Below are 113953 nucleotides of genomic sequence, written 5' to 3' on the forward strand. Positions count from 1 at the left end.
GCAGAGTATACAGCTGTTTCTGGCCGGTTGTGCAGGACTGGTGAAACCCACCCGGACGACGCAGTATCCGCCATATCCGGCGCTGGTTCGTCACGGTACGGGGTTGTCATCTCCTGCTAACCAGGCATTTGAACAGTGGCTGGGGCTGCTGGTAAAAGATGCCGTACTGGATGAAGAGACGATAAAGAGCATTGACCGCCTTTATCACCAGTCATGTATTGGCGCTGTCCGCTGGGGGAATCTGCCGGATAATGCCCGGGAGATAATCACCGCGTTAATGCACTGCCAGTATTCTGACTGGTTTGGCCTGGTCGGACTGAGTGAACACATTGATGCCGAGGCCTGCTGGAGCCGGCTGTCGGATTACCCGGAGCAGGCGCAGCCCTGTGACATGCTGATGGTCATACCCTCCCGTCTGGCCACAGAGCTGAACGGTTCCGGTGGACTGCTGCAGGGCATTTCCACCACGACCAGCCTTTACAGTCGGATATACGGTGTGGAGTGGCCATCAGGTCACAATGTCCGCTGGGTGCGTGATGAGATGAGCAGTCTGGTGCTGCTGACTGACACGCCCTGGTATCCGCCTTCAGGTGAGCTGGTTGGTGAAATCTCGAAGGTGTTCGACTGTGAGATACGGCACTGGTACAGCGAGCCTGTCAGGGGCATACAGGGTTACAACTGTTATGACGGTGGTGAACATACGGACAGTGACCCGCAGGCCGAATGGCCGGGCAGGGAAACACTTCCTCAGCCCCGGCTGTATCTGGTGGAGGAGCGCACTGAAGAACAGACAGAAGCCGCGCCTTTACCGGTTCCGCTGGCTTCAGGCCAGTAATTAACCTCAGGGTGTTACATTCGTGGCACCCGCTTTTTCCTGTCATCTTTCATTTCAGCACGAAGGGGAACACCTGTTCCTCCCCGGGGCCATGTGTTCCCTGTTTTTTTACGGAGAAACACATGGCCACCTTTATCGACCATCAGAAAGCATTTATTTCGCTGTTTAATCAGACCGCCCGTTATCACAGACGCCATAAGCTGTTTGAGGACTTTGCCAGCTGCAGTGTGATTGCCCTGGAGAACCGTCTTCAGTTCAGTGAGGCACGGGAGCAGAAGTACCTGCGAATCGTCAGTGGTTATGAAAAGCAGGATGTTATCAATATTGCGCATTTGCTTGCTCATGTCATTGAGGGGCTGGAGCAGGGATTCTGTGACTTTCTGGGCAGCGTGTTCATGCAGCTGGAACTGGGGGATAAATACCGGGGCCAGTTTTTCACGCCCTGGAGCGTGGCCAGCATGATGGCACAGATGCAACTGGGGAATGTGAAAGCGTTGTTTGATAACAAACCCTTTATCACGCTTCGTGAACCTGCCTGTGGTGCCGGCAGTATGGTTCTGGCTGTGGCTGACACCCTGAACCGTTCGGGATATCCGGCATGCCGCAGGATGTGGGTGTCGTCAACGGATATTGACCCGCTGGCAGCCGGCATGGCGTATATACAACTGTCGCTGTGTGGTGTGGCCGGAGAAGTGGTGATTGGCAACTCACTGTGTAATGAGCGACGTCGGGTGTTGCTGACGCCCGGGCATTACTAGGGAAACTGGTCATATCGTCTGCGCCAATCTCAGGAACAGATTGTCGTCTGATACTGAATATTTTTCTGTCTGTGCCGGCCTTCTGGCTGGCATTTTTCGACATACGTATGGCTACAGGAGAAATGTTGTTTCGGATAATTATAGAAGAGTATTAATTGCGCGCAGACGAAAGTAAAACTAAAGCGAGTTGTATTTTTATGCTTTTGTTAATTTTTTGTTTCTTTTGTTTTGTTTCTTTATTTCGATATTTATTTCATTTTGCTCTGTTTCTGTGAACGGTTTTCGTGGTTACTATATTTTGCGCTGTATTTATTTTTTGTTTTAGAGTAATTTGATTTTATATTATTTCTATTCCTGTCACAAAAATAAAAAAAGATATCTTCCTGTGAATTGTTTATAATTCGATCTTTTTTGCTGTTTATGTTATGTTTTTTGGTGTGTTTACCTAATTTTTTCGTTTTTAATGGTTTATTGTGTTGGTGTTTCTGTGTGTTGCAGCATAAAAGATCGAGTTTTTGTCTTTTTGTGGTTTTAAATCTCGGTTAGTATTGTTTAGAGGATTTCTTTTAGGGGGCTTTAATGTTGATTTAATGCGTTCCTTTGTTAAAGGAAAGAAATAAAATCTTCGTGTATTATATTCATTTCCAATAATGGCGATTGCTATGGTCATACTTTATTTTCTTAGTGTGACTGTACCAGTCGCTATGTACTGGATAATTTTTTTATCGTCTTTTATAAAACAAAGGAATTTTTTAATGAAAATGATTAAAACTGTTATGGCTGCTGCAGTCGCGGCGACTCTGGTTTCTTTTGGTGCTCATGCTGCAGCTCCGGCACAGGGCGCTGCAAATACTGCAAATCAGGGACATGGTGTTGTTAACTTCAAAGGTACTGTAATTGATGCACCGTGTGGCATTGCTCCGGAATCTGCTGATCAGTCCATTGATTTTGGCCAGATTTCTAAATCTCAACTGAATGCCGATGGTATTTCTGTGAAGAAAGATCTGAACATCAAACTGGTTAACTGCGAACCAAATAAATCAGTTGCAGTAACCTTTACTGGCGCGACTGTTGCTGGTGCTCAAACGGAACTTGGCACTGCCGGTGATACCGGTACTGCTGTCGTGATTTCTGGTCAGGATGGCAAGCTGGTGTCTTTTGGTACGGCAGGTGCAGCCCAGAGTCTGAAAGCAAACGATAATACTCTGCATTATTCTTCCTGGGTTAAAAAAGCTACCGGCGGCACTGTGAAAGAAGGTGACTTCACCGCTGTAGCTAACTTCAATCTGACTTATCAGTAATTCATCCTCTCCGGTTTTTAACCGTCAGATAAGCAGGGGGCGTCAGCCCCTGCGATTACCGGTAAAGAATAAGGAATACTGCATGTTCTGGCGCATGATCCTTTCGGTAACATTTTTCTTGTGTGCAGCGGCTCAGGCTGCGCCATCGCCCTCCTTTCCGCCGCCGGGGATGACTCTGCCAGAGTACTGGGGAGAGGAGCATGTCTGGTGGCATGGCCGGGCAAGTTTTAAGGGGCAGGTGATTGCTCCGGCCTGCACGCTGGCCATGGAAGACACCTGGCAGGCGATTGACATGGGGGAGACCCCGGTTCGTGATTTACAGGACAGTTTCGCTGGTCCTGAAAAGAAATTCCGTCTGCGGTTGCGTAACTGTGAGCTGGCGGGAACAGGCAAACGGGTTTATACGGCGAGCCGTGTCCGGGTGACCTTTGATGGTCTGCAGGGCGAAACCCCGGATAAATTCTCGGTTGTCGGTCAGGCGGAAGGTATCAATCTGCAGATACTGGATAACCAGGGTTATCCGGCCCGTGTCGGTAAAGTGATGCCGCCGTTATTACTGAACGGAAATGAAGAGGGTCTGGATTATACCCTGCGGGTTGTCCGTAATGGTCAGCCGTTAAAGGCGGGAGATTATTATGCCGCATTACGATTTAAAGTGGATTACGAATAAATAACAGAGTGAACAGAGATAACAACCGGTAACAGACGGCAGCTTCCCGGTATTTAATTAACTATTCCGGCAGAGGAACTGAAATTAAATCCTGTATGCAGGAGGGGGATGCTTTGTCTTTATTTCCGGGAGCAGTCTGTATTAAAGGTGGTGGCTGATAATGAAAAATAATACCTCTTTTGCTGTTAACGGCATTACATATGCGCTGTTGCTTTCTCTGGCCGGCGTACCGGCTTATGCCGTCGACTTTAATACAGATGTTCTGGATGCAGCAGACAGACAGAATATTGATTTGTCCCGGTTCTCCCAGGCGGGTTATATCATGCCCGGGCAGTACCAGATGGAAATTATGGTGAATGACCAGGGGATTTCACCGTCGGCGTTTCCGGTGACATTTCTGGAGCCGCCGGCTTCCGGCGCAGACGGAAAGAAGCCGTTACCGCAGGCCTGCCTGACGCCGGAGGTGGTCAGGCTGATGGGGCTGACGCCTGCATCACAGGAAAAAGTGACGTACTGGAATAACGGGCAGTGTGCAGACTTCAGCCAGTTACCGGGGGTGGAGATACGCCCGAATCCGGCAGAAGGGATGCTGTACATTAATATGCCGCAGGCCTGGCTGGAATATTCCGATGCCTCCTGGCTGCCGCCGTCCCGCTGGGATAACGGTATTCCGGGGCTGTTGTTTGACTACAACATCAACGGGACGGTGAACAAGCCGCACAAGGGAAAGCAGTCACAGTCACTGAGCTATAACGGGACTGCGGGTGCCAACTTCGGTGCCTGGCGTCTGCGTGCGGACTATCAGGGCAACCTGAATCACACCACCGGCAGTGCGCAGGGGACGGACAGTCAGTTCACCTGGAGCCGTTTCTACATGTACCGCGCCATCCCGCGCTGGCGCGCCAACCTCACTCTGGGTGAGAACTACATCAATTCTGAGATTTTCAGCTCCTGGCGCTATACCGGTGCCAGCCTGGAAAGTGATGACCGCATGCTGCCGCCAAAACTGCGCGGTTATGCACCGCAGGTCTCAGGGATTGCGGACACGAATGCGCGCGTCGTGATTTCGCAGCAGGGACGCATCCTCTATGACTCCACCGTGCCGGCAGGTCCGTTCACCATTCAGGACCTGGACAGCTCCGTGCGTGGTCGACTGGATGTTGAGGTTATCGAGCAGGACGGGCGGAAAAAAACGTTCCAGGTGGACACGGCATATGTGCCGTATCTGACCCGTCCGGGCCAGATACGTTACAAGCTGGTTTCCGGTCGTTCGCGTAACTACGAGCACACCACGGAAGGCCCGGTCTTTGCTGCCGGTGAGGCATCCTGGGGTATCAGTAACAAGTGGTCACTTTACGGTGGCGGTATCGTTGCCGGGGATTACAACGCCCTGGCAGTGGGTCTGGGCCGTGACCTGAATGAGTTCGGTACGGTATCTGCTGACGTGACCCAGTCCGTGGCCCGCATTCCGGGAGAAGAGACGAAACAGGGGAAATCCTGGCGTCTGAGCTACTCCAAACGTTTTGATGACGTGAATGCGGATATCACCTTTGCGGGTTACCGCTTCTCTGAACGCAATTACATGACGATGGACCAGTACCTCAATGCCCGTTACCGGAATGACTTCACGGGACGTGAGAAGGAGCTGTACACCGTCACGCTCAACAAGAACTTCGAGGACTGGAAGACCTCGGTCAACCTGCAGTACAGCCATCAGACCTACTGGGACCGCCGGACATCTGACTATTACACGCTGTCGGTGAACCGTTACTTCGATGCCTTCGGGTTTAAAAACATTTCCCTGGGGCTGTCCGCATCCCGTTCGAAATACCAGAACCGGGATAACGATTCGGCATTTGTGCGTCTGTCCGTGCCGTGGGGAACCGGTACGGCCAGCTACAGCGGCAGCATGAGCAATGACCGTTACACCAACACCGTGGGGTACAGCGACACGCTGAACAAAGGGCTGAGCAGTTACAGCCTGAACGCCGGGGTGAGCAGTGGCGGTGGTCAGCCATCGCAGAGTCAGATGAGCGCGTACTACAACCACAGCAGTCCGCTGGCCAACCTGTCAGCGAACTTCTCTGCCGTGGAGAACGGTTACACGTCATTCGGTATGAGCGCATCCGGTGGTGCAACGATAACCGCGAAAGGCGCGGCCCTGCATGCAGGGGGCATGAACGGAGGAACCCGGCTGTTGGTGGACACCGATGGTGTCGGAGGCGTGCCTGTCGACGGCGGCCGGGTCTCCACCAACCGGTGGGGAATTGGTGTGGTGACGGATGTGAGCAGCTATTACCGCAACACCACGTCAGTGGACCTGAACAAACTGCCGGATGATATGGAAGCCACCCGCTCGGTAGTGGAATCGGTCCTGACGGAAGGGGCCATTGGTTACAGGGCGTTTGAGGTCCTGAAAGGAAGTCGTCTGTTTGCCGTACTGCGTCTGGCAGATAACAGTCATCCACCGTTTGGTGCCAGTGTGACAAACGCAAAAGGCCGTGAACTGGGGATGGTGGCAGACAGCGGTCTGGCCTGGCTGAGCGGGGTGAATCCGGGTGAAACCCTGAATGTCGGCTGGGACGGCCGGACACAGTGTGTGGTGGATATCCCGAAAAATCTGGACCCGGCACAGCAACTGCTGCTGCCCTGCCGTAAGGCGAACTGACGAAACGAGGGGCTGGACTGCCGGTCATCTTCACCGGCCGGCAGTCAGTAACCCCGTACAGGCATAAATCGATAAGTGGACGGTGTTGCACCACAGACGACACCGGAACCAGAACTGAGAGAAGAAAAGATGCTGAAAATGAAACCGGCGCTGAAAAAAACGCTGATGGCGGTAGCGTGCCTGAGCGCAGTACCGGCAGCCCAGGCTGCCATCTCCCTGGATCGTACGCGTGCGATTTTTAATGGCGGTGAGAAATCGATGACGCTGAATGTGGCCAATGATAACAAACAGCTTCCGTATCTGGCGCAGGCATGGATAGAGAATGAGAAGCAGGAAAAAATCACCACCGGACCGATTGTGGTCACTCCGCCGGTGCAGCGTCTTGAGCCGGGAGCCAGAAGTATGGTCCGTCTGGCCAGCACCCCGGATATCAGCAAACTGCCACAGGACCGGGAATCCCTGTTCTACTTCAATCTTCGTGAAATCCCGCCGAAAAGTGATAAGGCGAATGTGCTGCAGATAGCCCTGCAGACCAAAATCAAGCTGTTTTACCGCCCGAAAGCCATTGAGGCAAAACCCAATGCTGTCTGGCAGGACCAGTTGGTGCTGAACAAAACCAGCGGAGGTTACCGGATTGAAAACCCGACGCCGTATTACGTGACGGTGATTGGCCTTGGCGGCAGTGAAAAACAGGCGAAGGAAGGCGAGTTTGAGGCTGTGATGCTGGCACCGAAGTCCACACAGACGGTGAAATCCGGAACATACAGCACGCCATACCTGAGCTATATCAATGACTACGGCGGACGTCCGGTGCTGCAGTTCAGCTGCAGCGGAGACCGCTGTACAGCGGTGAAGAAATAAGCGTGCAGTAACAGGAGCCGGAGATGAACAGGACAACAACAGGGCTCTGTCTGGCTGCGCTGCTGGTGAGCTGCAGCATGAACAGTGTGCTGCGGGCAGATGAGCTTGTCATACGGGATAACTTTTTTGTGGCAGATGAGACCCGTCACCAGTGGGTGAATGAGCGCAATGGCCGTATCGGGATGCTGACAGTCAGTGGTGCGCTGTTGTCATCCCCGTGCACGCTGGAGACAAATGAGGTGGAGCTGCCGTTACAAAAAAGTACGGAAGGCATCATGACGCGTTATGCGCTGAAGCTGAATCTGCTGGGATGTGGTGACGGTGGTGCGGTGACCTCTGCCGCTTCAGTGGCAGGACGTGACAGCATGATGGTGATGCAGAGTGCCCTGCTGACGGGGGTGGAGGATGGCGTGCTGCAGCCGGAACAACGAATGGTCAGCGCGGGACGCGCTGTTGTGTACGGTGGTGCGAATCAGTTCACTTACTGGCTGAGTGAGGCACAGCAACAGGCGCTGGCGGGACAGCAGGCGTCAGACCGTGCGCGGGGGAAACCGTACATGAACCCGCGGGACAACCCGGCCCTGTTGCGTCTGCGGCTGGATTATGAATGAGAACGGAGGAAAGCAGAATGAAAGGCATTATTTCCGGAACGGGGATTACCCGACTGGCGGGCTGTCTGCCTCTGTTGCTGACGCTGTCTGTCGGTGCGGTGACTGTCACGTTTGACGGGGAGTTACTTGACCGTCCCTGTCAGATTGACCCCGCCAGTCTGAATCAGACCGTCCAGTTTCTTGAGCGACCGGTAAAGGATTTTCAGTACGCGCCGGGACGGGGACCGGCTGAGAATTTCAGTATCCGGCTGGTTCAGTGTAACACCGCTACGATATGGAAAACGGTGAAGCTCAGATTCAGCGGGGATAAGGAAAGTGCCATGAGGGAGCAGTCTGAATACTTTCTGAAGGTTACGGGTGTTAATGCAGGAAAGCTGGCCATTGGTATCCTGGATACGGACGGGACAACCCTGATGAAGCTGGGTGAGGCTTATCATAACCATGGGCAGGGTACCCCCGTTGACCGGGATACGCTGCAGTTTAATTTTAAAGCTTACGTGCAGGCCACACCTGAGGCGCTGGCGCAGAAAAGCGTGACACCGGGCAGTTATGCATCCACAGCAAATTTTGAGTTGTTCTATGAATGACAGACTGAAAATATTCCGCCGGATACTGCAAACGACGGGAGGTGTTGCACTGTTATTGTGGGGTGGCTGTGCCGGAGCCGGAGACAATTCAGGAGGTGTTCCGGGCATACTGAAGTTTGCACAGCAGTATCAGCAGCAGGAAGCCTCTGCCATAAAAGAGGGAGGTTCAGGTGGAAAAACGGACAGTGTCGCCAGGTCTGTCGGAAAAGGTGAAGCAGGGGCGGGCAGCACTACCGAACTGCGACGCCGGCTGACGCTGAGGGAACAGGAGGTTCGACAGCTTAAAAAGGAAAACCGGGGACTGCGTGAACGACTGAAAGTGCTGCCTGACACTGCACAGGATAATGCAGAAAAAGACAAGGTGGTGGCTTCCCTGAAAGCGGAACTTGATGAAAGCAGGAAACAGCTTGAGACCATCACCAGAAAGGGAGAGCAGGCTCAGGAAACGCTGAATGCGCAGGTTATTGAGCTGAAACAGCAACTGTCCCGTATGGAAACGGAAAGTAAGGCTGCTGCTGAACAGGCCGGAAAAGAAAAGACTGAGCTGCAGGCCACGCTGAATACCCTGAAAGCTGAAATGGCGGATATGCCGGTAGTGACAGCAGAAATGCTGAAACCTGACGATATGCAGCAGACTTATGCCGCCGGTGTGATGCTGGGACGCGATATGCTGAATCTCCAGGTTGCACAACAACAACTTGGTCTGAAAACAGATAACCGAATTCTGATGGCAGGAATACGCGATGCGCTGAACAGGAAAGTTCTGCTGAATGAATCTGTTCTGGATGTCGCTCTGCAGCGGGCGGAAGAGCTGGCACAGGAAGCCCGTCTGGCTGTGATTCGCGAACAGAAGAAGGTGGGGGCAGCCTGGCTTGAGAAGTTCAGAAAACAGAAAGGCGTGAAACAGGCGGAAGGGGGATTCTGGTACCGGAGTGAGTATGCCGGCGATGGTGAGTTTATCCGTGGTGATGACACCCTGGTGGATGTTGTGGTGACAGAAAAACTGACGAATGGCACGGTTGTTGAAGATATGGATGCAAGAGGTCGGGTGATATCTCAGGTCCTGGGTGAATATCCGCCGGTGTTCCGCGAAGCACTGATGTTGATGAAGAATCACGGAACAATGGAGCTTGTTGTCCCTCCGGAGCTGGCTTACGGTGATGAGGGATATCCACCAAAAGTTCCCCCGGGAGCAACCATGGTTTACACGCTCAGGGTTGAAGAAGTGAAGCCTGTTGCAGAACCCGCGTCCGGTGAAAGCGCCGGGAAAAAAGCGTTATCTCTGGCCGGAAAGAATGACAAAGCAGGCCGGACAGAAGGAGTGAAAAAATGAAAAACAGAATGAGGCTGATATTATCAGCACTGACGGGCGGAGTTATGTTGTTATCGGCACCGGCCATGGCAGTGGATGTCCCCATAAAAATAACCGGAACCGTTTATATCCCCCCCTGTAAAATAAAAAATGATACTGACTTTAAAGTCTCTTTCGGAAAGATTGCGCTTCAGAAAGTGGATGGACGGAATTATGCACAACCCACAACCGTGGAAGTCAGTTGTGAGTATTTCCAGGGAAAACCATATATCCGTCTGTCCGGGGGAACCGGTCAGCTTTCCGGTGCACCCGATAATGTGCTGAAAACCACGGGTGCTAATCCTTCGGCACTGGGAATTGCATTATATCAGGGTGGGGGGGTGGATCCTCAGAATCCGCTCAGGCTGGGTGCCGGAGCACAGGGACAATATGGATATGAAATCACAAAAGGCCTTTCAGCCGTTAATGTTCAGAGCAGCCAGTTTACGTTCACAGCGGTGCCTTATAAATATGGCAATACAGAACTGAATGCCGGAACTTTCAATGCTTCGGTCACAATGAGCATCAGTTACCTGTAACAGAAAAAACTGTAATAAGGTGGAGAAATATGAAATATATGCGGTATAGCGCGCTAAACCCTGAATCAGTTCATGCTGCGAAATATTTATGTCCCGGAAAGGTTATGCCGGAGCATTTTGAACAATTGATGTTGCTGTCTAAAATAAGAGGGAAGAAGATTAATGCTGCACTGAAGGATTTTCTTGTTCACGGAAAAACACGGAAGGAAATATTTTGTATCTATGGTATCAGTCCGGGATATTTTTCTCATAAACTTAATCAGTTAAGGTATTGTAGTCGAATGATTATGGATTTACTTCCTTACTACGTGTGTGACGATGCGGATAATATTCAAAATGAAAGAATACATTAAACCAGTGTTCCTGGTTCTGCTTACTGGTATATTGCTTGGTGGATGCGAAAGCAGACCAGGCAAACCTTTACACCAGACGACAGGAATAAAACCAACGAGTAGTTCAGGAGATCGTCTGGATGATGTTGAAAAAATGGAACGCTGTCGGCGGGAACTGGAGGCGCTGAAGAAAATAGATTCGGCGGTATATAACAAACGTAAAGCGGAATTTGACAGACTGGTCTCAGGCGCATCGCTTTATAACGGAGTAAGAAGTGATGTCGGAAATTATACTCAGAGTGCAGTTGATGCATTGTACCGATTCAGATCAAATAAATTGTGTGCCGATATAGCCAGTGACGTATTAAAGGAGTTGGCTAAATAAAAGCAGTATGCCATGGAGTGTTCTATGAGTTATTTTAAAATAAAGTATTTTTTATTTTTATTTCTGATTTCTAATGGAGTGTTTTCTGCAGGTAGCAATTATCAGAATTTTTTATGGGCTCCAGCCTCTCCATCTTCTGTATCAAATGCAACCTCAGTGACTATAGATGATAGAGCTGTATCACAAGTATCTATCACATTTCCACAGATTAACACTTGGAAAGTGTTAGCCACATCCTGTAATGGATATTGGGGTGCACTGCAAAAAGGAAACTATAGATATTGGCTGCAATATAAGACTGGATGGCAGAAGACCTCTGAAGGGTTAGTATATCGATTTAATGATGTCAGTAATTGGGATGTAGCGTTATCAACACCAGTGCCAGGTGTTAATACTATGGTGAGTACAAATATTTACAAGGAACAAGGAATGTCTGGTTGTTGGCAGTTAGGAGAGATTGTGGGATTTAATCCAGACGTACCTATTCCGGTATTTCGTGTGAATATCGAACTTCAGCGGAGTACTGCTTTTCCTGGTAAATATACTATTCGTGTACCATATTGGTGGGCATATGAAGAAAATAAAGGAAGTGGATACGATGATGCTATAGCATGGCGTAGTTTTGGTATAATTATGCAGAATGAATCGCCATCTTACATTGGTATACCTGTTGTTATTACGTCAAAATGCAATTTCAACACATCGCCAATAAATTTATCCCATGGTTCACTGGCTGGGCGGGATGCTGATGGCAACCAGACAACACCTTACAATCTCAATGTTACCTGTATGTCAGGAACTTCATTGTCGGTGAAACTTATTGGTTCACAAAAAGTATCAGGTAAAACAGATAACTATACACGGTGCGGAAGTGGCGGAATGTGTGAACTGACATTTGATAATGGTAAACATGATGAAACAATGACTATCGATAACAGCAAGACGCTATCTATTAAATCCACTTATCACCTGAATGATATTACTAAACCGGTGGCTGAATATTTTGAAGGAAGTGGCGTGTTGCAGGTGCTGGTAAATTAAAACATTATTGTTCGTATTGTTTTTATTTTTACATTGCATCGGGCCTGAGTTAACTGGGGCAGAGTGAGTATCTACGCCGGACTTCCGGAGTTGACATAAATATGCGTTCACAACCTGACTGTTATGAAAAAATCATCCGTTTTATGGAAGAGCGAGATGCATCCGTATCACCGCTGAAAACGCGTGAAATTGCGGATGGTTGCGAAATGTCTGTTTACCTGGCGCTTTATTATCTCCGGGAGTTGAACCGGCAGCATATTGTGGAGCCTGACCGCAGTGGTAAGGGAAGCGCTATCTACTGGCATCTTGTGAATTAATTATCTGAATTTGATAACTAAATTATGGAATCTGCATAATGCGTAAAGGCAGACTGATTTCTCTTTTTTTGTGCTTGGCATTGTCCGGCACAGTATATGCAGCAGAGGAAAACGCAACATATTCGGTTCTGGATAAACCGATAACGAGTGCCGTTCAGGATAATGAAACGGTGGTTGAGTTTTTTTCTTTTTATTGCCCACCCTGTTATGCCTTTTCTCAGGATTACGGCATTGATAAAACCATCCGCGAAAGCCTTCCTCCGGGGAAAAAACTGGTCAAGTATCATGCCGGTTTTCTGGGAGAGCTGGGAGAGGAACTGACCCGGGCGTGGTCAGTGGCAATGGTGCTGGGTGTGGAAGATAAGGTGGAGCCGCTGTTATTTGATGCCGTGCAGAAAACGCGGAGACTGAAATCAGCTGCAGATATTCCGGGGATTTTTATCCGTGCGGGTGTTTATCCGGGGGAATATGTGCAGGCACTTGCCAGTAAGGAAGTGGCTGAGATGACAGAGAAGCAGAAACGTCTGTTCAGGGAGTATGGTGTGACCGGCACCCCGTCCGTGTATGTCAACGGCAGATACCATATTGAGAACAGTGCATTTCAGGCAGACAGTGTGGAGGCTTTTCGTAAAAGCTACATTGCTGCGGTGAAATCCCTGACTGACCGGATAGATAAATAAATTGTTGTAATCATGGAGACAGTGTGGGTTGCCGGACGCAGCAGTTATGAAACAACCGGCGTAATACATCTGTTAAAAGGCTGTGGTATCAGTGCCGGGCTTTTCCGGCCGGGAGGACGGCTCCGAGCCGGAGACACGTTGATACTCTGTTTCAGTAGTGCACCTTTGCTGGGGTGGTGGCGGTATCTGAAGATAACACAATGGGTGATGCATCGTTATGATATACGGTTGATTGTTCTGTGTCCTGATGAGCTGCACCGGGCTGGTATTGTATGTGGCAGAAATACATTGTCAGTGAATGGAGAACACAGTTGTATTCATTTGTCCCGGTCATTACAGCAGGCAGTACAGTGCTGTCTGCCGGAGAAAATACTGACCCCTTATTGGGAATGTATCGGGCTGTTTTTTCTGGAAAGAGCTGTTCAGGCCCTGCGGATTCATCCCTCCGGGGAGGCCGACTGCCCGGCAGCACGAAGAGCGAAGAGCATACTACCGGCGTGGCCAGATGGTTCAGAGCCTGGGGATTATTTCACTGCTGAAGCTGAAAGTATTCATGGCCGGTTTTGTCGGGTAACCGTCCCCATTCATATCTGAAGATGGAAGCATTTCCCGGCGTGGGGGACCGGACGGAGAGGGTGATAATGTGTTGTCGGTGCCGAAAGGGGCAATTCGGGATATATGACAGTCGTGAGCGTCCTGTCGGAAGAAGGCTGTTACTTGCTTTTCTGGCTGGTTTTATTTCCGAGGTGTCAGTTGTTATTTATGTGCTGAGCTATATAAGTACTCCGTAAATTACGGGTGTCGTATTACTTTAGAGGAACAGGAATAAAGCCTAGTATTTCGTAAGGAGTCGGGGGAACTCGCATTGCGCGATCACCGGCGATATGGAAGAGGACGCTCAGTTCGCCTGACGGGTGTAAGGCAGCAATTCATCCCGCCGGGATGTCGGCTACGACGGAAGTTTCTCCAGTACACCCCGCAGCTAGGTTACCGGATCCAGACCGTTCAGCCGGGTTGTATGCTGCAGGGGCATCAGCGCCGCCCACCGCTTCACGGATACCCGATGGCACCGGGGATCAACTTCTTGGCTGTCACGGAATAGCGCGCTGTAACCGACATAACCGTCCACCACCAGAGTCTCCGATCAGCCGGCCAGCATCGCCCGGACATATTCTCCCCACGTCCCCGCAGGCAGTCGTACACCACGATATCGCGCTCACTGCCCGTAGCACTGACATACGCCCACAGGTAACCCTTTTTCGCTTTGCCCTTCTGTGTGACTTGGAGCTGCAGCGGCGTCTCGTCTGCCTACAGCACCGGCTGGGGCAGCAGGTCCCGCTTCAGGGCCTCCTCCAGTTCGCGGATATGTTGTTCTAGTGTCGACTTTTCTACCTGCATGGTTTAACCGGACTGCCCGTTATCACAAACGCCATAAGGTGTTTGAGGATTTTGTCAGTTGCAGTGTGATTGCCCTGGAGAACCGGCTTCAGTTCAGTGAGACGCGGGAACTGAAGTACCTGCGAATCGTCAGTGGTTATGAAAAGCAGGATGTTATCAACATGGCGCATTTACTTGCCCATGTCACTGAGGGGCTGGAGCAGGGATTCAGTGATTTTCTGGGCGGCGTGTTCATGCAACTGGAGCTGACATGTGAAAGCGTTGTTTGAGAACAAGCCCTTTATCACGCTCAGTGAACCTGCCTGTGGTGCTGGCAGTATGATTCTGGCTATGGCTGACACCCTGAACCGTTCGGGTTATCCGGCATACCGCAGGATGTGGGTGTCGGCAACGGATATTGACCCGCTGGCAGCCGGCATGGCGTATATACAATTGTCGCTGTGTGGTGTGGCCGGAGAAGTGGTGATAGGCAACTCATTGTGTAATGAGCGACGCCGGGTGCTGCTGACGCCCGGACATTACCTCGGAAACTGGTTATATCGTCTACGTCATGTTCAGGAACAGGCTGCCGCCTGGTGCTGAATGTTTTTTGCTATGACTAAGCCAGCCTTCGGGCTGATTTTTATTTTGTGAAAAATGGTAGTAGAGGGATATCCTCTTAATTAGATTAAATTTTTATCTGATACTTGAAATCAGGCGAAGCGGCACCAATTTAACTCTGTTTGCAACAAATGCGGGGGTAATATGAGTCTTCAGAATAAATTTAAGAATTTTCATGATGCTATCAAGTTAGGAAGGAAGGACCTTGAGTACACGACGGCCCGTCTTAAGGACGATAGCATTACTGCTGATATTGTTGAACGATTCAAAGAGGATGGATATCCGGTCATTGAGGATTTCATTCAGGGATCTTTGGCGACTTCCACTGGTATCCGGGAAAAGGGGCAGGATTACGATATTGACCGTGCGATTGTAATTGAAGCAAAACTGGCTCCAGAAAACCCAATAACACCGAAACTTGCAGTTTTTGAAGTGTTGGAAAAACGAGGTTTTAAAAATGCTAAGATTAAAAAACCTTGTGTGACTGCTGATTACAAGGCTGATGATCTTCATATCGATATTCCTATTTACCGTAAGTATGATAACGGTCAGTACGAATTGGCCGTTGGAAAGAGATATTCAGACGAGAATACTCGTGAGTGGGCCAGAGCTGCGCCACGTGAACTTATTGACTGGGTGAATAATTACGACGCTAATGAAGCTTATGGTTCGAATAAGCATGACCAATACCGGCGTATTGTCAGGTACCTCAAACGTTGGAGAAATTTCACATTTGGTGATGATGTACGTCGTAAAATTTACTCCATCGGTATTACGGTTATGGTTAAGGAATCCTTCTTCTCTTCAATCAACGATGAAGGGTTTCCTGATGATCTCTCTGCGCTGAGGAAGACAATAAATTATATTCTCAATTATCAAAACTATTTCACCCCAGTTGAGGATGGTAAATATGGAATCAAAGCTACGCTTCCTGTAAGCCCTTTCAGAGATATTTTTCATGGTAGTAGTATCGTGACAGGTACTCAGTTTCGCAATAAGCTAAGTGCGCTGTTGAAACCTTGGATAAGGTTGCAGACGAAGATCAAGAGTCCAGGCAGTGTGAATTGCTGCGAAGTGTATTTGGTGAAGATTTCCCTGAGTGTGCAGCAACTTCATCTGCTTCGTCATCCACTGTAAAAACGGTTTTTGCATCTGCTGGAGTTGTTGGGACATCGCAAGGCGCATGAATTATTCAGCCATTTTGACTCATTTAAACGAATGCGGATACAAAGTATCCGCAATTCCATCGAAGACGGCAGAGGTCGGATTTTTAACCATCGAACTGGAGATCAACGGTATTCAAGTTACTCTTTTGCATGCCGCTGTTCCTGAACTCTCGAAATTGCCGAGTTTCCTCTTGGTCAATCCATCAACATTGCCCCGACTTGCACACACCATGTTCTATCCTGATAGCCAATTTGCAAGTATTTGTGTGAATGTCCCTGATGCAGTATCCGTGAATTTTGAGTGCCCTGAGTTGGCCTTCGAGGAATCGCTTAAAAGACATATATCTTTGTTGAGCCGAGCTTTAACTGATAGCGATTGGAATACTCAGGAATTACTTCGGGAATTTGAAACTGGATGGTTAAATATAGTTGAGCCGGACACATCTCCTTTTCTTTGTTTAACTGAAAGTGCAACACCAGAAGAGTTGTGTGTTCTTAAGCCACGAAAAGATTACATCGGTCTGGCTAAATATTACTTAGGCTATGTAGAAGGGGCTATTCCCAAGAATATTTTTTCACCTATCAATAGGGCCATAAAAGAACGGCAGGCCGCAAATGGCAACGGATTTGTTATACCGTTGAGCGTGATAAAACCTGCTCCATGGAAAAAGGATGAACTTGCTGACTGGTATCTTGAGCTACTGTCAGGTCTATCGGCGGATGTTAAGAGCAAATTAATGCAACAGTTTGCTCATAAGCGTTCGCATGAGTTTTGGTAGTCTTTAATGCCCAAACTCCTTCAGGAATTACATGGTTTGGAATCCATTTCACCCAAAAAGAATTCCGGTAAAGGTCGAAAAACGTTGCCCTTCAAGCATTCACATCTGGTCGAATGGAAGCTTGAACCTGTCAAGGTATTAACCTTTAATAAAGAAAGGATTATGCCAAGAAGTGGCGCGAAACAATCCCTTACTAGCAAGAAAGTTATGCTTGTCGGGTGTGGTTCTGTAGGTGGTGATTGCAGATAAACTCGCAGCTTCTGGTGTTGGCCATATAGATTTATATGATCCAGATACACTTTCGTTTGATAATCTTTATCGGCATATTCTGCCACCGCAATATGCTTCATTCCATAAATCAAGTGCGTTGTTGCACAGTCTTACTAGTAAATATCCATGGCTCGAGATTGGAAGTTACACAGGTAAACTACTTGATTTGAGGCATCGTGACTTACTAATGAAGTATGATCTTATTATCGTAGCAATAGGAGCGCCGACTCATGAACGATTGTTTCATGATTATTTGATTAGAGAAAAAATTAATGTACCGGTTATTAACTCATGGGTTGAAGGGTACGGTATAGGTGGGCATGCTGTTCTGACAATTCCGGGAACAAAAGGTTGCTTACGTTGTGCATATGTTGACCCTGTAGATTTTTCAAGAGGATTAGTTTCCAACTTGAACTTCCTTGCTCCAAATCAGGATTTAACTAAAAATCATGCTGGGTGTGGTGATGCGTTCCTGCCTTATTCATACATAGCTTCAACTCAAACAGCTCTCATTACCGCTGATCTCGGAGTCAAATATCTTCTTGATAAGATTCGACAATCATCCAGAGTGAGCTGGAAGGGGAGCTCTGAGGATGCTATAGCAAATGGATTTAAATTGAGCGGGAGATACCACACATTCACCCGTATGTTAGAAGTTCTGCCCTTGTTCAATAACGAGTGTGATATCTGCAATGGAGAATTTTGATGTGCTAATTATCGATACAGAACATTTTAATCTTCGCATTTCAAAGAAAGTGAATAATATCTGGCAGGAGTATCGACAGCTCAAACCAATGGATTCTGAGGCATGTGGAGTACTCATTGGTGACAAAGATTTTGAGATTGAGCGTTACTGTTTGGTTGAAATTACAGTGCCGCAGAAAAAGGATCTATGCACAAGAATGAGTTTTACTCTCAGGGATCCCGAGCATCAGAATATAGTTGATCGACTATATATGAATTCTAGGGGGCACTTGGCTTACCTTGGTACATGGCATACGCATCCTGAAAAAAATCCTTATGCTTCATACATCGATATTAGAGACTGGAAAAATTGTAAGCTACGAAATCCAGGGCAGATGCTTTTTTTTATAATAATCGGTACGAAAAAAAACGCGCTTTACTATTTTTACAATGAAAATCTCCTGCGGCAAGAATTCTGAGGTCATCATGGATAAAGCAACTTTAATTTACCTTATTAAGCTTCTCTTTAAGCCAAAAGATCAACTCTCCAGACTTTCACTTGGGTTGATGAGTTTAGGTATGGCAGGATTAGTTGGTGGTTGGGGATTTAACATTATTTTTTCAGATGTTTTTCTTGAAAAATATAGTGATGTTATTGATAGGGTAAGTTTAAATTATCAAAAATACTCAGACATTGCTCAAATAATAAGTTTGTTTTTTCTTGTGGCAGGTTTTGTTTTATGGTGTGTTTGCGTATATTTTGCCCTTCGTGACTTGAATAAACGAGATATTGCATTAATCCGAGCGTATGGGTTTGAAAATACAGATCCCCAAGCTGCAGAGAAAATGTTATCCTTTAGAGAAAAATCAAAAATTTTACATGTGGACTTTAAAGCATTTGATTCAAGAAATAAAAATAACAATTTATCCAATGCAGGTTTTATTCGGCAAGTAATTCAAGAAAGAATACATCACGGCGGTGCGACAACTGCTTATATTGCTGCACTCGGCAGTGTACCGTATCTTTATATGATTGGTAGCTTTATGACTGATGGATACTTGACATTAAAGTTATTTGATTTTGACCGTGATAAAAAAATCTTTCATCCTCTTGATGCTCCTCCAACCAATGCAAATATAGTTAAATTATATAATAATCAGATAATTAATGATAGCAAGTGTGTGCCATCAAATAATGAAGGAGTTATTGGTCTCGCAATTTCATTTACGATGGAGATATTAGAACGAGATCTTCCAACTGAGTTTGTTGGGCATACATTACATGTTCAACTAAATACAGGGTTTCGATTTGATAATCTTCCTGAGGAAGAAGAACAAGAAAAAATCGTGAAAAAACTTAGTTATATTATTGCTGAATTAAAAAAACAGGCAGATGAAGTGCATCTTTTTATTTCGGCACAGGCGTCAGTAATTGTTCGGCTTGGTTCTCTATACCAAGAGGGGCTACATGGTGCAATCAATGTTTGGCACTGGAATTCTATAGCTAACTGTTATGAGTGGTACTTAAAGATCACTAGTAAAGATTTATATTAGCAATGCGAAAAATACTGACAGGCTATAACTTACTATGGATTAATATAGCGTGATGTTTAGCTTATCTGTTCTTGTCTCGAAGCGGATAAGTTAATTGACCTTAAGGTTCGCTGTGAGCAACGTGATTGGTGTTGAGCACCGTCTTGGCAGATCCTGAAACTCCAGCGAGGATAGTGGACACCCAATATGGAGGAGGCTATTGTCAGCACCAATGATATAAGGTAGTTAGGTCAACAATCTTGGCGCTGACACTATCCATAAAATCGTTAACTGCAATGCGTAAAAAAGCCCTAATTATCCCATTGAATTCAAAATAAAAATGATGACTAATTCACCATCTCGTTCTGTCAGCTGGCGTTGAGATGTCAACCTTGGTGAATATCTCCAGTTCACGTTCAGAAGCATTTTGCTGATTTTACTGAGCCAGTTGTTGAACTGTGATTCATACAGGTTGAGTTTACGGCTAGCGACGGCAACATCTATGCGCTCCCCCTGCTTCAGGGCTTCATTGTGGAATTCAGGCGAATGCTGTTTATGGGACTTTTTGCTGGGTGATGCTGTTTTTATCATGTGAGCTACCTCTGACAGAGAGTTTACTCACTTATTCTTGTGCCCACTATTGGTGGGTAAGATCAAATAAAAAATGATGCTGTGAAAGTGACACGAACCGATCTCCTTCACAGAAATACGCATTCGGCTTAGTGTTATTACCCCACAAACCGTTAGTTTTAGTTATTTTTTTATAGTTATGTATGTTGTGTTGACAGGGTTGTTTTTTTATTATTAATTCCACAAAGACATGGTTAAATTATTTTTTTAAGATTAAACTGGAGTTTATTTGAGTGAAGGCTGTATTCAATGTGATGAATGGTTTTGATAAGATTTTTTTACCATTAGAGTTTTCAGGTTTTCATGGGCGGAATGGGTACTGTTATTTAAGAGTTCAGATTAAGCATGGCTTTATTGTTTTCTCATGCGCTCAATTATTGAACTATTATCGTACGTCGGTAACAAATTCAATTGAGCAGGTCAGAGAGGCTGCGGTTAATGCTCTCTTCAGGGAAGGAGTGTTGTCATACACGCAGCAAAAAGAGTTTCTGGATGTATTAAAAACATCACAGCGAGTAAATAAAGAAATTGAATCTCAATCATGGGATTATATAAATGCCAATTCAATATGGTTTGAATACTATAATCATAATGACTCATTATTTCTGAATGATCATTTTCATATTGCCTCTTTTGAGGGAAACAGGAATCCAGTTTGGAAGAAAACTTCACTGAAGGATTTAGAGAGTGCATATCCTGAGTTTGACTTTGTTATTGAGAAACAACATCTTGAAAAATGGATGAACGGAGGGCTTAGTCCTGAAAATGTAAAAAAACAATAAAGGAAAAAGGCTGGAACAACAAAATGTTGGCTGCGCGTTGGGGGTGTACAGACGTCTGGGTGAGTAAAATTATTAATGATGAAAATCGAAAAGTTTAGTGGAATGATGCTATTAATGGGCTTCCTGTTATAAGTGATAATATGGTTTAATTTGTAATCATGTTGCTTCATCCGGCCTCCTGCAAGGCATTATCAGTGAATGGGGCGAACTGGAAACCTATGATGGCTGGACAAACCTGAAAAATAACTGGCTGCACTCCAGCACAACCGTTATCAGTGGTAATGGCGTGAAAAGCACTATTGCGTATTATTTCCCCGGTGGCCAGGAAGGTCTGTTGTCCTGTATCAGTGGTTATTACGCCTGCCGCTAATCAGTCAGGTGGCAGATACGTACTGGACAGAATAATTTCCCGACACCAGTAAAGAGTTAATGATGGTGTGCATGTTCTGCAGTGATGCAGAGTGTGTGCACCATTTTTTCTTTACAGGGGCCTGTATGTCACTGACACCCACCGATGAACAGTCTGCCATTATCCACTGGCAGGGGCAGAAGTTGGTTGTGAATGCCTTTGCCGGCACAGGAAAGACCAGTACACTGGCTCAGTATGCACTGGTAAACCCCGACAGCAGAATGCTGTATCTGGCTTATAACCGCGCTGTACGCGATGAGGCTGAACGTAAATTTCCGTTTAATGTGGAGTGCAAAACTTCCCACCAACTGGCCTGGTCGCGCTTCGGCAGACATTACCAGAATCGCCTGGTTGCCAGCCTGCGTATCACGGATGTGGCCAGAAAGCTGAACACCCGTCACTGGCTGCTGGTTCGTCTGGCACTCAGCAGTCTGAATCAGTTTCTGTGCAGTGCTGACACGGAGCCGGGGCCGCAGCATTTGCCGGATGAGGATGCCCGGGCCGGTACGGATGTTTCAGCCATTCTGCAGGCAGTACAGGTGCTGTGGCATGAAATGAGTCGCCTTGATGGCACATTCCCTGTCACGCATGATACCTACCTGAAGCTGTTCCAGTTGTCATCCCCGGACCTGTCCCGCAGATGGGACACCATTCTGTTTGATGAGGCACAGGACGCCAATCCTGTGACATCTGCACTGGTGCTCAGTCAGTCCTGCAGGGTAATTCTGGTTGGTGACCGTTACCAGCAGATTTACCGCTTTCGTGGTGCAGATAATGCGCTTTCTCATCCTGTTCTGAACGATGCAGACTGTCTGTGGCTGACGCAGAGCTTCCGCTTTGGCCCGTCAGTGGCCCGGATGACGAATCTGCTTTTGCAGCGTGCCGGTGAGACACGACAGGTGACCGGCAGTGGCGGGGAAGATGAAGTATTGATGAGCCGTACCGGCGCGGATAAACCGGAAGGGCACCGGACGGTACTGAGCCGGACGGTGGCAGGGGTGATATGCACGGCGCTGATGGCCAGTCTGAGCGGCAGGAAGGTGTACTGGGTGGGGGGTATAGAAGGCTACCGGACTGAGGCACTGGAGGACCTGTACTGGTTTTCAGCTGATATGCCGGAAAAGATGCAGTCTGATGTACTGCGGCGGGATTACCGCGATTTTAATGAATACTGCCGGATAGCCAAATCCACCCGGGATGTGGAGATGAATCAGGCCATTCGTTTGCTGGATATCTGTTTCCCGTTGCCGGTGAAACTGAAGCTTCTGCGGGAGCACACCGTCACGAGTGAGAAGGATGCGGATATTACCGTGTCAACGGCCCACCGCAGTAAGGGACTGGAATGGCCGGTGGTGATACTGGATGAGGATTTTGCGGATATCAGCGACCCGCTGATGCCGGAAGATGAACGGAGGGACGAAACTAACCTGTTGTACGTTGCGGTCACCCGTGCCCGTAAAACCCTGGTACTGAGCAGTCTGATGAGCCAGCTGGCGGAAGAGGCTGGCAGAGATGAACAAAGCCAGAAAGCAACAGAGACATCACCGTCAGAAAACGGGGAAAACGATGCCGTATACGGGCAGGAGGGTGAAAATGCTTAATCGCCTGAAAAAACTGCTTCCCGGTAACAGCAATACCAGCGGTACTGAGACAACCACCCCGGAAACCGCACGCCAGCCGGAACATCTGCCGGAAGGTTTTTATATACCCCGGACTGCAGAGGAGCTGACGTCCACACCACGCAGGAAACAGTGTCTGAAGCAGTTATGGGAAAACAGCAGTATGCCATCCGACGTGTATCAGCAGTTCTGTCTGGCGCCGGTACAAAAACTCCTGATGGCAGCGCAGAACGTTCCCGCTGCCAGAGACTCCCGGTGGGCAGATGCCAACGGTTTTGGCGACCTGACGCTGCAGTTCACTACCTATGCCGTTCGTCTGGCCAGAGGATATATGTTTCCGCCCGGTGCCACACCGGAAGAGCAGGCCGCACAGTCTGGTGTATGGAATGCCGTGGTGTTCTGGTCGGCACTGTTTTATCACCTGCCACTTCTTGCACACCTGGAGGGGGAACTGGTCAGCGGAAAGTTATGGCAGCCGGGGATGTCATCACCGGATGAAGCATTTCGTTTTCGCTACCGACAGCAACGTCTGCAGGGCACAGAGGCTCAGCAACTGGCAGCGGTGATGGCTGGGCAGTTGTTGCCGGAGGGGGCGACAGCCTGGCTGGCCACTGTGCCGGGGGCATTACAGAATCTGGCGGGAGCGGTCTGGCATCAGCATCCGGAGATGGCATTGATTCGCTCAGTCCTGAAAACGGCGGCAGAAGAGGTGGAGAGTCCGCTTCTCGCGTTATCGGTGACGGAAGCCGTAACAGCACCTTTACTCTCAGAAAACACTGTGCAGTCTGAAGACAATATGCCATCTGATAGCCAGCCAGAAACATCAACAGAGGCCATTGCGCCGGAAATGCTGGCGGCCGTCCCGGAGGTGGGCGAATTTACGCTGCAGCCATCTGTTTCAGGAAGCGGTGAGGCCGAAGCAGTTGTCCCGGATACGTTGCAGTCTGCAACAGACACGGAGGAAAAGGCACCTGAGGAGCAGAGCCTCCATGATGATACCGATATGCTGCTGAGCCTGTTTTCAGCAGTCAGTGATGACACAGATCTCTCGGAGGCTGATGTGGCAGAACCTGTTGAAAATAAAGAGACAGTTTCTGATGAATCAGGTTGTGCAAACAGTGAACAGGCTGGTGCGGAAAGTGATCCTGCGCAAGACACGGGGATTTTTGGCTCTGTTTTATGTATCAGTGAGCCGGCTCAGGAGATAAAAAAATCACCAGAGCACTCACAGGACCGGAACAGTACGGAAAATGTCAGGGCTCCGGGCAGTAGTGGTGAATTTATTGAATGGCTCAGACATGGACTGGATTCGGGAGAGATCCCGGTGAATCAGCCTGATGCCAGAGTTCATCTAATTGCCGGATATGCTTTTCTGCGTGTACCGGATGTGTTTTACCTGTATCTGAAACAGATGGGGAGCAATCATGATCGCCGTTATGTTCAGTCCGTATTTGAGCGTGCGGGGCTTCACCGGGTTCGTTCCGGGGAGCGCTTTATTCAGGCCAGACTGTATGATTCGGCAGAACGAACAGGGCGTTATCAACCTGTCAGCGGTTACCTGGTGAAAAGCCGCAGTCTGTTCAGCGGAAAAGGGCTCCCCGGAGACAGCCCGTTTATCACATTTCCGTGACGGAATGCTGCGGGGAAGGAATGATTTGTTATGGAGCTTTTATGGGATCAAAGAAGGCCGGGAAACTGACCTGGGATGAACTGCTTGATGAGTATTTTTTCTCGAGAAACCTGCGTCCGGATACGGAATGGAGTTACCGCAAGGTTGTCCGGGGATTTGTTGATTTTATGGGCGAGGGGGGATTTCCGGCGGATGTGACCCAGCGTGATATTCAGCGCTGGCGACGTCAGATTCTGAAAACGCAGTCACTTTCAACATACACGTGGAATAACAAGGTGGCGCATCTCCGGGCGATTTTTGGTTTCGGGATCAAAAAAGGGCTGCTGCCTCAGACAGAAAACCCGTTATGTGAGGCATCGGTGGCAAAGGAGGCGAAAAAGAAGAAGACGCTGAACAAAGATCAGATGATCCAGATTTATCTGGTTGTTCAGAAGTTTGCTGAATATGAAACACAGCAGAGGGTACCCTGCGACCGGCGACGTAATGCCCTGTATCCGGCAAGATACTGGCTGACGGTTCTGGATGTGTTGCGTTATACCGGGATGCGCTTTAATCAGCTGCAGCATATCAGGCTGAAGGATGTTTGTCCCGGAGAAGGGGTGATAGAACTGCAACTGGAGGGGAGTAAAACACACCGTGAGTGGTGTGTGCCGATCGTGGCACCACTGAAAGCGCCCCTGGAACTCCTCCTGTCACGGGCCCGACGTCTGGGAGCCGGTCCTGATGATTTTTTGTTTGATGTCTGCCGGTTTACAGACTGCATTGAGCCTGATGATTATGTGTATTGTCCGGCTCGGGCCCATCAGGCGGTCAAGGGATTTTTCAGGCGATTGTCACGGGAGTGTGGTTTTCTGGTTTCTGCCCACCGTTTCAGGCACACGCTGGCGACGATTCTGATGGAGTCACCGGAGCGAAACATGCATCTGGTTAAATCCATGCTGGGGCATCAGAGTATTGCGACGACCATGGAGTATGTGGATGTCAGTGCTGCATCCGCAGCCGGAACGCTGGAGACGGCGCTGGGTCTGTATACCGATACACGAACGGTCAGTGAGGTTTGTAAGGAGAAAGAGAACAGGGAAGAAGAGACGGAAAATTAACACAACTTGACAGGGATATTTCAGGTTGTAAGAATATACAGCAACGAGAACAGGGTGTCTGTTACAGCAGACACCCTGTTTGAGGATACGATTCTGAATTCAACCAGTGTAACCGAACTACGCTGATGGAGATTCCGTAATGACCGAATCCTGTATTAAACGCCCGTTAAGGATCTCATCCCTTAACCAACGTGCTTTGATGCGGTGGTGCCCGGACTCGGAATCGAACCAAGGACACGGGGATTTTCAATCCCCTGCTCTACCGACTGAGCTATCCGGGCAACGGGGCGCATTAAACCGTAATCTGCACATCTCGTCAACCTAATTTCAGTAAAAGCGATTCAACTGCTTAAGATTGCGGCAAATCGCTTCTTTTCTGTGTTTCTGTCAGGTCAGTGCGCCACCCTGGCGGCAGCGGGCGAAGCGCAGGATATCTTCCGCCAGCCGATGTGCGGTGTCGACATCCGCCTGGCTACGATTTACCAGCATTCGGCTCAGGCACCCTTCCAGCACCAGTTCCATCTGCTTTGCTACCATCGCCGGATCGTCCACTTCCAGCGTGGTTAACAGTTCGTGGGTAAAGTCGTAGGCCGCGCTTTTTTGCTGATCGGCCAATTGATGAATAGGGTGACCAGGATCGGGATAAAACGTACAGGCAGCGATAAACAGACAGCCTGGATAGCGGTTGTTTTTAACGCACTCCGATAGCGCCTGATAACGCGCCAGCAGTTTTTGCTCGGCGGATTGCGTCTCGTCCAGCATCAGCTGACGACGCCAGACATCTATCTGTTGGCTAAGATAGCGCAGGGCATCGTAGAGGATCGCCTCTTTGTCTGGCCAGAAGCGGCGCAGCTCGTCCAGTGGATAATCCACACGTTCAGCAACCATCTCCAGCGTGGTGTTGGCAATCCCTTGTAATTCTAATAATTTCAGGGCTTCTCCCAGTACATCTTCACGTTGCACGCTATTTTCCTCCGTCTTTCCCACTGCAAGTGTCGTTCACGGTTGGCGATCGCGCAAATGTGCGCTGAAGGTTTCAGCATCCATAAAGCCCGTGACGCGCGCTTGTGGATGCTCCTGGCCTTGTCCGTCAAAAAAGAGAATTGTCGGTAGGCCAAGGACATTTAGATGCTTTAACAGCGCCACATCCTGGGCGTCGTTGGCAGTGACGTTGGCCTGAAGTAAGACCGTGTCAGCCAGTGCTTTTTGCACCTGTGGGTCGCTGAAGGTGTATTTCTCGAACTCTTTACAGGCAACACACCAGTCGGCGTAGAGATCTAACATCACCGGTTTGCCTTTGGCTTCAGCAAGTGCCTGATTTAACTCATCTACCGTTTTGATTTGTGTAAAGTTGAGATGCGCCTGAGTTTGCGAGGTATGCGTCGCGCCAAATGCCCAATCCTGGAGTGGGCGCACGCTAACCAACGCCGCTGCCAGCAGGATTATTTGCACAATACGCATCCAGCCGCGTTTGGCCTGTAAGCTGGTGATAAAGGCCCAGCCAAAGAACGCGACACCCAGCGCCGACCACAAGCGTAATCCCCATATATCACCAATCACTCGCTCCAGCAGGAAGACCGGTAGTGCGAGGATCACAAAACCAAATGCGGTTTTGACCTGTTCCATCCACGGGCCGCTTTTCGGCAGCAGGCGGTTACCAAAGACGGTAATTAGAATCAGCGGCAGGCCCATGCCCAGCGCATAGAGATAAAGCGTGCCGCCGCCCAGCCACATGTTTCCGCTTTGGGCGATATACAGCAGAATCGCGCTAAGCGGTGCGGTGGTGCATGGTGAACAGATCAGCCCGGCAATCGCCCCCATAACAAACACACCGCCGGGCGAGCCACCTTGTTGGCGATTGCTCATTAGCGTGAGGCGCGTTTGCAGCGAAGAGGGGAGTTGCAGGGTAAACAAGCCAAACATCGACATTGCCAGCAAGGTAAAGACGATAGCGAGGCCGATAAGCACGTAAGGATGCTGTAGCGCTGCCTGGAACTGTAACCCTGCGGCGGCAACCACCAGACCCAGCGCCGTGTAGGTCAGTGCCATCCCCTGCACATAAATAAAAGTCAGCAACAATGCTCTGGCGGTGGATAGCCGCTGTTTACCGCCCAGCACGATACCGGAAATGAGTGGGTACATTGGCAGCACGCATGGCGTGAAGGCGATACCGATACCAATCAACAACGCCCAGAGCGCGGAAAAGGGCAATTGCGCGACGGGCTGCTCTTGCTGCGGAACTGATGCAGACGGTGGCGTCGCGTTGTTAGTAACCACTTCGCTTAACGGAACGGTTTTGGTTTCTGGCGGATAACAAAAACCGGCGTCAGCACAGCCCTGGTAGGTAACAGTCAATGTCGCACCAGCACTTGCCTGGTTGATGGTCACAGGAAGCGTCAGCCGCTCGCGGTAAATCTCGCTTTTGCCGTAAAACTCATCTTCATGCCAGACGCCTGGCGGTAACTGCACGTCGGCAATTTTCGCTTGTTCCGGCGTAATGCGGATCTGTTTACGGTAAAGATAGTAACCGTCTTTGATCTGCCAGCTCAGATTAAGCTCATGTTGGTTTTGCTGAAAATCAAAAGCAAAGGCTTGATCCGCGGAGACAAATTGTGAGCGTCCCGGCGCGTCGAATAATCCGGCAAAAACGGAAGTGCTGCAAAGTAGCAGGATCAGCGTAAAGATGCGTTGAGCCATGAGAGGTAATCTGTGTCTCCGTGTGTAACAGGTAAAACCAGAAGCTCCGGGGTTTGATACGGATGATGAGACTTCAGGCATTCCAGCAGTGCCTGCTGGTGAGATACGGTGGTTTTTAAAATCATCTGCACTTCGTATTCCTGTTCCAGTTTACCTTCCCAGTAATAGAGAGAGGTAGCGCCAGGAATCAAGGTCGCGCAGGCCGCCAGTTTTTCTGCCAGCACTTTGGCGGCTAAATCCTGGGCTGTCGCTTCATCCGGTGCGGTACACAGCACTACGACAGACGCGGTATTCGAACTTTTATCATCAAGCATAAACACCTCGCAAGAACAGATGGAACCGCAAGAGAGAGGTCACTATACAACGGACGAGGAAAGGATGTTAGTCGGCGGGAAAGAAAGCGGGGCGTGAACGCCCCGCGATTTGTCATTACAGCATGAAGCTACCCAGCACGAAGCCGAAGCAAACGGCCAGGGCAACACCCAGAGTACCTGGGATGAAGAACGGATGGTTGAAGACGAATTTACCGATACGAGTGGTACCCGTGTCATCCATCTGTACCGCAGCAACCAGCGTCGGGTAGGTCGGCAGAATGAACAGACCAGATACGGCTGCGAAAGAAGCTACAGCGGTCAGTGGAGAAACGTTCAGCGCCAGAGCCATCGGCATCAGTGCTTTTGCAGTTGCAGCCTGAGAGTACAGCAGAGCAGAAGCAAAGAAGAAGATAACAGCCAGCAGCCACGGATGGCCCTGAATGACTTCACCAGCGGTATCTTTGATCCAGTCGATGTTGTTGGAAACGAAAGTGTCGCCCAGCCATGCAACACCCAGGATACAAATACAGGCGCTCATACCTGCTTTGAAGGTGCTGGAGTTGAGGATGTTGTCGGTGTCCACTTTGCAAAGAACAGTGGTCAGGGTTGCAACGCTCAACATGATAATCAGGATAGCGTTAGTGGTGTTCATCAGCGGTTTTTCAACCAGGCCCATGCTCGGGCTGTTGATAATCGCATAGATAACCACGCCAACTACGCCCAGCAGGAACAGCCAGACGGATGCTTTCGCGCCTTGTTTGATTTCAATCTGCTTCTCACCGCGCAGTTCAACCAGACCTTCTTCCAGACGCTTGCGATAAATCGGATCGTCAGACAGTTTGGAGTTGAAAAGCATGGTTACCAGGAAGGACATCACCAGAACTGCCAGCAGGGTAGACGGGATGACCACAGAGAGCAGATGCAGGTAGCTGATGCCATGACCTTCCATCACGGAAGACATGTAAACCACCGCCGCAGAGATTGGTGATGCGGTGATCGCAATCTGCGCGGATACCACTGCAGTAGACAGCGGACGGCAAGGTTTAACGCCTTGTTCCTTCGCAACTTCAGCGATAACTGGCAGTGTTGCCAGAGAGATGTTGCCGGTACCAGCAAAGATGGTCAGGAAATAGGTCACGATCGGTGCAAGGATCGTGATGTATTTCGGGTTACGGCGCAGCAGCTTTTCTGTCTGGTGAACCAGATAGTCCAGACCGCCAGCAACCTGCATAGCAGAAATAGCAGCGATAACCGCCATGATAATGGAAATTACATCGAATGGGATGTTACCAGGCTTGACGCCGATAGCGGCAAGAACCAGCACCCCCAATCCACCTGCAAAACCAATACCAATTCCCCCTAATCTGGCGCCCAAGAAGATCGCCAGCAAAACGATGATGAGTTCTACAACTAGCATATTAGCCTTCCTTGTTTTTTAACAAGTTGATATCAGGTTGTTGTTTTTAAGTTACTACTCACAAGAAAAAAGGCACGTCGTCTGACGTGCCTCTTTTATTTGTACTACCCTGTACGATTACTGTTCGCTTTCATCAGTATAGCGTTTTGCTTTGTAAGCCGGATGCATCAGGTTCTGTACGGAGAAAATATCGTCTAGTTCTGCTTCAGTCAACAGACCGCGCTCCAGAACGACTTCACGTACGCTCTTGCCAGTTTCGGCACAGATTTTACCCACGATGTCACCGTTGTGGTGGCCGATGAATGGGTTCAGGTAAGTGACGATACCGATAGAGTTGTAAACGTAACCTTCGCACACTTCTTTGTTAGCAGTGATGCCGTTAACACATTTTTCCAGCAGGTTGTAGCAAGCGTTGGTCAGAATGTGAACGGATTCAAACATGGCCTGGCCAATGACCGGCTCCATAACGTTCAGCTGCAGCTGACCCGCTTCTGCTGCCATGGTAACAGTGATGTCGTTACCGATGACTTTGAAGCAAACCTGGTTAACCACTTCCGGAACAACTGGGTTTACTTTAGCTGGCATGATGGAAGAGCCTGCCTGCAGTTCCGGCAGGTTGATCTCGTTCAGGCCGGCACGTGGGCCAGAAGAGAGCAAGCGCAGGTCGTTACAGATTTTGGACATCTTCACAGCCATGCGTTTCAGTGCGCCATGAACCATAACGTAAGCGCCGCAGTCAGAGGTCGCTTCGATCAGGTCTTCAGCAGGTACGCATGGGAAGCCAGTGACTTCAGCCAGTTTTTTCACTGCCAGCGGAGAATACTCTTTCGGCGTGTTCAGGCCAGTACCGATTGCAGTTGCGCCGAGGTTAACTTCCAGCAGCAGCTCAGCGGTACGTTCGATGTTTTTCACTTCTTCTTTCAGCAGGATGCTGAAAGCGCGGAATTCCTGACCGAGGGTCATCGGTACTGCGTCCTGCAGCTGGGTACGACCCATTTTCAGGATGTCCTGGAATTCGACAGCTTTACGTTCAAAGCCTTCACGCAGTTGGTTAATAGCATCTACCAGTTTAATCAGAGAAGAGTAAACCGCGATGCGGAAACCGGTCGGGTAGGCGTCGTTAGTGGACTGACATTTGTTAACGTGGTCGTTCGGGTTCAGGTACTGATATTCACCTTTCTGGTGACCCATCAGTTCCAGACCGATATTGGCCAGCACTTCGTTGGTGTTCATGTTTACGGAAGTACCTGCGCCGCCCTGGTAGACGTCTACCGGGAACTGATCCATGCATTTTCCGTTGTTCAGGACTTCATCACATGCGGCAATGATTGCATTCGCTACACTTTTAGGAATGGTTTGCAGCTCTTTGTTTGCCATAGCTGCGGCTTTTTTAACCATTACCATACCGCGAACAAATTCAGGAATATCGCTGATTTTGTTGTTGCTGATATAGAAGTTTTCAATCGCTCTCAGAGTGTGAACACCATAGTAGGCATCAGCTGGAACTTCCCTGGTACCCAACAGATCTTCTTCGATACGAATGTTGTTTGACATGTGAACCTTCTTTTTCAAGCTGCCAATGATTTGCTGTAAACACACAGAATATATGTGGTTTCGAATGTTTTTCGACCGACGATTATCCCCTGCATCGGCCGAATACCAGGGATCATATGCTGCTTGAGGATTTCTACCGTAATCTGGATCACTTTAAGTGTCGGTTTTTACCCCTTAATTATTAATTTGTGAAATAGATCACCGCTTTGGGATTACTACCAAAAATAGTTGCGCAAACATCTTGAAATTTTGCTAATGACCACAATATAAGCTGAACGCGATTCGCAACCCATTCAGGCGACCAGATTTAACTGGTTGCTATTACAGGAGAAACCTTTGCGCTGGTTACCTTTAATTGCCGTTTTCCTTTATGTCTATATTGAGATTTCAATCTTTATTCAGGTTGCTCATGTGCTGGGGGTATTGCTGACCCTCGTGCTGGTTATATTCACCTCAGTTATTGGTATGTCACTGGTACGTAATCAGGGCTTTAAGAATTTTGTGCTGATGCAACAAAAAATGGCGGCGGGAGAAAACCCAGCGGCGGAAATGATTAAAAGTGTTTCGTTGATCATTGCCGGTTTGCTGCTTTTATTACCGGGCTTTTTCACTGATTTCCTCGGTCTTCTTCTTTTATTACCGCCAGTGCAAAAGCATCTGACAGTGAAGCTGATGCCGCATTTGCGCTTTTCCCGTATGCCGGGCGGCGGATTTAGCGCCGGGACCGGTGGCGGTAATACTTTTGATGGTGAGTATCAACGAAAGGATGATGACCGCGACCGCCTTGATCATAAAGACGATCGCCAGGATTAATGACGAAACGCCGGATTATGTGGTTATGCCATTTTCCGGCGTTTTTCGTTTTGGCAGAAATAGCCATAACCCCACTAGCATGATCAGTGCATATAAACTTTTCCAGCCGACCATCGCCAGTAACAGAACACATAACAGCCCGCCAATTACCGCCAGTAGTCGATAACGTCCTTGCAATAATTTACAGCCTGCCAGCATGCATAACAGATAGATCATAATAAAGATGCCGTTGGCATAGATGATAAGTGCGTCCAGATTGATCTCTAACATATGGATCGCCAACGTGCTCACCACGCAACAGCCGAGCACGGCATTAAGGGCATTAGTCGGGATATGACGAGAAGAGAGGCGTGCCAGGTAGTGGTCAGGATTGTGTTGCGCCTGCGACCAGACTAATCGGGCGAAGCTCTGTATATAAATGTTGAGACTGGCAAAGCAGGCCAGATAGCCAATCACGCAGGCAATCCACAACGCTCCTACACCGAACAGCTGCACCACAATTTTTGGAAGCGATGCTGCCGCCGCCATTTTTTCACCATAGGCGTCGAAGCGTAATACCACCACCGTACAGCCCCAATAGACTAATCCTGCCAGCAACAGACCAATCATCAGAGCGCGGGGAAAATCACGCTCTGGATTTTTAAATTCCGAGGCGAGATGGGCAAATGCCTCCAGACCGACAAAGCACCAGAACATCACCGATAACGCAGCAAACAACCCGGAAAGTTCGATATTACCAGGTGCCGGGAAGGGGATATTCGCAGGTTTAATATCGCCCGCCCACCAGATAGCGACAATAAGCGCGACGATAAGCCCGGCAATAACCGTTTGTAGATTAGCACTGGAACTGGCACCGCGAGTGCCGATGTACCACACCAGCGCCAGCGTACCAAGTTCTGCCAACAACAGTTGCCAACTATGCCAACCAAACATTGCCTGGCCAAAGCCGGCGGCAATTTGTAGTGCAGCGGGCAGGCCTACGGGAATGACCGATAAAAATAGCCAGCCAGTGACTCGCTCAAGCCGCGAGCCAAACGCCATACCAACGAAGTGCGCGACGCCGCCCGCACTGGGATAGTGGCGTCCCAGCAGCGCAAAGACGATTGCAATCGGGAACACTAAAATAATCAAAACGGGCCAGGCCCACAGGCTGGTATTGCCCGCTAGCAGGGCTGCTAATGCGGGAACGGCAAACACGCCCGTGCCTAATAATGAGGTTGATAACAGGCCGATCCCCTGGGCTAATCCCAGTTCTTGTTTGAGTCCACTCATGGGTTAATGTCCAATTGTGCCCAAAATTTGGGCAACTGCGCAGGTTTTCGATGGTAGCACAATCAGATTCGCGTATGGCGGCGATGGAGAAATTGCGATGAAATGTGATGTGAATCAGGATTTTTACCCGATTTTGTACTGATCAGAATTTTTTTTCATTTGCCCCCTTGAAGGGGGAGAAGCCCATCCCCATTTCACTGGTCACCAGCCGGGAAACCACGTAAGGTCCGGCGTCACCCATAACAGATACGGACTTTCTCAAAGGAGAGTTATCAATGAATATTCGTCCATTGCATGATCGCGTGATCGTCAAGCGTAAAGAAGTTGAAACTAAATCTGCTGGCGGCATCGTTCTGACCGGCTCTGCAGCGGCTAAATCTACCCGTGGCGAAGTGCTGGCTGTTGGCAATGGCCGCATCCTTGAAAATGGTGAAGTGAAGCCGCTGGACGTGAAAGTTGGCGACATCGTAATTTTCAATGATGGCTACGGTGTGAAGTCTGAGAAGATCGACAATGAAGAAGTGTTGATCATGTCCGAAAGCGACATTCTGGCAATTGTTGAAGCGTAATCCGCGCACGACACTGAACATACGAATTTAAGGAATAAAGATAATGGCAGCTAAAGACGTAAAATTCGGTAACGACGCTCGTGTGAAAATGCTGCGCGGCGTAAACGTACTGGCAGATGCAGTGAAAGTTACCCTCGGTCCGAAAGGCCGTAACGTAGTTCTGGATAAATCTTTCGGTGCACCGACCATCACCAAAGATGGTGTTTCCGTTGCTCGTGAAATCGAACTGGAAGACAAGTTCGAAAACATGGGTGCGCAGATGGTGAAAGAAGTTGCCTCTAAAGCGAACGACACAGCAGGCGACGGTACCACCACCGCAACCGTACTGGCTCAGGCTATCATTACTGAAGGCCTGAAAGCTGTTGCCGCGGGCATGAACCCGATGGACCTGAAACGTGGTATCGACAAAGCCGTTACTGCTGCAGTTGAAGAACTGAAAGCGCTGTCCGTACCGTGCTCCGACTCTAAAGCGATTGCTCAGGTTGGTACTATCTCCGCTAACTCCGACGAAACCGTAGGTAAACTGATCGCTGAAGCGATGGATAAAGTCGGTAAAGAAGGCGTTATCACCGTTGAAGACGGTACTGGTCTGCAGGACGAACTGGACGTGGTTGAAGGTATGCAGTTCGACCGTGGCTACCTGTCTCCTTACTTCATCAACAAGCCGGAAACTGGCGCAGTAGAACTGGAAAGCCCGTTCATCCTGCTGGCTGACAAGAAAATCTCCAACATCCGCGAAATGCTGCCGGTTCTGGAAGCCGTTGCAAAAGCAGGCAAACCGCTGCTGATCATCGCTGAAGATGTTGAAGGCGAAGCGCTGGCAACTCTGGTTGTTAACACCATGCGTGGCATTGTGAAAGTCGCTGCGGTTAAAGCTCCGGGCTTCGGCGATCGCCGTAAAGCTATGCTGCAGGATATCGCAACCCTGACTGGCGGTACCGTAATCTCTGAAGAGATTGGTATGGAGCTGGAAAAAGCAACCCTGGAAGACCTGGGTCAGGCTAAACGTGTTGTGATCAACAAAGACACCACCACCATCATCGATGGCGTGGGTGAAGAAGCTGCGATTCAGGGCCGTGTTGCTCAGATCCGTCAGCAGATTGAAGAAGCAACTTCTGACTACGACCGTGAAAAACTGCAGGAGCGCGTAGCGAAACTGGCAGGCGGCGTTGCAGTTATCAAAGTTGGTGCTGCTACCGAAGTTGAAATGAAAGAGAAAAAAGCACGCGTTGAAGACGCCCTGCACGCGACCCGTGCTGCGGTAGAAGAAGGCGTGGTTGCTGGTGGTGGTGTTGCGCTGATCCGCGTAGCGTCTAAACTGGCTGACCTGCGTGGTCAGAACGAAGAGCAGAACGTGGGTATCAAAGTTGCACTGCGTGCAATGGAAGCTCCGCTGCGTCAGATCGTACTGAACTGCGGTGAAGAACCGTCTGTTGTTGCTAACACCGTTAAAGCTGGCGACGGCAACTACGGCTACAACGCAGCAACCGAAGAATACGGCAACATGATCGACATGGGTATCCTGGATCCAACCAAAGTAACTCGTTCTGCTCTGCAGTACGCAGCTTCTGTGGCTGGCCTGATGATCACCACCGAGTGCATGGTTACCGACCTGCCGAAAAACGATGCAGCTGACTTAGGCGCTGCTGGCGGTATGGGCGGCATGGGTGGCATGGGCGGCATGATGTAATTGCCCTGCACCTCGCAGAAATAAAGAAACCCCCGGGCAGAAATGTCTGGGGGTTTTTCTTTTGGTCATCTTTCTAGTATAAGATTCAGACACGGACGACGCGAGTTGCGTCCAGCTCATTGATTATGGGGAATAACATGCACGTAAAATACTTAGCAGGGATTGTCGGTGCCGCGCTACTGATGGCGGGTTGTAGCTCCAGCAACGAATTGAGCGCTGCCGGACAGAGTGTTCGCATCGTGGACGAGCAACCAGGTGCAGAGTGCCAGCTGATTGGTACTGCTACTGGTAAGCAAAGTAACTGGCTTTCCGGACAACACGGTGAAGAGGGCGGTTCTATGCGTGGTGCGGCAAACGATCTGCGCAACCAGGCGGCAGCAATGGGCGGTAACGTGATTTATGGTATCAGCAGCCCGTCGCAGGGCATGTTGTCCAGCTTTGTCCCGACTGACAGCCAGATTATCGGTCAGGTATATAAGTGCCCGAACTGATGGGATCCAGAGGCTGGGTGACAAACGTATAATTGCCTGATGCGCTTCGCTTATCAGGCCTACATCAGGCATTGCAACTGATTGAATGCTTGAGAATTTGTAGGCCGGATAAGGCATTTACGCTGCATCCGGCATGATCAACGATCACGTTATCAGTCATTTCAGGCTGGATGGCTCCAGCCTCGCATTAGCAAAGATGGGATTATTTCGCCTGTGGTGCAGTTTTGTTGATGGATTGAACGCGTAGGTGATGCAGTGCGCGTAGGCATTGATCCTGGGTTAGTGGTTGGGCGTTATTGGCTGCCACAGTACGAACGTAGACCTGACACGGCACTCCAGCGAGCTTTTTCAGTCGAGGGCTGAAATCAAGCATCCGGCGAGTGATAGCCTCCACTTCTTTACCCGGTGTTGCTTCACGCGTTTTTACTACTGCACCGCTAAATTGCTCTTTGCCACCTTCATCTTTAAAGCGATAAAGTACGGCCAGATAATGACTAAACAGATCATGTTTCCATTCCGGTTGGGAATAGGTGTCATATTCCAGATTGCCATCATCCTGGCAGTCGACATCATATAGCGGTAGGAAATCTAACAACGATGTAATACGTAACGCCAGTTCACGCATTTCTGCATTATTAATTGCATGAATGATTGCTCGCGCCAGCATTTCAATCTGCAACTCATTGACCACTAATTCGCATTTGCTGCCATCATGTAGCGTTAATGCGAAATTAAGATTTTCGCCCTGATTATCGGTAAGTTCCAGCGTGTTAACCCGGCGATTAATATCGGCATTTTTCAGCTCATCAACCTGGATTTCTGGGATATTTTCTGCCATTTTTTTTATGACTTTATCGCGAGCCTGCTCATACTGAAGACGAGAATCAGCGTCGAGTTTATGCTTTTGATGCAAACGACTTTCCAGCGCAATCAGCATGTCACGCAGTTCCATTACAGACATGAAGAACAACGATTCTTTATTGCGAGGCTCTTTAATTTTCAGCGCCAGTGCAATGAAATTATTACTCTTGCGAATAACACCGGTATTAACACCCTTGATGCTTATGGCCATGTAGGTTCTCCCTAACCATTTCTCAATAAAATAATTAATTTCAATTTATAAGCCAGATAAATGGGCTTGGTAATAATCGTTGTTAAAATAACATAAATAGCCGTGCTCACTCTATATAAACAGAAAAGAAAGGTTAATTATTGATGTCAGCTATATAAATAATAAAAATAGCAATACATATGAATAATTAATGGTTATGCAACGGGCAAAGATTAAACTTCCCTGTTTAATGAGAGATCGCTGTACTCGTGTTCGTTGCTCTTGCCGGATGCGGCGTAAACGCCTTATCCGGCCTACAGTTCATTGAGTTTCAATGCACGATGTAGGCCTGATAAGCGAAGCGCATCAGGCAATTTTCTGTTTAACTTCCCTGTTAATCAGTTATTGCTGACGTAGCTGGAGATCCAGCGGCGTTTTGCTCGGTTCGCCACCAATCTCACGCGCCAGTTTCGGCACGAGATATCCCGACACCAGTGTCAGCAACTCACGCATGATCTGCCGTGCTTCATCATCACTCACCATAAAATGCGCCGCGCCCTGTACTTTATCGAGCACATGCAGGTAATAGGGCATCACACCCGCATCGAACAACGCATTACTCAGGTTTGCCAGCGTTTGCGCGTTGTCATTCACGCCACGTAACAGAACGCTCTGGTTCAACAAAGTAACGCCGACACGGCGCAATTTAGCCATCGCCTGACGGAACGTTTCATCTACCTCATTGGCATGGTTGATGTGATTCACCAGTAAGATTTGCAGTGTAGAACGGGAAAAGCGTTCAATCAGCGCCTCTGTGATGCGCGCCGGGATCACAATCGGCAGACGGCTGTGGATACGCAGACGTTTGATATGTGGGATGGCTTCCAGTTTCGTCAGCAGCCAGTCCAGTTCGTGATCTTTCGCCATCAACGGATCGCCGCCGGAGAAAATAATCTCGTCCAGTTCCGGATGCGCAGCAACATACTCAAGTGCCGTCTTCCAGTTTCGCTTGTTGCCCTGATTTTCGGCATACGGGAAGTGGCGACGGAAGCAATAGCGGCAATTTACCGCGCAGCCGCCTTTGACCAGCAATAGCGCCCGGTTGTGGTATTTATGCAACAAACCAGGCACTACGCTGTGTTGTTCTTCGAGCGGGTCGGTGGAGAATCCGGGCGCGACGACAAACTCATCTTGCGAGGTAAGTACCTGACGCAAAAGTGGATCGTCTGGATTGCCTTTCTCCATGCGATCGATAAATGAGCGGGGCACGCGCAGGGCAAACAGCTTTTTGGCGCTGCGTCCGGCCAACAGTTTTTCGTCCGCGTCTATATTCAAAAGACGCAGAAGTTCATCAGGATCGGTCACAACATCGGCAAGTTGCGCTAACCAATCTTCTCTGGATGGGGTATTTAGGGTTACAATATGCGCCATTTTGTGGCTTAGCTACCAATTAACAAATTTCAGAGGGCCTTATGGCAACGTACTATAGCAACGATTTTCGTGCTGGTCTTAAAATCATGTTAGATGGCGAACCTTACGCGGTTGAAGCCAGCGAATTCGTGAAACCAGGTAAAGGTCAGGCATTCGCTCGCGTTAAACTGCGTCGTCTGCTGACTGGCACTCGCGTAGAAAAAACTTTCAAATCTACCGATTCCGCTGAAGGCGCTGATGTTGTCGATATGAACCTGACTTACCTGTACAACGACGGTGAGTTCTGGCACTTCATGAACAACGAAACTTTCGAGCAGCTGTCTGCTGATGCAAAAGCAATTGGCGACAACGCTAAATGGCTGCTGGATCAGGCAGAGTGCATCGTAACTCTATGGAATGGTCAGCCGATCTCCGTTACTCCGCCGAACTTCGTTGAACTGGAAATCGTTGATACCGATCCGGGTCTGAAAGGTGATACCGCAGGTACTGGCGGCAAACCGGCTACCCTGTCTACTGGCGCTGTGGTTAAAGTTCCGCTGTTCGTACAGATCGGCGAAGTTATCAAAGTGGATACCCGCTCTGGTGAATACGTATCTCGCGTGAAGTAATGCGGTTGTGGTGCGGCCTGCTGGCTGCACCATCACTTTTCAGGTCAGAGATGATGAAACACCTTATCCTTCTTGTTTTGCTTGCCAGCACGCTGCTCACGGGCTGTAACACCGCTCGCGGTTTCGGCGAAGACATCAAACATCTCGGTAATTCCATCTCCCGCGCTGCCAGCTAATTTATTCTTCACTTCCGAAAAATCATCAGATTTCCGTCATTTTTGGTGATGTTGTCTATTATTAATTTGCTATAGGCAAACACAAATAACATTACCTAAAAGGAAGACGTTATGGTGAAGAAGACAATTGCAGCGATCTTTTCTGTTCTGGTGCTTTCAACAGTATTGACTGCCTGCAACACCACGCGTGGCGTTGGTGAAGATATCTCCGACGGCGGTAACGCGATTTCTGGCGCAGCGACGAAAGCGCAGCAATAAGCAATAACGGTACGGCAGTTTGTCGTGCCGTTGATACTGATGACAAAGGCAAATTGCCTGATGCGCTACGCTTATCAGACCTACATAGTCCATGCAATATATTGAATTTGAAGGATTTTGTAGGCTGGACAAGGCGTTAACGCAGCATCCGGCATAAACAACTGACACGTTGTCAACAATCTGTAACGGTACGACAAGTTTGTCGTGCCGTTTATTTTTTCAGCGATAGTCACTAAGGTAATAGTTGAAATTCCCCTGCCACCAGGCAAAATATCCGTTCAACCATCAGCTTTGCAGGACGACCTGCAAACGCTTCTTTTCACCGGGGACGGCCCCATTTCTCCGGAGTTTTATATGTCCTGGATTATCTTATTTATTGCTGGGTTGCTGGAAGTCGTCTGGGCTGTTGGCCTGAAATATACCCACGGCTTTAGTCGTTTGACGCCAAGTGTTATTACCGTGACGGCGATGATTGTCAGTATGGCGCTGCTCGCCTGGGCGATGAAGTCATTACCTGTAGGGACGGCTTATGCTGTCTGGACGGGGATTGGCGCAGTCGGCGCGGCTATCACCGGCATTGTGCTGCTCGGCGAGTCCGCTAACCCGATGCGCCTGGCGAGTCTGGCGTTAATTGTGGTGGGAATTATTGGTCTGAAACTCAGCACTCACTAACTACCGGGCTGCTGTACCCAAATAAACTTACTAACATCAAACCCTTCCCGGGTCGCGACTGCCAGCATCTCCTGTTTAACTTCGTCAGAAATGGTTGGCGTGCGAGAGAGTATCCACAGGTAGTCGCGGTCCGGGCCGCAAACCAGCGCGTGGCGGTACTCCCGGTCGAGCGCGATGACATTATAACCGCCGTAGAATGGCCCAAAGAACGACACTTTCAGGGCTGCGCGACGCGGATCTCCAGTAAAGTAGGCTTTTCCTTCACTCTGCTGCCACATCTCTCTGTCTGGGTTATAGCCTTTATTAATGACATTCAGGCCGCCGTCATCCCGCAGGCTATACGTCGCGGTCACTTTCTCCAGCCCGCGTTCAAAGCGGTGATCAAAACGGGCAATCTCATACCACGTACCCAAATAGCGTTTGGTATCGAAATTATTTACCACAGTAACGCCACGCGGCGGTGTGGGAGAACTACAGGCAACCACCAGAAATGCAGCTGTCGCTGCGGCAACGAGAGGGAGCAGGCGCATAAATGTTTCCTTACTGGTTTTTTCTAAGTGTAGATGACAGCAAGGAAATGCGAAGAAAAGGTCCGAAAATTCGGACCCGATGAAATTTTACTGCAGAGCGTTGAGAATCTGCCAGGCGGCGGTAACTCTCGCTGGATTGGGATAATTTTTGTTAGCCAGCATCACAATACCCAGCTCTTTTTCTGGGATAAACGCGACATAGCTACCAAATCCGCCGGTCGCACCTGTTTTATGCACCCATGATGACCGCACAGCAGGAGCAGGGGGCGTAATCGCTTTTACTGGGCTTGTCGCCAGCGCAATTTTACTGTCGCTGCCATTGATGATGCTGTCAGGATTTACCGGCCAGTCCAGCATTTCCCAGCCCAGGCCCTGATACATATCGCCGGTTTGCCAGTAGCGAGATTGTGCCAGTTGTATCCCTTGCTGAAGTGTTTTGTCATTGATATCACGGGGATTCATATTGCTTCGTACCCAGCGGGCCATATCTTCAATTGTCGATTTCACACCGTACGCTTCAGCATCTAATGCCCCTGGCGAAACATGCACTGCCTTACCTTCGCGATATCCCCAGGCGTAATTCTTTTCTTCTGCGGGCGGCACATTAATCCACGTATGGTTGAGTTTGAGTGGCTGGAAAACACGAGTTTGCATCGCCTGTTCAAAGCTCAAACCGGATGGCTTCACAGCCAGTGCGCCGAACAAACCGATACTGGAGTTTGCATACAGACGTTGTGTTCCTGGCACCCATGCAGGCTGCCAGTTTTGATAGAAGCGCAGCAAGTCGCTTGAGGATTTCACCTCATCCGGCACCTGTAACGGCAGGCCGCCAGCGGTGTAGGTTGCGAGATGTAATAGTGTGATCCCATTCCACTGTTTAGCGGTAAGTTCAGGCCAGTATTTTGTGACAGGATCGTTTAGATTGATTTCCCCTCGAGCAATAGCGTCGCCACCAAGCACGCCCGTAAATGTTTTACTGACCGAGCCTAACTCAAACAACGTTTGCTGCGTGACGGGCCGCTTTTTTGCCACATCCGCGTAGCCCCAGGTAAAGTAATAAGGCTTACCCTGATAAATCACTGCAACGGCCATGCCGGGGATGTTTTGTTGCTCAACAAGTGGGGTAATTGTGTGATGTACAATATCGTTGATTTGTTGTTCGCTGTGGGTCGCGGCAAGAGTGGAGCAAGAGACGGTAATCAGTAAGGCGCAAAGAGTCGTTTTGAGCATAAGGTCTGGTTTCCATACAAAACGGCCCGCCATAGGCGGGCCGGATTTACATTGGCGATACGTTAGATTGTAACGATACCAATCAGCGTGACAACTGTCAGGATAGCAGCCAGACCGTAGAAAACCCATTTGCCCGCAGGCACGTGAATTTTCAGATCGTGCATCGCGTGGTGCATACGGTGTAAACCACACCACAGCGGCAGGACGATCATCAGGAACAGGAATACGCGACCAATGAAGCTTTGCGCGAACGCCAGAACGCGTTCGTAGCTCAGTGCGTCACCCGGGAACAGACCCAGCGGCAGCAGAATGCCAACCAGCAGGATCATTACCGGCGCAATGATCGCACTCCACATACCACCGGCCCCGAAGAGGCCCCAGAATACCGGTTCGTCAGAACGCTTTGGATTTGGATTAATCATCTCAGGCTCCTTACCAGTACAGGGCAACAAACAGGATTACGATGGTGGCAACTACGGTTACCGCCCAGAGACTTTTGATAATTGGCTCTGGTCCCATTTTTTCGTCTTTTACAATGATATTGGCCGCTTTCGGTGCCAGTTCAAACCAGGTTTTGGTGTGCAGCAGGGCTGCCGCCAGAGTAATCAGGTTAATGATCACGATAACCGGGTTTTGTAAAAAGTCGACGAATCCCGCCCAGGTTTCCGGGCCATTTTTCAGGGCAAATAGCCCGAAAATCAGTTCAATGCTGAACCACACAGCCGGAACCGCTGTGCCTTCGCGCAGCATGTAAAAGCGATAAAACGGCAATTTTTTCCACCAGGTGGACGTCATTGGCCGTACATACGGTTTACGTTTAGTCGTCATGTTGCACTCCTTAGCGTGGTTTCAGGGTCGCGATAAGAAAGTCTTTTGAACTTTCTACTTTGCCCTGCTGAATGGCCGCAGCCGGATCGACGTGTTTCGGGCAGACTTCGGAGCAGTAGCCCACGAAAGTACAGCTCCATACGCCGTTCTGGCTGTTTAACTGCGCCATACGCTCCTTCTTACCGTGGTCGCGGCTATCTTCGTTATAACGATGTGCCAGCGTAATGGCAGCCGGACCGATGAACTCTGGGTTCAGGCCGAACTGCGGGCATGCGGCATAGCACAGACCACAGTTGATGCAACCGGAGAACTGGTGATACTTCGCCATCTGCGCCGGGGTCTGGATGTTAGTACCCTGATCCGCGGTGCGGGAGTTGCCGATGATGTACGGTTTGATCGCTTCCAGACTTTCGATGAAGTGGGTCATATCGACCACCAGATCGCGTTCAATCGGGAAGTTAGCTAACGCTTCAACCTTCATGCCGTTGGTGTAGTCACGCAGGAAGGTTTTACATGCCAGTTTCGGCACGTTGTTAACCATCATGCCGCAGGAGCCACAAATCGCCATACGGCAGGACCAGCGGTAGCTCAGGTCCGGCGCAAGGTTGTCTTTGATATAGCCCAGCGCATCCAGCAATGAGGTGGTTTCATCATAAGGCACTTCATAGAATGCGCTATGTGGTGCGGTATCGACTTCCGGGTTATAACGCACCACCTCAATTTTCAGGTTTTTCATCTCAGCCATTCGCCTTCTCCTTCTTATTGGCTGCTTCCGCCTTATCGGCTGCATCCGCTTCGCCACCGTACATGCGTTTGGCCGGCGGCAGCTTAGTAATTTTCACGTCGCTGTACTCCAGGCGAGTAGTGCCATCAGCATCGCGGAAGGCGAGGGTGTGTTTGAGGAAGTTGATGTCGTCACGTTCAGTGCAACCTTCGTCCAGACGCTGGTGCGCGCCGCGGGACTCTTTACGTGCCATTGCGGAGTGCGCCATACATTCGGCAACGTTCAGACCGTGGCCCAACTCAATGGTGTAAAGCAAGTCGGTGTTGAACACGCTGGAAGTGTCGGTGATGCGAACGCGCTTGAAGCGTTCCTGCAGTTCCGCCAGCTTGTCGATGGTTTTCTGCATCAGTTCCGGCGTACGGTAGATACCGCAGCCTTCTTCCATGGCCAGGCCCATTTCGTCGCGGATCTTCGCCCAGTTTTCGCCGCCGTCCTGGTTAACCAGATCTTTCAGACGCTGTTCAACGCCAGCAACCTGGGCATTGATCGCTGCATCGTTGCCATTACCGGCAGTAGATGCGCGCTCCATTGCTTGCTCACCGGCCAGACGACCAAAGACCACCAGTTCCGCCAGGGAGTTGGAGCCCAGACGGTTTGCGCCGTGCAGACCTACAGAGGAACATTCGCCCACGGCGAACAGGCCCTTAATGCGGGTTTCGCAGTTCTGATCGGTTTCGATACCACCCATGGTGTAGTGCGCGGTCGGACGTACCGGAATCGGCTCTTTAACCGGATCGACGCCAACATAAGCTTTCGCCAGTTCACAGATGAACGGCAGACGTTCGTGCAGTTTTTTCTCGCCCAGGTGACGCAGGTCGAGGTAAACCACATCGCCACGCGGCGTGGAGATGGTGTTGCCTTTGCGCCATTCGTGCCAGAAGGCCTGAGAAACTTTGTCGCGAGGACCCAGTTCCATGTATTTGTTTTTCGGCTCGCCCAGCGGAGTTTCCGGACCCATGCCGTAGTCTTGCAGATAACGGTAGCCATTTTTGTTGACCAGAATACCGCCTTCGCCACGGCAACCTTCGGTCATCAGGATACCGGAACCCGGTAGGCCAGTCGGGTGATACTGAACGAACTCCATATCACGCAGCGGAACACCGTGGCTCAGCGCCATACCCATACCGTCGCCAGTAACGATGCCGCCGTTGGTGTTGTAACGATAAACACGGCCAGCGCCGCCGGTTGCCATCACCACTGCGTTAGCACGGATCTGAACCAGCGTACCTTCCATCATGTTCATTGCCACCAGGCCGCGAACATGACCATCATCAACCAGAATATCCAGCACGAAATGTTCGTCAAAACGCTGGATCTGCGGGAATTGCAGAGAGGTCTGGAACAGAGTGTGAAGCATATGGAAGCCGGTCTTATCTGCGGCGAACCAGGTACGCTCGATTTTCATGCCGCCGAAGCGACGTACGTTCACGCTACCATCCGGGCGACGGCTCCATGGGCATCCCCACAGTTCCAGTTGGGTCATTTCGGTTGGGCAGTGGTGGACGAAATAATCCACAACATCCTGCTCACATAACCAGTCGCCACCCGCTACTGTATCGTTAAAGTGATAATCGAAGCTGTCATGATCCTGCGCGACAGCGGCGGAGCCACCTTCTGCAGCAACGGTATGGCTGCGCATTGGGTATACTTTTGAGATTAGTGCGATTTTTGCATTCGGATTTGCCTGCGCGGCAGCAATTGCAGCACGTAATCCCGCGCCACCGGCACCTACAATGGCAAGATCGGCTTGAAAGGTTTGCACGACATTCCTCCAGATTGTTTTTATCCCACATCCACGTACTTCAGGGTAAGTGCCTGAAAGTTACGGTCTGCGAACGCTATTCCACTGCTCCTTTATAGGTACAACAGTATAGTCTGATGGATAAGTCTGAAATTTGACGAGATCGATTTTTTTAGTGCGCAAGCGGGCTAAATTATCACTGAAGATGATTAATTTAATTACTAAACCATCAGATTGTGGTTTTTTTAGTCACCCCCCCTTGCTGAATGATTCCTGCGTAAAATTTGTCTCGCCGTCGCGTTGCGAGTAGACTTCGTGCCCTTGTTAAAAACTGGAGATTTCACTATGAGCGAAACGGCATCCTGGCAGCCGAGCGCATCCATTCCTAACTTATTAAAACGCGCGGCGATTATGGCGGAGATCCGTCGTTTCTTTGCCGATCGTGGAGTGCTGGAGGTGGAGACGCCTTGTATGAGCCAGGCGACGGTAACCGATATTCATTTGGTCCCGTTTGAGACACGTTTCGTTGGCCCCGGACACTCTCAGGGGATGAATCTCTGGTTAATGACCAGCCCTGAATATCACATGAAACGCCTGCTGGTTGCCGGTTGTGGCCCCGTATTCCAGCTGTGCCGCAGCTTCCGTAATGAAGAGATGGGGCGTTATCACAACCCTGAGTTCACGATGCTGGAGTGGTATCGGCCGCATTATGATATGTACCGGTTGATGAACGAAGTTGACGATCTTCTGCAGCAAGTACTGGATTGCCCGGCTGCAGAAAGCCTTTCTTATCAGCAAGCCTTCTTACGTTATCTGGAAATTGATCCGCTCTCAGCTGATAAAACGCAGCTACGGGAAGTGGCGGCGAAACTGGATCTGAGCAACGTTGCCGATACCGAAGAAGATCGCGATACACTGTTGCAGTTGCTGTTTACCTTTGGTGTGGAACCGAACATTGGTAAAGAAAAACCGACCTTTGTTTATCATTTCCCTGCCAGTCAGGCATCACTGGCGCAAATCAGTACCGAAGATCATCGGGTCGCAGAGCGCTTCGAGGTCTACTACAAAGGTATTGAGCTGGCGAATGGTTTCCACGAATTAACGGACGCCCGTGAACAGCAACAACGCTTTGAGCAGGATAACCGCAAACGTGCGGCGCGTGGTTTACCGCAGCATCCAATTGACCAAAACCTCATAGAAGCTCTGAAAGTCGGTATGCCTGACTGCTCCGGCGTGGCTCTGGGCGTTGATCGTCTGGTGATGTTGGCGCTGGGCGCGGAGACGCTTGCGGAAGTGATTGCCTTTAGCGTTGACCGGGCATAATTCTGAAAAATCATCTAATTAACCGCACAGAATGGCGTTGTAACGCCATTCTGTAGCAGATATTTTCATTTTTCTGCTGAAGGCCACAATTTAAGACTGGATATTTGTTATCATCCAGGTATCAATTCTGTATGGTTTTTTATTGCGGCCCGTCAATCGATGGGCAGTGCAGTTTAGTGCGCGCGTTTTATACATGTGCTAACTCTAAGGATAATTTCATGCCTCACACGATAAAAAAGATGAGTCTGATAGGGCTCATATTGATGATCTTTACTTCAGTATTTGGGTTTGCCAATAGCCCGGCAGCTTATTATTTAATGGGGTATAGTGCGATTCCCTTTTATATATTTTCTGCATTATTATTTTTTATACCATTTGCCTTAATGATGGCAGAGATGGGCGCGGCCTATCGCAAAGAAGAAGGCGGCATCTATTCCTGGATGAATAATAGTGTCGGACCACGTTTCGCCTTTATCGGCACATTTATGTGGTTTTCCTCTTATATCATCTGGATGGTGAGTACCTCAGCTAAAGTCTGGGTACCATTTTCTACGTTCCTCTACGGTACCGACATGACTCAGCACTGGCGCATTGCTGGCCTGGAGCCAACGCAGGTAGTGGGTCTGCTGGCGGTGGCATGGATGATCCTGGTTACCGTGGTTGCTTCAAAAGGGATTAATAAAATTGCTCGTATTACTGCAGTAGGTGGTATTGCAGTAATGTGTCTTAATTTAGTATTACTGTTAGTGAGCATTGCCATTTTGTTATTAAATGGTGGCCATTTTGCACAGGATATTAATTTCGTGGTATCGCCGAATCCAGGATATCAATCCGGTCTGGCGATGTTATCGTTTGTGGTATTTGCCATTTTCGCTTATGGCGGAATTGAAGCGGTTGGTGGTCTGGTAGATAAAACAGAAAACCCAGAAAAGAACTTTGCCAAAGGTATTGTTTTTGCCGCTATTGTTATTTCAATTGGTTATTCGCTGGCGATATTTTTATGGGGCGTCAGCACTAACTGGCAGCAGGTATTAAGTAATGGTTCCGTTAACCTCGGCAATATCACCTATGTACTGATGAAAAGCCTGGGGATGACGCTGGGTAACGTGTTGCATTTGTCACCTGAGGCGTCATTGTCGCTGGGCGTATGGTTTGCGCGTATTACCGGGCTTTCGATGTTCCTGGCTTACACCGGCGCGTTCTTTACACTTTGCTACTCGCCACTAAAAGCGATCATCCAGGGTACGCCGAAAGCGTTATGGCCGGAACCGATGACGCGCCTGAACGCCATGGGCATGCCGTCTATCGCCATGTGGATGCAGTGCGGGCTGGTTACTGTCTTCATCCTGCTGGTTTCGTTTGGCGGTGGTACTGCATCAGCGTTCTTTAACAAGCTGACGCTGATGGCGAACGTTTCCATGACGCTTCCCTATCTGTTCCTCGCGCTGGCTTTCCCATTCTTTAAAGCACGTCAGGATCTCGACAGACCATTTGTGATTTTCAAAACACACATGTCGGCAACGATCGCGACAGTGGTGGTGGTACTGGTGGTGACGTTTGCGAACGTTTTCACCATTATCCAGCCAGTGGTTGAAGCCGGAGACTGGGATAGCACATTGTGGATGGTTGGCGGCCCTGTCTTCTTCTCGCTGTTAGCGATGGCGATTTACCAGAATTATTGCAGCAGAGTGGCAAAAAATCCGCAGTGGGTGGCTGAGTAATCAGATGCCCTATCGTCGGCCTGACGATAGGGCGTAATGACAGGGAATTAGTGGGATTTCGTATGCGCTATAGCGAAATTAAACTACGGGTTACCTCATGAGTGCGCGCATGTTTGTCTTGTGCTGCATCTGGTTTGTTGTGGCGATCCCCTGGATACTCATCACTTCCACGCTGGACAAAGAGTGGATGATTGATGAAGGCGGGGTTAAAAACATCTGCGATGTGCTGGAGTATCTGGAAAATGACGATACCCGTGATGTCGGTGTGATATTGACGTTGCCGCTCTTTTTCCCTTTTCTCTGGTTCGCGCTGCGTCGAAAAAAAGGCGGCTGGTTTATGTACGTCACCGCACTTGCGATCTTCGGCTATTGGCTGTGGCAGTTTTTCCTGCGCTATCAGTTTTGTTTGTGAGCCGGAGTGGTTCATCCGGCCACAAAGACCTTACAAACTTCCCGCCTGACGACCTTTACCCGCAGAAGTCAGCGTTCTCCCCGTTTGTTTACCATTCAGGCTTTCCAGACGCATCTGGAAGGGCGGGAATGGCATATCAATACCGTGGGCGTGGAAGCCCGCCAGAATCAGTTGATGGATTTCATGGCGCAGCGGCATGCGGTGACCCATTTCTGCGGCGTAAATACGCAGCTCGAAAATTTGGATCCCTTGCTGTAGATCCACCAGGAAGACTTCCGGCGCCGGATTGTCGATCACCAGCGAGCAGCGACGCGCAGCGTTAAGCAAGATTTCCGTCACTTCTTCACTGTTGGCATCAGCAGGGGCCGGAATCGTCAACACCACGCGCGTGACCGAGTCAGAGAGCGACCAGTTGATAAACTGCTCAGTAATAAACGCCTTGTTCGGCACGATAATCTCTTTACGGTCCCAGTCGCTGATGGTGGTGGCGCGGGTGTTAATTTTCGTCACGCTACCGGTAAGATCGCGGATCGTTACCGTATCGCCAATGCGAATCGGTTTTTCGAACAGGATAATCAGGCCAGAGATAAAGTTGGCGAAAATTTCCTGCAAACCAAAACCGAGACCAACACCGAGCGCGGCGACCAGCCACTGCAATTTCGACCACTCAATACCAATCATTGAGAAGCCGACCAGCCCGCCAATCAGCATCAGCAGATATTTGGTGATGGTGGTGATGGCGTAGCCCGTACCCGGCGTTAAATCCAGGTGCTGCAAAATCGCCAGTTCCAGCAGCGCGGGCAGGTTGCGCACCAGCTGCGTGGTGATGATAAACACCAGAATGGCAATCAGCACCGCACCGAGGGTAATCGGCTCCAGGCTTTCTACGCCCTGTACCGTGGAAGTGACATCCCACAGCGAAATATTTTCAAGGAAGCCGAAAGCGGAATGGATTTCTGACCACAGCACAATGACCGAAAGCAGGGCGATCAACATCAAAATTGAGCGCACCAGCCGCAAGGATTGCGCACTGATAGCATCGAGATCGACTTCGCTTTCATCGACTTCAATTGCCCCTTCCGGGCTACTGTGATGATGCGCTTCCTCTTCGCCACGCGCACGTTGCGCTAACATCTCTGCCCGGCGATGCTTCGCCCGGTCAAACGCCAGTCTGCGTCGCTGTATTAGCATCCAGCGGCGGATAACGTGATAAACCACCAACAGCAGGAACCAGATGGCGACCGAGGTTTCAAGCCTTGCTAACAGCGCCTGTGCCGTTGCCAGGTAACCGACTGCCGCTGCCAGAATAGCGACCAACGGCGCGCCAATCATCATGTTCCACAGCATATGGTTGGTAATGTTGTCGCCGCTGCCTTCTTTGTTGAGATACAGCGGAATCCCGGCCTTTTTCAGGCTGAGGGTGACCACTGCGAGTGCACCGCAAATGAGGATGAAGCAAAGACGTCCCAGCGAACCGGAAAACTCGCGGTCGTCGAGATTATCGAACATCATCAGCGCCATAATCAGCGGCACGATAAGCCCGATGCTCATCAGGTAGTAGCGCATCCCGCGGGAAACACGTTCGCGCGGCCAGCCAAAATGGGCAATAAACAAGCCGTTAGGGCGGGCAAAGGTGGCGCAAATCATCACTACCCACAGCAGCGGCACGGTGGCCGTTACGCCATCGCCAATCGCTACCGCCAGCGGATAAGGCCACGCCTCGCGCAAGCCGTAACCCAGCGTCATCCACAGCACCGGCAGTGGTGACGCGACGAGAATCGACCAGAAAAGGGTGCGTAATGTCAGCCAGAAGTGATCCTGAGTCACTTTGCCGACTTTCGCTGCCGAACGTTCGAGAAAACGGGTGAAATAGCGACGCGAGTAAATACTGCAACCGACCAGAATCAACGCGCCAAACAGCGGCAAAATCGTCTCTTTGCTGGTCAGCATCATGATGCTGGCTTTACCTAACTGGCTGAAGGTGTCCAGCGAGATGAGGCGGCGCAGATCCTGGGCGATCTCCAGTGGCCAGGTGATGGTCATCGGGCGCACGTCAGAGGTCCAGAACAGATAGCGGTGCGTCGCTTCGTTCACCTCTTTCAGCGCATCTTCTAGCTGCCCGTTGGAGACTTTCAGCTTGGTCAGTTCCAGCAGTAGCGTGTCGCCACCCTGCAACAATGAGTTCAGCAACTCACGCTGAGTACGCAGTTGTGCTTCGAGAATACGGTTTTGCTCGGCGGTCAGCGGCTGACCGTCAGCCTGAAGGATTTGTCGCAGTTGCGGTTGTTTATTGAGTAGATCCTCATAGTGCAACCGTTGCACGCGCAACTGCGCCATTTCGGTATCAAGTTGTTGCGGTTTCGGCATTTCCGGCAGTCGTGCCACCTGCGCTCGCAACGCTTCGCCGAGCAGGTTGGACGCTCCCAGCCATTGTGACTGCTCGCGCAGGGTATTCAGCGCCTGCCGGACCTGTAATGTCTGGCTGGCAGCCTGACGCTGTTGCGAAGCGACGAGATCCATTCGCTGTGCCTGCTGATTCAGCGCCGCCGAAAGTTCGCGGTTAATTTTGAATTGCGCGACGATATCTTTCGGTAAATCGGCACTGCTTTCAGCCAACAACTCGGTGCTTTCCAGCGCCCGCTCCGCCTCAAGCTGGCGTTGGCTGTTCAACTGATTACGTAAGGCCTGCAAATACGCATCCAGCTGCTGGCTCTCTTTTTCCGCCAGCTCAGAGCGCAAGCGCGCTAATTCCTGGCGGTTATTGGCAGACAGCTGCGCCAGCTCCAGTTCATCAACGAGGGCTTTCAGACGTGCGGAGTCAGACTGTAACGCGAAATTTTGTGCCTGATTAAGCGGGGTATTGCCGGTAAGCGTTCCCAGGCGGCGCTCAATTTCATTTAACTGACGACGGGCATCGGTTTGCTGTTGCGGCAGTTGATTCAGTGAATCCGCTATCTCGCGGGCGCGTTCCTGCTCTTGCTGGGCCTGACGGCTCTTATCCAGCAACTGACTGCTGACCTGGAGAATTTCCTGATTCAGCGCATCGGTAGACATTCCCGGTGACACGCTGCGCGGCTCGTCACGCATGTTGTTTAACTGTGCGCGAAGGGTAGCGGAGAGTTTCGGGTAATTATCAATGACTTCTTGATATTGCTTGATGCGCTCAAGGGAACCTTTTCGTTCCTCAAGCGCATTTAAGGCAGACTGGAGCGCCTCTACGACTTCCGGCTGCACGGATTTCGCCGCTTTTGCCTGCTCCAGTTCCTGTGTGATTTGTTTGCTATCGGGGGCCGTCGCGGCGTACGCCCCCCAACTGAGGCACCAGGCCATCAGAAAAGTGATAATCAGGCGCACGTCAGCGTTTCCTTTGATGGATTAGACCTGGTCTTTTTTATCGTCAACCAATGGGCTGGCGTCGTGTTCTGCTTCGATCTCTTCAGCAGGAAGCGGGGCTGGTTCAGCGTCTGGCGTAACAAAGGTTTCGGTAGATACTGCCAGCGGCTGGCCAATTTTCGTGACAGACAGGCTTTCCAGTTGCTCAACCAGATTCACTTTACCTGGTGCAAACAGGTTGATAACGGTAGAGCCAAGTTTAAAGCGACCCATTTCCTGGCCTTTCAGCAGCGCCACAGAACCGTCGTTTTCCCCGGCAGGCCAGGTCCAGCGTTTGATGATGCCTTCGCGCGGTGGTGTAATGGTACCCGCCCAGACAGTCTCAATGCTGCCAACAATCGTCGCACCGACCAGAATCTGCGCCATCGGGCCAAATTCGGTATCGAACAGGCAGATAACACGCTCGTTACGGGCAAACAGATTTGGCACGTTCTGAGCAGTGAGATGGTTAACGGAGAAGAGATCGCCCGGCACATAGATCATCTCACGCAGAATACCGTTACACGGCATGTGTACGCGGTGGTAGTCACGCGGGGAGAGGTAAGTGGTCACAAACGTACCGTTGCGGAACAGGTCCGCCATCAGATAGTTGCCTGCCAGCAGGGCTTCGAGGCTGTAATTGTGGCCTTTGGCTTGCAGGATTTTATCTTCTTCAATTTTACCTAGCTGGCTGATAACGCCATCGGCAGGCATGACCAGAACATTCGGATCGGTATCGATTGGGCGTACTTCGTCACGCAGCGGACGGACAAAAAATTCGTTAAAGGTGCGGTAGCTGGCAGTATCCGGCTTCTGCGCCTCTTGCATGTCGACTTTGTAGTATTTAACGAACAGATCGATAACCAGTTTTGTCAGCCATCCTGCTCGCTTGCTTGCGCCCCAACCCGCCAGGCGAGTAAGCCATAGTTTCGGCAGAATGTACTGTAGCGAAAGTTTAAATGAATTTAACAAAGTAGCCTCCAGGCCATTGTTTTGTCGTTCCTGATCCGGCGTACATGCCGGATCCTGAAAAAAAGGGGACGATTCTAACGACGGTTAGCTTAATTGTCAGTCATCCGTATCAGAAAAGTTTTTACGCGTTTTTACCTGCGCCATGCTTTCCAGAATACGGTGATAGTTTTCGAAACGGGTTTCCGCGATTTTCCCTTCGTCAACGGCTTCACGGATAGCGCAGCCCGGATCGGTATCGTGTTTGCAATCGCGGTATTTGCACAGACCTAAATAGTCATGGAATTCGACAAAACCGTGAGTGATTTGTTCCGGCTCGAGATGCCAGAGTCCGAATTCGCGTACCCCAGGAGAATCAATCACATCGCCGCCGTGCGGGAAGTGATACAACCGAGCGGCAGTAGTGGTGTGCTGGCCCAGACCTGAGTTGTCAGAGACATCGTTGGTCAGGATCTCTTTTTGCAGCCCCAGCAACGCGTTCAGCAGGCTGGATTTGCCGACGCCAGATTGCCCGGCAAAAATGCTGATGCGTCCGGTCAGCGCCTCTTCCAGCGGTTTCAGCCCATCCTGAGTATGGCTGGAAACCATCAATACGCGATAACCGATGTTGCGGTAGATATCCATCTGTTCGTTGACGAACGCCATGCCTTCGTCGTCCAACAGGTCTATCTTGTTGAGCACAATAATCGGCTCAATCTGCAAGGTTTCGCAGGCTACCAGGTAACGGTCGATGATATTGAGCGACAGCTCCGGCAAAATGGCGGAGACAATAACAATCTGATCGATGTTGGCGGCGATGGGTTTCACGCCGTCGTAGAAATCCGGGCGTGTTAACACCGAGGTGCGCTCATGCACCGCTTCCACGATCCCTTTGACATTTACGCCTTCCGCCGCCGGTTTACCCGGACGCCAGACTACGCGGTCGCCGGTTACCAGTGAACGGATGGTGCGGCGAATATTGCAGCGGTGAACGTCGCCATCGGCGGATTCCACATCAGCGTGCATACCAAAGCGGCTGATGACGATACCTTCATCAGGCTCGCCAAACAGATTGTCGTCGTAGTCGGGCTTCTCCTTAGACGTTTTAAGACGACGCTGGTGATTGGCGTTCACGCGGCGCTGCTGGCCTTTGGAGAGTTTATTTTTACTCAATCGTACAGACTCCTGGTCGCCCCTGATGGGCAAAACATCTATGATACACGCAATTGTGGATCAATATAGTCACTGTGAATGGGTGGAAAATAGCATGAGTGCCAATGAAAACAACCTGATTTGGATCGATCTTGAGATGACCGGTCTGGATCCCGAGCGCGATCGCATTATTGAGATTGCCACGCTGGTGACCGATGCCAACCTGAATATTCTGGCAGAAGGGCCGACCATTGCAGTACACCAGTCTGATGAACAGCTGGCGTTGATGGACGACTGGAACGTGCGTACTCATACCGCCAGCGGGCTGGTGGAGCGCGTGAAAGCGAGCACGATGGGCGATCGTGAAGCTGAACTGGCAACGCTCGAATTTTTAAAACAGTGGGTGCCTGCGGGTAAATCACCTATCTGCGGTAACAGCATCGGTCAGGATCGCCGCTTCCTGTTCAAATACATGCCGGAACTGGAATCGTACTTCCACTACCGCTATCTCGATGTCAGCACGCTGAAAGAACTGGCGCGCCGCTGGAAGCCGGAAATTCTCGACGGTTTTACCAAGCAGGGGACGCATCAGGCGATGGATGATATCCGCGAATCAGTTGCGGAACTGGCTTACTACCGGGAGCACTTCATCAAGCTGTAAAATTTTTCCTGGTCACGTAACCGCCGGAATCCACTTGCGGCGGCGTGATTTTGACGCTAAATTGAACGTCTTGCTGATAATTTCAGCACTTGAGATAAAAATTCGAAAAATTTTTTTTAGGGGGGTTGCAGAGGGAAAGATTTCTCGTATAATGCGCCTCCCGTAACGACGCAGAAATGCGAAATTACGAAAGCAAAAGTTAAGTAGTACGCGGGAATAGCTCAGTTGGTAGAGCACGACCTTGCCAAGGTCGGGGTCGCGAGTTCGAGTCTCGTTTCCCGCTCCAAAATTTGAAAGTGCTGTAAAGTACAGACCACCCAAGCGGGAATAGCTCAGTTGGTAGAGCACGACCTTGCCAAGGTCGGGGTCGCGAGTTCGAGTCTCGTTTCCCGCTCCAAAATTTGAAAGTGCTGCAAAGCACAGACCACCCAAGCGGGAATAGCTCAGTTGGTAGAGCACGACCTTGCCAAGGTCGGGGTCGCGAGTTCGAGTCTCGTTTCCCGCTCCAAATTCTTCTCCCAATAAAATATCCACAGCGACGCGATGCGTTATTGCTGGTTTTTGTTGTCTCTGACAAACTCTTGTAAACAGAGTTATCCACAGGTCCGGGCTGTAATCTTAATTTCAGAAAAACTTCGCACGGTGAATAGTAATTTTTTAACCTGTTGATATATAAGTTGAAAATTAAGATTGTATTTTGTCGTATCGATCACTTGACGATGATATTCGTCTTGAATTGCAATGCGTTTTTATTTTTATTCACAAGCTGTGGATGAATCAGGCGTCACGTGGTAGTCCCTTTTCAATTACACGAACCAGACGCTGTTTTTTTGGTAATTGCACTTCGACCACGCACGCATTTCGTCTCTCGATTTGCTGCGCAATCGCCCACGCTATATGCTCATCAAGAAGTGGGTGCTCACCTTTACGACTTTCCAGCGCCGTCAGAATCGCTTCATCCCAGGGCGCATTGCCTAATGCTACGGCGATATTACGCAGCCAACGCAGGTGACCTATACGGCGAATCGCCGATCCTTCCGTGACTTTTAAGAATTTCTCTTCGCTCCATGCAAAAAGCTCAATGAGTTCCGGTGCGTGTAGTGGTTTGCGCGGGCTGAAATCGTCTTCAGTTGTCAGTTGTGAATAGCGATTCCACGGGCAGATAAGCTGACAGTCATCACAGCCGTAAATACGGTTTCCCATTAACGGTCGCAACTCTTCCGGGATAGCCCCTTCCAGCTCAATCGTCAGATAAGAAATACAACGGCGAGCATCGACGGTATATGGCTCGACGATGGCGCCGGTCGGGCAAATCGTCATACAGGCCACGCATTTACCGCATCCTTCCTCGACCGGTTGATCCACGGGCAGAGGAATATCGACCAGCAATTCACCTAAAAAGAAGAACGAACCGGCCTCGCGATTGAGGATAAGTGAGTGCTTACCTGTCCAGCCAAGTCCAGCTTTTTCAGCTAACGGGCGCTCGAGAATAGGCGCAGAATCGACAAACGGTCTAAAATTCAGCGAAACACAATGTTGCTGAATCATCTCGCCCAGCTTTTTGAGTCGGTTGCGCAGAAGCTTGTGATAGTCACGGCCCAGCGCATAACGGCTAACATAGCCGAGTTTGGGATTTTTCAGCGTGCTGGCAAATGCGGCGTTGGCAGGAAGATAATTCATCCGCACGCTGATCACGCGCAGCGTACCGGGCAATAACTCGTGGGGGCGGGCGCGCAGCATACCGTGACGCGCCATCCAGTCCATTTCGCCGTGGTACTGTTTGTCCAGCCATGCTTGCAGTTTGGGCTCGGACTCGCTGAGATCGGTATCGGTAATACCCACCTGCTGGAAGCCCAGTTCCAGTCCCCACTGTTTAATTTTTTGCGCTAACTGATTGAGATCGAGGGGCTCTGACATGACGGACCATACAATGAAGAAAAACCCCGTAAGTATACCACACACCGTCTGGCACGCCGACGATATCCGACGTGGCGAACGCGAGGCGGCAGATGCGCTGGGGCTAACGCTCTATGAGCTGATGCTTCGCGCTGGCGAAGCCGCATTTCAGGTGTGTCGTTCGGCTTATCCTGACGCCCGCCACTGGCTGGTGCTGTGCGGTCATGGTAATAACGGCGGCGATGGCTACGTGGTCGCGCGGCTGGCCAAAGCGGTCGGCATTGATGTCACGCTGCTGGCCCATGAAAGTGACAAACCGTTGCCGGAAGAGGCCGCGCTGGCACGCGAAGCATGGTTAAACGCGGGAGGCGAGATCCATGCTTCGAATATTGTCTGGCCCGAATCGGTAGATCTGATTGTTGATGCGCTGCTCGGCACCGGATTGCAGCAAGCGCCGCGCGAATCCATTAGCCAGTTAATCGACCACGCTAATTCCCATCCTGCGCCGATTGTGGCGGTTGATATCCCTTCCGGCCTGTTGGCGGAAACCGGCGCCACGCCAGGTGCGGTGATCAACGCCGATCACACCATCTCCTTTATTGCGCTGAAACCTGGTTTGCTCACCGGGAAAGCGCGGGATGTTACCGGACAACTGCATTTTGACTCGCTGGGGCTGGATAGCTGGCTGGCAGGTCAGGAGACGAAAATTCAGCGGTTTTCTGCTGAACAACTTTCTCTCTGGCTGAAACCGCGTCGCTCGACTTCGCATAAAGGCGATCACGGGCGACTGGTGGTTATTGGTGGCGATCATGGCACGGCGGGGGCTATTCGTATGACGGGAGAAGCGGCACTGCGTGCTGGCGCTGGTTTGGTCAGAGTGCTGACCCGCAGTGAAAACATTGCACCACTGCTGACCGCGCGCCCGGAATTGATGGTGCACGAACTGACTGCGGAATCCTTAACTGATAGCCTGGAATGGGCCGATGTGGTGGTGATTGGCCCTGGTCTGGGTCAGCAAGAGTGGGGGAAAAAAGCCCTGCAAAAAGTGGAGAATTTTCGCAAACCGATGTTGTGGGATGCCGATGCATTGAACCTGCTGGCAATCAATCCCGATAAGCGTCACAATCGCGTGATCACGCCGCATCCTGGCGAGGCCGCACGGTTGTTAGGCTGTTCCGTCGCTGAAATTGAAAGTGACCGCTTACATTGCGCCCAACGTCTGGTACAACGTTATGGCGGTGTAGCGGTGCTGAAAGGTGCCGGAACCGTGGTCGCCGCCCATCCTGACGCCTTAGGCATTATTGACGCCGGAAATGCAGGCATGGCGAGCGGCGGCATGGGCGATGTGCTCTCTGGTATTATTGGCGCATTGCTTGGGCAAAAACTGTCGCCGTATGATGCAGCCTGTGCGGGCTGTGTCGCGCACGGTGCGGCAGCTGACGTACTGGCGGCGCGTTTTGGAACGCGCGGGATGCTGGCAACCGATCTCTTTTCCACGCTACAGCGTATTGTTAACCCGGAAGTGACTGATAAAAACCATGATGAATCGAGTAATTCCGCTCCCTGATGAGCAGGCAACATTAGACCTGGGCGAGCGGGTAGCGAAAGCCTGCGATGGCGCAACCGTAATCTATCTGTATGGCGATTTAGGCGCAGGTAAAACCACCTTTAGCCGGGGCTTTTTACAGGCTCTGGGTCATCAGGGTAATGTCAAAAGCCCCACTTACACGCTGGTCGAACCCTATACGCTCGACAACATAATGGTTTATCACTTTGATTTGTACCGCCTTGCCGATCCCGAGGAGCTGGAGTTTATGGGGATCCGCGATTATTTTGCCAACGATGCCATCTGCCTGGTGGAGTGGCCACAACAAGGTACAGGTGTTCTTCCTGACCCGGATGTCGAAATACACATTGATTATCAGGCACAAGGCCGTGAGGCGCGCGTGAGTGCGGTTTCCTCTGCGGGTGAATTGTTGCTGGCGCGTTTAGCCGGTTAACCTTTGAAAGGTGGCGGGATGATGTATCGCATCAGAAATTGGTTGGTTGCGACGTTGGTGCTGCTGTGCGCGCAGGCTGGCGCCGCGACGCTCTCTGATATTCAGGTTTCTAACGGCAACCAACAGGCGCGGATAACGTTGAGTTTTATTGGCGAGCCTGACTATGCGTTTAGCCATCAAAGCAAACGCACCGTGGCGCTCGATATCAAACAAACGGGCGTGATTCAGGGGCTGCCGTTGTTGTTCAGCGGTAATAATCTGGTGAAGGCAATTCGCTCTGGAACACCTAAAGATGCACAAACGTTGCGGCTGGTGGTCGATCTTACCGAAAACGGTAAAACCGAAGCGGTGAAGCGGCAGAATGGCAGCAATTACACCGTCGTCTTTACGATTAATGCCGATGCGCCGCCACCGCCTCCGCCGCCAGTGGTTGCGAAACGCGTTGAAACGCCTGCGGTTGTCGCGCCGCGCGTTAGCGAACCGGCGCGCAATCCGTTTAAAACAGAAAGCAACCGTACCACGGGTGTTATCAGCAGCAATACGGTAACGCGTCCGGCAGCGCGCACGACGGCTAACACTGGCGATAAAATTGTCATCGCTATTGATGCCGGACACGGCGGTCAGGACCCTGGTGCTATCGGCCCTGGTGGTACACGGGAGAAAAATGTCACCATCGCCATTGCGCGTAAATTACGTACCTTGCTCAATAACGATCCGATGTTTAAGGGCGTTTTAACCCGTGATGGGGATTACTTTATCTCGGTGATGGGGCGCAGCGATGTGGCACGTAAGCAAAACGCCAATTTCCTTGTGTCGATTCATGCCGATGCCGCACCAAACCGTAGTGCCACCGGTGCCTCCGTATGGGTGCTCTCAAACCGTCGCGCCAACAGCGAAATGGCAAGCTGGCTGGAACAGCATGAGAAGCAGTCGGAGCTGCTGGGCGGGGCGGGTGATGTGCTGGCGAACAGTCAGGCCGACCCGTACCTAAGCCAGGCAGTGCTGGATTTACAATTCGGTCATTCCCAGCGGGTAGGGTATGATGTGGCGACCAATATGATCAGTCAGTTGCAACGCATTGGCGAAATTCATAAACGCCGACCAGAACACGCCAGTCTCGGCGTTCTGCGTTCGCCGGATATCCCGTCAGTACTGGTCGAAACTGGTTTTATCAGCAATAACAGCGAAGAACGTTTGCTGGCGAGCGACGATTACCAACAACAACTGGCAGAAGCCATTTACAACGGCCTGCGCAATTACTTCCTTGCGCATCCAATGCAGTCTGCGCCGCAGGGTGCAACGGCACAAACTGCCAGTACGGTGACGACGCCAGATCGCACGCTGCCAAACTAAGGATTATTGATGCCAATTCAGGTCTTACCGCCACAACTGGCGAACCAGATTGCCGCAGGTGAGGTGGTCGAGCGACCTGCGTCGGTAGTCAAAGAACTGGTGGAAAACAGCCTCGATGCGGGCGCGACGCGTATCGATATTGATATCGAACGCGGTGGGGCGAAACTTATCCGCATTCGTGATAACGGCTGCGGTATCAAAAAAGATGAGCTCGCGCTGGCACTCGCGCGTCATGCCACCAGTAAAATCGCCTCTCTGGACGATCTCGAAGCTATTATCAGCCTGGGCTTTCGCGGTGAGGCGCTGGCGAGTATCAGTTCGGTTTCCCGTCTGACGCTCACTTCGCGTACCGCGGAGCAGCAGGAAGCCTGGCAGGCTTATGCCGAAGGGCGCGATATGGACGTGACAGTTAAACCGGCGGCGCATCCGGTGGGTACGACGCTGGAAGTGCTGGACCTGTTCTACAATACCCCGGCGCGGCGCAAATTCTTGCGCACCGAGAAAACCGAATTTAACCATATCGATGAAATCATCCGTCGCATCGCGCTGGCGCGTTTTGACGTCACTATCAACCTGTCGCATAACGGCAAAATCGTACGCCAGTACCGCGCAGTGCCGGAAGGCGGGCAAAAAGAACGCCGTTTAGGGGCGATTTGTGGCACCGCTTTTCTCGAACATGCGCTGGCGATCGAATGGCAACACGGCGATCTCACGTTGCGCGGCTGGGTGGCTGATCCGAATCACACCACGCCCGCACTGGCGGAAATTCAGTATTGCTACGTTAATGGGCGCATGATGCGCGATCGCCTGATTAATCACGCGATCCGCCAGGCCTGCGAAGACAAACTGGGCGCCGATCAGCAACCGGCGTTTGTGCTGTATCTGGAGATCGACCCGCATCAGGTGGACGTCAACGTGCACCCCGCTAAACACGAAGTGCGTTTCCATCAGTCGCGTCTGGTGCATGACTTTATCTATCAGGGCGTGCTGAGCGTGCTACAACAGCAACTGGAAACGCCTTTGGCGTTGGACGATAACGCCCAGTCAGCACCGCGCCATATACCCGAAAACCGCGTGGCAGCAGGGCGTAATCACTTTGCTGAACCGGCAGTTCGTGAGCCAGTGGCTCCGCGTTACTCTCCGTCTTCATCTCCTGCGCCTGCAACAAGTAGCGGCAGCCGTCAGGCTGCCCCGTGGCCGAACGCGCAACCGGGCTACCAGAAACAGCAAGGTGAAGTGTATCGCCAGCTGTTGCAAACGCCTGCACCGATGCACAAACCAAAAGTGCAAGAATCGCAGGAACTTACGCTGGCTGCGAATGGTCAAAGCTTTGGTCGGGTGCTGACTATCGTCCATTCGGACTGTGCGCTGCTGGAACGTGACGGCAATATTTCACTTTTAGCCCTGCCGGTGGCGGAACGCTGGTTACGTCAGGCACAGTTAACGCCGGGAGATGCGCCGGTCTGCGCTCAGCCGCTGCTTATTCCGCTGCGGCTAAAAGTCTCTGGTGAAGAAAGATCGGCCTTAGAAAAAGCGCAGTCTGCACTGGCGGAATTGGGTATTGAATTTCAGTCCGATGCGCAGCATGTGACCATCAGGGCCGTGCCTTTACCCTTACGCCAACAAAATTTACAAATCTTGATTCCTGAACTGATAGGCTACCTGGCGAAGCAGTCCGTATTTGAACCTGGCAATATTGCGCAGTGGATTGCACGAAATCTGATGAGCGAACATGCGCAGTGGTCAATGGCTCAGGCCATTACCCTGCTGACGGACGTAGAACGGTTATGTCCGCAGCTTGTGAAAACGCCGCCGGGTGGTCTGTTACAATCTGTTGATTTACATCCGGCGATAAAAGCCCTGAAAGATGAGTGATATCAGTAAGGCGAGCCTGCCTAAGGCGATTTTTTTAATGGGGCCGACGGCCTCCGGTAAAACGGCGTTAGCTATTGAGCTGCGTAAAATTTTACCAGTAGAGTTGATAAGCGTTGATTCTGCCCTTATTTACAAAGGGATGGATATCGGGACGGCGAAGCCGAACGCTGAAGAATTACTCGCCGCGCCGCACCGATTGCTGGATATTCGCGATCCGTCGCAGGCTTATTCGGCCGCTGATTTTCGCCGCGATGCGCTGGCGGAGATGGCCGATATCACGGCGGCGGGGCGGATCCCGCTGTTAGTGGGCGGTACGATGTTGTATTTCAAGGCATTGCTGGAAGGGTTGTCGCCACTACCGTCGGCGGACCCGGAAGTACGGGCCAGAATTGAGCAACAGGCGGCAGAGCAAGGTTGGGAGTCATTGCATCGTCAACTTCAGGAGGTAGATCCGGTTGCGGCAGCAAGGATTCATCCAAATGATCCACAAAGGCTTTCCCGGGCACTGGAAGTTTTTTTCATTTCGGGTAAAACTTTAACGGAACTGACGCAAACGTCAGGAGACGCTCTACCGTATCAGGTGCATCAGTTCGCCATCGCCCCGGCGAGCCGTGAACTGCTCCATCAACGAATTGAGCAGCGTTTTCATCAGATGTTGGCTTCAGGTTTTGAAGCAGAAGTCCGGGCGCTTTTTGCCCGAGGAGATTTGCATACGGATTTGCCTTCCATTCGTTGCGTGGGTTATCGCCAGATGTGGTCTTACCTTGAAGGCGAAATCTCATACGATGAAATGGTTTATCGAGGTGTTTGCGCCACGAGACAGTTGGCGAAGCGGCAGATAACCTGGCTGCGTGGTTGGGAAGGGGTTCACTGGCTTGACAGTGAAAAACCAGAACAGGCGCGTGACGAAGTATTACAGGTTGTTGGTGCTATCGCAGGCTGAATGTGTACAATTGAGACGTATCGTGCGCAATTTTTTCAGAATCGAAAGGTTCAAAGTACAAATAAGCATATAAGGAAAAGAGAGAATGGCTAAGGGGCAATCTTTACAAGATCCGTTCCTGAACGCACTGCGTCGGGAACGTGTTCCAGTTTCTATTTATTTGGTGAATGGTATTAAGCTGCAAGGACAAATCGAGTCTTTTGATCAGTTCGTGATCCTGTTGAAAAACACGGTCAGCCAGATGGTTTATAAGCACGCGATTTCTACTGTTGTCCCGTCTCGCCCGGTTTCTCATCACAGTAACAACGCCGGTGGCGGTACCAGTAGTAACTATCATCATGGTAGCAGCGCGCAGAATACTTCCGCGCAACAGGACAGCGAAGAAACCGAATAAGGTTTCAGGCTGTTTTTTTACACGGGGAGCCAGCGATCCTGCGTTCCCCGCTGATCTATTTAGAGGGTTATACGCTTGTTTGACCGTTATGATGCTGGTGAGCAGGCGGTACTGGTACACATCTATTTTACGCAAGACAAAGATATGGAAGACCTCCAGGAGTTTGAATCTCTGGTTTCTTCCGCCGGTGTCGAAGCATTGCAGGTGATTACCGGTAGCCGTAAAGCGCCGCACCCAAAGTATTTTGTAGGTGAAGGTAAAGCAGTTGAAATTGCGGAAGCCGTAAAAGCGACGGGTGCTTCGGTCGTTCTTTTTGACCATGCCCTGAGCCCGGCGCAGGAGCGTAACCTGGAGCGTTTGTGCGAGTGTCGTGTTATCGACCGCACCGGCCTTATTTTAGATATTTTCGCCCAACGTGCGCGTACCCATGAGGGTAAGTTGCAGGTTGAGCTGGCGCAGCTGCGCCATCTGGCTACGCGCCTGGTGCGTGGCTGGACCCACCTTGAAAGACAGAAAGGCGGGATCGGTTTGCGTGGTCCGGGTGAAACCCAGCTCGAAACCGACCGTCGTTTGTTGCGTAATCGCATCGTACAGATACAGTCGCGCCTGGAAAGAGTTGAAAAGCAGCGTGAGCAGGGGCGGCAATCACGTATCAAAGCCGACGTTCCTACTGTTTCGCTGGTGGGATATACCAACGCCGGTAAATCTACCCTTTTCAATCGCATCACCGAAGCGCGGGTCTACGCGGCAGACCAGTTGTTTGCCACCCTCGACCCGACGTTGCGGCGTATTGACGTCGCAGATGTCGGTGAAACCGTGCTGGCAGATACCGTAGGGTTTATTCGCCACCTGCCGCACGATCTGGTGGCGGCGTTTAAAGCCACGTTGCAAGAGACGCGGCAAGCCACATTGCTGCTGCATGTGATTGATGCGGCGGATGTGCGTGTACAAGAAAACATCGAAGCGGTGAATACGGTTCTTGAAGAGATCGATGCTCACGAGATCCCAACTCTGCTGGTGATGAACAAGATCGATATGCTGGAAGATTTCGAACCGCGTATTGATCGGGACGAAGAGAACAAACCGATCCGTGTCTGGCTTTCCGCACAGACCGGAGCGGGGATACCACAGCTTTTTCAGGCTTTGACGGAGCGGCTTTCCGGCGAGGTGGCGCAGCATACATTGCGTCTGCCACCGCAGGAAGGGCGTCTGAGAAGTCGTTTTTATCAGCTTCAGGCAATAGAAAAAGAGTGGATGGAGGAAGACGGCAGCGTAAGTCTGCAAGTTCGTATGCCGATCGTTGACTGGCGTCGCCTCTGTAAACAAGAACCGACGTTGATCGATTACCTGATCTAACGGCGTAGCGTCTGAAGCGTGGAGTCATATCCTCTGGCGTCGAAAGACAACAGGGATCACCGCATAACAAATATGGAGCACAAACATGGCGTGGAATCAGCCCGGTAATAACGGACAAGACCGCGACCCGTGGGGAAGCAGCAAACCTGGCGGCAACTCTGAGGGAAATGGAAACAAAGGCGGTCGCGATCAAGGGCCACCTGATTTAGATGATATCTTCCGCAAACTGAGCAAAAAGCTCGGTGGTCTGGGCGGCGGTAAAGGCACCGGATCTGGCGGTGGCAGTTCATCGCAAGGCCCGCGCCCGCAGCTTGGCGGTCGTGTCGTTACCATCGCAGCGGCAGCGATTGTCATTATCTGGGCGGCCAGTGGTTTCTACACCATTAAAGAAGCCGAACGCGGCGTGGTAACACGCTTTGGCAAATTCAGCCATCTGGTTGAACCGGGTCTGAACTGGAAACCAACGTTTATCGACGAAGTAAAACCGGTGAACGTGGAAGCCGTGCGTGAACTGGCTGCTTCTGGTGTGATGCTGACGTCGGACGAGAACGTAGTGCGCGTTGAGATGAACGTGCAGTACCGCGTCACCAATCCGGAAAAATATCTTTATAGCGTGACCAGCCCGGATGACAGCCTGCGTCAGGCAACCGACAGCGCCCTGCGCGGGGTTATCGGTAAATACACCATGGACCGCATTCTGACGGAAGGTCGTACCGTGATTCGTAGCGATACTCAGCGCGAACTGGAAGAGACGATTCGTCCGTATGACATGGGCATCACGCTGCTGGACGTCAACTTCCAGGCAGCTCGTCCGCCGGAAGAAGTAAAAGCGGCGTTTGACGATGCGATTGCCGCGCGTGAAAACGAACAGCAATACATTCGTGAAGCAGAAGCGTATACCAACGAAGTTCAGCCGCGTGCGAACGGTCAGGCGCAACGTATCCTCGAAGAGGCGCGTGCGTACAAGGCCCAGACCATCCTGGAAGCTCAGGGTGAAGTGGCGCGCTTTGCTAAACTTCTGCCGGAATATAAAGCCGCGCCGGAAATTACTCGCGAGCGTCTGTATATCGAGACGATGGAAAAAGTGTTGGGCAACACCCGCAAAGTGCTGGTTAACGATAAAGGTGGCAACCTGATGGTTCTGCCGTTAGACCAGATGCTGAAAGGGGGTAACGCGCCTGCGGCGAAGAGCGACAACGGTGCCAGCAACCTGCTGCGTCTGCCGCCAGCCTCTTCCTCCACAACCAGTGGAGCAAGCAACACGTCGTCCACCAGTCAGGGCGATATTATGGACCAACGCCGCGCCAACGCGCAGCGTAACGACTACCAGCGTCAGGGGGAATAACGATGCGTAAGTCAGTTATCGCGATTATCATCATCGTGCTGGTAGTGCTTTACATGTCTGTCTTTGTCGTCAAAGAAGGTGAGCGCGGTATTACGCTGCGTTTTGGTAAGGTACTGCGTGACGATGACAACAAACCTCTGGTTTATGAGCCGGGTCTGCATTTCAAGATACCGTTCATTGAAACGGTGAAAATGCTCGACGCGCGTATTCAGACCATGGACAACCAGGCAGACCGCTTTGTGACCAAAGAGAAGAAAGACCTGATCGTCGACTCTTACATCAAATGGCGCATCAGCGATTTCAGCCGTTACTACCTGGCAACGGGCGGTGGCGACATTTCGCAAGCGGAAGTGCTGTTGAAACGTAAGTTCTCTGACCGTCTGCGTTCTGAAATTGGTCGCCTGGATGTGAAAGACATCGTCACCGATTCCCGTGGTCGTCTGACCCTGGAAGTACGTGACGCGCTGAACTCTGGTTCTGCGGGTACAGAAGATGAAGTTACTACCCCGGCAGCAGATAACGCCATTGCCGAAGCGGCAGAGCGCGTAACGGCTGAGACGAAGGGCAAAGTTCCGGTCATCAACCCGAACAGTATGGCGGCGCTGGGTATTGAAGTTGTCGATGTGCGTATCAAGCAGATCAACCTGCCGACCGAAGTGTCTGAAGCGATCTACAACCGTATGCGCGCCGAGCGTGAAGCGGTAGCACGTCGTCATCGTTCACAAGGTCAGGAAGAAGCAGAAAAACTGCGTGCGACTGCTGACTATGAAGTCACCAGAACGCTGGCAGAAGCAGAACGTCAGGGCCGTATCATGCGCGGTGAAGGTGATGCCGAAGCTGCCAAGCTGTTTGCAGACGCATTCAGCAAAGATCCGGACTTCTACGCATTCATCCGTAGCCTGCGTGCCTACGAGAATAGCTTCTCCGGTAATCAGGACGTGATGGTCATGAGCCCGGACAGCGATTTCTTCCGCTACATGAAGACGCCGAGCTCCGCGACACGTTAAGATAACGACTGCGGTACAGGTAAATAAAGCCACCGCATCCTCAGGGATGTCGGTGGTTTTCTTTTTCTATAAGGATAATGAATGAATTCGACAATCTGGCTGGCGCTTGCCCTGGTTTTGGTGCTGGAAGGTTTAGGGCCGATGCTTTACCCGCAGGCGTGGAAGAAGATGATCTCTGCGATGACCAATTTGCCCGATAATATTTTACGTCGTTTTGGTGGTGGACTTGTGGTTGCGGGCGTTGTGGTCTACTACATGTTGAGGAAAACGATTGGCTGAACAAAAAATAGACTGATTAAGGTCATTTTTGGATGCAAAAAGTGCTGTAACTCTGAAAAAGCGATGGTAGAATCCATTTTTAAGCAAACGGTGATTTTGAAAAATGGGTAACAACGTCGTCGTACTGGGCACCCAATGGGGTGACGAAGGTAAAGGTAAGATCGTCGATCTTCTGACTGAACGGGCTAAATATGTTGTACGCTACCAGGGCGGTCACAACGCAGGCCATACTCTCGTAATCAACGGTGAAAAAACCGTTCTCCATCTTATTCCATCAGGTATTCTCCGCGAGAATGTAACCAGCATCATCGGTAACGGTGTTGTGCTGTCTCCGGCCGCGCTGATGAAAGAGATGAAAGAACTGGAAGACCGTGGCATCCCCGTTCGTGAGCGTCTGCTACTGTCCGAAGCATGTCCGCTGATCCTTGATTATCACGTTGCGCTGGATAACGCGCGTGAGAAAGCGCGTGGCGCGAAAGCGATCGGCACCACCGGTCGTGGTATCGGGCCTGCTTATGAAGATAAAGTGGCACGTCGCGGTCTGCGTGTTGGCGACCTTTTCGACAAAGAAACCTTCGCTGAAAAACTGAAAGAAGTGATGGAATATCACAACTTCCAGTTGGTTAACTACTACAAAGTTGAAGCGGTTGATTACCAGAAAGTTCTGGATGATACGATGGCTGTTGCCGACATCCTGACTTCCATGGTGGTTGACGTTTCTGACCTGCTCGACCAGGCGCGTAAGCGTGGCGATTTCGTCATGTTCGAAGGTGCGCAGGGTACGCTGCTGGATATCGACCACGGTACTTATCCGTACGTAACTTCTTCCAACACCACTGCTGGTGGCGTGGCGACCGGTTCCGGCCTGGGTCCGCGTTATGTTGATTACGTCCTGGGTATCCTCAAAGCTTACTCCACTCGTGTAGGTGCAGGTCCGTTCCCGACTGAACTGTTTGATGAAACTGGCGAGTTCCTCTGCAAGCAGGGTAACGAATTCGGCGCAACTACGGGTCGTCGTCGTCGTACCGGCTGGCTGGATACTGTTGCCGTTCGTCGTGCGGTACAGCTGAACTCCCTGTCTGGCTTCTGCCTGACCAAACTGGACGTTCTGGATGGCCTGAAAGAGGTGAAACTCTGCGTGGCTTACCGTATGCCGGATGGTCGCGAAGTGACTACCACTCCGCTGGCAGCTGACGACTGGAAAGGTGTAGAGCCGATTTACGAAACCATGCCTGGCTGGTCTGAATCCACCTTCGGCGTGAAAGATCGTAGCGGCCTGCCACAGGCAGCGCTGAACTACATCAAGCGCATTGAAGAGCTGACCGGTGTACCGATCGATATCATCTCTACCGGCCCGGATCGTTCTGAAACCATGATTCTGCGCGACCCGTTCGACGCGTAATTCTGGGACGCCCGGCAGATATTTTGCCTGCTGGGCTAGCAGTGTGATACATTACTGTGTCGGGTAAGCCATTACGCTATCCGACACAGTGTTAAATCCTCGCTTTTTTCCTTCCCCAAACTGAAATAAATTAGCGACACAGCTTGTGGCTGGTTTATCATCAATATAAATGTATTTTTTCCCGATTTCCCTTTTTTGAGGTTGATGTGCAGTTAACGAGTTTCACTGATTACGGATTACGTGCGCTGATCTACATGGCATCATTGCCAGAAGGGCGGATGACCAGTATTTCTGAAGTGACTGACGTCTACGGCGTCTCCCGTAATCATATGGTCAAAATAATCAATCAACTTAGTCGTGCCGGCTACGTGACTGCTGTTCGTGGAAAAAATGGCGGCATTCGCCTGGGTAAACCGGCGAGTGCGATACGTATTGGTGATGTGGTGCGCGAGCTGGAACCTTTATCGCTGGTGAATTGCAGTAGTGAGTTTTGCCACATTACACCTGCCTGTCGGTTGAAACAGGCACTTTCTAAGGCCGTGCAAAGTTTTCTTACGGAACTGGATAACTACACGCTTGCCGATTTGGTTGAAGAGAATCAACCGCTTTATAAATTATTGCTGGTGGAGTGACGAAAATCTTCATCAGAGATGACAACGGAGGAACCGAGATGTCACAAGATCCTTTCCAGGAACGCGAAGCTGAAAAATACGCGAATCCCATCCCTAGTCGGGAATTTATCCTCGAACATTTAACCAAACGTGAAAAACCGGCCAGCCGTGATGAGCTGGCGGTAGAACTGCACATTGAAGGCGAAGAGCAGCTTGAAGGCCTGCGTCGCCGCCTGCGCGCGATGGAGCGCGATGGTCAACTGGTCTTCACTCGCCGTCAGTGCTATGCGCTGCCGGAACGCCTCGACCTGGTGAAAGGTACCGTTATTGGCCACCGTGATGGCTACGGCTTTCTGCGGGTTGAAGGACGTAAAGATGATTTGTATCTCTCCAGCGAGCAGATGAAAACCTGCATTCATGGCGATCAGGTGCTGGCGCAGCCGCTGGGCGCTGACCGTAAAGGTCGTCGTGAAGCGCGTATTGTTCGCGTACTGGTGCCAAAAACCAGCCAGATTGTTGGGCGCTACTTTACCGAAGCGGGCGTCGGCTTTGTGGTTCCTGACGACAGCCGTCTGAGCTTCGATATCTTAATCCCGCCCGATCAGATCATGGGCGCGCGGATGGGCTTTGTGGTGGTTGTTGAACTGACCCAACGCCCGACTCGTCGTACCAAAGCGGTGGGTAAAATCGTCGAAGTCCTTGGCGATAATATGGGCACCGGCATGGCGGTTGATATCGCTCTGCGTACCCATGAAATTCCGTACATCTGGCCGCAGGCTGTTGAGCAACAGGTTGCCGGGCTGAAAGAAGAAGTGCCGGAAGAAGCAAAAGTGGGTCGTGTCGATCTGCGCGATTTACCGCTGGTCACCATTGATGGCGAAGACGCCCGTGACTTTGACGATGCAGTTTACTGCGAGAAAAAACGCGGCGGCGGTTGGCGTTTATGGGTCGCGATTGCCGACGTCAGCTACTATGTGCGTCCGCCAACACCGCTGGACAGCGAAGCGCGTAACCGTGGTACGTCTGTGTATTTCCCTTCGCAGGTTATCCCGATGCTGCCGGAAGTGCTCTCTAACGGCCTGTGCTCGCTCAACCCGCAGGTAGACCGCCTGTGTATGGTGTGCGAGATGACCATTTCGTCGAAAGGCCGCCTGACTGGCTACAAATTCTATGAAGCGGTGATGAGCTCTCACGCGCGTCTGACCTACACCAAAGTCTGGCATATTCTGCAGGGCGATCAGGATCTGCGTGAGCAGTACGCGCCGCTGGTTAAGCATCTCGAAGAGTTGCATAACCTCTATAAAGTGCTGGATAAAGCCCGTGAAGAACGCGGTGGGATCTCATTTGAGAGCGAAGAAGCGAAGTTCATTTTCAACGCTGAACGCCGTATTGAGCGTATCGAACAGACCCAACGGAACGACGCACACAAGTTAATTGAAGAGTGTATGATTCTGGCGAATATCTCGGCGGCGCGTTTTGTTGAGAAAGCCAAAGAACCGGCATTGTTCCGTATTCACGATAAGCCGAGCACCGAAGCGATAACTTCTTTCCGTTCAGTGCTGGCGGAGCTGGGGCTGGAATTACCGGGCGGTAACAAGCCGGAACCGCGTGACTACGCGGAGCTGCTGGAGTCGGTTGCCGATCGTCCTGATGCAGAAATGCTGCAAACCATGCTGCTACGCTCGATGAAACAGGCGATTTACGATCCGGAAAACCGTGGTCACTTTGGTCTGGCATTGCAGTCCTATGCGCACTTCACTTCGCCGATTCGTCGTTATCCTGACCTGACGCTGCACCGCGCCATTAAGTATCTGCTGGCGAAAGAGCAGGGGCATCAGGGCAACACCACTGAAACCGGTGGCTACCATTATTCGATGGAAGAGATGCTGCAACTGGGTCAGCACTGTTCGATGGCGGAACGTCGTGCCGACGAAGCAACGCGCGATGTGGCTGACTGGCTGAAGTGTGATTTTATGCTCGACCAGGTGGGCAACGTCTTTAAAGGCGTTATTGCCAGCGTCACCGGCTTTGGTTTCTTTGTTCGTCTCGACGACCTGTTCATTGATGGTCTGGTCCACGTCTCTTCGCTGGACAATGACTACTATCGCTTTGATCAGGTGGGTCAACGGCTGATGGGCGAATCCAGCGGCCAGACTTATCGCCTGGGCGATCGCGTGGAAGTTCGCGTCGAAGCAGTTAATATGGACGAGCGCAAAATCGACTTTAGCCTGATCTCCAGCGAACGCGCACCGCGCAACGTCGGTAAAACGGCGCGCGAGAAAGCGAAAAAAGGCGATGCAGGCAAAAAAGGCGGCAAGCGTCGCCAGGTCGGTAAAAAGGTAAACTTTGAGCCAGACAGTGCCTTCCGCGGCGAGAAAAAACCGAAGCCGAAAGCGGCGAAGAAAGACGCGAGAAAAGCGAAAAAGCCATCGGCTAAAACGCAGAAAATAGCCGCAGCAACCAAAGCGAAGCGTGCGGCGAAGAAAAAAGTGGCAGAGTGATCATTACCCTCTTCAAACAGAAGAGGGTTAGATTGCTGACAAAATGCGCTTTGTTCATGCCGGATGCGGCGTGAACGCCTTATCCGGCCTACATAATCACGCAAATTCAATATATTGCAGGGATCATGTAGGCCGGATAAACGTAGTGCATCAGGCAAAACGTAAACAACGAGTACATTAATGAGCGAAATGATTTACGGCATCCACGCAGTGCAGGCCCTGCTGGAGCGCGCCCCTGAACGTTTTCAGGAAGTCTTTATTTTAAAAGGCCGTGAAGATAAACGTCTGTTACCGCTGATTCACGCCCTTGAGTCCCAGGGCGTGGTTATCCAGCTGGCAAACCGCCAATATCTCGATGAGAAAAGCGACGGTGCCGTGCATCAGGGCATTATCGCCCGTGTGAAACCAGGACGGCAGTATCAGGAAAACGATCTGCCGGATCTGATCGCTTCGCTCGATCAACCGTTCCTGCTGATCCTCGACGGTGTAACCGATCCGCACAACCTCGGCGCGTGCCTGCGTAGCGCGGACGCCGCTGGCGTTCATGCGGTGATTGTGCCGAAAGATCGCTCCGCACAGCTCAACGCCACGGCGAAAAAAGTAGCCTGCGGCGCGGCAGAAAGCGTTCCGCTGATTCGGGTGACTAACCTTGCGCGCACCATGCGTATGTTGCAGGAAGAGAACATCTGGATCGTCGGTACGGCAGGCGAGGCGGATCATACGCTCTATCAGAGCAAAATGACCGGACGCCTGGCGCTGGTGATGGGCGCGGAAGGTGAAGGTATGCGTCGCCTGACCCGTGAACATTGCGACGAGTTGATCAGCATCCCAATGGCTGGAAGTGTTTCTTCGCTGAACGTTTCGGTTGCGACTGGAATTTGCTTATTTGAAGCGGTTCGCCAGCGCAGCTAATCCCTCTGATTTAAGAAAAACCATCCAGATTTGGATGGTTTTTTTTTATCTATAGCTGGTAAGATAATTACGCTCTATAAATATTCACATTATTAATAATTAAATTTAATATATATGGAATAATATATGATATGGAATCCGTTGGCGCTGGCGACAGCGTTACAAGCTGTACCTGAACAAAATATTGATGTAACAAATAGTGAAAATGCATTGATTATTAAAATGAATGATTATGGCGATTTGCAAATCAATGTTCTTTTTACTTCTCGCCAGATGATTATCGAAACATTTATTTGTCCGGTAAGCTATATCAATAATCCAAATGAATTTAATACATTCCTTTTAAGAAATCAGAAAATTATGCCGCTATCATCGGTAGGGATCTCCAGTGTACAACAGGAAGAGTATTACATCGTTTTCGGGGCGTTATCGCTTAAATCTTCCCTTGAAGACATCCTGCTGGAGATAACCACGCTGGTGGATAACGCATTGGATCTGGCTGAAATTACTGAAGAATATTCACACTAATTACAAGGAAAGTATTTATGGGAATTTTAAAAAGTTTATTTACGCTGGGTAAATCTTTTATCTCTCAGGCAGAAGAATCCATTGAAGAAACCCAGGGCGTGCGCATGCTGGAACAACATATTCGCGACGCTAAAGCTGAACTGGATAAAGCGGGAAAATCGCGCGTCGATCTGCTGGCGCGGGTGAAATTAAGTCACGATAAGCTGAAAGATTTACGCGAGCGTATAACCAGTCTGGAAGCTCGTGCACTGGAAGCATTAAGCAAGAACGTTAATCCGTCGTTGATTAACGAAGTCGCTGAAGAAATCGCCCGCCTTGAGAATCTTATTACCGCTGAAGAACAGGTGTTGTCGAATCTGGAAGTTTCCCGCGATGGCGTGGAAAAAGCCGTTGCGGCGACGGCACAACGTATTGCCCAATTTGAACAACAAATGGAAGTCGTTAAGGCCACTGAAGCTATGCAACGTGCGCAGCAGGCTGTGACGACATCTACAGTCGGCGCATCTTCCAGCGTTTCGACAGCGGCAGAGTCATTAAAACGCCTGCAAACGCGTCAGGCTGAACGTCAGGCTCGACTGGATGCTGCCGCACAGCTGGAGAAAGTCGCAGACGGTCGCGACCTTGACGAAAAGCTGGCGGAAGCCGGAATTGGCGGCACCAATAAAAGTAGCGCCCAGGATGTACTGGCGAGACTGCAACGCCAACAGGGCGAGTAATTTTTTGCCAGCCTCACTAAAAGGCTGGCAACTATTTTAAGGATAAAATATGTCTGGTTTTTTCCAGCGCCTGTTTGGTCAGGCTGATAAGCCTGCTATTACTCGCGGTCCGCTGGGACTCCATCTCAATAGTGGCTTTACGCTCGATACGTTAGCGTTTCGTTTGCTGGAAGAGGCATTGCTGATCGAGTTACCGGGAGAAGAATATACCGTTGCCGCCGTCAGCCGCATCGATCTGGGCGGCGGTAGCCAGATTTTCCGCTACTACACTTCGGGCGATGAATTTCTGCAAATCAATACCACCGGCGGCGAATATATTGATGACATTGATGATATCAAGCTCTTTGTCTATGAAGAGAGCTACGGTATCAGTAAAGAGAGTCACTGGCGCGAGGCGATCAACGCCAAAGCGATGGGGGCAATGACCTTAAACTGGCAGGAAAAACGCTGGCAGCGATTTTTTAACAGCGAAGAACCGGGAAATATTGAACCCGTTTACATGCTGGAAAAAGTAGAAAATCAAAACCATGCCAAATGGGAAGTGCATAATTTTACCATGGGCTACCAACGGCAAGTGACCGAAGATACTTACGAATATTTGCTGTTAAATGGTGAGGAATCTTTTAACGATCTCGGCGAGCCGGAGTGGTTATTTTCGCGCGCGCTGGGTGTCGATATCCCGCTGACATCACTTCATATTATTGGTTAATTACAAGGACGTTTACAATGCATATACTGGATTCACTTCTTGCCTTTAGCGCCTATTTTTTTATTGGCGTGGCTATGGTGATTATTTTTCTGTTTATCTATTCTAAAATTACACCGCACAACGAATGGCAGTTAATCAAAAACAATAATACCGCGGCGTCACTGGCGTTCAGCGGTACATTGTTGGGTTACGTGATCCCGTTATCCAGTGCGGCAATCAATGCGGTGAGTATTCCAGACTATTTCGCCTGGGGTGGGATTGCATTGGTGATTCAGTTACTCATTTTTGCTGGTGTCAGACTTTATATGCCCGCATTAAGCGAAAAAATTATTAATCACAATACCGCAGCAGGAATGTTTATGGGAACCGCCGCACTGGCTGGCGGTATTTTTAACGCAGCTTGTATGACATAGTAATGGACGATCATGGCCAGAAAACGCAAATCAAGAAATAGCAGTAAAATTGGTCACGGAGCGATCAGTCGCATTGGTAGACCGAATAATCCTTTTGAACCGCGTCGCAATCGCTACGCACAAAAATACTTAACGTTGGCGCTAATGGGCGGTGCCGCTTTTTTCGTATTGAAAGGTTGTGGCGATAGTGGTGATGTCGATAACGACGGCGACGGAACGTTTTACTCGACTGTGCAGGATTGTATTGATGACGGTAATAATTCAGACATCTGTGCTCATGGCTGGAACAATGCCAAAGCGGCATTTTATGCCGATGTTCCGAAGAATATGACTCAGCAGAATTGTCAGTCTAAGTACGAAAATTGCTACTACGACAATGTTGAACAGAGTTGGATTCCCGTCATTTCAGGATTTTTGTTAAGCCGGGTTATTCGTAAAGATCGCGATGAGCAGTTTGTCTATAACAGCGGCGGTTCCTCTTTTGCTTCCCGCCCCGTCTGGCGCAGCACTTCCGGTGATTACTCCTGGCGCTCCGGTTCTGGCAAAAAAGAGTCTTACTCTTCGGGCGGCTTTACCACCAAAAAAGCATCTACCGTTTCTCGCGGCGGCTATGGTCGTTCTTCCAGCGCCCGTGGGCATTGGGGAGGGTAATCATGCTGAGACATAACGTTCCTGTTCGGCGGGATCTTGACCAGATCGCCGCCGACAACGGTTTCGACTTTCATATCATCGACAATGAAATCTATTGGGATGAGAGTCGGGCTTACCGCTTTACCCTGCGCCAGATTGAAGAGCAGATCGAAAAGCCCACTGCGGAACTGCACCAGATGTGCCTCGATGTGGTGGATCGCGCGGTTAAAGATGAACAGATCCTGACGCAACTGGCGATCCCGCCGTTGTACTGGGATGCGATCGCTGAAAGCTGGCGCGCGCGCGATCCTTCACTGTATGGTCGGATGGATTTTGCCTGGTGTGGTAATGCGCCGGTGAAGCTGCTGGAGTACAACGCCGATACGCCGACTTCGTTGTATGAGTCGGCATATTTCCAGTGGCTATGGCTGGAAGATGCCCGGCGCAGCGGTGTTATTCCGCGTGATGCCGATCAGTACAATGCCATTCAGGAACGCCTGATTTCGCGCTTTAGCGAGCTTTATAGCAGGGAGCCGTTTTATTTTTGCTGCTGTCAGGATACCGACGAAGACCGGACTACCGTGCTCTACTTGCAGGACTGCGCCCAGCAGGCAGGACAGGAGTCGCGGTTTATCTACATTGAAGATCTTGGTTTGGGCGTCGGTGGCGTGCTGACCGATCTTGATGATAACGTCATCCAGCGTGCATTTAAGCTGTATCCGCTGGAGTGGATGATGCGTGACGATAACGGTCCGCTGCTGCGCAAGCGCCGTGAGCAATGGGTGGAGCCGTTATGGAAAAGCATATTGAGTAATAAAGGGCTAATGCCGCTGCTTTGGCGCTTCTTTCCTGGTCATCCTAATCTTCTGGCGTCCTGGTTTGAGGGCGAAAAACCGCAGATCGCCGCTGGCGAAAGCTATGTGCGTAAACCGATCTACTCACGTGAAGGCGGCAACGTCACCATTTTCAACGGTCAGAATAATGTCGTTGACCACGCTGATGGTGATTACGCCGATGAACCGATGATCTACCAGGCGTTTCAACCGCTGCCGCGATTTGGCGATAGTTACACGCTGATTGGTAGCTGGATTGTCGATGATGAAGCGTGCGGTATGGGTATCCGCGAAGATAACACGCTGATCACTAAAGACACTTCGCGTTTTGTTCCGCACTACATTGCGGGTTAAGAATGTTTTAGCAATCTCTTTCTGTCAGGAATCCGTGGCAGTGACCATACTAATGGTGACTGCCATTGATGGAGGGAGACACAGTGCACTGGCAAACTCACACTGTTTTTAATCAACCTATACCCTTAAATAACAGCAATTTATACCTGTCTGATGGCGCGCTCTGCGAAGCGGTAACGCGCGAAGGCGCTGGCTGGGATAGCGATTTTCTCGCCAGTATTGGTCAGCAACTCGGAACGGCAGAATCCCTTGAACTGGGGCGGCTGGCAAATGTGAATCCGCCTGAATTGTTGCGCTACGACGCACAGGGACGCCGTCTGGACGATGTGCGTTTTCACCCTGCCTGGCACCTGCTGATGCAGGCGTTATGTACCAATCGGGTGCACAATCTGGCCTGGGAAGAAGACGCTCGCTCTGGCGCATTTGTGGCGCGGGCGGCGCGTTTTATGTTACACGCGCAGGTTGAGGCCGGGTCGTTATGTCCGATAACCATGACCTTTGCCGCTACGCCATTGCTGTTACAGATGTTGCCAGCGCCGTTTAAGGACTGGACCACGCCGCTATTGAGCGATCGCTACGATTCCCACCTATTGCCCGGCGGGCAAAAACGCGGCTTGTTGATTGGCATGGGAATGACGGAAAAGCAGGGCGGCTCTGATGTTATGAGCAATACCACTCGCGCCGAACGTCTGGACGATGGGTCTTATCGGCTGGTGGGGCATAAATGGTTTTTCTCGGTGCCACAAAGCGACGCGCATCTGGTGCTGGCACAGACCTCGGGCGGTTTGTCCTGCTTTTTTGTGCCGCGATTTTTGCCTGACGGGCAACGCAACGCGATTCGCCTGGAGCGCCTGAAAGATAAGTTAGGTAATCGTTCCAATGCCAGTTGCGAAGTGGAGTTTCAGGATGCCATTGGCTGGTTGTTGGGTCAGGAAGGGGAAGGGATTCGCCTGATCCTGAAAATGGGCGGGATGACGCGTTTTGATTGTGCTCTGGGTAGCCATGCCATGATGCGCCGTGCGTTCTCGCTGGCGATATATCACGCTCATCAACGCCATGTATTTGGTAATCCGTTAATCGAACAGCCCCTTATGCGTCATGTCTTAAGTCGCATGGCGCTTCAGCTTGAAGGGCAAACAGCGTTGTTGTTTCGTCTTGCACGAGCGTGGGATCGGCGTGCCGATGCCAAAGAAGCCCTGTGGGCGCGCTTATTTACGCCTGCGGCGAAATTTGTTACCTGCAAACGTGGCATTCCGTTTGTGGCTGAAGCGATGGAGGTACTGGGCGGTATTGGCTATTGCGAAGAGAGCGAACTACCGCGACTTTATCGGGAGATGCCAGTGAACAGCATCTGGGAAGGCTCTGGCAATATTATGTGTCTGGATGTGCTGCGCGTTCTTAATAAGCAAGCGGGCGTATACGACTTGCTGTCGGAAGCGTTTATGGAAGTGAAAGGGCAAGATCGTTATTTCGATCGCGCGGTTCGTCGTTTACAGCAGCAGCTGCGTAAGCCAGCTGAAGAACTGGGGCGAGAGATTACTCATCAGCTATTCCTGCTGGGCTGCGGCGCGCAAATGTTGAAATATGCTTCTCCGCCAATGGCGCAGGCGTGGTGTCAGGTGATGTTAAATACGCGCGGTGGCGTGCGGTTGTCAGAGCAGATCCAGAATGATTTATTGCTGCGGGCGACGGGGGGAGTGTGTTTGTAAGCGTATACGACGGATGCGACGCTGGTTTCGATTAACTAAATGAAATATGTGAAAATTGTAGGCCGGACAAGGCGCTCGCGCCGTATCCGGCATTGTTCATTTGCTGTAGATGACACTCACGCATACAGTATCGCCTGTACACGCCAGTTATCAGGCTGTTGGTCTTCGTACATGGTAATAATGCGGTACCATGACGCACCTTGTTCATCGGCCTTTAACGCCACGATACGTTCCACGTCCTGCGGATCCCCTGAAATATTGCTAACCGAGATCTGACCTATTTCATTCAGGCCCGTCACGCAGTCAGCACTGGCGAATTCTGCAGACTGTGCCGTGGCGCTCGCAGGGCAAGTCACTAATTGCAGCGAGGGTGAGGCAAGTAATTGTTTCATCGTCAGCTCCATTTTTCGTTTCCCCACATGTTGCAGGGCATTCCATCGCGGTAATAAACGCCCGAGCTTCCCGCCGGTAATTTATTGTGCACAGGTAAACGCATAGGGACGCAAAGCAATGTAAAGCTGGCTGTATAAGTTGTCTGATTTATTTACGGTATATACTCGTCATACTTCAAGTTGCATGTGCTGCGTCTGCGTTCACTCACCCCTGTCACTTACTTATGTAAGCTCCTGGGGATTCACTCGCTTGTCGCGTTACTCGGCCTGAGGCCTCGCCCTTTCAGGGCCAACGCAAGCGTTGTTCAAAACGCCCCTGCCGTTTTGTCCTGCAACTCGAATTATTTAGAGTATAAAATGGCTTGTGAATACCACTGTCCTGTCACGATGGTTTCATCCACCATTACGACAACGTAATAATCAGCTTTTGCAGCGACAGCTTTCGCTCTGATTTCTGCTAATGCGTCATCCGGAGAGCCCCGTACCATCGTGCTTACGCTACCTATTCGCTGTAACCCTTGTGTCTGGTCGCGGCGAATCTCTTGCGGATGGTCCGTTACTGGCGGTGCTGGCTGTGGCGTACCTTGCAGTGCGCTACAGGCGCTTAGCATCAACACCAATAATAAACTGGCAAACCGATAAATAACGCTATTACGTTTCCTGCTAACCATAGTGTAGTGCCTTATTTATTTAACTTGAGGGGAATGTTCCCGAATTGTTACCTGGTACGCGATTTTCGAATGAAAACGTTGTGAAAGCGTAATCCACATCTCAACATTATGAACTAATACGGTCAGCAGAAACTTGTGCTAAGGATTTCTTCATGTCATACCAGACTCAAAGGAGAAAAAGATGATTGAATTAGAATCACGCGTGCTGGCTGATATTCCCGTTCTTCACGCTTATCCCGTAGGGCAAAAAGAAATCCCGTTACCGTGTGTGATTTTTTATCACGGATTTACTTCATCCAGCCTGGTTTATAGCTATTTTGCCGTCGCGCTGGCGCAGGCTGGTTTCCGGGTGATCATGCCGGATGCGCCCAATCACGGTAGCCGTTTTAGTGGCGACGCAGCGCGGCGTTTAAATCAATTCTGGCAAATCTTGCTACAAAGTATGCAGGAATTCACTACTTTACGTGCGGCCATAGCCGAAGAAAACTGGTTGCTTGATGAACGCCTGGCGGTTGGTGGCGCGTCAATGGGCGCAATGACCGCGCTGGGGATTACTGCTCGCCACCCCACGGTGAAATGTACCGCCAGCATGATGGGGTCTGGCTATTTCACATCGCTTGCCTGTTCACTGTTTCCACCGTTGAAGTCTGAAACGCCAGCACAGCAAAACGAATTTAATAACATTATTGCTCCACTTGCAGAGTGGGAAGCGACAAACCACCTGGACGAACTGGGAAGCAGGCCACTGCTGTTGTGGCATGGCCTTGACGATGATGTTGTGCCTGCCGAGGAATCACTACGTTTGCAGCAGGCATTAAGAGAAACGGGACGAGATAAACAGTTAACCTGTTCATGGCAGCCTGGCGTGCGCCACCGTATTACACCCGAGGCGTTAGATGCTGCAGTGACGTTTTTCCACCAGCATCTTTAAACCCGCAGAATGCTGACCCCTTGCGCTTCCAGCTGTTGCAGGATCTCTGGGTTAGCATTTTTGCCGGTGATCAGCATATCGATTTGATCGGCGCGGCTAAAAAGCATTCCCGCGCGTTCGCCAATCTTACTGCTATCGACCAATACCACCAGTTTCCCTACCACGCTCAACATCTTCTGTTCTGCCATTGCTGTCAGCATATCGGTTTTATATAACCCTTCTGCGGTCAGCCCTTTGCCGCTGGTAAACATCCAGTGCCCGGCATAGAGACTGTTTTCGCTGCCCTGTGGGCTTAAGGTGATGGACTGACTTTTGTTGTACTGCCCGCCCATGATGATCACGCTGTCATGTTCCTGATCGATCAGATAGTTTGCCAGCGGGAGATAATTAGTGATGATTTGCACCGGTTTGCCACACATTTCCCGGCCGAGCAGAAACGCGGTAGAGCCGCAGTTGATGACTACACTTTCGCCCGGATTAACCAACTGCGAGGCCGCTTTAGCGATACGTACTTTTTCATCGTGATTCTGCGCCTGATGCAGATTCATCGGCGTCCATCGCGGGCGCTGCTGGGTAATCGCTTCGGCGCCGTTGCGCACTTTCTTCAGTTTGCCGCTTTCGTCGAGTTTATTGATATCGCGTCGCGCAGTGGCAGGCGAAATTCCCAGACGCTCAACGACTTTCTCCACGGTCACAAAGCCCAATTGTGCGAGCATTTCCAGGAGGATTTGATGTCTTTGTGCTTCAGTCATGAGCTATTCCGATAAAATTTGATTTTTTTAGATGATATTTGAAATAGCCAGGAAATACTACGCCGGATAGCGCGAACAGATCCACGCTACCCGGTATAAACGACAGATTACAGGAACGATTTGAACGGCAGATCCGGTTCAATGGTGAAGCAATCGTCAAAACCACGTGGATAGTGATACTCGAAGTTATCTTTATCCAACGGCCAGGTAAACTTGCCACCGACCTGCCAGATAAACGGCTTAAAGCCATACTTCAGACGATCTTTTTTCATCTCCCACAGTACGCGGATTTCCTGCGGATCGGCCTGGAAGTTTGACCAGATATCATGGTGGAACGGGATAACTACTTTCGCATTCAACGCTTCGCCCATACGCAGCATATCGGCGCTGGTCATTTTGTCGGTAATACCGCGTGGGTTCTCACCGTACGATCCTAACGCCACGTCGATCTGATGCTCGTTGCCATGTTTTGCATAGTAGTTAGAGTAGTGGGAACGCCGCTGTGATACAGAGAACCGCCCGGTGTTTTGAACAGATAGTTTACTGCGCGATCGTCCATGCCGTCTGGCAGCACTCCAGCCGCTTTTTGATCCGCTGGTAGGGTGATCAGTGCAGTACGGTCGAACGCGTCAAGGGCATGAATTTCAATGTCTTTCACTTTTACCACATCGCCTGGTTTGACCACGATGCAGCGCTCTTTCGGTACTCCCCAGCCAATCCATAAATCCACGCAGGTTTTCGGTCCGATAAACGGTACGTCATCAGCACAGTTCTGCATCACGGCAGCAGCGACGTTGACGTCGATATGATCGTTGTGATCGTGAGTTGCCAGTACCGCGTCGATCTGGCGAATCGCAAACGGATCAAGAACAAACGGGGTGGTACGCAGGTTTGGCTGCAGTTTTTTCACGCCCGCCATGCGCTGCATCTGGTGACCCTGTTTCATCAGCGGGTTACCGTGACTTTGTTTGCCAGTACCGCACCAGAAATCAACGCAAACGTTGGTACCACCTTCCGATTTCAGCCAGATCCCAGTACAACCGAGCCACCACATCGCGAATGTACCAGGAGCTACCTGCTCTTGTTCAATTTCTTCATTCAGCCAGCTACCCCACTCCGGGAAAGTGCTCAGGATCCAGGATTCACGGGTGATACTTTTCACTTTACTCATCGCCATTTACCTTCATGATGTTCAATTTGAATCAATATGTGATTGGTTTTGATTAATCCTGACATTATTTTTTCAGGAAGGCAATGACCGTTTTTTGACTTTTTGCCAGGGAAGTTGTTGTGGATTTTGAGTATGGAAAGATTTAATGGAATGTGTAATTCATTTAACTGAATGAATTTAAATGAATAATTGTTTCTTTGCATGAATCCCACTCTATCAATGTGGAATTATTTGCGTGCCGCGTCACATTTAATCATAAATAATCTTGTTGTGATTACTTTTGAAAATTAGAGTGAATGCACAACATTCCGGGTGTGCGGAATACCCGGTTACCTCTTCTTCAGGAGATCGTTATGGAGATCCTCTACAACATCTTTACCGTGTTTTTTAACCAGGTCATGACCAATGCCCCGTTGTTGCTGGGTATTGTGACCTGCCTGGGTTACATCCTACTGCGCAAAAGTGTCAGCGTTATTATTAAAGGTACGATTAAAACCATAATTGGTTTCATGTTGTTGCAGGCAGGGTCCGGCATCCTGACCAGCACCTTCAAACCGGTGGTGGCGAAAATGTCGGAAGTCTACGGTATCAACGGTGCGATTTCAGATACTTACGCTTCGATGATGGCCACTATCGAGCGCATGGGCGATGCCTATAGCTGGGTAGGGTACGCGGTGCTGCTGGCACTGGCGCTGAACATTTGTTACGTGCTGCTGCGTCGTATTACCGGTATTCGCACCATCATGCTGACCGGCCACATTATGTTTCAGCAGGCGGGGCTGATTGCCGTCACGCTGTTCATCTTTGGCTACTCCATGTGGACCACCATTATCTGCACGGCGATTCTGGTTTCGCTCTACTGGGGCATTACCTCCAACATGATGTACAAGCCGACTCAGGAAGTGACGGATGGCTGCGGTTTCTCCATCGGTCACCAGCAGCAGTTTGCATCATGGATTGCTTATAAAGTCGCGCCGTTCCTGGGCAAAAAAGAGGAGAGCGTTGAAGACCTCAAACTGCCTGGCTGGCTGAACATTTTCCACGACAACATCGTCTCCACGGCGATTGTCATGACCATCTTCTTTGGCGCCATTCTGCTCTCCTTCGGTATCGACACCGTGCAGGCGATGGCAGGCAAAGTGCACTGGACGGTCTACATCCTGCAAACCGGTTTCTCCTTTGCTGTGGCGATCTTCATCATCACTCAGGGCGTGCGCATGTTTGTGGCGGAACTCTCTGAAGCATTTAACGGTATCTCCCAGCGTCTGATCCCAGGTGCGGTTCTGGCGATTGACTGTGCGGCTATCTATAGCTTCGCGCCGAACGCCGTGGTCTGGGGCTTTATGTGGGGCACTATCGGTCAGCTGATTGCGGTTGGTATCCTGGTCGCCTGCGGTTCCTCGATCCTGATTATTCCGGGCTTTATCCCAATGTTCTTCTCCAACGCCACTATCGGCGTGTTCGCTAACCACTTCGGCGGCTGGCGTGCGGCGCTGAAGATTTGTCTGGTGATGGGGATGATCGAAATCTTTGGCTGTGTTTGGGCGGTGAAACTCACCGGCATGAGTGCCTGGATGGGTATGGCGGACTGGTCGATTCTGGCACCGCCGATGATGCAGGGCTTCTTCTCCATCGGTATCGCCTTTATGGCTGTCATCATTGTAATTGCACTGGCTTATATGTTCTTCGCTGGCCGCGCGCTGCGCGCAGAAGAAGATGCAGAAAAACAACTGGCAGAACAGTCTGCTTAATAAGGAGTTTTGATTATGACCGTACGTATTCTGGCTGTGTGTGGCAACGGACAAGGCAGTTCCATGATCATGAAGATGAAAGTGGACCAGTTTTTAACCCAATCAAACATTGACCACACGGTAAACAGCTGCGCGGTTGGCGAATACAAAAGCGAGTTGAGCGGCGCGGATATCATCATCGCTTCTACCCATATCGCGGGCGAAATCACCGTGACCGGCAACAAATACGTGGTTGGCGTGCGCAACATGCTCTCTCCGGCTGACTTTGGCCCGAAACTGCTGGAAGTGATTAAAGAACATTTCCCGCAGGACGTGAAGTAAGGACGCGCTATGAAATTACGTGATTCGCTGGCGGAAAATAAATCTATCCGTCTGCAGGCTGAAGCTGAAACCTGGCAGGACGCGGTAAAAATCGGCGTTGATCTGCTGGTGGCGGCGGACGTTGTCGAGCCGCGTTACTACCAGGCGATTCTGGATGCGGTTGAACAGCACGGCCCGTACTTTGTACTCGCGCCAGGCCTGGCAATGCCGCACGGTCGCCCGGAAGAGGGCGTTAAGAAAACCGGTTTTGCGCTGGTGACGCTGAAAAAGCCGCTGGAGTTCAACCACGAAGATAACGATCCGGTGGATATCCTCATCACCATGGCGGCGGTCGATGCCAACACTCACCAGGAAGTGGGCATCATGCAGATCGTCAACCTGTTTGAAGATGAAGAGAATTTCGACCGTTTACGCGCCTGCCGTACCGAGCAGGAAGTACTGGATCTCATTGACCGCACCAACGCGGCAGCTTAAGAAGGAATTGAACATGTCATTACCGATGTTGCAAGTCGCGCTGGACAACCAGACTATGGATAGCGCCTACGAAACCACTCGCCTGATTGCCGAAGAAGTCGACATTATCGAAGTGGGCACCATTCTGTGCGTGGGTGAAGGCGTGCGTGCGGTTCGTGACCTGAAAGCACTCTACCCGCACAAAATCGTGCTGGCAGACGCCAAAATTGCCGATGCGGGCAAAATTCTTTCTCGTATGTGCTTCGAAGCCAACGCTGACTGGGTGACCGTAATTTGCTGTGCGGATATCAACACCGCCAAAGGTGCGCTGGACGTAGCAAAAGAGTTTAACGGCGACGTGCAGATCGAACTGACCGGTTACTGGACCTGGGAACAGGCGCAGCAGTGGCGTGACGCAGGCATTGGGCAGGTGGTTTATCACCGCAGCCGTGACGCGCAGGCCGCAGGCGTGGCATGGGGCGAAGCGGACATTACCGCGATCAAACGTCTTTCCGATATGGGCTTCAAAGTAACCGTCACCGGTGGCCTGGCGCTGGAAGACTTGCCGCTGTTCAAAGGTATTCCGATTCATGTGTTTATCGCGGGTCGCAGCATCCGTGATGCCGCTTCTCCGGTTGAAGCTGCGCGTCAGTTCAAACGTTCCATCGCCCAGCTGTGGGGCTAAGGAGCGGATATGTTGTCCAAACAAATCCCGCTTGGCATCTATGAAAAAGCGCTCCCCGCCGGGGAGTGCTGGCTGGAACGACTGCAACTGGCAAAAACGTTAGGCTTCGATTTTGTCGAGATGTCGGTAGATGAAACGGACGATCGCCTGTCGCGCCTCGACTGGAGCCGCGAGCAGCGTCTGGCGCTGGTGAACGCGATTGTTGAAACCGGCGTACGCGTGCCGTCCATGTGCCTTTCGGCCCATCGTCGTTTCCCGTTGGGCAGCGAAGATGACGCGGTGCGGGCGCAGGGGCTGGAGATTATGCGCAAAGCTATCCAGTTCGCCCAGGACGTTGGCATTCGCGTGATCCAGCTGGCGGGCTATGACGTTTACTATCAGGAAGCCAATAACGAAACGCGTCGTCGTTTCCGTGACGGCCTGAAAGAGAGCGTTGAGATGGCAAGCCGCGCGCAGGTGACGCTGGCAATGGAGATCATGGATTACCCATTGATGAACTCCATCAGTAAGGCGCTGGGCTACGCGCACTATCTCAACAATCCGTGGTTCCAGCTCTACCCGGATATCGGCAACCTGTCGGCGTGGGACAACGATGTGCAGATGGAATTGCAGGCCGGAATCGGGCATATCGTCGCGGTGCATGTGAAAGACACCAAACCAGGCGTCTTCAAAAACGTGCCGTTTGGTGAGGGAGTAGTGGATTTCGAACGTTGCTTCGAAACGCTCAAACAGAGTGGCTATTGCGGGCCGTACCTGATTGAGATGTGGAGCGAAACGGCGGAAGACCCGGCGGCAGAAGTGGCGAAAGCGCGCGATTGGGTGAAAGCGCGCATGGCCAAAGCAGGCATGGTGGAGGCGGCATAATGCAAAAGCTGAAACAGCAGGTGTTTGAGGCCAACATGGATCTGCCGCGTTACGGGCTGGTGACCTTTACCTGGGGCAACGTCAGCGCCATTGACCGCGAACGCGGGTTGGTGGTGATCAAGCCCAGCGGCGTCGCCTACGAAACCATGAAAGCAGACGATATGGTGGTGGTCGATATGAGCGGTAAGGTGGTGGAAGGGGAATATCGTCCGTCTTCCGACACTGCGACGCATCTCGAACTCTACCGTCGTTATCCGTCGCTTGGCGGCATTGTCCATACCCACTCCACTCATGCCACCGCATGGGCGCAGGCGGGGCTGGCGATCCCTGCGTTAGGCACCACGCATGCCGACTACTTCTTTGGTGATATCCCGTGTACGCGCGGATTAAGCGAAGAAGAGGTTCAGGGCGAGTACGAACTGAACACCGGCAAAGTGATTATCGAAACGCTGGGTGACGCCGAGCCGCTGTATACACCGGGGATTGTGGTGTATCAGCACGGACCGTTCGCCTGGGGGAAAGATGCCCACGACGCGGTGCATAACGCGGTGGTGATGGAAGAAGTGGCGAAAATGGCGTGGATTGCGCGCAGTATTAATCCACAACTCAATCACATCGACAGCTTCCTGATGAATAAACACTTCATGCGTAAGCACGGTCCCAACGCCTATTACGGGCAGAAGTAAAACACGCGCTGCGGAAATTTCCTTCTTCGGGAGATAACTGGTCTGATTCCGCAGCCGTTTTTCAAAAAAATGCCCCCGGAGAAGGGGGCAAAGCAAACTATGGCAATGTTTCGTTGGTTATACCTGGTGCTAGCGATAAATATCCGCGCTGGCGTGCATATTGCCGTTACTCCCCGGTTCCCGCATCAGAATCACGTGGTAGTACGTTGCGCCTTGCGCATCTGTCTCTTCATTCAGTGCCTGGCGAGCTTCACTTTCAGTGGCGAAGTTATGGTTGATATAAATCACGCCTAAGCTCTGTACGTCGTCCATATTTCTGGCCTGGTGGTTATTAATTTCAATGGCTGCCCATGTATTTGCACTTAGCAAAAGCACAGCCAGAAGGGCTAAAACACGACTGAACATAGATACCTCCTCGACGGCTGTCTTTGTATGCGCTCCTCTGTGATGATCTTCTGATTTAATTTTAATCAATGATAAAGAAGTTGATGGTGACCATTTCTGATGCAGTTGTTCGAAAAAACACTGTGACGGAATGTGATGAACTTCAAATCAGCGAGTTAGTAGGATTTGGCGAAGATGAGATTTATTTGTCTGCTGGCCTTGAGTTTAGCGGGGTATACCAGTACTATAACGCGTCATTTTTCAGCCGCCCTTTAACACGTTCCTTGCCTCCATGGGCTGCGGTTGACCCAGACAGGAGGCTGAATAATCCGTAAGGAGCAATTCGATGCGTCATTACGAAATCGTTTTTATGGTCCATCCTGACCAGAGCGAACAGGTTCCGGGCATGATCGAGCGCTACACTGCTGCCATCACTGGTGCAGAAGGCAAGATCCACCGTCTGGAAGACTGGGGCCGCCGTCAGCTGGCTTACCCGATCAACAAACTGCACAAAGCTCATTACGTTCTGATGAACGTTGAAGCGCCGCAGGAAGTGATCGATGAGCTGGAAACTACCTTCCGCTTCAACGACGCCGTTATCCGTAGCATGGTAATGCGTACTAAGCACGCCGTTACCGAAGCATCTCCGATGGTTAAAGCGAAAGACGAGCGCCGTGAGCGTCGCGATGATTTCGCAAACGAAACCGCTGATGATGCTGAAGCTGGGGATTCTGAAGAGTAATTTCTGATGACCAACCGTCTGGTGTTGTCCGGCACCGTGTGCAGGACTCCCCTTCGAAAGGTCAGTCCATCAGGAATTCCTCACTGCCAGTTCGTGCTTGAGCATCGTTCTGTGCAGGAGGAAGCCGGTTTTCACCGGCAGGCGTGGTGCCAAATGCCCGTTATTGTTAGCGGACACGAAAACCAGGCCATTACTCACAGTATAACGGTCGGCAGTTGCATAACCGTTCAGGGGTTCATTTCATGCCACAAGGCAAAGAACGGACTGAGCAAAATGGTTTTGCATGCCGAGCAGATTGAATTGATAGATTCTGGAGACTAGCCATATGGCACGTTATTTCCGTCGTCGCAAGTTCTGCCGTTTCACCGCGGAAGGCGTTCAAGAGATCGACTATAAAGATATCGCTACGCTGAAAAACTACATCACCGAAAGCGGTAAGATTGTCCCAAGCCGTATCACCGGGACCCGTGCAAAATACCAGCGTCAGCTGGCTCGCGCTATCAAACGCGCTCGCTACCTGTCCCTGCTGCCGTACACTGATCGCCATCAGTAATCGGTCACGGTCCATTAATACGACTTTGAGAGGATAAGGTAATGCAAGTTATTCTGCTTGATAAAGTAGCAAACCTGGGTAGCCTGGGTGATCAGGTAAACGTTAAAGCGGGCTATGCTCGTAACTTCCTGGTACCGCAGGGTAAAGCTGTTCCAGCTACCAAGAAAAACATTGAATTCTTCGAAGCACGTCGCGCTGAACTGGAAGCTAAACTGGCTGAAGTTCTGGCAGCAGCTAACGCTCGCGCTGAGAAAATCAATGCACTGGAAACTGTTACCATCGCGTCTAAAGCTGGCGACGAAGGTAAACTGTTCGGTTCCATCGGTACTCGCGACATCGCTGACGCTGTAACTGCAGCTGGCGTTGAAGTGGCTAAGAGCGAAGTTCGTCTGCCGAACGGCGTTCTGCGTACCACTGGCGAACACGAAGTGAGCTTCCAGGTTCACAGCGAAGTATTCGCGAAAGTGATCGTAAACGTAGTAGCTGAATAATTCGTTATTCAACGAGACGTAAAAACGCCGACCATTGGTCGGCGTTTTGCTTTATAGCGAAAGCGTTACAACTGGTAGTATAACGCTCTGATATCTATTAATTAGCTTGTCGCTAACTGTGCATGTGGTTCTTCATCTTTAACTTTGATAAGCGTCCACAACGCAATGGCGCCAATAATGTCAAAGAAAGCCAGGGCAATAAAGAACGGCGCGAAACCGATAATGTGAACGAATGCCCCGATAAACAGGTTGAAAATCAACTGACCGCTCCACGCACAGGCTCCTGCCATACCCACTGCGGTAGCTACTTCGTCTTTTTTGAACAGATCACCGCCCAGAGTTGCTGCAACAGTAGAAAGACATTGATGCGAGAACGCGCCAATACTAATCAGTAATACGGCAATAAAGGGATTTTCGACAATACTCACCAGGCCAATCGTCATCATAATGACGGCTGCAATAGTGAAGGTAATTCTTCGTGAGTTAATTAAACTCACTCCGCGATCGTGGAGGAACTTCGCGACAAAACCGCTGGCTAAACAGCCGAGGTCGCCCAGCAGGAAAGGCAGCCAGACGAACATGGCAATTTCTTTCAGGCTAAAATGCAGCGTTTCGACGAAGAAAATCGGCACCCAGAAGTTAATGGTTCCCCATGCCGGGTCAGCGAGAAAACGTGCGATGCCAATCCCCCAGAAATTACGTTGGCTGAGGATATGCTTGATTGACGTTTTTTCTTTCTTATCTGTTTTAAGATGCTGCTCTTGTCCGGATTCAATATATTGGCGTTCTTCATCAGAAAGGCGTTTGGCATCTTTTGGATCTTTATAACAAAAGAACCAAAATAAAGCCGCGAGTAAAGCAAGGCTACCCGAGACAATAAACGCAAATTGCCAGCTATGAAACATAATGCACCAGGCAATCAGCGGTGGTGCAAGCATCGCGCCGAGTGAGGTGCCCATATTGAAAACACCTGTCGCCACGCCACGCTCTTTTGCCGGAAACCATGTTGATGCGGTTTTTACACCCGCCGGAATCGCCGACGCTTCGCTGAAACCCATCAGGGCGCGCATAAATGCCAGACCAGACCATGTTCCGGTCAGCGCATGCCCCATTGTCGCCAGACCCCAGATTGCGGCACATATCGCAAAACTTATTTTTAGACCAACGGTATCAATAAAGAAGCCCATTATCGGTTGCCCCAACGTATAGGCTAACTGGAATGCACTGACAATCCATGAATATTGCTCTTTAGTTATTCCGGTTGTCTCCATAATGGTTGGAGCCGCAATACCTAACGCTGTTCTGTCCAGATAATTGATTACAGTGATAAAGCATACGAGGGCAATCATATGCCACCGGTAATTCTTTATTTTATTCATGTTTAAACCTTTTAATTATATTAATAAACCCTGGTTGTTGGTAATTCCGTGTAATAGGTAATAAAAATCAGGTACAGAGGAAATATTGAAAATTATTGTGCGTAAATTTCTCCCTTTAAAAAATCTGGCCAGTTTTTTTCAAAGTAAATACCATTAATACGCGGTTGTTCACGTAAAGATTTCACTTCGGTAATAAAAGAACCTTGCGAATATTGAATCGTTAATTTGTGATTTTTGTCTTCAGCGACTTCAGAGCGAAAACGCCATTCTTCTATTGCGCCGCGACGAGTTTGTGTTAGACATTCACCTTGTGGGTCCATAACCATCCGCGCCCCGCGGCTACCGCCACCAGCGTCAATATAATGCGTTAATTGTGTTAATACCGCGGCAGAGGTCAGCGCCATATGTCGCCACATAAATAGCTCGGCAATTTCGCCTACGTGGTTGATGGTCAAACCGTGTTGCTGCACAAATTCACTCAACAGCAGGGCGTCGCGGGTGGCGTGGCGAACTTTATCGGCATGACAAATAAATCCAGCATAATCAGACATTCGTGCCTGGATTTTTTCTTTCGCCGTTGTCAGCGTCATTCCGTTCTCGTTTGCCAGCGCCTGAGTGATGATCTCTCTGACAGTAGACAATGGCGAGGCTGCCAGCTTTGCAATATCTCCATCAACAGACCGCTTTTGGGAGCAACCAATAAAACGCGCCAGGCGCACGGCAAAAACCTGTCCGGCATTCAGTGCCGCGCCGCCAGGCCGGGTAACGCCGTGAGTTCCGGCAACTTCTCCCACCGCGAAGCAACCGGGCAGGGAGGTTTGCCCCCAGATATCCACTTCTATACCGCCATTCATATGCTGATTGTTCATGGCGAACTGCAGAGGCTGCGCTGTGAGATCGTAACCGTGCATCTTGTACAGCGAGATAGACAGCGGATTCATTCGTTGCAGGCGTTCGATGGGTGATTGCGCGAGGGCGCCGTTATTTTCCAGATACGCATGAACGTCGGCATCCAGCCGCTCTAATGAGAACGGTAAATCACCAGGCACGGCTTCAGGATTGCGATTGAAATCCATAAAAACCTGGCGACCACGTTGTTGTTCCTGCGCCACCGCCATATCCAGCAAGCTTGAGCCAAAATCCATCACCCGCGTGGCATGGAACGGCCACTGATAGCCCTTACGGAAGATGTTTGAAGCCAGTTCCTGGGTAGTGCGATAGTAATCCGCAAGGAAGTTATACTCATTGCCTCCGGCATCCACGGAATAGATATATGGGATCACCTGTACATAGGTGCCAGACAAATTCCACGGAAAGGTGCTGCGCGGCGTGCCAATACCAAACTGGCTTTCTGTCAGATTGGTTAGCGTCAAACCTTCTTCCAGTGCTAGTCCCAGCGAGCCGAAGCATTTATGTGGATAAACACTGTCGCGATAAAGTTCGCCTGGTCCGCCCGTTGCCAGTACCACATTGGGCGTAGTCACAATGGCCAGCCCCCAGGGGTTATGGGCACGGGAACCGGTTGCGAGAATAGCCCCCGCCACGCGATCTTCGCCATTCTCTCCGCACTGATGCAGGAGCTTAATCACCGTTGCACTGGTCAGTAGTGGAATGGCAAGACGCTGCACTTCCTCCAGTAATACTTTCACCATCAGACGAGAAGTGCGCGGCCCACAAGAAGTTGCGCGCCCGGCTTCGTCATGATCGGTCTGATAACGGAGAATTGCGCCATAGCGGTCCTCTGGTAATTCCAGACCAAGATATTGCAGACCGCCGAGGGTATGCAGAGAACCGACCGCCTCGACATAAGCGGTGTCGTGATCCATTGCGCCACCGCTCGCCAGTGCTTCCGCCAGTTTGGCGAAGTTGTCACCATTGCCCGCAGTAGCGGCGGTAAACAGTGTTTGTTTATCAGAACCGGAACACGCTGACGTTCCCATGTATAACCCGGCGGTCGCGATCAGTACATTTTGCTGACGACGCTTTAGTTCTACTGCCGCACGTAATCCTGCAGCGCCGCTACCAACGACCAGCGCATCAACTTGCCAGATCGGGTAATCAACATCCTCAACGGTGATAATCGACGTTGGCTCTGCTGACACAAACCCCTTCGGGAAAGTGACATGGGTCAGCGCATCGAGGATGGTGTCATCAAGCTGACTCATGCATCCTCCATTGGCGTAAACAGGCTGCTTTCCATCAGACGTGGTTGCCTGATAATAGGGCGGAAGGCCATGAACGGCAGAATGTCGCGCTCAATCTCCACGCCCGGCGCGAGCTCAATTAATTCAACGCCTTCTGCCGTTAACTGGAATACCGCGCGTTCGGTGATATACAGCACCTCCTGACCGCTTTGCTGCGCGTACGCGGCGCTAAAGGTAATTTTTTCCACTTGGGTAACCAGTTTAGGGATTTGACCTGACTGGGCGATATGCAATCCATCTGGCGTTACATCGATTTTGCTGCCTTTGGCGTCGAACGTGCCGCAGAACACCACTTTACGGGCGTTTTGCGCAATTTCGAGAAATCCGCCGGGGCCAATGAGATTGCCATTGAGATGCGAGACGTTGACGTTACCGTGCTGATCCATCTCTCCCATGCCGAGGAAGGTGATATCGATCCCTCCGCCACTGTAGAACTCAAATTGATCGAGTGATGGAATAATGGCGTCGGCGTTACGGGCGCAGCCGAAAAACGCATCATCCAGCATCATACCGTTATGCACGCCTTGCTCGACGCTTAGCCATAAACTTTGGTAAGGAACGCCTTCGCGCAGCGCAACCCCAGGAATGCCGCCGGGAATGCCAAAGCCAAAGTTGGTTGAAGCGCCAGCCACCAGTTCGCGTGCTGCCCGACGGGCAATCAGGCGACGCACCGGATGACTAACCAGTTCAATAGCGTCGTTAGAACTCAGACGACGATGTTGCCCGCTGATCGTCAGGTCGTAACCGCCAAGATAGGTTTGCGGTTGTTCGCGGCACTCAACGATGCCATCGACCAGAATCCCCGGCAGCTTGACCTTGCGAGGTTCAATGGCGCCTGCTTCCAGTACATCGCGCACCTGTACGAACACTTTGCCGCCGCTGTTGTGTGCTGCCAGCGCCATCGAATAGCTATCCATATCAATCGCTTCTTCTTCAAGGCTGACGTTGCCACGCGGATCGGCATAAGTGCCGCGCAAAATGGCATAGTCCACTCTGAAAGGGCGATAGCGGAGTTTGGTTTCACCATCAATTTCAATCAGTTCTACCAGATCGTCGGTGGTGCAAGCGTTCGACTTACCGCCGCCATTGCGCGGATCAACAAACGATCCCAACCCTACGTGGGTAAAAAGTCCCGGACGTCCGGCACCGATCTCCCGTAGCAACGCCTGAATCACGCCACCAGGAAAGCAGTAGGCTTCAATGGCATTGTTTTTCACCAGTTCCTGCATTTTGGGCGACCAGGTAAAGTGTCCGGCAATTATGCGTTTGAGCATTTCGGCATGAGCGAAGCGATTAGTACCTTTGCTGTCGCGATCGCCAATACCCAGCGAGTGGATTAATGTCAGATCGCGCGGGTGTCCGGTTTGCAGGAAACGAGCTTCAATGGCTGCCAGAATATGGTCGGCTTCCACCATGCCACCGCCGTTACCGCTAATGGCAATGGTTGCGCCGTCCTGAATTTGCGCCGCCAGTGCCTCGGCGGTTGTTATCTTACGCATACAATTTCCTTATTGATTGTGGAAGCTCACGCTACTTTTTTCGGCAAACGCGCGCGTCGCCTGCTGGCAATCCTGAGTAGCAGACATTAACCCTGCCAGTAACTGGTGCGAGTAATCGGCGTGTTTATTTTCCAGCGCCAGAATCAGCTGCTTAATATGTGCCAGCGCCACCGGACCACATTTTTCCAGCTGCGCTAACTGATTCGCCATCCAGCTTTCTACCTGTTCTTTTTCTACCACTTCATCAATTAAATTCGCCGCCTGGGCTTCATGTGCCGTCAGACGTTTACCCAGCATCAGCATCTGGCGACCGACCACCGGACCGACCTGATTAAGCACGCGTTCAATGCCCATCCAGCCAGGCACCATACCGAGCATCACTTCCGGGTTAGAGAATTTCGCGCTGGGGCGAGCAATACGAATATCGCAGCACAAAGCAAGTTCAATCCCACCGCCGATGGTATGACCGTTGAGGTTCGCAACGGTTAATTGGGGTAAATTGCGCAGACGATTAAAAACGTCATTACCGCGTTTAATCCATTTTCTGCCCATATCTAATGGCGAATAGGCTGACCACGATTTAATATCGCCGCCCGCACAAAAGAATTTATCGCCGGTAGCCGTTAATTCGACTAATCGTAATGTGGTGTCGTTTTCAATTTCATTTAAATAATGATCGAGAGATTCGATCATTTCTTCATTAATAGCATGACATTTATCTTCACGGTTCAATGTCAGGCGGCAGGAAGCCGCCGCTCTGCTGAACAGAACGGGTTGGTCACTCATGTTCATTCCTTAACAATAATGCGCGATGCGATCGACGCTAATATCCAGCGTGTTGTTAATATCTTTCTGCCACCAATACGGCGAGAATATTTCCAGTTCAATAGCGCCATTAAATCCGGCGTTTTCAACCAGCCGACGAATTGACGGAATATTGATGACGCCATCTCCCGGCATTCCACGGTCATTGACCAGATCGGTGGTCGGCACTAACCAGTCGGAAACATGAAACGCGAGGATGCGTTTTCCGGCACGCAGGATCTGACTGGCGAGATCCGGATCCCACCAGACGTGATAAACATCCACCGCCACGCCGAGGCCAAACTCGCCATCGGGATCGAGTTCATCACACCAGTCCAGCGCCTGGCGTAACGTGCACAAACAGGAACGATCGGCTGCGGTCATTGGGTGCAGCGGCTCCAGCGCAATTGGCACGCCAACTTCTTTCGAATGTGGCAGTAACTGGCGAATCCCTTGTTTCACCTGTTCCCGCGCCTCATACAGATCTTTTGTGCCCTGCGGTAATCCGCCAACCACCTGCATATAACAGGCGGCGCTCAGCACCGCTGCATCGTCCAGCGCCCTGCGGTTATCATCAATCGCCAGTTTGCGTTCCGCCAGCGTCGGCGCAGTGTAGTAAGTGCTACGGCACAAACCGGAAACGCTCATGTTACTGGCGGCGAGTTGGCGGGCGATCTGCTGGAGATCTTCGCCCTGCAACTCTCTGCGCCAGGGGGCGATTGCGCCAATACCGCGCGCGGCGCAAGCATCAATAATGGCAGGTAGCGGCGTTTTATAGCCCAGTGTCGCGGTATTGATACTGAATAAATCCGGGCGTTGTAACAGATCTCTCATGATTCAGCCTCAGAAGCGCGGCATACTTAAGCCGCCGTCGATGGCGACCGCCTGACCACAGGTGTAAATCAGTTTGCCTTCCGCCATCGCGCGGACGGTGGAAGCGATATCAGCCGGATAACCCCAACGTCCCCACGGCACCAGACCTTTGGCAATCAATTCGTCGTAATAGGCGGTTGCCGGAATGGTCATATCGGTTTTGATTAGACCAGGGCGCACTTCATAAACGCCAATTTGTTCATTGCAAAGGCGAGCAGCAAACAGACGAGCAGCGGCAGAAACGGCGGTTTTGGCAATGGTGTATTCGCCGCGATTCATCGCCAGCATGATGGCGTTGATTGAGCTGACAAAAATAATCGAGCGATGCGGGAATTCTGTTTCTGGTTTTGGCTGTGCGAGCAGACGTTTACTGAATGCTTGTGCGAGGAAGAACGGCGCGCGGGTGTTAATGGCAATGTTTTGGTCAAAACTGTCTGGTTCGAGGTCGAGAAGGTCACCGCGCTTTTTCACGGAAATGCCTGCGTTATTGAGCAGACAGTCCAGACGCCCCCACTGGTTTTGCGCCGCGTCGAGCATCTCTTCATGCAGGGAGAGATCGCCAACATCGGCAGGGAAGCAAAGCACTTCCACGCCTTCTGCCTGACATTCCTGTTGCGTGGCATGTAATTTTTCTACGCTGTCGGCATCGGGGCGATCGTTAATCAACAGATTAAATCCGCCACGGGCAAGCTCCAGCGCACACCCCTTACCAATGCCACGTGCGGCTCCAGTGATAACGGCAACAGGACGAGTGGATTTCATACAATAGCTCTCTTTTGAATATTGTTTCCTTGAGTGACGATTAGCTTGCGACGTGCGCCAAGAAAGATCAACCATCTGGTTGGTTGATTTGCGATAATGATCACAGGACATTTGATAACCTGATGAAAGTACAAGTTTTTGCCCTTTTTTCTGGAGCTGAAATCAAATCAGGTTATGATAGACATCATGAAGAGGATGTGGGGAAGCGTTATGTATCTTGATACCAGCAACGTACAAAGCCTGAAGGAAAAACTATTATTATGCGCGGTTAATGAATTTGCCGAATATGGTTATGAAGGGGCCAGAGTCGATAATATTGTGAAGGCTGCGGGGTGTAGTAAACAGACGGTTTATCACCATTTTGGTAATAAAGAAAATTTATTTATCGAAGTGCTGGAATATACCTGGAACGATATTCGACAAAAAGAAAAATCCCTTGATGTTTCAGGTCTTCCTCCACAAAAGGCAATTGAAAAAATCATCGACTTTACCTGGGATTATTACATTGCTAACCCCTGGTTTTTAAAAATTGTGCATAGTGAAAACCAAAGCAAAGGTGTGCACTATGCAAAATCACAGCGTCTTCAGGAAATTAACTACGCGCATTTACAGTTAATGGAATCGTTATTGGCTGAAGGGAAGAAACGTAATATTTTTAAGCCAGATATCGATCCGTTGCAGGTGAATATTAATATTGCCGCGCTTGGAGGATATTATTTAATCAACCAGCATACGCTTGGTCTGGTTTATCACATCAGTATGGTTTCACCGCAGGCACTGGAAGCCAGACGTAAGGTCATCAAAGAGACGCTCCTTAGCTGGCTTCTGGTTGACCCTTCATCTACCGCGCACGAATAAAACTGCCATCCGGCTGGCGGGTAAACAGAACCTGTTGATTATTCTCCGTATCAATAGTTAAGCCCGTCACCACGCCGCTGGCGTTCTGGCGGATTTTTACTATCTGCCCATTTTGCAAATTACTCAGCGGTTTACCCGCGCCTTCTACCTGCGCCATCGCATAGACATCGGTGGCGGGCAGACCGTGGTCGCGGAATAGCTGTGCCATCGTTTTGCCCGGTTCGACACGGTAAGAGCGCCACTGATTATCAATTCCGCTATCTGGCTGGAAAGGTTGCGTTTGCGTAGCTTGCGGCTGCTCTTCCGGTTGACCTTCCTGTATTGGTTCTGGAGCGACCGGGGCAACTTGATCCGGATCGTTTTGCGGCGTAACTAGCTGCGCCCGCAGTTGTTCTTCCGTCGGCGGCTGAGATTGCGACTGAATATCCAGCTGCGCTTCACGCGTCACGACGGGGGAGTCGGGCGCATCCTCAGACGGAAGCAGAAAACCGACCACCAAAATAATGGCGGCAATAATAATCCCCCGACGATGCATCGGAGGTAGCGGATCCATGAAGCGAAAGTTGTCCGGCGCGTGCCAGACCTTCTCCAGGGTTGGTTTTAGTTCAAAGCGCCCGGGCATGGTTTCCTCCTGCTCCGCGTCTTGTTCCTCAATCATAGCCTATGAATAAGCTAACGCTATGATGTCCGTGGTAAACCCGCCTTTATTATATTCATACGGGATATTGTTATTGTTTCTTTTTCCCCGGGATTTGTCATCACTCTCGCGACAAAGTTTTACCCAAGGAAGTGTGGCTGATATGCTGCCCGTTACTTTATACCCTGAGGAAGGAAATACGATGACCACCCCAACTTTTGACACCATCGAAGCGCAAGCAAGCTACGGCATTGGTTTGCAGGTAGGGCAACAACTGAGTGAATCTGGTCTGGAAGGGCTGCTGCCAGAAGCGCTGGTTGCAGGTATTGCCGACGCGCTGGAAGGCAAACATCCGGCTGTTCCGGTTGATGTGGTGCACCGCGCGCTGCGTGAAATCCATGAACGTGCCGATGCTGTTCGTCGTCAGCGTTTCCAGTCGATGGCTGCTGAAGGTGTGAAATATCTTGAAGAAAACGCTAAAAAAGAAGGCGTGAACAGCACCGAATCCGGCCTGCAATTCCGCGTGATCAACCAGGGCGAAGGCGCAATTCCTGCCCGTACCGACCGCGTTCGCGTTCATTACACCGGTAAACTGATCGACGGTACTGTATTTGACAGCTCCGTTGCCCGTGGCGAACCGGCTGAGTTTCCGGTTAACGGCGTGATCCCTGGCTGGATTGAAGCACTGACTCTGATGCCAGTAGGTTCTAAGTGGGAACTGACTATCCCGCAGGAACTGGCCTATGGCGAGCGCGGCGCTGGCGCGTCCATCCCACCGTTCAGCACCCTGGTGTTTGAAGTCGAGCTGCTGGAAATCCTCTAAGCAGCGTATTCTGTTCCCCTCGAGCCAGAGGGGAGCAGGCATTTAGCAATAAACCCTTCAGTTTGCCAAACGACGCTATTTTGTGTTGCAAAGACCACGTAAGCGTGTATTTTTGTGAGCTGTTTCGCGTTATCACCGTGATATGACACTCACTTTAAACATTAAATTAACATTAGATCTAAATCTTAGTATTCATCCCGCTTATTGTTTCCTAATATCGATGAGTCCCGATACAGATTCGTCGTATCATAGACTGACTAAAGGCCGCAGAGCCTGAACAACACAGACAGGAAGAAAAAAACATGGTAGATCAGGTAAAAGTCGTTGCCGATGATCAGGCTCCGGCTGAACAGTCGCTACGGCGCAATCTCACAAACCGACATATTCAGCTTATTGCCATTGGCGGTGCCATAGGTACAGGGTTGTTTATGGGTTCCGGTAAAACAATCAGTCTTGCCGGGCCGTCGATCATTTTTGTTTATATGATCATCGGCTTTATGCTCTTTTTCGTGATGCGAGCAATGGGGGAATTGCTGCTTTCGAATCTGGAATACAAATCTTTTAGTGACTTCGCTTCCGATTTATTAGGACCGTGGGCAGGATATTTCACTGGCTGGACTTATTGGTTCTGTTGGGTGGTTACCGGTATGGCGGATGTTGTCGCTATTACCGCTTACGCGCAGTTCTGGTTCCCAGGGCTTTCCGACTGGGTGGCGTCGCTGTCGGTGATCATTCTGTTGCTGGTTCTTAATCTCGCGACCGTGAAAATGTTTGGTGAGATGGAGTTCTGGTTTGCGATGATCAAAATCGTCGCCATCGTGTCGCTGATTGTCGTTGGTCTGATCATGGTGATGATGCACTTCCAGTCTCCGACTGGCGTAGAAGCGTCGTTTGCGCATTTGTGGAATGATGGCGGCTGGTTCCCGAAAGGCTTAAGCGGCTTCTTTGCCGGATTCCAGATAGCGGTTTTCGCTTTCGTGGGGATTGAGCTGGTGGGTACGACGGCTGCGGAAACGAAAGATCCGGAGAAATCACTGCCACGCGCGATTAACTCCATTCCGATCCGCATCATTATGTTCTACGTCTTCGCGCTGATTGTAATTATGTCCGTGACGCCGTGGAGTTCTGTGGTCGCGGAGAAAAGCCCATTTGTTGAACTGTTTGTGCTGGTGGGGCTGCCTGCGGCGGCAAGCGTGATTAACTTTGTGGTGCTGACCTCTGCGGCGTCTTCTGCTAACAGCGGCGTATTCTCTACCAGCCGTATGCTGTTTGGTCTGGCGCAGGAAGGCGTCGCGCCGAAAGCGTTCGCTAAACTCTCTAAACGCGCAGTACCAGCGAAAGGGCTGACCTTCTCTTGCATCTGTCTGCTCGGCGGCGTGGTGATGTTGTATGTGAACCCAAGCGTGATTGGCGCGTTCACGATGATCACCACTGTTTCGGCGATTCTGTTTATGTTCGTCTGGACGATTATTCTTTGTTCGTACCTGGTGTATCGCAAACAGCGTCCGCACCTGCATGAGAAGTCGATCTACAAGATGCCGCTCGGCAAACTGATGTGCTGGGTATGTATGGCGTTCTTTGTGTTCGTCATCGTGCTGCTGACGCTGGAAGATGACACGCGCCAGGCGCTGCTGGTTACCCCGTTATGGTTTATCGCACTGGGGCTGGGCTGGTTGTTTATTGGTAAGAAGCGTATAGCGAAGTAATGCCGCGTTTATAATACTGAAAGGCACCTGCGGGTGCCTTTGTCTTTATATATTCCTAAAAAAACCTACCATCATAGACAGCTCTCAGGCGCGGGCTTACCGTGGATCTTTGCCACTCATTGCCGAGTTCACTATGGCTAAGCACAGTTGGTTATTAATCGCCGCATTACCTCTCTCCATTTCACCTTCCTGGGGCGCAGATTTTTATTACCGCCAGCAGGAGAAAGGCACGGTTTATGTTGCCGAACAGAAAGGGGAAAAAGATGAGATCCTCTCCGAATTACCGGATATTAATTTTTCCCGCCTCTGGCGTATTGCTAATTTAGCCAATAACCAAGAAACCCGCTTACTGTCCGATTTTAATCCCGATAAGTTTGACTGCGATGATGAGGGGGATTGCCAGCATACCTGGCTCACCGATGGACGTTCTGTCCTTTGGGTAGGCAAAGTTCTGAAAAACCCATCCGGTAAACCTAATGTCGATGCCGCCAGTTTCCAGGCATTCGGCGCTTTCGCCGCCGATAAACGCAGCGTCTATTTTGACGGCCAGCGTACCGATGATAATAGCGGTGATAAGCAGGTGGATATGTCAACGCTGGAAGAGACGGACATCTGGAATTTACTGCGTGATAAAAATAGCCTCTGGCATAAAGGTCGCTGGCTGGGTCATGCCGATGGATTTCAAATCATGCGGCATGATTCAGCTCTGCAATTTGTTGTGCTGACAAATTCGCAGGTGATTGTTAATGGCAAGCCGCTGCCCGCCGATCGCAAAACCTTTCAGATTAAACGTTGGATGCCTGGCGAACGATTGATTTATTGCGATAAAAGCGGCGAGCATGACTATGAGCTGGAGGATATTGGTCACAGCTGTGCGTCATTTAAAATTGGTTTGAAGAATGTGTTCTGGCTTAAACAAGAAGCAACGCCAGCGGGGAGTGATTGTGTTTATGAAACGCTGGCGGGGGTAGATCCGGAAAAATTTACCTTATTAACCTGGTCGGTAGGCTATTACAAAGCTCAATTCTATAAGGTTAAAACCAATACATTAGGTGAAGGTGAACTGATAATGCCCAGGCCAGAGGATGTTTCTGAACTATTGGAGAGGGGAAGCATGGTAACTGGCTACATGTATATCACCACAGACGGGCAACTCTACAGTCACCAACTTGGTGGATTAACCACAATTGACGGAAAACACTACGAGCAAACTAAATGGCTGCGTTACAACCCCATTTCAGCAGAATGGTCAACGGTGAAGCAACCTCCGAGCGGTCTGAAACCCTTATTTAAATAACCTCTTACACGCTAACAGCTTCAGGATGATGCTATGTTGCCAATTAAACCCGTTTGTCTCGCACTGGCTTTATTTTCAACCGCTTCAATAGCCTGCTCCGGCGTGCCTTATGCCGCTTTTTACTACCAGCCGTGGGGCCAGGGCACAAAATATATCGTTGAAGATAGTGACGGTTACGGTATCGATTTTCCGGATATTCATTTGCCGCAGGTGAAGTTCAAACAGTTACGCCGCGTAGCTGACGGCACTGATGGAGAATATGATTCTCCAGATGATATCAATAATGATTTTGTGCGGGTGGCTCCCTTTTCTGGCTATCGGTCAAATGGCGGCTGGCGTTTCGACTGGTTGACTGATGGCCGCCATATTTTATGGGCTGGGAAAATAGTCCAGAACCCGCCGGGAGCACCGAAAGTCGATGCCGCAACATTCCGCGCATGGGGGCGTTTTGCTGCCGATAAAGACAGCCTCTATTTTGATGGTGAACGCACGGATGATAACCGCGGCGAAAAGCAGGTCGATATGGATTCACTGCAACAGGTGGGAGGGATAATTTACGCAGGTGATTCCGCAGATGTATTGAAAGATCGTCGCAATATTTACTTTCAGGGGCGCTGGCTGGGCAGTGCGCAAGGGTATTCTATTCTTGGCGTTAAATCCTGGACACGTCGTCCCATTATTTATTCCCCCAATAGCTGCGAAAGCAAAAGTAATCCGGGACCATGGGATACCATCTGGCGGACCAAATCGCAGGTCTTTGTCAACGGAGATGCCATCAACGCCGATCCGGATACCTTTCAGATTGTGCGCTGGAGAGCCGGTTCCCTGCTGATTTATCGCGATAAAGATGGGGAAAAACGTTATTCGTTCGGAAAGGATTGCCGGAGTACGTTTGACCTACAGCGGGATAAAGTAACATGGATGACCCGAGATGCTTCCAGGCGCGCTAATGATTGCCGGGTTGCGACCATTCCTGATGTTGATCCGGAATATTTTCGCCACCTGACGGATAATGTGGCGCAATATAAAGATTCGCTCTATCTGGTGAAGTATGTTTCTGCGGTAGAAAAAACACTGTCGGTCATTCATTTACCGGACCCGCAACAAGAATTACAGGAAGGCATTAATATTGTCAGGAATAAAGTTTATTTCATTGCGAGCGATGATGTGAACATTTTCGATATTAATGGGCATTGGCAGTGGTATAAAAGCCCCGCCGGCACACCATTAAATTATTTAGCACATGACGATCGCTATACGTATTTTATTGATGAAGACACGGTTGAGCATTTTGAACTGAAAGGCCAATGGACGTGGTTTAAAGACGCCAATGGTCAATTATCAGATACCTTTGCTCATGATGACCACTATATTTATTACGTAGGCGATGGGCTGGTTCGTGATGCGAAGCGGCGTAATGAGACTCGACAACTCAATGCGGCGCATCTTGATAAAAACGGCAGTCTGCTTACCGTTGAAGGTAAGTACACCAGCTACAATAATGAATTACTTCCACTGAGTGACTGAATCATTTAACAATCAACGATCCTGTACTTGTCAGGATCGTTGATCGAACAAATTACTCACCCGCCAGTGCGCGCGGGAACAGCACATTGTTTTCCAGACTGATGTGCTCCATCAGGTCATCAATCAGTTCATTAATGCCGTTATACATCGCTTTCCAGGTGGTGCAGGCTTCCGGCGGCGGTGTGACGTTATTGGTAGTGTGTTTAATCACTTCCAACAGTTCGCCCGCTTCATCGTGCTCGCTTTCCATCACGCTGATTGGCCCCATTGCCTGGCTACCCATGCCTTGTTTAATCATCGGGAAGAGGATCTGCTCTTCTTTCATCATGTGGCTGGAAAGCTCTTCATGCAGCATGGTCAGGTATTTTGTCAGCCCTTTTGGCACGCTCGGTTTGTCGGCGTGAACGCGCTCTACTTTGGTAGCTTGCAGAATCAGTTCCGGCAGTTGTTCGCGGTGACGATCGTGGTAGCGCACGATGATATGGTCGATGATTTCCGCCAGCGGGGCGCTGCGCCAGTCTTTCTCAATCGGTTGTTCAGCAAGTTTTGCCAGTTCGGTTTCAATGACCTCAACATCCAGTTCCTTACGTGCCGCCGCGCGCGCCAGCGTCTGCTTACCGCCGCAGCAGTAATCCATATCATATTTACGAAACAGAGCCGAAGCGCGAGGAATAGAGAGCGCCAGTTCACCTAAAGGTTGGTCGCGATAAGCCATAGCTGATACCTCATTCTTAATAATATAAGATGCATTTTAAATGCATCTTTAAGGCAAAAGCTATAACCCTTACGTAGCAGAGGCTTATTTAACTCACTGCCAGCATGTCAACTTTCTGAGACAGATTGAGTTAAAGGCTTTTCCGGTTTTGCTCTGACCGCAATAACCACGCCAACCACTAACAGCGCGATACCGCTCAGCGTCATTAGCGGCGGCATTTGCTGGCGGAGTAAAAAGGTGTACAGCAAACCTGCCAGCGTTTCGAAAACAATCAGCGGCCCGAGAATCACTGTCGGTAATCGCTGGCTGGCGACGTTCCAGCAGAGTGCACCGACCCATGAGCAAAGCACGGCAATCGCAATCATCAGGCTAATAAACACCAGCGGACGGGGGCCAAAGGGTAGGGAGAATTGCGGCGTTTGGGTATTCAGCCAGTAACAAGCGACGAGATAGCCGATGAGAGAAACCGGCAGCGTGACCAGCGCCTGCGCCGTCGCCCACATCATCGGATGTTTGTCGGGGTTTTCCCGCAGCCAGCGGGCGTTGCGCAGGGCATACCACGCCCAACAGACTACAGAGACTGACGCCAGCACGATGCCAGAGGTATAACGTGCCCAGTCAAAATCGGGGAGTCCGTGGTTTAACTCAGCAATATTCACACACGCCAGGCCGATGCCAATACAAACCAGCGCCGGGGCGAGTTTCCCCCATGCGAGTTTGCCGTCGCGCTGGCTGTAAAGCAGATTGGCGAAGACGGGAATAACCACCGGCAGGGTGCCGATAATCATCGTGGAAACAGGTGCGCCGGTACGTTGAATGGCACTGGCGAGACAGAAGTAATAGATGAGGTTACCCATCATGGTGAGCATCAAGGCGGTAAACCAGTCGCGACGCGCCAACTGACGCAGACGCACGCGCCCCAGCCAGGCAATGGGTAGCGCAATTAACCCTAACGCCAGATAACGCCCCATCGACTGCAACATCGCCGGGTATTCCGGTACGATCAACGGCCCGACAAAAATAAGACCCCACATCAACCCTGCTAACAGGGCGTACAGCACGCCGCTAATCATCACTGGCATCCACTGGTCTGTCAGAAGAAAGTTCAGGAAGCAGACATGATTGCTCCCGGCATCCCGTCATTATCAGAGAGGATGCGGGAGGATGCCACTTTAATTAACTAGTTATTAACATTAAAAAGATTGCTTACGCTTTCGGCTAACGTTGTCGTCGGGCGACCAATCAGTTTACTCAGCGTTTTGCTGTCATCAAACAGACCGCCTTTTGACGCGCCAACATCCGAATCAGCCAGCATGTCCGCCAGACCCGCAGGCAGTCCGACGCCTTTCAGCGCAGCGGCGAAATCGGCTTCGCTCAGGTTCTGGTAGGTAACCGGCTTGCCGCTCTGTTTGCTTAGCTCTGCCGCTAACTGTGTCAGCGTCCAGGCGCTGTCGCCCGCCAGTTCATAAACTTTGCCTTCGTGACCAGCTTCGCTAATCACGCGCGCGGCGGCTGCTGCATAATCTGTCCGCATTGCTGAGGCAATTTTGCCATCGCCCGCCGCACCGATGAATACGCCGTGCTCCAGTGCTGCCGGGGCGCTGGCAAGGTAGTTTTCGGTGTACCAGCCATTGCGCAGCAGGGTATAAGCGATACCAGAATCAGCCAGCATTTTCTCCGTCTCGATATGCTCAGCAGCCAGGCCAAGCGGGGATGTATCTGCGTGTAGCAGGCTGGTGTAAGCGATAAATTTCACGCCAGCCGCCTTTGCGGCATTAATAACATTACGATGCTGCGAGGCACGCTGTCCCACTTCGCTGGAAGAGATCAGCAGTAGTTTCTCCACGCCCTGTAGCGCAGATGTCAGTGCGGCTTCATTGCCGTAGTCAGCCTGACGCACGGTAATGCCTTGTGCGCTCAATGCCTGGGCTTTTGCCGGGTTACGTGCGATAGCCACTATTTGGCTGGCAGGAACGGTTTTCACCAGGGACTCAATAACATAGTGACCAAGTTGGCCGGTTGCGCCGGTAATAGCGATCATGGAAAGCCTCCATCGGTTTGTCTTGTGTTTAAATACGCTACCACCTAAACTTACTTTTAGTAAGTACGTACAAAAAGGTAAGTATGAAATGAGTCAGGTTAGTCTGTCGCAACAACTGAAAGAGGGAAATCTCTTCGCTGAACAGTGCCCGTCGCGCGAGGTGCTGAAACACGTCACCAGCCGTTGGGGGGTATTGATTCTGGTGGCGCTACGTGAAGGCACTCATCGCTTTAGCGACCTGCGCCGTAAAATGGGCGGGGTGAGTGAAAAGATGCTTGCGCAGTCGTTACAGGCGTTAGAGCAGGATGGGTTTCTTAACCGTATCTCGTATCCGGTGGTGCCGCCGCATGTGGAATATAGCCTCACGCCGCTGGGCGAGCAGGTGAGCGAAAAGGTTGCTGCACTGGCAGACTGGATTGAGTTGAATTTGCCAGAGGTGCTGGCGGTGCGGGATGAACGTGCGGCATAACTGCCGGATGCGCTGCGCTTATCCGGCCTACGGTTCATGGTTTGTAGGGCGGATAAGATGCGCCAGCATCGCATCCGCCAATAAATGCCGGATGCGGTTGATGGTTTGTAGACCGAAAAAGATGTGTATTACTGACTCAAATCCACCTGATAAATCGCAAACCCGATATCATCGGTCGCGACTTTATTCATCGGATACTGCCCTTTCTCTTTAATAAACGCTGCGGCTTTATCTGACGGAGATGTTTCAAAACGGATATCCAGTTTTTTATCGCCAGCAATCGGCGCTAGACGCCAGTTGTTATCTGCCGCCGGGTGGATTTCCCCCGCACGTTTCGACTCTTCAGCAATCCACGCTGCCAGTACCGAGCGGTTCTCATCCGGTGAAGCAAAGGCAATATGGCTATCACCTGTTCCGGCAAATTTGCCGCCGTAAGCGCGATAGTTATTGGTGGCAACGAGGAACATCGCGTTCGGATCAATCGGCTTGCCGTTAAAGGTCAGGTTCTTAATCCTTTCAGCATTGGCATTAATCATCTGGCACTCGCCGTCATAACGGGCGGGCTGGGTAACATCAATCTGATAATTCACACCATCAATCACATCAAAGTTATAGGTGCGGAAACCATCCCAGTTAATTAAAGACTGTGGTTGAGTGCTGTTAGGATCAATCTGGTTAAACTGCCCGGCGGAGCACTCCAGCCACTCTTTCACCTCTTTACCGCTGGCTTTCACCACGATAAGCGTATTGGGATAGAGATAGAGATCGGCGGCGTTGCGGAAGGTTAGCTGGCCTTTTTCCACTTCAACATAGCTTGCTGGGTCGTTTTTGCGACCGCCAACTTTAAACGGCGCGGCAGCAGAGAGCACGGGCAGTTTTGCCAGGTCCGGATCGCCCTGGATGTAATGTTCGACATACGCTTTTTGCGCGTTGTTCACCACCTGCACGGTCGGATCATCCTGCACCAGCGCCAGATAGCTATACATATTGTCGGCAGATTTACCGATTGGCTTGCTGACGAACTGGCGTGTGGCATCGTGATCGGCTTTGAGTGTTTCTACCAGCTTGCTGTCTTCTGCGGCGAGAGATTTTTTATTGGTGATATCGTAAATAGGTCGTGCTTCGGCTTTGGCCTGCGTCACCTGCCATTTCCCGCTGTCATTATTGAGTTGCAGATCAACCACGCCCAGATGATCGCCCCACATGCCAGGCATAACCGCCGGAACGCCGTTCAGCGTACCTTTGGCGATATCAGCCCCTTTAATATCGGCAAAATCTTTACTCGGGAAGACGGCGTGAGCATGGCCAAACATAATGGCGTCAACGCCCGGAATTTCACTGAGATAATAAACCGAGTTTTCCGCCATTACTTTATACGGATCGGCAGACAAACCAGAATGAGCCAGAACGACAACAATATCAGCCCCTTTCTCGCGCATTTCTGGTACGTACTTGCGCACTGTTTCAGTAATATCGTTAACGGTGACTTTGCCGGATAAATTGGCTTTATCCCAGCTCATAATCTGCGGTGGCACGACGCCGATGTAGCCAATCTTCAGTGTCTGTTTTTTCCCGTCTTTATCGACCACTTCGGTGTCTTTAATTAAATACGGCGTAAACATTGGCTGTTTGGTCTTAGCGTCAATGACGTTGGCATTAACATAGGGGAATTTCGCTCCAGCCAGCGCATTTTTCAGGTAATCCAGACCGTAGTTAAATTCATGATTGCCGAGTGTGCCGACGGTATAATCCAGCGTATTCAGCGCTTTATAGACCGGATGAATATCACCGGCTTTTAATCCTTTTGCCGACATGTAATCTGCCAGCGGACTCCCCTGAATCAAATCGCCGTTATCGACCAGCACGCTGTTTTTCACTTCATTACGTGCGTCATTAATCAGACTCGCAGTACGAACCAGTCCGAATTTTTCTGTGGCGGAGTCTTTGTAATAATCGAAATCCATCATATTGCTATGCAAATCAGAGGTTTCCATTATGCGGAGATCGACTGTTGCCGCATTCACACTGGCGGCAATCAGCGTAGCAAGAAGCGTTGCACTAAACTTAACCATCTGGGCATCCTTTTATGAATGAGTAGATGAAACGTCTTTCATACAGAGCGTTGAAGGATGCCATAAATAATAAATCAGGAAACGATGACGCCATCACAGTTGGCGGATTCTTTAACGATAGGGTATAAGTAAAACAACGAGTTAACACCACTGAAACAAAAGAGGTGGAGAATGTTAGAACAAGTATGTCAACTCGCACGGATTGCGGGCGATGCCATTATGCAGGTCTACGACGGGACAAAACCGATGGACGTCGTCAGCAAAGCGGATAACTCACCGGTGACAGCGGCGGACATTGCCGCGCATACCGTAATCATGGACGGTTTACGTACGCTGACGCCGGATATTCCGGTTCTGTCTGAAGAAGATCCTCCCGGCTGGGAAGTCCGTCAGCACTGGCAACGATACTGGCTGGTGGACCCGCTGGATGGCACTAAAGAGTTTATTAAACGTAACGGCGAATTCACCGTTAATATTGCGCTCATCGACCACGGAAAACCGATTTTAGGTGTGGTGTATGCGCCAGTAATGAACGTAATGTACAGTGCGGCAGAAGGAAAAGCCTGGAAAGAAGAGTGCGGCGTGCGCAAGCAGATTCAGGTACGCGATGCGCGGCCGCCGCTGGTGGTCATCAGCCGATCCCATGCGGATGCAGAGCTGAAAGAGTATCTGCAACAGCTTGGCGAACATCAGACGACGTCCATTGGCTCTTCGCTGAAATTCTGTCTGGTGGCGGAAGGGCAGGCGCAGCTCTACCCACGTTTCGGACCAACCAATATTTGGGACACTGCCGCCGGCCACGCTGTTGCTGCCGCAGCCGGAGCGCACGTACACGATTGGCAGGGTAAACCGCTGGATTATACCCCGCGTGAATCGTTCCTGAATCCAGGATTCAGAGTTTCTATTTATTGAGCAACTTATGCAGCAAGTCCATCACTTGCTGCACCTCTTCCTGGGTGAGCGCTCCGTCCTTCGCCCATTGCACACGGCCGTCTTTATCGAGCACGGCAATGGCAGAACTCTCTTCATCCAACTGCCAGGCGCCGCGCGCGACACCGTTGCTATCGACAATAAACTGCGACCATGGATAAAGCTTTTTATTACTTTCCAGACTGCTGCGCACAAACATGCCGGAACCCGGAATTGCGTCATCTGTGTTGACAATGGTGGTGGTCTGGTAGCGATCGTGCGGCAACTTCGCCGATTTAATCGCTTCTATTAGCGTCGCGTTTTTCTCTTTGGCTGACGTACGACCAGCAATATGTTGTAGCACTCGCACTTTTCCCGCTAACTGCGCGCTGTTCCAGGTTTTGTAGCTAAACTGATCTTTATCAAGCACCAACTCGCCACGATCGGTAATGCCAATCGGCGGTACTCGCTGGCCGGTTTCGAACTGATGTGCGGAGGCCATCATCGGCAGCAGCAGGCAGGTGAGGGCCAGAATCTTGCGTAGAGTCATGGTGTTTCCTTCTTATGATATGCAGGTGATCCGACCACTTGGGTCTGACTTTTAATCATATGTGCTATTTATCGAAAATCACGCAAGTGTGATGCCAGTTTGCGGACAAGCGCACAAATCATATGAAAAATGAATGCTTATACTAAAGATTCTGATTAGGCGAAAAGATAATTCTGAATAATTGTAACGTTACGGTAAAAAAACTCATACAGGCTGGAAACATTACCGCAGTAGTCTATAGTCATTAGGCATTAAAATTTGCGCCTCATAATAGTTGGACCGATTGTGGTACCGCAAAGGCGTAATACTCAGCAGGAGACAACAATGAAAATTTTCCAACGGTACAACCCACTGCAAGTGGCGAAGTACGTGAAGATCCTGTTTCGTGGACGGTTATACATCAAGGATGTTGGCGCTTTTGAATTTGATAAGGGTAAAATTCTTATCCCAAAAGTGAAGGATAAACTGCATTTATCAGTGATGTCCGAAGTAAACCGTCAGGTTATGCGTCTGCAAACAGAGATGGCTTAACCAAAGTGCTATGCAGTAATAAGACGGCTCCTGATTCAGGAGCCGTTGATGTTTCTGAGGTTATGCGACGTTTTCTTCTTTATCTTTGTCTTTATCTTTAGCGTCAGTCAGTTTTGGCGAAAGGACGGTGGCTTTGCTGTCGATCCGCGTTACCAGCAGCTGGTCGATGCGGTAGTTATCGATATCCACTACTTCAAATTTGTAGCCGGCGAATTTCACCGAATCAGTGCGTTTGGGGATCTTACGCAGCATAAACATCATAAAGCCGCCAATGGTTTCGTAATTGCCTGACTGCGGGAACTCGTCAATATCCAGTACACGCATCACGTCATCAATCGGTGTTCCGCCATCGATTAGCCATGAGTTCTCATCACGCGCCACAATCTGCTCTTCCAGACCCTGACCAACCAGATCGCCCATCAGTGTGGTCATCACGTCGTTGAGGGTGATAATCCCCACAACCAGCGCGTATTCATTCATGATTACTGCAAAGTCTTCGCCCGCAGTTTTAAAACTTTCCAGCGCCTCAGAAAGGGTCAGCGTGTCTGGCACGATCAGCGTGTTGCGAATTTGTACGCCACTGTTCAGCGCCAGGCTTTGATTGGCCAGCACGCGGTTAAGCAGATCTTTCGAATCCACATAGCCGATGATGTGGTCGATATCTTCAGTACAGACGAGGAATTTTGAGTGCGGATGTTCCGCCACTTTATTCTTCAGACTTTGCTCGTCTTCGTGGAGATCGAACCAGATGACGTTCTCACGCGGAGTCATAGACGACGGGACAGTACGGGATTCAAGCTCGAACACGTTTTCAATCAGTTCATGCTCTTGTTTACGTAATACCCCCGCCAGCGCTCCCGCTTCTACTACCGCGTAAATATCATCGGAAGTGATGTCATCCTTGCGCACCATCGGCAGTTTAAAGATACGGAAGATCATGTTCGCCAGGCCGTTGAAGAACCACACCAACGGGGTGCAGACGTACAGGCAGAAGCGCATCGGGTTGATGATACGCAAAGCCACAGCTTCTGGCGCAATCATACCGATGCGTTTCGGGGTTAAATCCGCAAACAGGATAAACATGCCAGTCACTAACGAGAAAGAGAGAATAAAGCTCAGTTGCTCAGAGAGCTCTGCCGACATATAGCGGGAGAACAGGCTGTTAAAAGCCGGGGAAAACGCCGCATCACCGACGATACCGCCGAGAATCGCCACTGCGTTCAGACCGATTTGTACCACGGTAAAGAACATGCCGGGATTTTCCTGCATATTCATAACGCGTTGGGCATTTATATTGCCTTCATCAGCCAGCAGTTTAAGTTTGATTTTGCGTGAGGCGGCAAGCGAGATCTCGGACATCGAGAAGAACGCACTTACAGCGATCAAGCAGAGTATGACTAAAATACTGTTTAACATATCTTATCTAACCGTTCAGGTCAGATCCTCGGAAGGGGAAGTTGATTAATTTGTGTGAAATACACATTGAAAGCCGATTCGAAGAGAGTGAACCGGCATTTTCAGAGGCTAGTATAGCGTAAGGTACTGTAAAGTCGCCAGAGGGTTAAATTTTTGTCTCATTTCACTTTGGGGCCACCTTTTAATACTACACTTCAGGCGGCAGACAAACGCCTATTCCGCCAATTCCGCAATAGCCATAAGGGTTTTTATGTAGATACTGTTGGTGGTCATCTTCGGCATAATAGAACGGTGTGGCGTTAGCAATCTCGGTGGTTATCTGGCGATCGTCATCGGCGGTGAGCATTGCGGCCTGAAAACGTTCCAGACTAGCGCGGGCGGCGGCATCCTGTTCTGGCGTCAGCGGGTAAATCGCGGAACGGTACTGTGTGCCGTGATCATTACCTTGACGCATCCCTTGTGCAGGATCGTGGTTTTCCCAGAAAACCTGCAACAGTTGTTCATAGCTGATTACCGACGGATCGTAAACCACTCGCACCGCTTCGGCGTGGCCGGTCTCACCGGAACACACTTCCCGATAAGTCGGGTTTGGCGTGTAACCGCCAGTGTAGCCTGCGGCAGTACTGTAAACACCGGGAAGTTGCCAGAAAAGGCGTTCAACGCCCCAGAAACAGCCCATCGCAAAAATGGCGATCTCCATTCCGTCAGGCACATTTGTCATTGAGTGACCGTTGACCGCATGCAGCGTAGCTACGGGCATCGGGGTATTCCGTCCAGGAAGGGCATCGGTGGGGGAAACCAGATGCTTTTTATCAAATAAACTCATGGTGTCGTTCTCCCGAAAGTCGGTCATAGGGGTTTAGGTTGTAACAAGGGACGTATTTGCACACAATAACCCCCGTGAATGGGTCTAAAGTAAAACATAAGTAATATTTTGGGTTTAGTCTGCTTTTTAATCCATATTGCTGGATTATTGTTAAGCCGTTTAACGGAGTTCCAGGGGCAGGAATAAAGGAT

The 113953-nt window shown here is 50.7% G+C and carries 113 protein-coding genes, 4 tRNA genes and 4 pseudogenes (1 of these 121 cut by a window edge); 81 read left to right on the top strand and 40 right to left on the bottom strand.

What is annotated here, in order from left to right; all coding sequences use genetic code 11:
* The 15 genes from FEM44_RS13180 to FEM44_RS13250 all read left to right on the top strand — a co-directional run.
* A protein-coding gene (locus FEM44_RS13180) for a DUF1281 domain-containing protein (protein ID WP_135524106.1) crosses the window boundary here: on the top strand, window positions 1-835 show its 3' portion. It extends 113 nt beyond the left edge of the window; 835 of the gene's 948 nt are visible here — the last part of the coding sequence; the start codon falls outside the window, past its left edge; its stop codon occupies window positions 833-835.
* 122 nt (window positions 836-957) lie between these two features.
* Complete coding sequence (locus FEM44_RS13185; protein ID WP_135524105.1) at window positions 958-1593, top strand: N-6 DNA methylase; 636 nt, start codon at window positions 958-960, stop codon at window positions 1591-1593.
* Between the two features lie 755 nt (window positions 1594-2348).
* A complete protein-coding gene (locus tag FEM44_RS13190; protein ID WP_135524119.1) occupies window positions 2349-2894 on the top strand; it encodes a fimbrial protein in 546 nt (181 codons plus the stop codon).
* 82 nt (window positions 2895-2976) lie between these two features.
* On the top strand, window positions 2977-3564 hold the full coding sequence (locus tag FEM44_RS13195) for a fimbrial protein (protein ID WP_135524104.1): 588 nt from the start codon (window positions 2977-2979) through the stop codon (window positions 3562-3564).
* Between the two features lie 160 nt (window positions 3565-3724).
* Window positions 3725-6232 (top strand): fimbria/pilus outer membrane usher protein, encoded by a 2508-nt coding sequence (locus FEM44_RS13200; RefSeq protein ID WP_138158882.1) that lies wholly within the window; start codon window positions 3725-3727, stop codon window positions 6230-6232.
* A gap of 129 nt (window positions 6233-6361) precedes the next feature.
* Window positions 6362-7093 (top strand): fimbrial biogenesis chaperone, encoded by a 732-nt coding sequence (locus FEM44_RS13205; RefSeq protein ID WP_033555943.1) that lies wholly within the window; start codon window positions 6362-6364, stop codon window positions 7091-7093.
* A 23-nt stretch (window positions 7094-7116) separates the two neighbouring features.
* Window positions 7117-7704 carry a pilus-assembly fibrillin subunit gene (locus FEM44_RS13210; protein WP_135523619.1) on the top strand — a complete coding sequence of 196 codons (588 nt, stop codon included), beginning with the start codon at window positions 7117-7119 and terminating at the stop codon, window positions 7702-7704.
* Between the two features lie 17 nt (window positions 7705-7721).
* Window positions 7722-8291, top strand: coding sequence for a fimbrial protein (locus FEM44_RS13215; RefSeq protein WP_135523620.1), 570 nt, complete (start codon window positions 7722-7724; stop codon window positions 8289-8291).
* Complete coding sequence (locus FEM44_RS13220) at window positions 8284-9624, top strand: FKBP-type peptidyl-prolyl cis-trans isomerase (protein WP_135523621.1); 1341 nt, start codon at window positions 8284-8286, stop codon at window positions 9622-9624. Before FEM44_RS13215 ends, FEM44_RS13220 begins: the two co-directional genes overlap by 8 nt.
* A complete protein-coding gene (locus tag FEM44_RS13225; RefSeq protein ID WP_135523622.1) occupies window positions 9621-10181 on the top strand; it encodes a fimbrial protein in 561 nt (186 codons plus the stop codon). Before FEM44_RS13220 ends, FEM44_RS13225 begins: the two co-directional genes overlap by 4 nt.
* Before the next feature lie 38 nt (window positions 10182-10219).
* Window positions 10220-10534, top strand: coding sequence for a PapB/FocB family fimbrial expression transcriptional regulator (locus FEM44_RS13230; protein ID WP_276606501.1), 315 nt, complete (start codon window positions 10220-10222; stop codon window positions 10532-10534).
* Window positions 10518-10898 (top strand): hypothetical protein, encoded by a 381-nt coding sequence (locus tag FEM44_RS13235; RefSeq protein ID WP_135523623.1) that lies wholly within the window; start codon window positions 10518-10520, stop codon window positions 10896-10898. Before FEM44_RS13230 ends, FEM44_RS13235 begins: the two co-directional genes overlap by 17 nt.
* Before the next feature lie 24 nt (window positions 10899-10922).
* Complete coding sequence (locus FEM44_RS13240) at window positions 10923-11939, top strand: PixG protein (protein WP_135523624.1); 1017 nt, start codon at window positions 10923-10925, stop codon at window positions 11937-11939.
* 101 nt (window positions 11940-12040) lie between these two features.
* On the top strand, window positions 12041-12256 hold the full coding sequence (locus FEM44_RS13245) for a FaeA/PapI family transcriptional regulator (protein ID WP_135523625.1): 216 nt from the start codon (window positions 12041-12043) through the stop codon (window positions 12254-12256).
* Between the two features lie 38 nt (window positions 12257-12294).
* Window positions 12295-12936 carry a DsbA family protein gene (locus FEM44_RS13250; RefSeq protein WP_135523626.1) on the top strand — a complete coding sequence of 214 codons (642 nt, stop codon included), beginning with the start codon at window positions 12295-12297 and terminating at the stop codon, window positions 12934-12936.
* Window positions 12937-13982: 1046 nt separating this feature from the next.
* Here the strand turns inward: FEM44_RS13250 and FEM44_RS25550 are convergent.
* Window positions 13983-14292, bottom strand: a pseudogene (locus FEM44_RS25550) (IS66 family transposase); the annotation flags it as partial.
* 20 nt (window positions 14293-14312) lie between these two features.
* On the opposite strand from FEM44_RS25550, the pseudogene FEM44_RS13265 reads away from it, so the two are divergent.
* From FEM44_RS13265 to FEM44_RS13285, 6 genes and pseudogenes are all read left to right on the top strand, one after another.
* Window positions 14313-14916 (top strand): annotated as a pseudogene (locus FEM44_RS13265) (SAM-dependent DNA methyltransferase).
* Between the two features lie 162 nt (window positions 14917-15078).
* On the top strand, window positions 15079-16071 hold the full coding sequence (locus FEM44_RS13270; protein WP_240731791.1) for a nucleotidyltransferase: 993 nt from the start codon (window positions 15079-15081) through the stop codon (window positions 16069-16071).
* 46 nt (window positions 16072-16117) lie between these two features.
* On the top strand, window positions 16118-16879 hold the full coding sequence (locus FEM44_RS25555; RefSeq protein ID WP_240731792.1) for a hypothetical protein: 762 nt from the start codon (window positions 16118-16120) through the stop codon (window positions 16877-16879).
* 232 nt (window positions 16880-17111) lie between these two features.
* Window positions 17112-17855: a ThiF family adenylyltransferase gene (locus tag FEM44_RS25560; RefSeq protein ID WP_240731793.1), complete on the top strand. Its 744-nt coding sequence runs from the start codon at window positions 17112-17114 to the stop codon at window positions 17853-17855.
* Window position 17856: 1 nt separating this feature from the next.
* On the top strand, window positions 17857-18312 hold the full coding sequence (locus FEM44_RS13280) for a Mov34/MPN/PAD-1 family protein (protein WP_240731794.1): 456 nt from the start codon (window positions 17857-17859) through the stop codon (window positions 18310-18312).
* A gap of 7 nt (window positions 18313-18319) precedes the next feature.
* Complete coding sequence (locus FEM44_RS13285) at window positions 18320-19387, top strand: SAVED domain-containing protein (protein WP_138159056.1); 1068 nt, start codon at window positions 18320-18322, stop codon at window positions 19385-19387.
* 318 nt (window positions 19388-19705) lie between these two features.
* Here FEM44_RS13285 and FEM44_RS13290 read toward each other — a convergent pair.
* Window positions 19706-19957, bottom strand: a pseudogene (locus tag FEM44_RS13290) (IS3 family transposase); the annotation flags it as partial.
* Between the two features lie 272 nt (window positions 19958-20229).
* On the opposite strand from FEM44_RS13290, the gene FEM44_RS25565 reads away from it, so the two are divergent.
* From FEM44_RS25565 to FEM44_RS13315, 4 genes are all read left to right on the top strand, one after another.
* Complete coding sequence (locus FEM44_RS25565; RefSeq protein WP_240726902.1) at window positions 20230-20778, top strand: hypothetical protein; 549 nt, start codon at window positions 20230-20232, stop codon at window positions 20776-20778.
* Between the two features lie 495 nt (window positions 20779-21273).
* The gene (locus tag FEM44_RS13305; RefSeq protein ID WP_135523631.1) at window positions 21274-22788 is read left to right on the top strand and encodes a UvrD-helicase domain-containing protein; all 1515 of its coding nucleotides are present in this window, start codon (window positions 21274-21276) and stop codon (window positions 22786-22788) included.
* A complete protein-coding gene (locus FEM44_RS13310) occupies window positions 22781-24436 on the top strand; it encodes a TraI domain-containing protein (protein WP_135523632.1) in 1656 nt (551 codons plus the stop codon). The genes FEM44_RS13305 and FEM44_RS13310 overlap by 8 nt, the downstream gene beginning before the upstream one ends.
* A 41-nt stretch (window positions 24437-24477) precedes the next feature.
* Window positions 24478-25536 (top strand): tyrosine-type recombinase/integrase, encoded by a 1059-nt coding sequence (locus FEM44_RS13315; RefSeq protein ID WP_135523633.1) that lies wholly within the window; start codon window positions 24478-24480, stop codon window positions 25534-25536.
* 205 nt (window positions 25537-25741) lie between these two features.
* On the opposite strand, the gene FEM44_RS13320 is transcribed toward FEM44_RS13315, so the two are convergent.
* The 6 genes from FEM44_RS13320 to aspA all read right to left on the bottom strand — a co-directional run bounded on the left by FEM44_RS13320 (window position 25742) and on the right by aspA (window position 31518).
* Window positions 25742-25817, bottom strand: a tRNA-Phe gene (locus tag FEM44_RS13320).
* Window positions 25818-25923: 106 nt separating this feature from the next.
* Window positions 25924-26499 carry a transcriptional regulator gene (locus FEM44_RS13325; protein ID WP_024240009.1) on the bottom strand — a complete coding sequence of 192 codons (576 nt, stop codon included), beginning with the start codon at window positions 26497-26499 and terminating at the stop codon, window positions 25924-25926.
* A gap of 36 nt (window positions 26500-26535) precedes the next feature.
* Entirely contained in the window at window positions 26536-28233 is a 1698-nt protein-coding gene (gene dsbD / locus FEM44_RS13330) for a protein-disulfide reductase DsbD (protein WP_135523634.1), read from the bottom strand.
* Entirely contained in the window at window positions 28209-28547 is a 339-nt protein-coding gene (gene cutA, locus FEM44_RS13335) for a divalent cation tolerance protein CutA (RefSeq protein WP_021560173.1), read from the bottom strand. The genes dsbD and cutA overlap by 25 nt, the downstream gene beginning before the upstream one ends.
* Window positions 28548-28662: 115 nt before the next feature.
* A complete protein-coding gene (dcuA, locus tag FEM44_RS13340; protein WP_131161348.1) occupies window positions 28663-29964 on the bottom strand; it encodes an anaerobic C4-dicarboxylate transporter DcuA in 1302 nt (433 codons plus the stop codon).
* Window positions 29965-30081: 117 nt separating this feature from the next.
* Complete coding sequence (gene aspA, locus FEM44_RS13345) at window positions 30082-31518, bottom strand: aspartate ammonia-lyase (protein ID WP_130205949.1); 1437 nt, start codon at window positions 31516-31518, stop codon at window positions 30082-30084.
* Window positions 31519-31854: 336 nt separating this feature from the next.
* Between aspA and FEM44_RS13350 the strand changes: the two genes are divergently transcribed.
* Complete coding sequence (locus tag FEM44_RS13350; protein WP_135385148.1) at window positions 31855-32331, top strand: FxsA family protein; 477 nt, start codon at window positions 31855-31857, stop codon at window positions 32329-32331.
* A gap of 15 nt (window positions 32332-32346) precedes the next feature.
* Here the strand turns inward: FEM44_RS13350 and yjeH are convergent, their stop codons facing one another.
* Window positions 32347-33603 carry an L-methionine/branched-chain amino acid transporter gene (gene yjeH, locus FEM44_RS13355; protein WP_135523635.1) on the bottom strand — a complete coding sequence of 419 codons (1257 nt, stop codon included), beginning with the start codon at window positions 33601-33603 and terminating at the stop codon, window positions 32347-32349.
* A 275-nt stretch (window positions 33604-33878) separates the two neighbouring features.
* On the opposite strand from yjeH, the gene FEM44_RS13360 reads away from it, so the two are divergent.
* The 3 genes from FEM44_RS13360 (at window position 33879) to FEM44_RS13370 (ending at window position 36353) form a co-directional block, all read left to right on the top strand.
* On the top strand, window positions 33879-34172 hold the full coding sequence (locus FEM44_RS13360; protein ID WP_001026276.1) for a co-chaperone GroES: 294 nt from the start codon (window positions 33879-33881) through the stop codon (window positions 34170-34172).
* Window positions 34173-34215: 43 nt separating this feature from the next.
* The gene (groL, locus tag FEM44_RS13365; RefSeq protein ID WP_000729132.1) at window positions 34216-35862 is read left to right on the top strand and encodes a chaperonin GroEL; all 1647 of its coding nucleotides are present in this window, start codon (window positions 34216-34218) and stop codon (window positions 35860-35862) included.
* Between the two features lie 137 nt (window positions 35863-35999).
* On the top strand, window positions 36000-36353 hold the full coding sequence (locus tag FEM44_RS13370) for a DUF4156 domain-containing protein (protein WP_000558209.1): 354 nt from the start codon (window positions 36000-36002) through the stop codon (window positions 36351-36353).
* 202 nt (window positions 36354-36555) lie between these two features.
* Here the strand turns inward: FEM44_RS13370 and FEM44_RS13375 are convergent, their stop codons facing one another.
* Together FEM44_RS13375 and epmB are read right to left on the bottom strand one after the other, a co-directional pair.
* Window positions 36556-37425 carry a YjeJ family protein gene (locus tag FEM44_RS13375; RefSeq protein WP_138159058.1) on the bottom strand — a complete coding sequence of 290 codons (870 nt, stop codon included), beginning with the start codon at window positions 37423-37425 and terminating at the stop codon, window positions 36556-36558.
* A gap of 381 nt (window positions 37426-37806) precedes the next feature.
* Window positions 37807-38835, bottom strand: coding sequence for an EF-P beta-lysylation protein EpmB (gene epmB / locus FEM44_RS13380; protein ID WP_135523636.1), 1029 nt, complete (start codon window positions 38833-38835; stop codon window positions 37807-37809).
* 41 nt (window positions 38836-38876) lie between these two features.
* Here epmB and efp point away from each other — a divergent pair, with 41 nt between their 5' ends.
* From efp to sugE, 4 genes are all read left to right on the top strand, one after another.
* Window positions 38877-39443 (top strand): elongation factor P, encoded by a 567-nt coding sequence (efp, locus tag FEM44_RS13385; protein ID WP_000257278.1) that lies wholly within the window; start codon window positions 38877-38879, stop codon window positions 39441-39443.
* A gap of 50 nt (window positions 39444-39493) precedes the next feature.
* Window positions 39494-39619 (top strand): lipoprotein antitoxin entericidin A, encoded by a 126-nt coding sequence (gene ecnA / locus FEM44_RS13390; protein WP_135486764.1) that lies wholly within the window; start codon window positions 39494-39496, stop codon window positions 39617-39619.
* A gap of 111 nt (window positions 39620-39730) precedes the next feature.
* Window positions 39731-39877 (top strand): lipoprotein toxin entericidin B, encoded by a 147-nt coding sequence (ecnB, locus tag FEM44_RS13395; RefSeq protein ID WP_000239596.1) that lies wholly within the window; start codon window positions 39731-39733, stop codon window positions 39875-39877.
* A gap of 354 nt (window positions 39878-40231) precedes the next feature.
* Window positions 40232-40549, top strand: coding sequence for a quaternary ammonium compound efflux SMR transporter SugE (sugE, locus tag FEM44_RS13405; protein ID WP_130205961.1), 318 nt, complete (start codon window positions 40232-40234; stop codon window positions 40547-40549).
* On the opposite strand, the gene blc is transcribed toward sugE, so the two are convergent.
* The 6 genes from blc to frdA all read right to left on the bottom strand — a co-directional run bounded on the left by blc (window position 40546) and on the right by frdA (window position 45683).
* The gene (gene blc, locus FEM44_RS13410) at window positions 40546-41079 is read right to left on the bottom strand and encodes a lipocalin Blc (RefSeq protein WP_130205963.1); all 534 of its coding nucleotides are present in this window, start codon (window positions 41077-41079) and stop codon (window positions 40546-40548) included. The two genes, sugE and blc, sit on opposite strands and share 4 nt — an antisense overlap.
* A gap of 87 nt (window positions 41080-41166) precedes the next feature.
* The gene (locus FEM44_RS13415; protein ID WP_135523638.1) at window positions 41167-42309 is read right to left on the bottom strand and encodes a BlaEC family class C beta-lactamase; all 1143 of its coding nucleotides are present in this window, start codon (window positions 42307-42309) and stop codon (window positions 41167-41169) included.
* Window positions 42310-42371: 62 nt separating this feature from the next.
* Window positions 42372-42731, bottom strand: coding sequence for a fumarate reductase subunit FrdD (gene frdD / locus FEM44_RS13420; protein ID WP_001299198.1), 360 nt, complete (start codon window positions 42729-42731; stop codon window positions 42372-42374).
* A 10-nt stretch (window positions 42732-42741) separates the two neighbouring features.
* The gene (gene frdC, locus FEM44_RS13425) at window positions 42742-43137 is read right to left on the bottom strand and encodes a fumarate reductase subunit FrdC (protein ID WP_001568431.1); all 396 of its coding nucleotides are present in this window, start codon (window positions 43135-43137) and stop codon (window positions 42742-42744) included.
* A gap of 10 nt (window positions 43138-43147) precedes the next feature.
* On the bottom strand, window positions 43148-43882 hold the full coding sequence (gene frdB / locus FEM44_RS13430; RefSeq protein ID WP_064525766.1) for a fumarate reductase iron-sulfur protein: 735 nt from the start codon (window positions 43880-43882) through the stop codon (window positions 43148-43150).
* Window positions 43875-45683 carry a fumarate reductase (quinol) flavoprotein subunit gene (frdA, locus tag FEM44_RS13435; protein WP_130205969.1) on the bottom strand — a complete coding sequence of 603 codons (1809 nt, stop codon included), beginning with the start codon at window positions 45681-45683 and terminating at the stop codon, window positions 43875-43877. The genes frdB and frdA overlap by 8 nt, the downstream gene beginning before the upstream one ends.
* A 324-nt stretch (window positions 45684-46007) precedes the next feature.
* Here frdA and epmA point away from each other — a divergent pair, with 324 nt between their 5' ends.
* From epmA to FEM44_RS13450, 3 genes are all read left to right on the top strand, one after another.
* Entirely contained in the window at window positions 46008-46985 is a 978-nt protein-coding gene (gene epmA, locus FEM44_RS13440) for an elongation factor P--(R)-beta-lysine ligase (RefSeq protein WP_000004771.1), read from the top strand.
* 218 nt (window positions 46986-47203) lie between these two features.
* Window positions 47204-48706: a glutamate/gamma-aminobutyrate family transporter YjeM gene (gene yjeM / locus FEM44_RS13445; RefSeq protein ID WP_130258495.1), complete on the top strand. Its 1503-nt coding sequence runs from the start codon at window positions 47204-47206 to the stop codon at window positions 48704-48706.
* Between the two features lie 97 nt (window positions 48707-48803).
* Complete coding sequence (locus tag FEM44_RS13450) at window positions 48804-49118, top strand: YjeO family protein (protein ID WP_130216739.1); 315 nt, start codon at window positions 48804-48806, stop codon at window positions 49116-49118.
* 30 nt (window positions 49119-49148) lie between these two features.
* Here FEM44_RS13450 and mscM read toward each other — a convergent pair whose 3' ends face one another.
* The 3 genes from mscM to rsgA form a co-directional block, all read right to left on the bottom strand.
* A complete protein-coding gene (gene mscM / locus FEM44_RS13455) occupies window positions 49149-52472 on the bottom strand; it encodes a miniconductance mechanosensitive channel MscM (RefSeq protein ID WP_135523639.1) in 3324 nt (1107 codons plus the stop codon).
* A gap of 21 nt (window positions 52473-52493) precedes the next feature.
* Window positions 52494-53462 carry an archaetidylserine decarboxylase gene (asd, locus tag FEM44_RS13460; RefSeq protein WP_135523640.1) on the bottom strand — a complete coding sequence of 323 codons (969 nt, stop codon included), beginning with the start codon at window positions 53460-53462 and terminating at the stop codon, window positions 52494-52496.
* A gap of 96 nt (window positions 53463-53558) precedes the next feature.
* A complete protein-coding gene (gene rsgA / locus FEM44_RS13465) occupies window positions 53559-54611 on the bottom strand; it encodes a small ribosomal subunit biogenesis GTPase RsgA (RefSeq protein WP_130205979.1) in 1053 nt (350 codons plus the stop codon).
* Between the two features lie 94 nt (window positions 54612-54705).
* Here rsgA and orn point away from each other — a divergent pair, with 94 nt between their 5' ends.
* From orn to FEM44_RS13490, 5 genes are all read left to right on the top strand, one after another.
* Window positions 54706-55251, top strand: coding sequence for an oligoribonuclease (orn, locus tag FEM44_RS13470; RefSeq protein WP_064525781.1), 546 nt, complete (start codon window positions 54706-54708; stop codon window positions 55249-55251).
* 210 nt (window positions 55252-55461) lie between these two features.
* Window positions 55462-55537, top strand: a tRNA-Gly gene (locus tag FEM44_RS13475).
* Window positions 55538-55572: 35 nt separating this feature from the next.
* Window positions 55573-55648, top strand: a tRNA-Gly gene (locus FEM44_RS13480).
* A gap of 35 nt (window positions 55649-55683) precedes the next feature.
* Window positions 55684-55759, top strand: a tRNA-Gly gene (locus tag FEM44_RS13485).
* A gap of 233 nt (window positions 55760-55992) precedes the next feature.
* Complete coding sequence (locus FEM44_RS13490) at window positions 55993-56046, top strand: hypothetical protein (RefSeq protein ID WP_100699686.1); 54 nt, start codon at window positions 55993-55995, stop codon at window positions 56044-56046.
* Here FEM44_RS13490 and queG read toward each other — a convergent pair.
* On the bottom strand, window positions 56029-57168 hold the full coding sequence (queG, locus tag FEM44_RS13495; protein ID WP_130205981.1) for a tRNA epoxyqueuosine(34) reductase QueG: 1140 nt from the start codon (window positions 57166-57168) through the stop codon (window positions 56029-56031). The two genes, FEM44_RS13490 and queG, sit on opposite strands and share 18 nt — an antisense overlap.
* Between queG and nnr the strand changes: the two genes are divergently transcribed.
* The 21 genes from nnr (at window position 57167) to FEM44_RS13600 (ending at window position 79017) form a co-directional block, all read left to right on the top strand.
* Complete coding sequence (gene nnr, locus FEM44_RS13500) at window positions 57167-58714, top strand: bifunctional ADP-dependent NAD(P)H-hydrate dehydratase/NAD(P)H-hydrate epimerase (protein ID WP_135523641.1); 1548 nt, start codon at window positions 57167-57169, stop codon at window positions 58712-58714. The two genes, queG and nnr, sit on opposite strands and share 2 nt — an antisense overlap.
* Window positions 58686-59147 carry a tRNA (adenosine(37)-N6)-threonylcarbamoyltransferase complex ATPase subunit type 1 TsaE gene (tsaE, locus tag FEM44_RS13505; RefSeq protein ID WP_069913368.1) on the top strand — a complete coding sequence of 154 codons (462 nt, stop codon included), beginning with the start codon at window positions 58686-58688 and terminating at the stop codon, window positions 59145-59147. The genes nnr and tsaE overlap by 29 nt, the downstream gene beginning before the upstream one ends.
* 18 nt (window positions 59148-59165) lie before the next feature.
* The gene (gene amiB, locus FEM44_RS13510; RefSeq protein WP_135523642.1) at window positions 59166-60500 is read left to right on the top strand and encodes an N-acetylmuramoyl-L-alanine amidase AmiB; all 1335 of its coding nucleotides are present in this window, start codon (window positions 59166-59168) and stop codon (window positions 60498-60500) included.
* A gap of 9 nt (window positions 60501-60509) precedes the next feature.
* Window positions 60510-62375: a DNA mismatch repair endonuclease MutL gene (gene mutL / locus FEM44_RS13515; RefSeq protein WP_135523643.1), complete on the top strand. Its 1866-nt coding sequence runs from the start codon at window positions 60510-60512 to the stop codon at window positions 62373-62375.
* A complete protein-coding gene (gene miaA / locus FEM44_RS13520) occupies window positions 62368-63318 on the top strand; it encodes a tRNA (adenosine(37)-N6)-dimethylallyltransferase MiaA (protein ID WP_001280345.1) in 951 nt (316 codons plus the stop codon). The genes mutL and miaA overlap by 8 nt, the downstream gene beginning before the upstream one ends.
* Window positions 63319-63403: 85 nt before the next feature.
* Window positions 63404-63712, top strand: coding sequence for an RNA chaperone Hfq (gene hfq / locus FEM44_RS13525; RefSeq protein WP_001051883.1), 309 nt, complete (start codon window positions 63404-63406; stop codon window positions 63710-63712).
* A 75-nt stretch (window positions 63713-63787) separates the two neighbouring features.
* Window positions 63788-65068, top strand: coding sequence for a ribosome rescue GTPase HflX (gene hflX / locus FEM44_RS13530; protein WP_105290100.1), 1281 nt, complete (start codon window positions 63788-63790; stop codon window positions 65066-65068).
* 85 nt (window positions 65069-65153) lie between these two features.
* A complete protein-coding gene (hflK, locus tag FEM44_RS13535) occupies window positions 65154-66413 on the top strand; it encodes an FtsH protease activity modulator HflK (RefSeq protein ID WP_000312488.1) in 1260 nt (419 codons plus the stop codon).
* A 2-nt stretch (window positions 66414-66415) separates the two neighbouring features.
* Window positions 66416-67420, top strand: coding sequence for a protease modulator HflC (gene hflC / locus FEM44_RS13540; RefSeq protein WP_001232411.1), 1005 nt, complete (start codon window positions 66416-66418; stop codon window positions 67418-67420).
* A gap of 81 nt (window positions 67421-67501) precedes the next feature.
* Window positions 67502-67699 carry a DUF2065 domain-containing protein gene (locus tag FEM44_RS13545; RefSeq protein WP_001089300.1) on the top strand — a complete coding sequence of 66 codons (198 nt, stop codon included), beginning with the start codon at window positions 67502-67504 and terminating at the stop codon, window positions 67697-67699.
* 103 nt (window positions 67700-67802) lie between these two features.
* Window positions 67803-69101, top strand: coding sequence for an adenylosuccinate synthase (gene purA, locus FEM44_RS13550; RefSeq protein WP_135523644.1), 1299 nt, complete (start codon window positions 67803-67805; stop codon window positions 69099-69101).
* Between the two features lie 206 nt (window positions 69102-69307).
* Window positions 69308-69733 carry a nitric oxide-sensing transcriptional repressor NsrR gene (gene nsrR / locus FEM44_RS13555; RefSeq protein WP_001177639.1) on the top strand — a complete coding sequence of 142 codons (426 nt, stop codon included), beginning with the start codon at window positions 69308-69310 and terminating at the stop codon, window positions 69731-69733.
* Window positions 69734-69771: 38 nt separating this feature from the next.
* Window positions 69772-72213 carry a ribonuclease R gene (gene rnr / locus FEM44_RS13560; protein ID WP_135523645.1) on the top strand — a complete coding sequence of 814 codons (2442 nt, stop codon included), beginning with the start codon at window positions 69772-69774 and terminating at the stop codon, window positions 72211-72213.
* Between the two features lie 180 nt (window positions 72214-72393).
* Window positions 72394-73125 carry a 23S rRNA (guanosine(2251)-2'-O)-methyltransferase RlmB gene (gene rlmB / locus FEM44_RS13565; protein WP_001293282.1) on the top strand — a complete coding sequence of 244 codons (732 nt, stop codon included), beginning with the start codon at window positions 72394-72396 and terminating at the stop codon, window positions 73123-73125.
* A 126-nt stretch (window positions 73126-73251) separates the two neighbouring features.
* Window positions 73252-73653 carry a YjfI family protein gene (locus FEM44_RS13570; RefSeq protein WP_135523646.1) on the top strand — a complete coding sequence of 134 codons (402 nt, stop codon included), beginning with the start codon at window positions 73252-73254 and terminating at the stop codon, window positions 73651-73653.
* Between the two features lie 17 nt (window positions 73654-73670).
* The gene (locus FEM44_RS13575) at window positions 73671-74369 is read left to right on the top strand and encodes a PspA/IM30 family protein (RefSeq protein ID WP_135523647.1); all 699 of its coding nucleotides are present in this window, start codon (window positions 73671-73673) and stop codon (window positions 74367-74369) included.
* Between the two features lie 49 nt (window positions 74370-74418).
* A complete protein-coding gene (locus FEM44_RS13580) occupies window positions 74419-75078 on the top strand; it encodes a YjfK family protein (protein WP_135523648.1) in 660 nt (219 codons plus the stop codon).
* 17 nt (window positions 75079-75095) lie between these two features.
* The gene (locus FEM44_RS13585) at window positions 75096-75491 is read left to right on the top strand and encodes a DUF350 domain-containing protein (RefSeq protein ID WP_135523649.1); all 396 of its coding nucleotides are present in this window, start codon (window positions 75096-75098) and stop codon (window positions 75489-75491) included.
* Window positions 75492-75503: 12 nt separating this feature from the next.
* Window positions 75504-76142, top strand: a complete 639-nt coding sequence (locus FEM44_RS13590; RefSeq protein ID WP_135523650.1) for a DUF1190 domain-containing protein — start codon at window positions 75504-75506, stop codon at window positions 76140-76142.
* Window positions 76143-76144: 2 nt separating this feature from the next.
* A complete protein-coding gene (locus tag FEM44_RS13595) occupies window positions 76145-77308 on the top strand; it encodes a glutathionylspermidine synthase family protein (protein WP_135523651.1) in 1164 nt (387 codons plus the stop codon).
* A gap of 83 nt (window positions 77309-77391) precedes the next feature.
* Window positions 77392-79017, top strand: a complete 1626-nt coding sequence (locus tag FEM44_RS13600; protein WP_135523652.1) for an isovaleryl-CoA dehydrogenase — start codon at window positions 77392-77394, stop codon at window positions 79015-79017.
* Between the two features lie 116 nt (window positions 79018-79133).
* Here the strand turns inward: FEM44_RS13600 and yjfN are convergent, their stop codons facing one another.
* Together yjfN and bsmA are read right to left on the bottom strand one after the other, a co-directional pair.
* Entirely contained in the window at window positions 79134-79409 is a 276-nt protein-coding gene (gene yjfN / locus FEM44_RS13605; RefSeq protein WP_001517630.1) for a DUF1471 family protease activator YjfN, read from the bottom strand.
* A 341-nt stretch (window positions 79410-79750) separates the two neighbouring features.
* Window positions 79751-80080 (bottom strand): biofilm peroxide resistance protein BsmA, encoded by a 330-nt coding sequence (gene bsmA, locus FEM44_RS13610; protein ID WP_064525807.1) that lies wholly within the window; start codon window positions 80078-80080, stop codon window positions 79751-79753.
* A gap of 181 nt (window positions 80081-80261) precedes the next feature.
* Between bsmA and yjfP the strand changes: the two genes are divergently transcribed.
* Window positions 80262-81011: an esterase gene (gene yjfP / locus FEM44_RS13615; RefSeq protein ID WP_135523653.1), complete on the top strand. Its 750-nt coding sequence runs from the start codon at window positions 80262-80264 to the stop codon at window positions 81009-81011.
* Here yjfP and ulaR read toward each other — a convergent pair.
* Together ulaR and ulaG are read right to left on the bottom strand one after the other, a co-directional pair.
* The gene (gene ulaR / locus FEM44_RS13620) at window positions 81008-81763 is read right to left on the bottom strand and encodes an HTH-type transcriptional regulator UlaR (RefSeq protein WP_000133631.1); all 756 of its coding nucleotides are present in this window, start codon (window positions 81761-81763) and stop codon (window positions 81008-81010) included. The genes yjfP and ulaR overlap by 4 nt on opposite strands.
* Before the next feature lie 107 nt (window positions 81764-81870).
* Window positions 81871-82934 (bottom strand): annotated as a pseudogene (gene ulaG, locus FEM44_RS13625) (L-ascorbate 6-phosphate lactonase).
* Between the two features lie 353 nt (window positions 82935-83287).
* Between ulaG and ulaA the strand changes: the two are divergent.
* The 6 genes from ulaA to ulaF are packed head-to-tail and all read left to right on the top strand — an operon-like array spanning window position 83288 to window position 87694.
* Window positions 83288-84685, top strand: coding sequence for a PTS ascorbate transporter subunit IIC (gene ulaA / locus FEM44_RS13630; protein WP_001355100.1), 1398 nt, complete (start codon window positions 83288-83290; stop codon window positions 84683-84685).
* A 15-nt stretch (window positions 84686-84700) separates the two neighbouring features.
* Window positions 84701-85006: a PTS ascorbate transporter subunit IIB gene (gene ulaB / locus FEM44_RS13635; RefSeq protein WP_000218362.1), complete on the top strand. Its 306-nt coding sequence runs from the start codon at window positions 84701-84703 to the stop codon at window positions 85004-85006.
* A gap of 9 nt (window positions 85007-85015) precedes the next feature.
* A complete protein-coding gene (ulaC, locus tag FEM44_RS13640) occupies window positions 85016-85480 on the top strand; it encodes a PTS ascorbate transporter subunit IIA (RefSeq protein WP_000776505.1) in 465 nt (154 codons plus the stop codon).
* Between the two features lie 13 nt (window positions 85481-85493).
* Window positions 85494-86144, top strand: a complete 651-nt coding sequence (ulaD, locus tag FEM44_RS13645; protein ID WP_108476137.1) for a 3-keto-L-gulonate-6-phosphate decarboxylase UlaD — start codon at window positions 85494-85496, stop codon at window positions 86142-86144.
* Window positions 86145-86153: 9 nt separating this feature from the next.
* The gene (ulaE, locus tag FEM44_RS13650; protein WP_000949498.1) at window positions 86154-87008 is read left to right on the top strand and encodes an L-ribulose-5-phosphate 3-epimerase UlaE; all 855 of its coding nucleotides are present in this window, start codon (window positions 86154-86156) and stop codon (window positions 87006-87008) included.
* Window positions 87008-87694: an L-ribulose-5-phosphate 4-epimerase UlaF gene (ulaF, locus tag FEM44_RS13655; protein WP_135523654.1), complete on the top strand. Its 687-nt coding sequence runs from the start codon at window positions 87008-87010 to the stop codon at window positions 87692-87694. Before ulaE ends, ulaF begins: the two co-directional genes overlap by 1 nt.
* A 129-nt stretch (window positions 87695-87823) precedes the next feature.
* Here the strand turns inward: ulaF and yjfY are convergent, their stop codons facing one another.
* Window positions 87824-88099, bottom strand: coding sequence for a DUF1471 family protein YjfY (gene yjfY / locus FEM44_RS13660; RefSeq protein WP_000492914.1), 276 nt, complete (start codon window positions 88097-88099; stop codon window positions 87824-87826).
* A 325-nt stretch (window positions 88100-88424) separates the two neighbouring features.
* On the opposite strand from yjfY, the gene rpsF reads away from it, so the two are divergent.
* The 4 genes from rpsF to rplI are packed head-to-tail and all read left to right on the top strand — an operon-like array spanning window position 88425 to window position 89864.
* Entirely contained in the window at window positions 88425-88820 is a 396-nt protein-coding gene (gene rpsF, locus FEM44_RS13670; protein WP_001216676.1) for a 30S ribosomal protein S6, read from the top strand.
* A gap of 6 nt (window positions 88821-88826) precedes the next feature.
* Window positions 88827-89141, top strand: a complete 315-nt coding sequence (gene priB, locus FEM44_RS13675; RefSeq protein ID WP_135523656.1) for a primosomal replication protein N — start codon at window positions 88827-88829, stop codon at window positions 89139-89141.
* 4 nt (window positions 89142-89145) lie between these two features.
* Window positions 89146-89373 carry a 30S ribosomal protein S18 gene (gene rpsR / locus FEM44_RS13680; RefSeq protein WP_000135199.1) on the top strand — a complete coding sequence of 76 codons (228 nt, stop codon included), beginning with the start codon at window positions 89146-89148 and terminating at the stop codon, window positions 89371-89373.
* 41 nt (window positions 89374-89414) lie between these two features.
* Complete coding sequence (gene rplI / locus FEM44_RS13685) at window positions 89415-89864, top strand: 50S ribosomal protein L9 (protein ID WP_001196062.1); 450 nt, start codon at window positions 89415-89417, stop codon at window positions 89862-89864.
* 101 nt (window positions 89865-89965) lie between these two features.
* On the opposite strand, the gene FEM44_RS13690 is transcribed toward rplI, so the two are convergent.
* The 6 genes from FEM44_RS13690 to FEM44_RS13715 form a co-directional block, all read right to left on the bottom strand.
* Complete coding sequence (locus tag FEM44_RS13690; RefSeq protein ID WP_135523657.1) at window positions 89966-91243, bottom strand: MFS transporter; 1278 nt, start codon at window positions 91241-91243, stop codon at window positions 89966-89968.
* Between the two features lie 92 nt (window positions 91244-91335).
* The gene (locus tag FEM44_RS13695) at window positions 91336-93408 is read right to left on the bottom strand and encodes an FAD-dependent oxidoreductase (protein WP_135523658.1); all 2073 of its coding nucleotides are present in this window, start codon (window positions 93406-93408) and stop codon (window positions 91336-91338) included.
* Window positions 93405-94946, bottom strand: a complete 1542-nt coding sequence (locus FEM44_RS13700; RefSeq protein WP_135523659.1) for an acyl CoA:acetate/3-ketoacid CoA transferase — start codon at window positions 94944-94946, stop codon at window positions 93405-93407. The genes FEM44_RS13695 and FEM44_RS13700 overlap by 4 nt, the downstream gene beginning before the upstream one ends.
* A 9-nt stretch (window positions 94947-94955) precedes the next feature.
* Window positions 94956-95732, bottom strand: a complete 777-nt coding sequence (locus tag FEM44_RS13705; RefSeq protein ID WP_032226418.1) for an enoyl-CoA hydratase/isomerase family protein — start codon at window positions 95730-95732, stop codon at window positions 94956-94958.
* 9 nt (window positions 95733-95741) lie between these two features.
* Window positions 95742-96584 carry a sugar phosphate isomerase/epimerase family protein gene (locus FEM44_RS13710; RefSeq protein WP_135523660.1) on the bottom strand — a complete coding sequence of 281 codons (843 nt, stop codon included), beginning with the start codon at window positions 96582-96584 and terminating at the stop codon, window positions 95742-95744.
* Between the two features lie 9 nt (window positions 96585-96593).
* On the bottom strand, window positions 96594-97385 hold the full coding sequence (locus FEM44_RS13715; protein WP_135523661.1) for a 3-ketoacyl-ACP reductase: 792 nt from the start codon (window positions 97383-97385) through the stop codon (window positions 96594-96596).
* Window positions 97386-97595: 210 nt separating this feature from the next.
* On the opposite strand from FEM44_RS13715, the gene FEM44_RS13720 reads away from it, so the two are divergent.
* A complete protein-coding gene (locus tag FEM44_RS13720; RefSeq protein ID WP_135523662.1) occupies window positions 97596-98243 on the top strand; it encodes a TetR/AcrR family transcriptional regulator in 648 nt (215 codons plus the stop codon).
* Here FEM44_RS13720 and ytfB read toward each other — a convergent pair.
* Window positions 98227-98865, bottom strand: coding sequence for a cell division protein YtfB (gene ytfB / locus FEM44_RS13725; protein WP_135523663.1), 639 nt, complete (start codon window positions 98863-98865; stop codon window positions 98227-98229). The two genes, FEM44_RS13720 and ytfB, sit on opposite strands and share 17 nt — an antisense overlap.
* A 217-nt stretch (window positions 98866-99082) precedes the next feature.
* On the opposite strand from ytfB, the gene fklB reads away from it, so the two are divergent.
* The 4 genes from fklB to FEM44_RS13745 all read left to right on the top strand — a co-directional run bounded on the left by fklB (window position 99083) and on the right by FEM44_RS13745 (window position 104233).
* Complete coding sequence (gene fklB, locus FEM44_RS13730; RefSeq protein WP_064525832.1) at window positions 99083-99703, top strand: FKBP-type peptidyl-prolyl cis-trans isomerase; 621 nt, start codon at window positions 99083-99085, stop codon at window positions 99701-99703.
* Between the two features lie 302 nt (window positions 99704-100005).
* Entirely contained in the window at window positions 100006-101409 is a 1404-nt protein-coding gene (cycA, locus tag FEM44_RS13735; protein WP_000228359.1) for a D-serine/D-alanine/glycine transporter, read from the top strand.
* A 133-nt stretch (window positions 101410-101542) separates the two neighbouring features.
* Entirely contained in the window at window positions 101543-102706 is a 1164-nt protein-coding gene (locus FEM44_RS13740; protein WP_135523664.1) for a hypothetical protein, read from the top strand.
* A gap of 33 nt (window positions 102707-102739) precedes the next feature.
* Complete coding sequence (locus FEM44_RS13745; RefSeq protein WP_135523665.1) at window positions 102740-104233, top strand: hypothetical protein; 1494 nt, start codon at window positions 102740-102742, stop codon at window positions 104231-104233.
* Window positions 104234-104285: 52 nt separating this feature from the next.
* Here FEM44_RS13745 and ytfE read toward each other — a convergent pair whose 3' ends face one another.
* From ytfE to qorB, 3 genes are all read right to left on the bottom strand, one after another.
* Complete coding sequence (gene ytfE / locus FEM44_RS13750; RefSeq protein ID WP_135523666.1) at window positions 104286-104948, bottom strand: iron-sulfur cluster repair protein YtfE; 663 nt, start codon at window positions 104946-104948, stop codon at window positions 104286-104288.
* A 107-nt stretch (window positions 104949-105055) separates the two neighbouring features.
* The gene (locus tag FEM44_RS13755) at window positions 105056-106021 is read right to left on the bottom strand and encodes a DMT family transporter (RefSeq protein ID WP_135523674.1); all 966 of its coding nucleotides are present in this window, start codon (window positions 106019-106021) and stop codon (window positions 105056-105058) included.
* A gap of 107 nt (window positions 106022-106128) precedes the next feature.
* The gene (gene qorB / locus FEM44_RS13760) at window positions 106129-106989 is read right to left on the bottom strand and encodes an NAD(P)H:quinone oxidoreductase (protein WP_135523667.1); all 861 of its coding nucleotides are present in this window, start codon (window positions 106987-106989) and stop codon (window positions 106129-106131) included.
* Between the two features lie 88 nt (window positions 106990-107077).
* Between qorB and FEM44_RS13765 the strand changes: the two genes are divergently transcribed.
* Window positions 107078-107458, top strand: a complete 381-nt coding sequence (locus tag FEM44_RS13765; protein WP_000084623.1) for a winged helix-turn-helix transcriptional regulator — start codon at window positions 107078-107080, stop codon at window positions 107456-107458.
* A gap of 128 nt (window positions 107459-107586) precedes the next feature.
* Here FEM44_RS13765 and cpdB read toward each other — a convergent pair whose 3' ends face one another.
* On the bottom strand, window positions 107587-109530 hold the full coding sequence (cpdB, locus tag FEM44_RS13770) for a 2',3'-cyclic-nucleotide 2'-phosphodiesterase (protein ID WP_135523668.1): 1944 nt from the start codon (window positions 109528-109530) through the stop codon (window positions 107587-107589).
* 171 nt (window positions 109531-109701) lie between these two features.
* Between cpdB and cysQ the strand changes: the two genes are divergently transcribed.
* Window positions 109702-110442, top strand: coding sequence for a 3'(2'),5'-bisphosphate nucleotidase CysQ (gene cysQ, locus FEM44_RS13775; protein ID WP_130206045.1), 741 nt, complete (start codon window positions 109702-109704; stop codon window positions 110440-110442).
* On the opposite strand, the gene FEM44_RS13780 is transcribed toward cysQ, so the two are convergent.
* Window positions 110432-110989, bottom strand: a complete 558-nt coding sequence (locus tag FEM44_RS13780; RefSeq protein WP_064525852.1) for a YtfJ family protein — start codon at window positions 110987-110989, stop codon at window positions 110432-110434. The genes cysQ and FEM44_RS13780 overlap by 11 nt on opposite strands.
* A gap of 324 nt (window positions 110990-111313) precedes the next feature.
* Here FEM44_RS13780 and FEM44_RS13785 point away from each other — a divergent pair, with 324 nt between their 5' ends.
* Window positions 111314-111520 carry a DUF1107 domain-containing protein gene (locus FEM44_RS13785; protein ID WP_000689228.1) on the top strand — a complete coding sequence of 69 codons (207 nt, stop codon included), beginning with the start codon at window positions 111314-111316 and terminating at the stop codon, window positions 111518-111520.
* A 60-nt stretch (window positions 111521-111580) separates the two neighbouring features.
* Here FEM44_RS13785 and FEM44_RS13790 read toward each other — a convergent pair whose 3' ends face one another.
* Both FEM44_RS13790 and msrA read right to left on the bottom strand, forming a co-directional pair.
* Window positions 111581-112936 (bottom strand): hemolysin family protein, encoded by a 1356-nt coding sequence (locus tag FEM44_RS13790; RefSeq protein WP_130206047.1) that lies wholly within the window; start codon window positions 112934-112936, stop codon window positions 111581-111583.
* Window positions 112937-113123: 187 nt separating this feature from the next.
* Window positions 113124-113762 carry a peptide-methionine (S)-S-oxide reductase MsrA gene (msrA, locus tag FEM44_RS13795; protein WP_130206049.1) on the bottom strand — a complete coding sequence of 213 codons (639 nt, stop codon included), beginning with the start codon at window positions 113760-113762 and terminating at the stop codon, window positions 113124-113126.
* Window positions 113763-113953 lie beyond the last annotated feature (191 nt).

The organism is Escherichia sp. E4742, from assembly GCF_005843885.1.
Lineage (GTDB): Bacteria > Pseudomonadota > Gammaproteobacteria > Enterobacterales > Enterobacteriaceae > Escherichia.

Excerpts from the sequence above, each read along its gene's own strand:
- FEM44_RS13220 (WP_135523621.1), top strand. The coding sequence starts at position 8,284 with ATGAATGACAGACTGAAAATATTCCGCCGGATACTGCAAACGACGGGA.
- cutA (WP_021560173.1), bottom strand. The coding sequence starts at position 28,547 with ATGCTTGATGATAAAAGTTCGAATACCGCGTCTGTCGTAGTGCTGTGT.
- FEM44_RS13790 (WP_130206047.1), bottom strand. The coding sequence starts at position 112,936 with ATGTTAAACAGTATTTTAGTCATACTCTGCTTGATCGCTGTAAGTGCG.
- rpsF (WP_001216676.1), top strand. The coding sequence starts at position 88,425 with ATGCGTCATTACGAAATCGTTTTTATGGTCCATCCTGACCAGAGCGAA.
- bsmA (WP_064525807.1), bottom strand. The coding sequence starts at position 80,080 with ATGGTTAGCAGGAAACGTAATAGCGTTATTTATCGGTTTGCCAGTTTA.
- FEM44_RS13700 (WP_135523659.1), bottom strand. The coding sequence starts at position 94,946 with ATGCGTAAGATAACAACCGCCGAGGCACTGGCGGCGCAAATTCAGGAC.
- msrA (WP_130206049.1), bottom strand. The coding sequence starts at position 113,762 with ATGAGTTTATTTGATAAAAAGCATCTGGTTTCCCCCACCGATGCCCTT.
- ulaB (WP_000218362.1), top strand. The coding sequence starts at position 84,701 with ATGACCGTACGTATTCTGGCTGTGTGTGGCAACGGACAAGGCAGTTCC.
- ulaD (WP_108476137.1), top strand. The coding sequence starts at position 85,494 with ATGTCATTACCGATGTTGCAAGTCGCGCTGGACAACCAGACTATGGAT.
- dsbD (WP_135523634.1), bottom strand. The coding sequence starts at position 28,233 with ATGGCTCAACGCATCTTTACGCTGATCCTGCTACTTTGCAGCACTTCC.
- ecnB (WP_000239596.1), top strand. The coding sequence starts at position 39,731 with ATGGTGAAGAAGACAATTGCAGCGATCTTTTCTGTTCTGGTGCTTTCA.
- FEM44_RS13360 (WP_001026276.1), top strand. The coding sequence starts at position 33,879 with ATGAATATTCGTCCATTGCATGATCGCGTGATCGTCAAGCGTAAAGAA.
- sugE (WP_130205961.1), top strand. The coding sequence starts at position 40,232 with ATGTCCTGGATTATCTTATTTATTGCTGGGTTGCTGGAAGTCGTCTGG.
- FEM44_RS13720 (WP_135523662.1), top strand. The coding sequence starts at position 97,596 with ATGTATCTTGATACCAGCAACGTACAAAGCCTGAAGGAAAAACTATTA.
- FEM44_RS13745 (WP_135523665.1), top strand. The coding sequence starts at position 102,740 with ATGTTGCCAATTAAACCCGTTTGTCTCGCACTGGCTTTATTTTCAACC.
- ulaR (WP_000133631.1), bottom strand. The coding sequence starts at position 81,763 with ATGACTGAAGCACAAAGACATCAAATCCTCCTGGAAATGCTCGCACAA.
- rlmB (WP_001293282.1), top strand. The coding sequence starts at position 72,394 with ATGAGCGAAATGATTTACGGCATCCACGCAGTGCAGGCCCTGCTGGAG.
- nnr (WP_135523641.1), top strand. The coding sequence starts at position 57,167 with ATGACGGACCATACAATGAAGAAAAACCCCGTAAGTATACCACACACC.
- FEM44_RS13235 (WP_135523623.1), top strand. The coding sequence starts at position 10,518 with ATGAAAGAATACATTAAACCAGTGTTCCTGGTTCTGCTTACTGGTATA.
- frdD (WP_001299198.1), bottom strand. The coding sequence starts at position 42,731 with ATGATTAATCCAAATCCAAAGCGTTCTGACGAACCGGTATTCTGGGGC.
- groL (WP_000729132.1), top strand. The coding sequence starts at position 34,216 with ATGGCAGCTAAAGACGTAAAATTCGGTAACGACGCTCGTGTGAAAATG.
- yjfP (WP_135523653.1), top strand. The coding sequence starts at position 80,262 with ATGATTGAATTAGAATCACGCGTGCTGGCTGATATTCCCGTTCTTCAC.
- FEM44_RS13595 (WP_135523651.1), top strand. The coding sequence starts at position 76,145 with ATGCTGAGACATAACGTTCCTGTTCGGCGGGATCTTGACCAGATCGCC.
- FEM44_RS13240 (WP_135523624.1), top strand. The coding sequence starts at position 10,923 with ATGAGTTATTTTAAAATAAAGTATTTTTTATTTTTATTTCTGATTTCT.
- FEM44_RS13310 (WP_135523632.1), top strand. The coding sequence starts at position 22,781 with ATGCTTAATCGCCTGAAAAAACTGCTTCCCGGTAACAGCAATACCAGC.
- FEM44_RS13215 (WP_135523620.1), top strand. The coding sequence starts at position 7,722 with ATGAAAGGCATTATTTCCGGAACGGGGATTACCCGACTGGCGGGCTGT.
- cycA (WP_000228359.1), top strand. The coding sequence starts at position 100,006 with ATGGTAGATCAGGTAAAAGTCGTTGCCGATGATCAGGCTCCGGCTGAA.
- ytfB (WP_135523663.1), bottom strand. The coding sequence starts at position 98,865 with ATGCCCGGGCGCTTTGAACTAAAACCAACCCTGGAGAAGGTCTGGCAC.
- hflK (WP_000312488.1), top strand. The coding sequence starts at position 65,154 with ATGGCGTGGAATCAGCCCGGTAATAACGGACAAGACCGCGACCCGTGG.
- ulaF (WP_135523654.1), top strand. The coding sequence starts at position 87,008 with ATGCAAAAGCTGAAACAGCAGGTGTTTGAGGCCAACATGGATCTGCCG.
- orn (WP_064525781.1), top strand. The coding sequence starts at position 54,706 with ATGAGTGCCAATGAAAACAACCTGATTTGGATCGATCTTGAGATGACC.
- FEM44_RS13245 (WP_135523625.1), top strand. The coding sequence starts at position 12,041 with ATGCGTTCACAACCTGACTGTTATGAAAAAATCATCCGTTTTATGGAA.
- frdC (WP_001568431.1), bottom strand. The coding sequence starts at position 43,137 with ATGACGACTAAACGTAAACCGTATGTACGGCCAATGACGTCCACCTGG.
- FEM44_RS13580 (WP_135523648.1), top strand. The coding sequence starts at position 74,419 with ATGTCTGGTTTTTTCCAGCGCCTGTTTGGTCAGGCTGATAAGCCTGCT.
- FEM44_RS13190 (WP_135524119.1), top strand. The coding sequence starts at position 2,349 with ATGAAAATGATTAAAACTGTTATGGCTGCTGCAGTCGCGGCGACTCTG.
- FEM44_RS13370 (WP_000558209.1), top strand. The coding sequence starts at position 36,000 with ATGCACGTAAAATACTTAGCAGGGATTGTCGGTGCCGCGCTACTGATG.
- FEM44_RS13195 (WP_135524104.1), top strand. The coding sequence starts at position 2,977 with ATGTTCTGGCGCATGATCCTTTCGGTAACATTTTTCTTGTGTGCAGCG.
- FEM44_RS13690 (WP_135523657.1), bottom strand. The coding sequence starts at position 91,243 with ATGAATAAAATAAAGAATTACCGGTGGCATATGATTGCCCTCGTATGC.
- FEM44_RS13785 (WP_000689228.1), top strand. The coding sequence starts at position 111,314 with ATGAAAATTTTCCAACGGTACAACCCACTGCAAGTGGCGAAGTACGTG.
- yjfN (WP_001517630.1), bottom strand. The coding sequence starts at position 79,409 with ATGAAACAATTACTTGCCTCACCCTCGCTGCAATTAGTGACTTGCCCT.
- FEM44_RS13205 (WP_033555943.1), top strand. The coding sequence starts at position 6,362 with ATGCTGAAAATGAAACCGGCGCTGAAAAAAACGCTGATGGCGGTAGCG.
- FEM44_RS13590 (WP_135523650.1), top strand. The coding sequence starts at position 75,504 with ATGGCCAGAAAACGCAAATCAAGAAATAGCAGTAAAATTGGTCACGGA.
- amiB (WP_135523642.1), top strand. The coding sequence starts at position 59,166 with ATGATGTATCGCATCAGAAATTGGTTGGTTGCGACGTTGGTGCTGCTG.
- yjeH (WP_135523635.1), bottom strand. The coding sequence starts at position 33,603 with ATGAGTGGACTCAAACAAGAACTGGGATTAGCCCAGGGGATCGGCCTG.
- FEM44_RS13375 (WP_138159058.1), bottom strand. The coding sequence starts at position 37,425 with ATGGCCATAAGCATCAAGGGTGTTAATACCGGTGTTATTCGCAAGAGT.
- rpsR (WP_000135199.1), top strand. The coding sequence starts at position 89,146 with ATGGCACGTTATTTCCGTCGTCGCAAGTTCTGCCGTTTCACCGCGGAA.
- FEM44_RS13450 (WP_130216739.1), top strand. The coding sequence starts at position 48,804 with ATGAGTGCGCGCATGTTTGTCTTGTGCTGCATCTGGTTTGTTGTGGCG.
- FEM44_RS13715 (WP_135523661.1), bottom strand. The coding sequence starts at position 97,385 with ATGAAATCCACTCGTCCTGTTGCCGTTATCACTGGAGCCGCACGTGGC.
- dcuA (WP_131161348.1), bottom strand. The coding sequence starts at position 29,964 with ATGCTAGTTGTAGAACTCATCATCGTTTTGCTGGCGATCTTCTTGGGC.
- ulaA (WP_001355100.1), top strand. The coding sequence starts at position 83,288 with ATGGAGATCCTCTACAACATCTTTACCGTGTTTTTTAACCAGGTCATG.
- FEM44_RS13230 (WP_276606501.1), top strand. The coding sequence starts at position 10,220 with ATGCGGTATAGCGCGCTAAACCCTGAATCAGTTCATGCTGCGAAATAT.
- FEM44_RS13210 (WP_135523619.1), top strand. The coding sequence starts at position 7,117 with ATGAACAGGACAACAACAGGGCTCTGTCTGGCTGCGCTGCTGGTGAGC.
- FEM44_RS13200 (WP_138158882.1), top strand. The coding sequence starts at position 3,725 with ATGAAAAATAATACCTCTTTTGCTGTTAACGGCATTACATATGCGCTG.
- FEM44_RS13315 (WP_135523633.1), top strand. The coding sequence starts at position 24,478 with ATGGGATCAAAGAAGGCCGGGAAACTGACCTGGGATGAACTGCTTGAT.
- frdB (WP_064525766.1), bottom strand. The coding sequence starts at position 43,882 with ATGGCTGAGATGAAAAACCTGAAAATTGAGGTGGTGCGTTATAACCCG.
- ulaE (WP_000949498.1), top strand. The coding sequence starts at position 86,154 with ATGTTGTCCAAACAAATCCCGCTTGGCATCTATGAAAAAGCGCTCCCC.
- cysQ (WP_130206045.1), top strand. The coding sequence starts at position 109,702 with ATGTTAGAACAAGTATGTCAACTCGCACGGATTGCGGGCGATGCCATT.
- hfq (WP_001051883.1), top strand. The coding sequence starts at position 63,404 with ATGGCTAAGGGGCAATCTTTACAAGATCCGTTCCTGAACGCACTGCGT.
- aspA (WP_130205949.1), bottom strand. The coding sequence starts at position 31,518 with ATGTCAAACAACATTCGTATCGAAGAAGATCTGTTGGGTACCAGGGAA.
- FEM44_RS13270 (WP_240731791.1), top strand. The coding sequence starts at position 15,079 with ATGAGTCTTCAGAATAAATTTAAGAATTTTCATGATGCTATCAAGTTA.
- yjfY (WP_000492914.1), bottom strand. The coding sequence starts at position 88,099 with ATGTTCAGTCGTGTTTTAGCCCTTCTGGCTGTGCTTTTGCTAAGTGCA.
- purA (WP_135523644.1), top strand. The coding sequence starts at position 67,803 with ATGGGTAACAACGTCGTCGTACTGGGCACCCAATGGGGTGACGAAGGT.
- rplI (WP_001196062.1), top strand. The coding sequence starts at position 89,415 with ATGCAAGTTATTCTGCTTGATAAAGTAGCAAACCTGGGTAGCCTGGGT.
- queG (WP_130205981.1), bottom strand. The coding sequence starts at position 57,168 with ATGTCAGAGCCCCTCGATCTCAATCAGTTAGCGCAAAAAATTAAACAG.
- cpdB (WP_135523668.1), bottom strand. The coding sequence starts at position 109,530 with ATGGTTAAGTTTAGTGCAACGCTTCTTGCTACGCTGATTGCCGCCAGT.
- FEM44_RS13740 (WP_135523664.1), top strand. The coding sequence starts at position 101,543 with ATGGCTAAGCACAGTTGGTTATTAATCGCCGCATTACCTCTCTCCATT.
- efp (WP_000257278.1), top strand. The coding sequence starts at position 38,877 with ATGGCAACGTACTATAGCAACGATTTTCGTGCTGGTCTTAAAATCATG.
- FEM44_RS13705 (WP_032226418.1), bottom strand. The coding sequence starts at position 95,732 with ATGAGTGACCAACCCGTTCTGTTCAGCAGAGCGGCGGCTTCCTGCCGC.
- ulaC (WP_000776505.1), top strand. The coding sequence starts at position 85,016 with ATGAAATTACGTGATTCGCTGGCGGAAAATAAATCTATCCGTCTGCAG.
- FEM44_RS25555 (WP_240731792.1), top strand. The coding sequence starts at position 16,118 with ATGAATTATTCAGCCATTTTGACTCATTTAAACGAATGCGGATACAAA.
- FEM44_RS13250 (WP_135523626.1), top strand. The coding sequence starts at position 12,295 with ATGCGTAAAGGCAGACTGATTTCTCTTTTTTTGTGCTTGGCATTGTCC.
- FEM44_RS13185 (WP_135524105.1), top strand. The coding sequence starts at position 958 with ATGGCCACCTTTATCGACCATCAGAAAGCATTTATTTCGCTGTTTAAT.
- tsaE (WP_069913368.1), top strand. The coding sequence starts at position 58,686 with ATGATGAATCGAGTAATTCCGCTCCCTGATGAGCAGGCAACATTAGAC.
- ytfE (WP_135523666.1), bottom strand. The coding sequence starts at position 104,948 with ATGGCTTATCGCGACCAACCTTTAGGTGAACTGGCGCTCTCTATTCCT.
- hflC (WP_001232411.1), top strand. The coding sequence starts at position 66,416 with ATGCGTAAGTCAGTTATCGCGATTATCATCATCGTGCTGGTAGTGCTT.
- ecnA (WP_135486764.1), top strand. The coding sequence starts at position 39,494 with ATGATGAAACACCTTATCCTTCTTGTTTTGCTTGCCAGCACGCTGCTC.
- miaA (WP_001280345.1), top strand. The coding sequence starts at position 62,368 with ATGAGTGATATCAGTAAGGCGAGCCTGCCTAAGGCGATTTTTTTAATG.
- epmB (WP_135523636.1), bottom strand. The coding sequence starts at position 38,835 with ATGGCGCATATTGTAACCCTAAATACCCCATCCAGAGAAGATTGGTTA.
- FEM44_RS13305 (WP_135523631.1), top strand. The coding sequence starts at position 21,274 with ATGTCACTGACACCCACCGATGAACAGTCTGCCATTATCCACTGGCAG.
- FEM44_RS13570 (WP_135523646.1), top strand. The coding sequence starts at position 73,252 with ATGATATGGAATCCGTTGGCGCTGGCGACAGCGTTACAAGCTGTACCT.
- FEM44_RS13545 (WP_001089300.1), top strand. The coding sequence starts at position 67,502 with ATGAATTCGACAATCTGGCTGGCGCTTGCCCTGGTTTTGGTGCTGGAA.
- rnr (WP_135523645.1), top strand. The coding sequence starts at position 69,772 with ATGTCACAAGATCCTTTCCAGGAACGCGAAGCTGAAAAATACGCGAAT.
- FEM44_RS13780 (WP_064525852.1), bottom strand. The coding sequence starts at position 110,989 with ATGACTCTACGCAAGATTCTGGCCCTCACCTGCCTGCTGCTGCCGATG.
- FEM44_RS13585 (WP_135523649.1), top strand. The coding sequence starts at position 75,096 with ATGCATATACTGGATTCACTTCTTGCCTTTAGCGCCTATTTTTTTATT.
- priB (WP_135523656.1), top strand. The coding sequence starts at position 88,827 with ATGACCAACCGTCTGGTGTTGTCCGGCACCGTGTGCAGGACTCCCCTT.
- FEM44_RS13575 (WP_135523647.1), top strand. The coding sequence starts at position 73,671 with ATGGGAATTTTAAAAAGTTTATTTACGCTGGGTAAATCTTTTATCTCT.
- fklB (WP_064525832.1), top strand. The coding sequence starts at position 99,083 with ATGACCACCCCAACTTTTGACACCATCGAAGCGCAAGCAAGCTACGGC.
- FEM44_RS13710 (WP_135523660.1), bottom strand. The coding sequence starts at position 96,584 with ATGAGAGATCTGTTACAACGCCCGGATTTATTCAGTATCAATACCGCG.
- qorB (WP_135523667.1), bottom strand. The coding sequence starts at position 106,989 with ATGATCGCTATTACCGGCGCAACCGGCCAACTTGGTCACTATGTTATT.
- FEM44_RS13285 (WP_138159056.1), top strand. The coding sequence starts at position 18,320 with ATGGATAAAGCAACTTTAATTTACCTTATTAAGCTTCTCTTTAAGCCA.
- FEM44_RS13755 (WP_135523674.1), bottom strand. The coding sequence starts at position 106,021 with ATGATTAGCGGCGTGCTGTACGCCCTGTTAGCAGGGTTGATGTGGGGT.
- FEM44_RS13415 (WP_135523638.1), bottom strand. The coding sequence starts at position 42,309 with ATGCTCAAAACGACTCTTTGCGCCTTACTGATTACCGTCTCTTGCTCC.
- yjeM (WP_130258495.1), top strand. The coding sequence starts at position 47,204 with ATGCCTCACACGATAAAAAAGATGAGTCTGATAGGGCTCATATTGATG.
- FEM44_RS13695 (WP_135523658.1), bottom strand. The coding sequence starts at position 93,408 with ATGAGTCAGCTTGATGACACCATCCTCGATGCGCTGACCCATGTCACT.
- mutL (WP_135523643.1), top strand. The coding sequence starts at position 60,510 with ATGCCAATTCAGGTCTTACCGCCACAACTGGCGAACCAGATTGCCGCA.
- epmA (WP_000004771.1), top strand. The coding sequence starts at position 46,008 with ATGAGCGAAACGGCATCCTGGCAGCCGAGCGCATCCATTCCTAACTTA.
- FEM44_RS13225 (WP_135523622.1), top strand. The coding sequence starts at position 9,621 with ATGAAAAACAGAATGAGGCTGATATTATCAGCACTGACGGGCGGAGTT.
- blc (WP_130205963.1), bottom strand. The coding sequence starts at position 41,079 with ATGCGCCTGCTCCCTCTCGTTGCCGCAGCGACAGCTGCATTTCTGGTG.
- FEM44_RS13765 (WP_000084623.1), top strand. The coding sequence starts at position 107,078 with ATGAGTCAGGTTAGTCTGTCGCAACAACTGAAAGAGGGAAATCTCTTC.